95 protein-coding genes and 1 pseudogene are annotated in these 111,442 nt (G+C 48.4%); 51 read left to right on the forward strand and 45 right to left on the reverse strand.

Going from position 1 to position 111,442, the window contains the following annotated elements; genetic code table 11:
* Positions 1 to 289 precede the first annotated feature (289 nt).
* The gene (locus OEY58_12740) at positions 290 to 502 is read left to right on the forward strand and encodes a hypothetical protein (protein ID MDH5326320.1); all 213 of its coding nucleotides are present in this window, start codon (positions 290 to 292) and stop codon (positions 500 to 502) included.
* A 99-nt stretch (positions 503 to 601) separates the two neighbouring features.
* Here the strand turns inward: OEY58_12740 and OEY58_12745 are convergent, their stop codons facing one another.
* The 6 genes from OEY58_12745 to OEY58_12770 all read right to left on the reverse strand — a co-directional run bounded on the left by OEY58_12745 (position 602) and on the right by OEY58_12770 (position 10,930).
* On the reverse strand, positions 602 to 1,792 hold the full coding sequence (locus OEY58_12745) for a DUF2220 family protein (GenBank protein ID MDH5326321.1): 1,191 nt from the start codon (positions 1,790 to 1,792) through the stop codon (positions 602 to 604).
* Positions 1,789 to 5,235: an AAA family ATPase gene (locus tag OEY58_12750; protein ID MDH5326322.1), complete on the reverse strand. Its 3,447-nt coding sequence runs from the start codon at positions 5,233 to 5,235 to the stop codon at positions 1,789 to 1,791. Before OEY58_12750 ends, OEY58_12745 begins: the two co-directional genes overlap by 4 nt.
* On the reverse strand, positions 5,225 to 5,941 hold the full coding sequence (locus OEY58_12755; GenBank protein MDH5326323.1) for a DUF4194 domain-containing protein: 717 nt from the start codon (positions 5,939 to 5,941) through the stop codon (positions 5,225 to 5,227). The genes OEY58_12750 and OEY58_12755 overlap by 11 nt, the downstream gene beginning before the upstream one ends.
* On the reverse strand, positions 5,938 to 7,398 hold the full coding sequence (locus OEY58_12760; protein MDH5326324.1) for a DUF3375 domain-containing protein: 1,461 nt from the start codon (positions 7,396 to 7,398) through the stop codon (positions 5,938 to 5,940). Before OEY58_12760 ends, OEY58_12755 begins: the two co-directional genes overlap by 4 nt.
* Before the next feature lie 574 nt (positions 7,399 to 7,972).
* Positions 7,973 to 8,905 (reverse strand): hypothetical protein, encoded by a 933-nt coding sequence (locus OEY58_12765; protein MDH5326325.1) that lies wholly within the window; start codon positions 8,903 to 8,905, stop codon positions 7,973 to 7,975.
* Between the two features lie 9 nt (positions 8,906 to 8,914).
* A complete protein-coding gene (locus tag OEY58_12770) occupies positions 8,915 to 10,930 on the reverse strand; it encodes a VWA domain-containing protein (protein ID MDH5326326.1) in 2,016 nt (671 codons plus the stop codon).
* Positions 10,931 to 11,101: 171 nt separating this feature from the next.
* On the opposite strand from OEY58_12770, the gene OEY58_12775 reads away from it, so the two are divergent.
* The 9 genes from OEY58_12775 (at position 11,102) to yrfG (ending at position 21,249) form a co-directional block, all read left to right on the forward strand.
* Positions 11,102 to 12,142, forward strand: a complete 1,041-nt coding sequence (locus tag OEY58_12775; protein ID MDH5326327.1) for an AAA family ATPase — start codon at positions 11,102 to 11,104, stop codon at positions 12,140 to 12,142.
* A gap of 29 nt (positions 12,143 to 12,171) precedes the next feature.
* Positions 12,172 to 13,479: a VWA-like domain-containing protein gene (locus tag OEY58_12780; GenBank protein MDH5326328.1), complete on the forward strand. Its 1,308-nt coding sequence runs from the start codon at positions 12,172 to 12,174 to the stop codon at positions 13,477 to 13,479.
* A 31-nt stretch (positions 13,480 to 13,510) separates the two neighbouring features.
* Positions 13,511 to 14,617, forward strand: coding sequence for a sulfur reduction protein DsrS (locus OEY58_12785; GenBank protein ID MDH5326329.1), 1,107 nt, complete (start codon positions 13,511 to 13,513; stop codon positions 14,615 to 14,617).
* The gene (locus OEY58_12790) at positions 14,618 to 15,187 is read left to right on the forward strand and encodes a hypothetical protein (protein MDH5326330.1); all 570 of its coding nucleotides are present in this window, start codon (positions 14,618 to 14,620) and stop codon (positions 15,185 to 15,187) included.
* Positions 15,188 to 15,527: 340 nt separating this feature from the next.
* Complete coding sequence (locus OEY58_12795) at positions 15,528 to 18,389, forward strand: protein kinase (GenBank protein MDH5326331.1); 2,862 nt, start codon at positions 15,528 to 15,530, stop codon at positions 18,387 to 18,389.
* A 99-nt stretch (positions 18,390 to 18,488) separates the two neighbouring features.
* Complete coding sequence (locus OEY58_12800; protein MDH5326332.1) at positions 18,489 to 19,541, forward strand: alpha/beta hydrolase; 1,053 nt, start codon at positions 18,489 to 18,491, stop codon at positions 19,539 to 19,541.
* Positions 19,542 to 19,710: 169 nt separating this feature from the next.
* Positions 19,711 to 20,172, forward strand: a complete 462-nt coding sequence (locus tag OEY58_12805; protein ID MDH5326333.1) for a DMP19 family protein — start codon at positions 19,711 to 19,713, stop codon at positions 20,170 to 20,172.
* Positions 20,173 to 20,293: 121 nt separating this feature from the next.
* On the forward strand, positions 20,294 to 20,599 hold the full coding sequence (locus OEY58_12810) for an antibiotic biosynthesis monooxygenase (protein MDH5326334.1): 306 nt from the start codon (positions 20,294 to 20,296) through the stop codon (positions 20,597 to 20,599).
* The gene (gene yrfG / locus OEY58_12815) at positions 20,596 to 21,249 is read left to right on the forward strand and encodes a GMP/IMP nucleotidase (GenBank protein MDH5326335.1); all 654 of its coding nucleotides are present in this window, start codon (positions 20,596 to 20,598) and stop codon (positions 21,247 to 21,249) included. The genes OEY58_12810 and yrfG overlap by 4 nt, the downstream gene beginning before the upstream one ends.
* A 16-nt stretch (positions 21,250 to 21,265) precedes the next feature.
* Here yrfG and OEY58_12820 read toward each other — a convergent pair whose 3' ends face one another.
* Positions 21,266 to 21,709, reverse strand: a complete 444-nt coding sequence (locus tag OEY58_12820; GenBank protein ID MDH5326336.1) for a YkgJ family cysteine cluster protein — start codon at positions 21,707 to 21,709, stop codon at positions 21,266 to 21,268.
* 182 nt (positions 21,710 to 21,891) lie between these two features.
* Between OEY58_12820 and OEY58_12825 the strand changes: the two genes are divergently transcribed.
* The 3 genes from OEY58_12825 (at position 21,892) to OEY58_12835 (ending at position 24,881) form a co-directional block, all read left to right on the forward strand.
* Entirely contained in the window at positions 21,892 to 22,152 is a 261-nt protein-coding gene (locus OEY58_12825; protein MDH5326337.1) for a zinc ribbon domain-containing protein, read from the forward strand.
* A gap of 259 nt (positions 22,153 to 22,411) precedes the next feature.
* Positions 22,412 to 24,193 (forward strand): aspartate--tRNA ligase, encoded by a 1,782-nt coding sequence (gene aspS, locus OEY58_12830; protein ID MDH5326338.1) that lies wholly within the window; start codon positions 22,412 to 22,414, stop codon positions 24,191 to 24,193.
* A 22-nt stretch (positions 24,194 to 24,215) separates the two neighbouring features.
* A complete protein-coding gene (locus OEY58_12835) occupies positions 24,216 to 24,881 on the forward strand; it encodes a putative lipase (protein MDH5326339.1) in 666 nt (221 codons plus the stop codon).
* Positions 24,882 to 25,170: 289 nt separating this feature from the next.
* Here the strand turns inward: OEY58_12835 and OEY58_12840 are convergent, their stop codons facing one another.
* Together OEY58_12840 and OEY58_12845 are read right to left on the reverse strand one after the other, a co-directional pair.
* Positions 25,171 to 26,160 carry an RsmB/NOP family class I SAM-dependent RNA methyltransferase gene (locus OEY58_12840; protein ID MDH5326340.1) on the reverse strand — a complete coding sequence of 330 codons (990 nt, stop codon included), beginning with the start codon at positions 26,158 to 26,160 and terminating at the stop codon, positions 25,171 to 25,173.
* The gene (locus OEY58_12845) at positions 26,147 to 26,767 is read right to left on the reverse strand and encodes a hypothetical protein (protein ID MDH5326341.1); all 621 of its coding nucleotides are present in this window, start codon (positions 26,765 to 26,767) and stop codon (positions 26,147 to 26,149) included. Before OEY58_12845 ends, OEY58_12840 begins: the two co-directional genes overlap by 14 nt.
* A gap of 217 nt (positions 26,768 to 26,984) precedes the next feature.
* Here OEY58_12845 and OEY58_12850 point away from each other — a divergent pair, with 217 nt between their 5' ends.
* From OEY58_12850 to OEY58_12920, 15 genes are all read left to right on the forward strand, one after another.
* Complete coding sequence (locus OEY58_12850; GenBank protein ID MDH5326342.1) at positions 26,985 to 27,725, forward strand: YebC/PmpR family DNA-binding transcriptional regulator; 741 nt, start codon at positions 26,985 to 26,987, stop codon at positions 27,723 to 27,725.
* Positions 27,722 to 28,258, forward strand: coding sequence for a crossover junction endodeoxyribonuclease RuvC (ruvC, locus tag OEY58_12855; GenBank protein MDH5326343.1), 537 nt, complete (start codon positions 27,722 to 27,724; stop codon positions 28,256 to 28,258). The genes OEY58_12850 and ruvC overlap by 4 nt, the downstream gene beginning before the upstream one ends.
* On the forward strand, positions 28,255 to 28,857 hold the full coding sequence (gene ruvA, locus OEY58_12860) for a Holliday junction branch migration protein RuvA (protein MDH5326344.1): 603 nt from the start codon (positions 28,255 to 28,257) through the stop codon (positions 28,855 to 28,857). Before ruvC ends, ruvA begins: the two co-directional genes overlap by 4 nt.
* Positions 28,858 to 28,918: 61 nt before the next feature.
* Positions 28,919 to 29,977, forward strand: coding sequence for a Holliday junction branch migration DNA helicase RuvB (ruvB, locus tag OEY58_12865; protein ID MDH5326345.1), 1,059 nt, complete (start codon positions 28,919 to 28,921; stop codon positions 29,975 to 29,977).
* 18 nt (positions 29,978 to 29,995) lie between these two features.
* On the forward strand, positions 29,996 to 30,403 hold the full coding sequence (gene ybgC / locus OEY58_12870) for a tol-pal system-associated acyl-CoA thioesterase (GenBank protein MDH5326346.1): 408 nt from the start codon (positions 29,996 to 29,998) through the stop codon (positions 30,401 to 30,403).
* A complete protein-coding gene (gene tolQ, locus OEY58_12875; protein MDH5326347.1) occupies positions 30,400 to 31,074 on the forward strand; it encodes a protein TolQ in 675 nt (224 codons plus the stop codon). The genes ybgC and tolQ overlap by 4 nt, the downstream gene beginning before the upstream one ends.
* Positions 31,074 to 31,544 (forward strand): protein TolR, encoded by a 471-nt coding sequence (gene tolR, locus OEY58_12880; protein ID MDH5326348.1) that lies wholly within the window; start codon positions 31,074 to 31,076, stop codon positions 31,542 to 31,544. The genes tolQ and tolR overlap by 1 nt, the downstream gene beginning before the upstream one ends.
* A gap of 5 nt (positions 31,545 to 31,549) precedes the next feature.
* Positions 31,550 to 32,512 (forward strand): cell envelope integrity protein TolA, encoded by a 963-nt coding sequence (gene tolA, locus OEY58_12885; GenBank protein MDH5326349.1) that lies wholly within the window; start codon positions 31,550 to 31,552, stop codon positions 32,510 to 32,512.
* Entirely contained in the window at positions 32,512 to 33,807 is a 1,296-nt protein-coding gene (gene tolB / locus OEY58_12890; protein MDH5326350.1) for a Tol-Pal system beta propeller repeat protein TolB, read from the forward strand. The genes tolA and tolB overlap by 1 nt, the downstream gene beginning before the upstream one ends.
* Positions 33,808 to 33,958: 151 nt before the next feature.
* On the forward strand, positions 33,959 to 34,507 hold the full coding sequence (pal, locus tag OEY58_12895; protein MDH5326351.1) for a peptidoglycan-associated lipoprotein Pal: 549 nt from the start codon (positions 33,959 to 33,961) through the stop codon (positions 34,505 to 34,507).
* 116 nt (positions 34,508 to 34,623) lie between these two features.
* Positions 34,624 to 35,421 (forward strand): tol-pal system protein YbgF, encoded by a 798-nt coding sequence (ybgF, locus tag OEY58_12900; GenBank protein ID MDH5326352.1) that lies wholly within the window; start codon positions 34,624 to 34,626, stop codon positions 35,419 to 35,421.
* 96 nt (positions 35,422 to 35,517) lie between these two features.
* Complete coding sequence (gene queE, locus OEY58_12905; GenBank protein ID MDH5326353.1) at positions 35,518 to 36,165, forward strand: 7-carboxy-7-deazaguanine synthase QueE; 648 nt, start codon at positions 35,518 to 35,520, stop codon at positions 36,163 to 36,165.
* A complete protein-coding gene (queC, locus tag OEY58_12910) occupies positions 36,162 to 36,845 on the forward strand; it encodes a 7-cyano-7-deazaguanine synthase QueC (GenBank protein MDH5326354.1) in 684 nt (227 codons plus the stop codon). The genes queE and queC overlap by 4 nt, the downstream gene beginning before the upstream one ends.
* Complete coding sequence (locus OEY58_12915) at positions 36,842 to 37,582, forward strand: SAM-dependent chlorinase/fluorinase (GenBank protein MDH5326355.1); 741 nt, start codon at positions 36,842 to 36,844, stop codon at positions 37,580 to 37,582. The genes queC and OEY58_12915 overlap by 4 nt, the downstream gene beginning before the upstream one ends.
* Complete coding sequence (locus tag OEY58_12920) at positions 37,569 to 39,191, forward strand: fused MFS/spermidine synthase (GenBank protein ID MDH5326356.1); 1,623 nt, start codon at positions 37,569 to 37,571, stop codon at positions 39,189 to 39,191. Before OEY58_12915 ends, OEY58_12920 begins: the two co-directional genes overlap by 14 nt.
* A gap of 688 nt (positions 39,192 to 39,879) precedes the next feature.
* Here OEY58_12920 and OEY58_12925 read toward each other — a convergent pair.
* Complete coding sequence (locus OEY58_12925; protein MDH5326357.1) at positions 39,880 to 40,896, reverse strand: porin; 1,017 nt, start codon at positions 40,894 to 40,896, stop codon at positions 39,880 to 39,882.
* 432 nt (positions 40,897 to 41,328) lie between these two features.
* Between OEY58_12925 and gpmI the strand changes: the two genes are divergently transcribed.
* Positions 41,329 to 42,879, forward strand: a complete 1,551-nt coding sequence (gene gpmI, locus OEY58_12930) for a 2,3-bisphosphoglycerate-independent phosphoglycerate mutase (GenBank protein MDH5326358.1) — start codon at positions 41,329 to 41,331, stop codon at positions 42,877 to 42,879.
* 1 nt (position 42,880) lies between these two features.
* On the opposite strand, the gene OEY58_12935 is transcribed toward gpmI, so the two are convergent.
* The gene (locus tag OEY58_12935) at positions 42,881 to 43,666 is read right to left on the reverse strand and encodes a tyrosine-protein phosphatase (protein MDH5326359.1); all 786 of its coding nucleotides are present in this window, start codon (positions 43,664 to 43,666) and stop codon (positions 42,881 to 42,883) included.
* Between the two features lie 53 nt (positions 43,667 to 43,719).
* On the reverse strand, positions 43,720 to 45,084 hold the full coding sequence (locus tag OEY58_12940) for a hypothetical protein (protein MDH5326360.1): 1,365 nt from the start codon (positions 45,082 to 45,084) through the stop codon (positions 43,720 to 43,722).
* 552 nt (positions 45,085 to 45,636) lie between these two features.
* Here OEY58_12940 and OEY58_12945 point away from each other — a divergent pair.
* Positions 45,637 to 46,395, forward strand: coding sequence for a Crp/Fnr family transcriptional regulator (locus OEY58_12945; protein ID MDH5326361.1), 759 nt, complete (start codon positions 45,637 to 45,639; stop codon positions 46,393 to 46,395).
* Between the two features lie 84 nt (positions 46,396 to 46,479).
* Here the strand turns inward: OEY58_12945 and OEY58_12950 are convergent, their stop codons facing one another.
* The 8 genes from OEY58_12950 to OEY58_12985 form a co-directional block, all read right to left on the reverse strand.
* On the reverse strand, positions 46,480 to 47,622 hold the full coding sequence (locus tag OEY58_12950; GenBank protein MDH5326362.1) for a response regulator: 1,143 nt from the start codon (positions 47,620 to 47,622) through the stop codon (positions 46,480 to 46,482).
* Positions 47,623 to 47,757: 135 nt separating this feature from the next.
* The gene (locus OEY58_12955) at positions 47,758 to 50,997 is read right to left on the reverse strand and encodes a PAS domain S-box protein (protein MDH5326363.1); all 3,240 of its coding nucleotides are present in this window, start codon (positions 50,995 to 50,997) and stop codon (positions 47,758 to 47,760) included.
* A 293-nt stretch (positions 50,998 to 51,290) separates the two neighbouring features.
* Positions 51,291 to 51,668 carry a hypothetical protein gene (locus OEY58_12960; protein MDH5326364.1) on the reverse strand — a complete coding sequence of 126 codons (378 nt, stop codon included), beginning with the start codon at positions 51,666 to 51,668 and terminating at the stop codon, positions 51,291 to 51,293.
* Positions 51,669 to 51,815: 147 nt separating this feature from the next.
* Positions 51,816 to 52,880 carry a hypothetical protein gene (locus OEY58_12965; GenBank protein MDH5326365.1) on the reverse strand — a complete coding sequence of 355 codons (1,065 nt, stop codon included), beginning with the start codon at positions 52,878 to 52,880 and terminating at the stop codon, positions 51,816 to 51,818.
* A gap of 274 nt (positions 52,881 to 53,154) precedes the next feature.
* On the reverse strand, positions 53,155 to 55,056 hold the full coding sequence (locus tag OEY58_12970) for a hypothetical protein (protein ID MDH5326366.1): 1,902 nt from the start codon (positions 55,054 to 55,056) through the stop codon (positions 53,155 to 53,157).
* Between the two features lie 447 nt (positions 55,057 to 55,503).
* On the reverse strand, positions 55,504 to 55,773 hold the full coding sequence (locus OEY58_12975) for a hypothetical protein (GenBank protein ID MDH5326367.1): 270 nt from the start codon (positions 55,771 to 55,773) through the stop codon (positions 55,504 to 55,506).
* A gap of 19 nt (positions 55,774 to 55,792) precedes the next feature.
* Positions 55,793 to 56,242, reverse strand: coding sequence for a host attachment protein (locus OEY58_12980; GenBank protein MDH5326368.1), 450 nt, complete (start codon positions 56,240 to 56,242; stop codon positions 55,793 to 55,795).
* Between the two features lie 16 nt (positions 56,243 to 56,258).
* Positions 56,259 to 56,714 carry a CBS domain-containing protein gene (locus tag OEY58_12985; protein MDH5326369.1) on the reverse strand — a complete coding sequence of 152 codons (456 nt, stop codon included), beginning with the start codon at positions 56,712 to 56,714 and terminating at the stop codon, positions 56,259 to 56,261.
* Positions 56,715 to 56,873: 159 nt separating this feature from the next.
* On the opposite strand from OEY58_12985, the gene OEY58_12990 reads away from it, so the two are divergent.
* On the forward strand, positions 56,874 to 58,262 hold the full coding sequence (locus OEY58_12990) for an MBL fold metallo-hydrolase (GenBank protein MDH5326370.1): 1,389 nt from the start codon (positions 56,874 to 56,876) through the stop codon (positions 58,260 to 58,262).
* Here OEY58_12990 and OEY58_12995 read toward each other — a convergent pair.
* Complete coding sequence (locus OEY58_12995) at positions 58,259 to 59,803, reverse strand: AAA family ATPase (GenBank protein ID MDH5326371.1); 1,545 nt, start codon at positions 59,801 to 59,803, stop codon at positions 58,259 to 58,261. The genes OEY58_12990 and OEY58_12995 overlap by 4 nt on opposite strands.
* Positions 59,804 to 60,068: 265 nt before the next feature.
* Here OEY58_12995 and OEY58_13000 point away from each other — a divergent pair, with 265 nt between their 5' ends.
* The 6 genes from OEY58_13000 (at position 60,069) to OEY58_13025 (ending at position 66,536) form a co-directional block, all read left to right on the forward strand.
* Positions 60,069 to 61,046 (forward strand): hypothetical protein, encoded by a 978-nt coding sequence (locus OEY58_13000; GenBank protein ID MDH5326372.1) that lies wholly within the window; start codon positions 60,069 to 60,071, stop codon positions 61,044 to 61,046.
* Between the two features lie 276 nt (positions 61,047 to 61,322).
* Positions 61,323 to 61,682 carry a hypothetical protein gene (locus tag OEY58_13005; GenBank protein MDH5326373.1) on the forward strand — a complete coding sequence of 120 codons (360 nt, stop codon included), beginning with the start codon at positions 61,323 to 61,325 and terminating at the stop codon, positions 61,680 to 61,682.
* 247 nt (positions 61,683 to 61,929) lie between these two features.
* Positions 61,930 to 62,292 (forward strand): hypothetical protein, encoded by a 363-nt coding sequence (locus OEY58_13010; protein ID MDH5326374.1) that lies wholly within the window; start codon positions 61,930 to 61,932, stop codon positions 62,290 to 62,292.
* Between the two features lie 142 nt (positions 62,293 to 62,434).
* A complete protein-coding gene (locus OEY58_13015; GenBank protein ID MDH5326375.1) occupies positions 62,435 to 63,709 on the forward strand; it encodes an HDOD domain-containing protein in 1,275 nt (424 codons plus the stop codon).
* A gap of 34 nt (positions 63,710 to 63,743) precedes the next feature.
* Positions 63,744 to 64,805: a thioredoxin fold domain-containing protein gene (locus OEY58_13020; GenBank protein MDH5326376.1), complete on the forward strand. Its 1,062-nt coding sequence runs from the start codon at positions 63,744 to 63,746 to the stop codon at positions 64,803 to 64,805.
* A 393-nt stretch (positions 64,806 to 65,198) separates the two neighbouring features.
* A complete protein-coding gene (locus OEY58_13025; GenBank protein MDH5326377.1) occupies positions 65,199 to 66,536 on the forward strand; it encodes a hypothetical protein in 1,338 nt (445 codons plus the stop codon).
* Between the two features lie 17 nt (positions 66,537 to 66,553).
* On the opposite strand, the gene OEY58_13030 is transcribed toward OEY58_13025, so the two are convergent.
* A complete protein-coding gene (locus OEY58_13030; protein MDH5326378.1) occupies positions 66,554 to 67,498 on the reverse strand; it encodes an ankyrin repeat domain-containing protein in 945 nt (314 codons plus the stop codon).
* Positions 67,499 to 67,668: 170 nt separating this feature from the next.
* Between OEY58_13030 and OEY58_13035 the strand changes: the two genes are divergently transcribed.
* The 3 genes from OEY58_13035 to msrA all read left to right on the forward strand — a co-directional run bounded on the left by OEY58_13035 (position 67,669) and on the right by msrA (position 72,303).
* The gene (locus tag OEY58_13035; GenBank protein MDH5326379.1) at positions 67,669 to 71,025 is read left to right on the forward strand and encodes a M20/M25/M40 family metallo-hydrolase; all 3,357 of its coding nucleotides are present in this window, start codon (positions 67,669 to 67,671) and stop codon (positions 71,023 to 71,025) included.
* A gap of 70 nt (positions 71,026 to 71,095) precedes the next feature.
* Positions 71,096 to 71,659: a DUF488 domain-containing protein gene (locus OEY58_13040; protein ID MDH5326380.1), complete on the forward strand. Its 564-nt coding sequence runs from the start codon at positions 71,096 to 71,098 to the stop codon at positions 71,657 to 71,659.
* 11 nt (positions 71,660 to 71,670) lie between these two features.
* On the forward strand, positions 71,671 to 72,303 hold the full coding sequence (msrA, locus tag OEY58_13045; protein ID MDH5326381.1) for a peptide-methionine (S)-S-oxide reductase MsrA: 633 nt from the start codon (positions 71,671 to 71,673) through the stop codon (positions 72,301 to 72,303).
* Positions 72,304 to 72,365: 62 nt separating this feature from the next.
* On the opposite strand, the gene OEY58_13050 is transcribed toward msrA, so the two are convergent.
* A complete protein-coding gene (locus OEY58_13050; GenBank protein ID MDH5326382.1) occupies positions 72,366 to 73,571 on the reverse strand; it encodes a DUF1343 domain-containing protein in 1,206 nt (401 codons plus the stop codon).
* A 59-nt stretch (positions 73,572 to 73,630) separates the two neighbouring features.
* Complete coding sequence (locus OEY58_13055) at positions 73,631 to 74,161, reverse strand: DOMON-like domain-containing protein (protein MDH5326383.1); 531 nt, start codon at positions 74,159 to 74,161, stop codon at positions 73,631 to 73,633.
* A 228-nt stretch (positions 74,162 to 74,389) separates the two neighbouring features.
* Here OEY58_13055 and OEY58_13060 point away from each other — a divergent pair, with 228 nt between their 5' ends.
* Positions 74,390 to 75,310, forward strand: coding sequence for an adenylate/guanylate cyclase domain-containing protein (locus OEY58_13060; GenBank protein MDH5326384.1), 921 nt, complete (start codon positions 74,390 to 74,392; stop codon positions 75,308 to 75,310).
* 54 nt (positions 75,311 to 75,364) lie between these two features.
* Here OEY58_13060 and djlA read toward each other — a convergent pair whose 3' ends face one another.
* From djlA to OEY58_13075, 3 genes are all read right to left on the reverse strand, one after another.
* A complete protein-coding gene (gene djlA / locus OEY58_13065) occupies positions 75,365 to 76,159 on the reverse strand; it encodes a co-chaperone DjlA (protein ID MDH5326385.1) in 795 nt (264 codons plus the stop codon).
* Positions 76,160 to 76,204: 45 nt separating this feature from the next.
* Complete coding sequence (locus tag OEY58_13070) at positions 76,205 to 77,095, reverse strand: TraB/GumN family protein (protein MDH5326386.1); 891 nt, start codon at positions 77,093 to 77,095, stop codon at positions 76,205 to 76,207.
* Positions 77,096 to 77,452: 357 nt separating this feature from the next.
* Positions 77,453 to 77,617, reverse strand: a complete 165-nt coding sequence (locus OEY58_13075; protein MDH5326387.1) for a hypothetical protein — start codon at positions 77,615 to 77,617, stop codon at positions 77,453 to 77,455.
* A gap of 103 nt (positions 77,618 to 77,720) precedes the next feature.
* Here OEY58_13075 and OEY58_13080 point away from each other — a divergent pair, with 103 nt between their 5' ends.
* Positions 77,721 to 78,215 (forward strand): DUF4188 domain-containing protein, encoded by a 495-nt coding sequence (locus tag OEY58_13080; protein ID MDH5326388.1) that lies wholly within the window; start codon positions 77,721 to 77,723, stop codon positions 78,213 to 78,215.
* 34 nt (positions 78,216 to 78,249) lie between these two features.
* On the opposite strand, the gene OEY58_13085 is transcribed toward OEY58_13080, so the two are convergent.
* From OEY58_13085 to mutS, 5 genes are all read right to left on the reverse strand, one after another.
* Entirely contained in the window at positions 78,250 to 78,702 is a 453-nt protein-coding gene (locus tag OEY58_13085) for an Hsp20/alpha crystallin family protein (GenBank protein MDH5326389.1), read from the reverse strand.
* 163 nt (positions 78,703 to 78,865) lie between these two features.
* Positions 78,866 to 82,270 carry a UvrD-helicase domain-containing protein gene (locus OEY58_13090; protein ID MDH5326390.1) on the reverse strand — a complete coding sequence of 1,135 codons (3,405 nt, stop codon included), beginning with the start codon at positions 82,268 to 82,270 and terminating at the stop codon, positions 78,866 to 78,868.
* A 667-nt stretch (positions 82,271 to 82,937) separates the two neighbouring features.
* Positions 82,938 to 85,919, reverse strand: coding sequence for a PD-(D/E)XK nuclease family protein (locus tag OEY58_13095; protein MDH5326391.1), 2,982 nt, complete (start codon positions 85,917 to 85,919; stop codon positions 82,938 to 82,940).
* 23 nt (positions 85,920 to 85,942) lie between these two features.
* On the reverse strand, positions 85,943 to 86,266 hold the full coding sequence (locus OEY58_13100; GenBank protein MDH5326392.1) for a ferredoxin family protein: 324 nt from the start codon (positions 86,264 to 86,266) through the stop codon (positions 85,943 to 85,945).
* A gap of 13 nt (positions 86,267 to 86,279) precedes the next feature.
* Positions 86,280 to 88,880, reverse strand: a complete 2,601-nt coding sequence (mutS, locus tag OEY58_13105) for a DNA mismatch repair protein MutS (protein ID MDH5326393.1) — start codon at positions 88,878 to 88,880, stop codon at positions 86,280 to 86,282.
* Positions 88,881 to 89,131: 251 nt separating this feature from the next.
* Here mutS and OEY58_13110 point away from each other — a divergent pair, with 251 nt between their 5' ends.
* The gene (locus OEY58_13110) at positions 89,132 to 90,556 is read left to right on the forward strand and encodes a hypothetical protein (GenBank protein MDH5326394.1); all 1,425 of its coding nucleotides are present in this window, start codon (positions 89,132 to 89,134) and stop codon (positions 90,554 to 90,556) included.
* Between the two features lie 70 nt (positions 90,557 to 90,626).
* Here the strand turns inward: OEY58_13110 and OEY58_13115 are convergent, their stop codons facing one another.
* The 8 genes from OEY58_13115 to OEY58_13150 form a co-directional block, all read right to left on the reverse strand.
* The gene (locus tag OEY58_13115) at positions 90,627 to 91,223 is read right to left on the reverse strand and encodes a c-type cytochrome (GenBank protein MDH5326395.1); all 597 of its coding nucleotides are present in this window, start codon (positions 91,221 to 91,223) and stop codon (positions 90,627 to 90,629) included.
* Entirely contained in the window at positions 91,220 to 91,564 is a 345-nt protein-coding gene (locus OEY58_13120) for a methylamine utilization protein (GenBank protein ID MDH5326396.1), read from the reverse strand. The genes OEY58_13115 and OEY58_13120 overlap by 4 nt, the downstream gene beginning before the upstream one ends.
* Positions 91,561 to 92,613, reverse strand: coding sequence for a tryptophan tryptophylquinone biosynthesis enzyme MauG (locus OEY58_13125; GenBank protein ID MDH5326397.1), 1,053 nt, complete (start codon positions 92,611 to 92,613; stop codon positions 91,561 to 91,563). The genes OEY58_13120 and OEY58_13125 overlap by 4 nt, the downstream gene beginning before the upstream one ends.
* Positions 92,614 to 92,809: 196 nt before the next feature.
* Positions 92,810 to 93,838 (reverse strand): c-type cytochrome, encoded by a 1,029-nt coding sequence (locus tag OEY58_13130; GenBank protein ID MDH5326398.1) that lies wholly within the window; start codon positions 93,836 to 93,838, stop codon positions 92,810 to 92,812.
* A gap of 203 nt (positions 93,839 to 94,041) precedes the next feature.
* Positions 94,042 to 96,360 carry a S8 family serine peptidase gene (locus OEY58_13135; GenBank protein MDH5326399.1) on the reverse strand — a complete coding sequence of 773 codons (2,319 nt, stop codon included), beginning with the start codon at positions 96,358 to 96,360 and terminating at the stop codon, positions 94,042 to 94,044.
* A 203-nt stretch (positions 96,361 to 96,563) separates the two neighbouring features.
* Positions 96,564 to 96,977 (reverse strand): bacteriohemerythrin, encoded by a 414-nt coding sequence (locus tag OEY58_13140; protein MDH5326400.1) that lies wholly within the window; start codon positions 96,975 to 96,977, stop codon positions 96,564 to 96,566.
* Between the two features lie 188 nt (positions 96,978 to 97,165).
* Positions 97,166 to 97,579 (reverse strand): bacteriohemerythrin, encoded by a 414-nt coding sequence (locus OEY58_13145; GenBank protein ID MDH5326401.1) that lies wholly within the window; start codon positions 97,577 to 97,579, stop codon positions 97,166 to 97,168.
* Positions 97,580 to 97,757: 178 nt separating this feature from the next.
* Positions 97,758 to 98,171, reverse strand: a complete 414-nt coding sequence (locus tag OEY58_13150) for a bacteriohemerythrin (protein MDH5326402.1) — start codon at positions 98,169 to 98,171, stop codon at positions 97,758 to 97,760.
* Between the two features lie 250 nt (positions 98,172 to 98,421).
* Here OEY58_13150 and OEY58_13155 point away from each other — a divergent pair, with 250 nt between their 5' ends.
* Positions 98,422 to 99,444 (forward strand): hypothetical protein, encoded by a 1,023-nt coding sequence (locus tag OEY58_13155; GenBank protein MDH5326403.1) that lies wholly within the window; start codon positions 98,422 to 98,424, stop codon positions 99,442 to 99,444.
* Here the strand turns inward: OEY58_13155 and OEY58_13160 are convergent.
* Positions 99,438 to 99,923 (reverse strand): annotated as a pseudogene (locus OEY58_13160) (substrate-binding domain-containing protein). The gene OEY58_13155 and the pseudogene OEY58_13160 overlap by 7 nt on opposite strands.
* Before the next feature lie 23 nt (positions 99,924 to 99,946).
* Between OEY58_13160 and OEY58_13165 the strand changes: the two are divergent.
* Complete coding sequence (locus tag OEY58_13165) at positions 99,947 to 101,911, forward strand: response regulator (protein MDH5326404.1); 1,965 nt, start codon at positions 99,947 to 99,949, stop codon at positions 101,909 to 101,911.
* Between the two features lie 4 nt (positions 101,912 to 101,915).
* On the opposite strand, the gene OEY58_13170 is transcribed toward OEY58_13165, so the two are convergent.
* The gene (locus tag OEY58_13170; GenBank protein ID MDH5326405.1) at positions 101,916 to 103,625 is read right to left on the reverse strand and encodes a TRAP transporter fused permease subunit; all 1,710 of its coding nucleotides are present in this window, start codon (positions 103,623 to 103,625) and stop codon (positions 101,916 to 101,918) included.
* Between the two features lie 10 nt (positions 103,626 to 103,635).
* On the reverse strand, positions 103,636 to 104,604 hold the full coding sequence (locus OEY58_13175) for a TAXI family TRAP transporter solute-binding subunit (GenBank protein MDH5326406.1): 969 nt from the start codon (positions 104,602 to 104,604) through the stop codon (positions 103,636 to 103,638).
* Positions 104,605 to 104,809: 205 nt separating this feature from the next.
* On the opposite strand from OEY58_13175, the gene OEY58_13180 reads away from it, so the two are divergent.
* A complete protein-coding gene (locus OEY58_13180) occupies positions 104,810 to 104,974 on the forward strand; it encodes a hypothetical protein (GenBank protein ID MDH5326407.1) in 165 nt (54 codons plus the stop codon).
* A gap of 76 nt (positions 104,975 to 105,050) precedes the next feature.
* Positions 105,051 to 105,626, forward strand: a complete 576-nt coding sequence (locus OEY58_13185) for a DUF1287 domain-containing protein (protein MDH5326408.1) — start codon at positions 105,051 to 105,053, stop codon at positions 105,624 to 105,626.
* Positions 105,627 to 105,680: 54 nt separating this feature from the next.
* Here the strand turns inward: OEY58_13185 and OEY58_13190 are convergent, their stop codons facing one another.
* Positions 105,681 to 106,586, reverse strand: a complete 906-nt coding sequence (locus tag OEY58_13190) for a sulfotransferase domain-containing protein (protein ID MDH5326409.1) — start codon at positions 106,584 to 106,586, stop codon at positions 105,681 to 105,683.
* A 313-nt stretch (positions 106,587 to 106,899) separates the two neighbouring features.
* Between OEY58_13190 and OEY58_13195 the strand changes: the two genes are divergently transcribed.
* From OEY58_13195 to OEY58_13210, 4 genes are all read left to right on the forward strand, one after another.
* Positions 106,900 to 107,535 carry a protocatechuate 3,4-dioxygenase gene (locus OEY58_13195; protein MDH5326410.1) on the forward strand — a complete coding sequence of 212 codons (636 nt, stop codon included), beginning with the start codon at positions 106,900 to 106,902 and terminating at the stop codon, positions 107,533 to 107,535.
* Between the two features lie 68 nt (positions 107,536 to 107,603).
* Complete coding sequence (locus tag OEY58_13200; protein MDH5326411.1) at positions 107,604 to 107,873, forward strand: PilZ domain-containing protein; 270 nt, start codon at positions 107,604 to 107,606, stop codon at positions 107,871 to 107,873.
* A 99-nt stretch (positions 107,874 to 107,972) separates the two neighbouring features.
* Positions 107,973 to 108,860, forward strand: a complete 888-nt coding sequence (locus tag OEY58_13205; protein ID MDH5326412.1) for a dienelactone hydrolase family protein — start codon at positions 107,973 to 107,975, stop codon at positions 108,858 to 108,860.
* Positions 108,861 to 108,872: 12 nt separating this feature from the next.
* Positions 108,873 to 109,505: a DUF1287 domain-containing protein gene (locus tag OEY58_13210; GenBank protein MDH5326413.1), complete on the forward strand. Its 633-nt coding sequence runs from the start codon at positions 108,873 to 108,875 to the stop codon at positions 109,503 to 109,505.
* A 124-nt stretch (positions 109,506 to 109,629) separates the two neighbouring features.
* Here OEY58_13210 and OEY58_13215 read toward each other — a convergent pair.
* The coding region (locus tag OEY58_13215) for a multicopper oxidase domain-containing protein (GenBank protein MDH5326414.1) at positions 109,630 to 111,442 on the reverse strand (1,813 nt) is incomplete at its 5' end.

Consider the following 111,442-nt stretch of genomic DNA (forward strand, 5'->3'; position numbering starts at 1 on the left):
CTATGACTTCACCGTATGGAGGCTTGTACGGTTTTCTTGTCGTATGGGGTAAGCCCAAACTGCCTGGCGGAATACGCAAAAAAACGCTATTCCGCCCTACGGTGTTGCTGTTTCCCGGATTCAAGCTACGCTTCGGAGTAACGCAAGGGGAATTCCTGTAGGGTGGGCAAGCTTTTATTGCCCACACGGGCCATAGCTGTTCAAAGCACTTTTGCTATTCCTGCCACAACCTTTCTTGTAGCGGGTAGGGCGGAATAGTCTCTCCCGGCTCCTGCCTTTCGCGACACTTGTGCGTCCTGAATTTCGGCTTGCGTATTCCGCCAAGGAGATTTTACGCTGCCACATTAGCACTATGACTTCACCGTATGGAGGCTTGTACGGTTTTCTTGTCGTATGGGGTAAGCCCAAACTGCCTGGCGGAATACGCAAAAAAACGCTATTCCGCCCTACGGTGTTGCTGTTTCCCGGATTCAAGCTGCATCCGCGCTACGCTTCGGAGTAATATAAAGAGCAAGTTTGGTTGGTTCGTATTGATGAGTTTAGTGTTTAGTGGCCGATCTTGCGGAAATTGTCTGAATAGTCGCGGTATTGGCTAGTCAATCTATTTTTCTAACCATCGTCTGAGCTGTTCCCGAATATAGTCGGCGGATAGGCGTTCTTGTTCCAGGCGTGCATCTGGGGTATTTAGCAAGGTGTCATACAGTTCAATTTCCTCGGCGCGTAAGCGTGTGGGTAGTTTTTCACAGGGGGAGTTTTCTGTGACGGCACGGTGGCGGAATTGCCGATAGGTTTCTTTGTCCATCATAATGCTGTTCAGGTCGGGCATATGTTGGCGGGCGTCGCTGAGAATTTTAAAACCCCAGGTATCGATATCACCCCAATAAACCGTATTCTTGGATTTAAACCAGGGGGCTTGTAGCCAGCTTACGTTAGCGCCACCACCGAAGATGGCAATGGTGTCATCCAGTGGCGGCAGAGCGTAGCCCGATTGCAGGTTTTCCACAATGATGAGTTTACTTGCCGGTAAAGGGGATTGTATCAGCGTTTGCGAGGAGAGTTGCAGGATGTTGAAGCCGCCCATTTGGTTTTGCGTTTTTTGGCAGAGCGGTCGAATGCTTAGCCAGGCATTGGGTGGTTCGGAGCAATTGAGCCATGCGGATAGTCCGCCGCTTTGGCTGATGTCACCTTGTGTGTGGCAATCCATTAAGTCCGAGATCAGAGTGTAATGCTTTTCCAGAAACTTGGTGTCGACACCGACTAAGGGCAGCGCACGAAGATATCCTGCTTGACCCATACCTTGGTGCAATTGGGGTAGCAGTTGGGGGACTAATTCAATATCTCCCCTGTCCATTTTTTCCAGCGATAGTAAGTGTTGCACCAGCACCGGGTGTAACTCGTCATTAAACGCCAGGACGGGTGCCATGATTTCCTGCCAGCGATGGTTTCGTTTCACGGCTTGCGGTCCCAGGAAGCGAATCAAGGCGTCCAGGTTTTCCAGATGAAGCTTAACGGGAATGTCGTGTTGGCCCAGTTCCCGGTATTGTTTTTGCTCCCAGCTTACTTGGAGAGAAGTCGCTTGTTGCCATTGTTTGATGTAGTCGTGAAAATGACTCACCGCCTGCAGTGCTTGGGCACCGGTGGGTGCTTTTAATGAAACACTGAGCGGAAAGCCGCGTTTACCGGTGAGCCGATCGCGTAAATTACGGGGATTATCCCACTCTTTTTGGCGCAGAATGTTTCGAACGGACTCGGGTAACAAGCCCCAGTCTTTTGTGTTGTGGCCGTCGTTCACGCGGGTTCAGGACTCAGCTGATTCGGCTGGGAATTCGAATGAGAATTCTGGTGAGAGCCCAGCTCAATGCCCAAGTCAGTAGCAACAGTTGCGGTGAGTTCTGCATTGGCCTGCATCTTGTCCAGTTCTTCCCAAGTCACTTCACACAGACGGCTTTCGTGGGTTTCCACATCACGCTCTGCAATTAACAGGGAACGGGCCGATTCCCGCGCCAGGTTGAGGTTTTTATATGGGGTGATCAGATTAATGTGAATGTGCAATTCTTTGAACACCCTTAATACCCGTCGGCTTACCGCTTCTGCCGTGTTGGAGAAAGCTTCATCCAGAAACACCGTGCAGTAAACCGGTTTGTCGTGACCGTCCGGGGTTAACACATAGGCCAGACTGGCTGCCACAATGGTTCCGGCAAAGGATTCTTTTTCGCCACCGGATTTACCGCTGGATGACATTAATACATCGCGAATTTTTCCTGTTTGCGCTTCCACTTCTTCGGCGAAGAAAGTGAGTTGATAGCGCGGGTCCAGCAGTCGCAGACTTTCTTTGTTGTGTGCCGTGGTGCTATTACTGGCTTTATCCAGTAGGGTGATGACTTCCTGCAAGTGACGAAAGCGTAACTCATGGTCGTCGCTTCCCGCTTCGGACAAAACGCGTACTAACATGCGGTTGAATTCCTGCACGTGTTGAAATTGTTCCGGTTTAATGCCTAAACGTAAATGCGAACCGACGCGAAACTCGGTTCGACACAAAACCCGGTTAATGACGTCGATGCGTTCACTGATTTCCTCTTTTTCCGCGTCAATCCGCGATTTAATACCGGCCAGGGAATAGGTGGTGTGTTTATTTAAACGTTCTTTGAATTTGTCGACTAAGGCGGGCAGGCCTTCGGCTTCCAGTTTGTGCAGATGTTGCAGATACTCGTCCATACTGTCCAGGCTGCGGCCCCAGTCGGAGGCAATGGTTTGCCAGGTTTCCTTGGCATAGAAGCTGGACATGATAGCCACGGCACGGTTACCGGCGTTGCTTTTTCGTGTTTCCGCTGAGTGATTTTGCTTGCTAATACTCTCTCGGCAGTGGTTTTCAAGTTGCTGAGCCGTATCTAGCTTGTCGGGTGTAATGGTACCAATGCGCTTGGTCAGTAGCTCCCTGACCCAATCTTCCAACCCGGTTTCCGCGATGTTCCAGGTCAGTTCCAAAGCGTTTTGCGCCGTTTCGATTTCTTTTTCGTGTCCGCCAATAACTTTATTCTGGGTGACTTTTTCCACTCCAATTTCGGCCAACTTTTGCTTTGCGTCTTCCCAACGTTGTTTTGCTTGTTCCAGATCACTGCCGGAGCTTTCCAGAGCCTGTAAATCCAAGCGTTGGTTTTGCAGGATGCTTTGCCAATGAGGGGCATTGATGTCCTGCCACTGAAACTCTCCGAGTTGTTTCCAAAACTGCGCTTTTGCCACCATTTGGTCCATCGCTTTACGCCGGATTTGGGTTTGACGTGTCAGCTCCCGGATCTCAGTTTGCAGTTGTTCTGCTTCGCTGCGCAGGGTGGCCAGCCGCAGTTTGTTGGAAAAACCCAACTGCCACTGACGTTTGTCGTCTATGCGCTGTCGGTCTTTTTTCTCAAAGCGGCCTTTGTCAAAGTGAATTAAACCCTGCTCGGTCAGGGAAAACGGTGTGCGGTCCAGCGCTTCAGTGGAATCCACGCAATGTAAATCAAAACGCTGTAAGTGTTGTTTGAGCCATTCCCGGTAAGGATGTTCTCGCCATTGCAGTTTTCTTAAAAAACCGTCACTTTTAAACGTTGCCGTGCCTTTGTGGGTTTGCGTCGATGTTGTTACGGCTTGCACACGCACATGCAACCCCGTGTGGCGTTGGTTCAGCCACCGAGTGATCAGTGACAAGCGGGCTTCGGGAACCGCCATGGTGGTGCGCAAGCCTCCCAAGGCCCGTTCGATAGCGCCCTGCCAGTGGCGCTGTTCCGGGTTGACGTCCATCAGCTCGCCGAGAAATGGTACATCATCCGGGGCGAGTTGAAGTGACTGACACATTTCATCACGCAGACGTTGGTGCGCAATGTCGATATTGGAATTGGGCCGCGATGCGATAGCTTCGATTTCCTCATCCAGGTCTTTTTTGGTTTGCTGTGCCTGGGATAACCCGACAGCGGTTTGGGCAAAAGCGTCTTCCGCCGCTGTTTTTTCCTGTTCCGTCGTTTCCAAAGCCGTTTGTTGCTTGTCCAGATTGGCTTGGAAAGTGGACTCGTTGAGTGTGGGGTCCAATTCCAGGGCTCGAGTAATTTCCTGGTATTGGGATGCCTGTCGGGTTGTTGATTCCAGTTTTTCCCGAGTGCGTTCAATGTCCTTTTTCAGCTCCTCAATGCGGTTTCCGCCCAGATTCAGGTATTCTCCATGGAGACGTTCGGTACGTTCCCTTGCAGCAATTTCGCGCGCCTCGATCTGTTGTAAGCGTTGTTCCGCATCCTGAAGGGTGAGTTTAAGTTGCTGTAAACGTTCACTCCAGAGTCGATGCATTTGTTCAGCAAAATACACCGGCAAGCCTTCCAGTTCGGCGCTGAATGCGGCGATGTCTTTTTTGGCTTGTTCTAATTCCTCAGCCACATCCGGTAGGGCTGCCAATGTGTCGCGTTGGGCGCGGGCATCCAATAAACGGTTGTGAACGCCATCGAGGTCGTCAAACTCCAATACCGCCTTGCGGGCATGGTCGCGCACCAGGCTGGGTTCCAGTACCAGTTCTCGAATGAGTTTGGTCAGGTCGTCGATTTTTTTCAAACCCAGTGCACGGGATAACAGGGCAGGTGCGTTGCTGTTCTCCATGTGCAGCAATTTACGGTAGACTTCCTGATACGCAGCAAAGTTATCATCGCAGGACATGATGAGTTTGTCATCGCGCAGGAATTGTTTTAATGTGCGAGCGTTTCCTTCACCGAAAGCCTGCAGCATTTCTTCCAGTTGTAAATTTCTTTTGGCGACAACGTAGATTCGTTTCAAATCGGCCAGTGCGTTGCTGGATTGGGTCATCCAGAACAAGGCGGCGATACTGATCTGCGAACCGTCTTCGCTGCGATAAAATGCCCTGAGTCCGCTGACCGTGGCTCCGGCGCGTTTGTTTTGAGTTTGGGTTTGACTGCCATCGTGGGTACTGCCAAAGCTGCCGCGAATATATGAGATCAGGCTGCGGTCCGTACGGTCACCTTGAGCGGCGGCAATATTAAAATTCGCACCGCCTGCAGGTAAGAGCAATGCCATCAGTCCATCAATTAAAGTGGATTTACCTGCGCCGTTATCGCCCGTCACCAGAGTGCCGTGGGGATCAATGTGTGCCGTATGTAAGCCGTGGAAAGAACCCCAGTTATAAACGGACAATTCCTCCAGGCGGATTTGGCCAGCCGCAAAAAGACCGGGGAAGTCGGTTTGCTCTTGATCAAACATCATTAGCCTCACTTACTCCTGCGGTATTGTCAGCTAATTGAGTGTATTCATTAAACAGTTGTTCCAGGAATTCGGCATTGACTACATAGCGGATTACCGGAGTGATCTCAAAGCGTTCGTTATCGCCGGAGACGTATTGAATCAAGCGTTTTTCCTTCATGTTTTTTAAAGAGCTGTTTAGTTTACGTCGGTCGCTCTTGCTGCTGTTGGTTAAGGGCAGAAACGGCGTCAGTCGGGCTTCGATTCGGTCGATGTCAATAAAGATTCGTTGCTCGCCCGCCGTTTCGCGTTCCTGAAAATGCTTACGTAGCACCAGTAACAGCAAAGTGTCGTATAGTGTCAGGGTGCGGCGGGAAATGAGCGAAACGCTTTCCTCTTCATTGTCTTCGGTTTCCTGTTGTAACAGTACCGCCACTTCTGCACGCTCATCTACCAGTACCGTTAGAAACATATTATCCAAGTGGGCTTGAATGGCAGGCAGTTCCTTTTGCAAGGCTTTAAATAGTTGTTGCTTACTGCTTGCGAGAATAACGCCGTGACGCAGCAGCCCCACCAAGGCTCGGCGGGCTTCCACGGATAAGGGTTTGAAAACCGTTGTATCACCTGAGTAGGTGTCGTCGCTGCTATTTTCGGGCAAAGTCTCAACATCATGCGCCACTGCTGAGTCTGCCATTTCTGAATCTGCAATGGTTGAATCGCTGTGAATCATAATACCAATTCCTCCAACTTCTGTGGAAATTGCTGGGCGCTCATCAGGTATCCGGGAATTTTGGCAAGGATCTTTTCACCCTTACGATCTTCAATTTCCACCGTTTCTCTATTGTCCATCTCCGCGGCCCCTACCGCTTTGGCTACACGCAGGAATGCCACCAGTTCTTCCAGGCCCGAGGTGACGGGTTGTAGTTTGATAAGCCCACCTATGCTGAGGGGGCCCTGTTGTTGCAACAAACTGCGCATACGTGTTGCTACTTCAACGATTTTAACGGCATGCAGTTGTTCCAGCATGGCTTGGCTGGGAGTGCCACTGTTTTCTTTTGCTTGTACTTCGCTGGTATCCAATTGTTCATCGGGACTGCAGAGGCGCATGCTTTGGGGCGAGCGGACGCTGGTTTTACCACTGAGTAATTCCAGGGGAAGACATTGATTCAAACTAAACTCCTGGTCTTTAAAACGCACGGCAATGCGTTCCAGTTTCCCCAGTAACTGTTCCACTTTGCGGTTTTCCAAATGGGCGCCGCTCTCCACGTAGGCTCGCAGACTTTCCTCGGTTCTTCGGCGTACTTTAAAAACCCGTTCGCTTTCCCGAGTCAACTCGCGTACCAGTTGACCCAGAAAACGGTTTTCATCAGGCCGCAGATATTGAGCCGCGGCACGGCTGAGTAAGGAACGTAGTTGTTCTCTAAACTCCATATTGCGGTTCTGATCGCATAACAGTTGGAAGAAGCCTTCAAAAGCACGACCGGCATCCGAGTTGGAGAGCAGTTCTTCCTTTTCCAATAGATTTTGCAGCACTTCACCGCGGTTGCTGTCACTCTCAATCATGGAAACGCGTAAATCCTGGTCCAGTTGTCGGATTTCGTCCTCCACGCGGCGGAAATCACCGGTTAAAACGGAAGCCAATTGGTAGACTTCACGTATACGTTCCCGCTGTTCCGCATCGCTCAGTTTTTTGATAATACCCGCATTGAGGTCGTCTATTTCACGTTGTAGTTCGGCTTTGCGCGACTCCAACAGGGTTATACGTTCAGCGGAATTGGGGCTTAGTGCGGCAGCCAAATCTCGTACCGCATTCTGAACAATGCGCAAATGGGATGCGGTGGCTTTGTTGTCTCTTTTGTCCAGAGACTCGCAGAAGCGCAATGCCGTTTCGCAGGCATCGGTTTTGCTGAGGTGGTCATCCGATTCTCTCAACCAGCCTGACTGTATCCATTCACGCAGATAGGCAGCTGCGGATTTTTCGCTTTCAAACCAGTCTTCTTCCCGCCATTGGCTTAAATCCAATTCCAGCGCCGCTTTGGCACGGCTGAAAACCACATCGTTGTTTTCTTCAAATAGTTGGGAAATGAACGCCAGGATCAACGGCGCGTTATTGGCCCGCAGTAGTCGCCAGGCCGCGTTATCCTGTAAGCGGCGGCGGTAACGGGCGTATCGTTCAAGAACACTCATGGTTTGCTTATCTATAGGTCTAAATACCGTCACTATAATTGAAAACGACTACCAGGTCGAACCAGTCTAACTTATTGAAAAATTAGTATGTTATCTTAGGATGGTGGCGTATTATGACTTTCGGAAAGGCGGGGGTTGTGGTCGATGCTGGGTGCTTGATGCTTTACGTCGGCTCGGTGGAATACGCAAAAAACGCAATTCCCTGTGGTTACGGGGCAATTGGTTCCGTAAGCAAGGTAGCCCGGATACAGCTTGCGGACTCCGGGGTACCGTCGAAACCGAGTAGCCGGTGGAACATATTTTTTCACGGTGAATCTGCGAAACCGTCAATCGTCGATGGGTAAATCGCGTCGAAGACTGGCCGTATTCTTCGTTTCATAAATTTGTTAAGAAGGGTTGGTTGGACCGGGGATGGGGGCAGGGGTTTATTGTGAGTCCGGGGAATTTGGTGAGTGATTCCCGGATTTCGCAGGCTGCTACGTTTCTCCATCGTAACTCTTTGCAGGGCAATTCGTTGTGTAGACGAATGGCGTAGCGTATTACAATGTGCGAAAGGTGGGGTTGTTGTTACGGTTTATTTCTTGGATTTATCGGCAAGATTTAAATCGTCACTCAATAATTCATCCAGGCTGGGTGGTTGCTTGGCCGTCTTGGTAGGACGAAATTGGTTGAGTTCCCGTTGCAGCTCACGAATGGTTTGCATGTGTCGCTTGTTTTCGTGTTCCATGTTGGTTAATTTGCGGTTCGCTTCGACCAGTTTCTCTTTGGTTTTGGCAATGGTTAATAAGTCTACATCGGAGTCTGCGGGCAGGTCATCGCGATTGTGCAGCATGGCGTGCAAGCGATCGTTATCCTGTTCCAGCGTCTGTATACACAACAGCAATTGGTTTTGCGATCCCTGCATTTCTTGGAGCTTGCGATTCAGTTCCGCCACGGCATCGGAGTTTTCCGATTGGGATAAAGACTCTTTTAAGGAATCAATGGATTCAAACTGCCGGCTGATAATGGTGCGCAGTCGCTGAATATCGTCATTCGTTGTGTCTATGCTGACTTCAGGCACTGTACGAACGCGGTCTAATGTGGGTATATATCCACTGGATTCTTCCTCCCGAGGCGGTGTTGATTGCTCAGTTGGTGTGGGTTCTGTCACCGGATGGTGGCTTATGAATGTGGAAATTCGGTCGCAGATGTGTTGCCAATAGCTGTCGTTTGTTTGAGGTTCTTCCAACGCACTGATTTCCGACTTGAGAAACATCATACGTTTTTCCAGCAGATCGGATTGTTGTTGGGGACATTGTTGCATTTTGTCCTGAGTTTCCGATATGACTTGTTCGAGGTATTGCTTAAACTGATTTTTGTCTTCCGTGATTGACTTAATTTTGATTTTCAGTTTTTCCAATTGCAACAAAAGGTTTCTATTTCTACGTACCACCACCACGGCGAACGCGATCGCAATCAATGCTATTTCGGCAAAGGTCAATACGCTCAGTATCGCAGATTGTGTCATCGGATTTCTCTAGGCGGCTTTTTTCCGGGCCTCTGCAGGTGCATCCGTTTCACCTTTACCATGCGCGGCTTTCATCTTCTTTTTACGCATCATATAAAAAACACCGCCGCCAATGGATAGCAATGTAATATTGATGCCAAGGAAAATCAGGATTGCAGTCAATATGCTGGGGCCGTGTTCTCCTTCACCGGCATCGTGTTCATCAGATTCTGCTATGTCTTTGTTGGGTTTGTTTTTCTCCGTTTGACGATTGTCTTTTTCCGGTTTCTTACCAGGCTTTGTGTCCTTTTGACCCTGCTCATTGGTTTTGTTCTTTGCTGGAGTGTCTTTGGCGCTATCGCCGTTGCGTTGATGGTTTTGCATGGTCGTATGGCTGTCATCTTGTGTTACTTGGTTTTCCGGTTTTTTCGTTATGTCCTGAGAATCTACCGGTGGCGGTGCGCTTGACGCAGATGCGGCACCGGTGGCTGGAATAGCCGGTAATTGCACGCCGGTGTCTTGGTTTTGCGGAGTGGCCGGGGCAGGGGTAGGAACCGGTCCTGATTGTATAGATTCCACAGGTTGTTGTGGTTGCGGCGGAGCAACAGGTTCTATGGAGCTTTGGCTTGACTGGGGTGCATTCGTCGAGTGGTTCAGTGTCTTTTGGCTATCGCCACTGGACGGACTTGCCGGCTGTGCAGGGCTTTGCGATGCAGAGTCGGTTGTTTGTTCTGTCGTTTGTATGGGTTTTTCATTCTTAAGGCTGGGGTCGTAGACGCTAACCTGCGAGGTTCGTTCTCGCGAAAAGGTTTTGGCATTTGCCACTGCGTCCAACTTGTAAATTCCGGCTGAGGGCAAGGCAATATGATTGATATATACTCCGTCGGTTTGCGTTACAGCCGGGTTGGGTTCCATCTCTAACTCATGGGTGCGACCTTCGGGGGTCAGTACTTTCAGTTGTATGGATACATTATCCAAAATGTTTTTCTTAGTAATAATTTTGTCGTTGTCTTCTAACCAAGCCTTTATTAACAGTCCCTCACCAATCGCGACTGCGGATGGTTCGGCGTTTAATTGCATTTTTAGATCGGTGATCACGTAAGCCTTATTTTTACCGGTGCTGGAGCCCAGTTTCCAGGTACCGGCTTGAGGTTTTCGGATGGTAATTAAATCGAAAGTTTCTGCAACGAACCACTTAACATTTTTTGGAGGGTTCTTCGCGTTGAATCGCTTACCGTCCGGTGACGCCAAAGACAGTACGGTTTTCTCTGAGTCTTTGGATCCCACGACAGTCACTTCCGTTATGGCTTTGTCGATCGTAAAGTTTTCACCGCTGAATGGCAGCATATTGGGTTGTTTGTTTTGTTCAAAAATCACGGCATAGACATCGTGCAGTTGCTTATCATTGGCTGCAATATTAAATTTTCCGCCGGTACTTAGAGCTATTTGTTCCAAGGTGGCTTGGTCCGATTCGGGTGTAAAAGCAATGGTGTGCAATTCCACGCCTTGCTGTTTCAGCATGGGTATGATTTCTTGTTGCAATCGTTGAGTTTGCTTTGCGGATGCTTGTGCGGATCCGAGGTCCATTTTTCCGTCTGACATGAGTACAATAATTTTTTTTCGATTGGGCATGGGATTTCGATTTAGCACTCGCAGGGCGCCGTCTATGGCTCCGGATAAATTGGTATATACGCCTCGATTGGAGATTTTGTCCACAGCGGCAAACAGGGATTGGCGTTTCCTGTCCGCTTTTGGGGGCGTCAAATAGGCCACTGGATATCCTTGGTCGGAAAAACTGACCACACTGACACGATCATCTTCGCTCAGCAAAGAAATGAATAATTTGGCGGCGGATTTGCGTAACTCTCGCGGATCGGTTTTTTTCATGCTGCCAGAACTGTCCATTACCAAAACCACATCTAGAATCGGGTTTTTCTCCGCGTGAACCGGCATACAGATCAACGCCAGCAATAGCAATGACAAACCCAATGGAGTGGTGCGATTAACCCCAAAGCATTGTTGGAAAATTGCCGATAATTTATTCATTACAGAGTCCATTCACTCGAGTCCGTTATCAGATACATCATCGGCATGGCAGATCGATTATTTAGCGCCAACGGTCGCCAAATGGCCGTAAGGGTTTAGCTCTAATGAGATATACGCGTTGGTCTTTGGAAGCTTTACACTGAAGGTTTAACGAAAACATCGGGAAAGTCTATGCGTCCTGCATACTTACAGTCAGTTTTGGAACAGGAGTTTAATGCCACCGATGCCGGACACCATACCCCGGTGATGTTGTGGGGGCCTCCTGGTGTCGGCAAGTCACAAATGGTGATGCAGGTGGCTCAAAGGTTTGACGTACCGGTCATAGATATCCGTCTGTCACAAATGGAACCCAGTGATTTGCGTGGCATTCCGTTCAAAGTGGAGGACCGGGTGGAGTGGGCGGTGCCGGCCATGCTACCGGAGGTGAGCCGTCACGGCGAATCCGGATTTTTGTTTTTGGATGAAATTACCTCGGCTCCTCCCAGTGTTTCTGCAGCAGCTTATCAGCTGATCCTGGATCGGTGCCTGGGGAACTACGAAGTACCGCAAGGCTGGGTTATCATTGCCGCAGGAAATCGCCAGGGCGACCGGGGCGTGACGTATAGCATGCCGGCACCGCTGGCCAATCGGTTTTCACATTTTGAAGTGGAAACCCATTTGGATGATTGGGTGGCCTGGGCGTTTGAACATCACATTGATGAGCGCATTATTGCCTTTTTGCGTTTTCGTCCCGAGCTATTGTTTGATTTTGATCCTGCGCATAATCCCGTGGCGTTTCCTTCGCCCCGGTCCTGGGAGTTTGCGCACCGGGCTTTGCAGAAATTCTCCCGCATCCCTAATTTGTTGCTGGGCGCTTTACAGGCCTGTGTCGGCCAGGCTGCAGGCATTGAATTACACGCTTTTGTAAAAAATCTGGATCAACTGCCTGATTTGGAAGCGGTCATTCGCGGCGAAAATATTGCGGTTCCCGTCGAAATCGATTTGCAATACGCTGTGGCCACGGCTCTGGTTGGGTTGGCGATTCGATCCCGCAAACAAGACAACAAGCAAGTGGTGTGGGGTCATATTCTGGATTATGCCCGGAAGTTTCCCCAACGGGAAATGGGAGTGATGCTGGTGTCGGATATGCATCGGGCGGTGGGGCAGGAAATTTTCAGCTTGCCGCAATTTTCCCAGTGGGCGGATTCGGTGGCGGAGTTAATGGTGTACTAAGCCATACAAAAAGCCCAAACGAGAAGCCCATGAGCGATGCCATTCACACCAAACTCAGTGCCGCCCGAACCCGTTTAATCATTGATAAACCTTTTTTGGGCGCTTTGGTGTTGCGGTTGCCGTTGGAGCAGGCTGACCCTTCCTGGTGTAACACCACCGCCACGGATGCCCGCAAAATTTATTTTAATGCTCACTACATCGAACAACTGAGCCTGGAACAAACTCAATTTGTATTGGCCCACGAGGCTTTACATTGCGCGTTGAGTCACTTTGCCCGGCGCCAACATCGGGAAAAGCACCGCTGGGATGTGGCTTGTGACTATGCGGTTAACCCCTTGTTGCTGGCGGACGGTTTGACACCTCCTCCCGGTATTTTGGCGGATGACGGTTTTGCCAATATGACTGCCGAGGAAATCTACCCTTCCATTGAAGATAACTGCCACGAACAACCGCTGGATCAACATGTGTACGACGAATCCGGGCAGGGTTCGCAGCAAAACAGTGGGCACATGGCTCAAGGCAAAACGCAGGGCAAGGAGACGCCAGGATCGCAAGGCAAGGACCGAGGTAATGACGTCAACGCCAAAGAAACGCAAGCCAAAGAGCAAGGCCTCAAAGGGAATTCAAAGCAACAAAACCCGGGCTCCGGTGAGACCAACGCGAAAGCCGCTGGTGCTGCTAAACCGCGACCTTTAAATCACACCGAGCGGGAAAATCTCAAAGTGCAATGGCAACAACGCCTTGCCGGTGCAGCGCAGCAAGCCATGCAAGCGGGAAAACTGGGCGGGGCCATGGCGCGTCTGGTGGATCACCTGTTGGAGCCCCAATTACCCTGGCGTAATTTGCTGGCGCACTACGTCACCTCCGTCGCCAGGGACGATTACAGCTATTCCCGTCCCAGTACCCGGCGCGGTGATCCGGCTTTGTACCCCAGTTTGCGCAGTTCCCAAATCAATGTGTTGGTGGTTTTGGATACCAGCGGTTCTATCGGTGATGTGGAGATGCAGGAATTTTTAACCGAAGTGGATGCTATCAAAAGCCAAATTCGAGCCAGAATTACCCTGCATGCCTGCGATGCTCAGCTGGCGCCGGATGGCCCCTGGGTGTACGAACCCTGGGAACCGTTTCAATTGCCCCGGCGCTTCGAAGGCGGTGGTGGCACAGCATTCAAACCTTTGTTTCAATGGCTACAGCAGCAGGAGCAAGACCCGGACCTGGTTTTGTACTTCACCGATGCCAACGCGGAGTTTCCGCAACAAGAACCCCGCATACCGGTGTTGTGGTTGGTGAAAGGCCGGGGCAAAGTACCCTGGGGCCGACGGATTCAACTTAACTAACTGTATAAAACTGTTTAAGGATAGCTTTTAAGTGGATTTATCACCGGAAGACAATTTAAAACTGAACGTTCTGTTGAGTCAGAATTTGCAGGCCGTGCGCATTGATGATTCCAAAATGGTGGTGCACGCTTTAACCAGTAAAGGTGAAGCTCGTATCGAGCTAAACCCTACCTTGCGTGACGATCAGTATGTGCGTCAGGTGCGGGAGTTTTTTTCCACTCACGCCTTGGGTTCACCTGGCGGTTATCCGGTCTATCTGAAACGCTGGACCCGTATGGGACAGGCGCGGGAAGATAAGCTGGACAGTTTGCTCATCCTGGGTGAGCCGGAAGCGGTAGTTGCCGTGGCTCATGCGCCGGGTTTAACCGAAGAACTGGCGCGCAGAACCTGGTGGGCAATGCCCACCGCAGAGGTGGCGCGAAAGCTTCTTGCCAATGCGCAAGTGGCTCGCAGCGCCATTGGCGGCGAACTGGCCGGTTTTTTGTTGGAATACCTGCCCTTTGAGACGGAAGCGGCACACATAATCGAGTCCATTACCCGTATTTTAACCCCCGGCCTGCTGGAGCGGGAAACGATCTTGGCTTTATGGAAACGGGCCGGGCGCAAGAGCGCCTATTATGTGGGTTTCATAAATGCCATACCGGATGATTTACCGGAGCCTGGGGTTGAACGTGCTGACCACGGACAACTGTGCTCGGCTGTGCCGGAGTCCGGGCCTATGGCTCAGATGTTGCGGCATCTAAGTTCTGCGGCAGGGCAACAGTTGCTGTTGACCATAAACCAGGCAATGCACAAGGCCTCTGATCAGGATATGGTGGTGGAGTTGTTGAAATCCATAGAACGTTATTTTCTTCCTGTTCGCCCTGCTACCGAGGCTGTGGTATTTAATTGCAGTGAGCAGATTGACGTTTTCGTCACCCAACCGTCGTCAGTGCCCCAGGATCTGGCTCCGTGGGGGCAGCAGGTAGAAGCGATATTGCGTTTGGCCATGGTGAGCGAGAATTTGGCGGATCCGGTGTTCGCACAAACGGATGCAGTGGGATCGGTTATGCGTAAGAAACTCAAACCGGTATTTGATTGGCTCAGTGTGCAGATCGGTGTGTTGAGTCAAGCCGAATTCAACCACACGGTAGCTTAAATGGGGTTGCATTTCGCCAGAGTGTCCATGCTGGTTAAAGCGCAAGTACCCTTGCCGCAATTACAAAAAAGTCTTCCGGCTCCGGTGGAGCGGTTCGGGGAGCAGCTGGCGCAAAAGATCCTGGCGGAAGTTAACGCCCGGCAATTGGGTTATGTTCCGGCTCTGGATTACTTTCAACAACTTATACAACAACCGCAACATTCGCAACAACAGACTACGATTGAGCCGTTTATGTTGGCGGCGGCAGCCCAGATAGCTGAGATAACTATAGCCTATACCAAACGCGAAGTGCTCAATGTCTTGGCACCGGTATTTAGCAGTGTACACATCGAAACCATTCAAGTGACGGCCTTTACCTTGCCCCCGGTGAGACCGGGTAGTCCAGCCGCGTTGACCGATTTGGCTAAACACCTTACTCCGGATACGGCTAAATTTGAGTTGCAGCTTACGGTAATCCAAAAACAGGCTGGTGATGACGGAGTGGAACAAGGCGTCGCCCGTATTGCCCGGCGTTGGTTAAGTGACAAGTTCAGCGACTTGGAATTAACGGCAATTCGGTTGATTTCTTAGTGGGGTATATAAAAAAATGATAAAGATTTGCGCTTAAAGTAGATAATGTGAAAATTACAAGTATAAAGGTGAATGATACACTGTCAATTCATGATTAAAAGTTGATACACTATATTGGAATTCTATTAGAGCTTCATCGATTCAGATAAGCACTGGTGGACTCGCTTTAGCAGCCAAGATCAAAAAAATGCTCGGATTTAGTGTCGTGGATGGTGCTCCAATTGCCAGAGAGCAAGGCCCGTTCGTACATCGCTCTAAACCGGCAGGTTCTAGTTATGAGATTGCGCTTTGGCCTTTCTAGGCTAAGGGGTCATTATATCCTTTTGACGGAGTTATGACGGTGAGTGAAAATGGGGCTCGTGACACACTGCCACAGGGGCATGTGTTGCATTGGTACGAAATTGACAGTATTTTGGGTCGTGGTGGTTACGGCGTCACCTATCTAGCCACGGACAAAAATCTACATCGTCAGGTAGCGATTAAAGAATATTTGCCGACCGATTTTGCTTGCCGGGAAAACAATCATACGGTTCACCCCATGACGGATGGGCATCGCGAACTGTATACCTGGGGTTTGGAGCGCTTTCTCAGTGAGGCACGAACACTGGCCAGGTTTAACCATCGTGCCATCATTAAAGTATTGAGTGTATTTGAGCAAAACAATACCGCTTACATGGTGATGGAATACGAAGAAGGGGACGATCTTTCCGTCGTTTTCGACCGTGACGCAAAGTTTACTCAGGCTCAGATCCTGAACATGTTTCTGCCTATATTGGAGGGGTTATCGTTTGTACATGAGTCCGGTTTTATTCACCGCGACATTAAACCCTCAAACATTTACATTCGTAATGACGGTAGCACCGTATTGCTGGATTTTGGTTCGGCGCGACAAACCCTGGAAAGTCACACTCGAGCCTTAACCACCCTGGTTACGGCGGGTTATGCGCCTTATGAGCAGTATAACCAATCCGAAGATGAACAAGGTGCATGGACCGACATCTACGCTCTGGGCTCCACGTTGTATTATTTTCTCACCAACAATAAACCGGCAGATGCTTTGTTGCGCGGCTCCAGTTTGTTGCGGCAGGGAAAAGACATATATGAACCCGTAAGCAGAATGAACCTGGAAGGTTACAGTCCGGCGTTTTTGCGCGCCGTGGACCATGCCTTGATGTTCCATGCAGAAAAACGACCCCACACAGTGAAATATTGGGCGGATATGTTACAGGAGAAAGTGGATGTTCCTGACATTACCGACGATCTTTACAACCTTAATTACCAGCCGGATCCGGATTTGGAGTCCACTGCAGTGATGAAACCGGTAACGGCGGCGGAAATGTCAGCCGCGAACCCGAATGCACCAACGCCACAGGTAGTGACCACACCCTTGATCCCCGAAGATGAGGATGAACATACCCGGATTCATGTGCAACCCGTATCCATGGATCAGTTGGATAAGATGACCGAGGCTTTGTCACGTCCGCCGGAACCTGTTGCGGCTGTTCAAGCGCCGCTACAAGGCGTGCGCAGTACCCCGCCAAAGGCATCCGGGGTGTCGGAGTTTTTGGAAGGTTTGCTCGTAAGCATCAAGGGTCTGGCCGGACGCGTCGATAACCGGGTTGCGTTGATTGCAGCGGCCGCTGTGGGCTCTTTTGCCTTAGTCAGTTTGATTATTGTGCTGGTCACATCCGTTGATGACAGCACGGTAAGTCCCGTTGTTGAAAATAGCGAAACTAAAGTCCAGACAGCGCAATTAGCGTCGGAGCCACCAAAACAAGAAGAAGATCTGACCCAAAATCCGATATCAGCAGAAGGGTCGGTAGAAAACCCGGAAGCTGTAATCGATTCCACGGCAGAACCTGACTCGGCGCAGCGTATGCCCAAAACGGCAGAGCAGACTCTGGTCACCAGTAACGGCCACATTTTGAGTAAAGCTGACCGGGATTTGATGGTGATTAATTTATTGAAACTGGCTGCCAGCGACAAGCGCCAAAACCGCATAATTTCTCCGGAAAGCAATAATGCGTTCGAACGTTACGAACAAATACTGGAGCTGGATCCCGGCCATCCCACCGCATTACAGGAAATTGCCAATATTCGCGATATATACATTGACCGGGTGGGTACCGCCGTAGAGCAAGAACAGTGGGACGTGGCGCAAAAAGAATTTCCTATTTTGAAGCGTCTGTCGGTGGACTTGCAGACCATAGGGATAATCGAGACCAAGTTGCAGGACCATAAGGAGAAGGTTGATCGAATAGCGGAGTTTCTCGCAACCGCGGACAAAATGTTTAAACAGAAGAAACTGACTCGTCCCGCCGATTACAGTGCATTGGCATATTATGAGAAAGTTTTAATTCTTGATTCTGAAAATGCCGAGGCAAAACAAGGCATACAAAATATTATTGATTATCTGGCCGGCGTGCTGCAAAGGCAGCTGAAAGAGAGGAGAATCGATGCGGCCAGTCGTACTTATAATAGTATTGCGGAAATTGATCCGGATGCACCGGTATTGAATCAAGCCGGCAGCAGCCTTTCCAAGCTGGTAGAGAAAAACAAAAAAATCCGCAATTTATTGACGCGGGCTAAAAAGGATTTTATCCAAGGGCGAGTGATTGCACCTAAGGGAAACAATGCCCTGGCGAAGTACCGCGCTGTTTTGAGTTTGGATAAGAAAAACAAGCGGGCATTAACCGGAGTTAATACGATCTATCAATACTATCTGGTGGATATTAACAATGGTATTGATACCGGTCGTTTCGACAAAGCAGAAAAATTGATTAAGACATTGGCCGGCAGCGGTTATGATAAGAAAAAAATTGCTGCCTTGAACCAACGGCTCAATGCCGAACGCCTTGCTACGTCCAAAGAACCGGAAACCGTGAATCAACTGTTGACGGATTTGGTTCTGGATCTAAAAAACAAAAACTTGAAAGGTATTTATCAGATTAGTGTGTTGTCGGAAAAGAAAAAAAATTATCTGAAAAAAGTATTCGAAAATTACTCCGAGTATTCCGTCAAGATTAAGGAATCCAAGCATAACACCCAGCAACACAAAGCCAGTGCGACCATCCAGCTTGCCGATATCGTGGATATCTGGGGCGATCGTCTGGGGTCTAAGCAGGTTAAATTTGATGTGCAGTTAAGTCGTAACAAAGACCGGAAGTGGAAAATCTACTGGCAAAACAATCCGGCGAAATAACCAACGAAACGCCTGGCCCTTGAAACAAGTAGGCTCGTTACCCAGTCACCGGCGCAAAGTCTGCCGCCGGTCGGCGGGACAATAAGAGTAAGACCCACGATGGAAATACCTGAGTTTGAACCAAAAGCCGAAGATGAATCCGAACGCTCTATCACGCTGCTAAAGTGGTTTGCCAAGGTGGCGATGGGAGCGTTTGTGATGACCAGTGCGGTGAGCATGGGCATTTGGGGCGCTTCTTATTACTACAAACCCAAATTGACACAAGCTTTTCCAGCTCCCGGTCGCATGGTGGATGTAGGTGGCTATGAAATGCATATCCAATGTATGGGGCAGGGGGAGCCCACGGTGGTGCTGGAGGCGGATCATCACGACTTTTCAGTTCAGTGGGCAATGGTTCAGCCAGAGGTGGCCAGATATTCACGGGTATGTGTTTACGACCGTGCCGGAATGGGCTGGAGTTCCCCAAGCCCTAAACCCAGAACCAGTTCCCATATGGTGGATGAGTTGCATGCGTTACTGCAAAACGCCGGAGAGACGGCGCCGTATGTTATGGTGGGGCACTTCTTAGGTGGTTTGAATGCGCGCCTGTACGCACACCGTTTTCCCCAGGAAGTCAAAGGCATGGTATTGCTGGATGCCGCGCATGAGGACCAACATAATAATATTCCTGAATTGGAGGATGCCAGTCGTAAATCTGCGTTGTTGTTTAATGTCATGCAATGGGCGCAAAAATTGGGTGCCTTGGCGGTAACGCCGGAAGCCATTCCGGACAAGGGGTTGAACGGCGAAGCTTTGCAACGTTATCGAGCGATTTTGGCCACCAAGCACTATTTTGAGACTGCCAAAGACGAGGCAGATGCCTTGCCGGATAGTTTGAAGGAACTGCAACAGGCCCAAATGAGCGATCTGGGGCGTATGCCCTTGATTGTCGTGAGCCGAGGAATGAAAGCCGAAATGCCCGGTTTGTCTACTTCTCAGTCCGGTGAGTTTGAGTCTCGCTGGAATCAATTGCAGCAGGAGTTGGCGCAGTTGTCGACCAATTCGCGCCAAATTAGAGCGTTACGCAGCGGTCACTACATCCACCTGAGCGAACCACAGTTGGTGGTGCGCGCCGTACGCGAGGTATTGTTACAAGTGCGTAAGCAAGGGTAATGGATTAATTTTCAGCGCTTATCGTCGTCACAGCTCCCCCGTAAATTTCACTCAATTTTAGCCTTTTTGTACCGTTAATATTGGCAATGTTTTGTTTCGGAAGCCTTTGTGTAATCCGGGGAGTTATCCGATATTTGCCGAGAAGTTGAACCACAATTGAGATTACCTAATGATTTTAAATGAAATTTTATCAGAACCCGACGATGAATTACTGTTGATGAATCTGGTGGAATATCTCACTACACAATCGAATTTTGATATTCGCAAATTGCCTGAAGTGCCGCGAAACGTGGTGGCGGTGGTGACAGCCCAAGCCATTATTGACAACGGTGGATTTCGACAATTTTTCGAAAGCGAATTTGACGGTACACCGGACTACCATCTGTTTGTTGAGGCCTATGAGGCCATCGGTGCAGCCGAGTCGGCACGAGCTATTGAGCAGGCTTTGGAATTGTTTCCCGAAGGCAGGCCACCGGAAAACTGGGTTAAGAAAGAAAAATGCATTAAGGAAATATTTACCGGTAATGAGGGTGATTCCTTGGTGCAAAACATACAAGGTAAAATTCTGGGCAATGACCGCAACTATCAGCTGACGGCGCAATACGCCAGAGAGAACTTAAGCGGATTCTAAGCAAAACCCTATTGGACCAGCCTTTCGCAGTAAATGCTCCTCGCCGTTCAAGTTTTTGCTTATACTCGCCACCACTTCCATTATAATGGCCTGACGCCATAACCAACCAAAAAGGGAAACCATGTACGTCGTGACCAATCGTGTGCCGGTTGCCAAAGACTGGCAGGATCAATTTGAACAACGTTTTCTTCAACGAGCCGGACAAGTGGACAAGCAGCCTGGCTTTGTCCGCATGGAAGTACTGAAACCCGCCGATGAAGACAGTCCCTTTATGGTCATGACCCTTTGGGAGAGCGAACAGGCTTTTTTGAATTGGGTGGAAAGTGAGGATTTTAAACTGGCACATAAAAACCCCTTGCCCACCGAAGCGTATGTCGGTCAAGGTCGTATGGAGCGGCACACTGTTGTGGTGTCGGCAAGCAAATGATTCAGTGGGATAACATTAACACGGTACTGCTGGACATGGACGGTACTTTGCTGGATTTGCATTTTGACAATCATTTCTGGCAGGAACATGTTCCCTTACGTTACAGCGAGAAACACAGCATGGATGTGGACAGTGCCAAAGAGGAGATCTACCCTCGTTTTAAAGCGGCTGAAGGTACCATGGACTGGTATTGCCTGGACTACTGGTCTAAACAGTTGGATTTGAATGTGGCGCAACTCAAGTTGGAAGTGGATCATTTGATTGCCATTCACCCCCATGTGGTGGAATTTCTGGATGCAGTGAGAAACAGCGGTCGCAGTTTGATCCTGGTAACCAATGCCCATATTGACAGTTTGTCTTTAAAAATGGAAAAGACGAGTCTACAGGGACATTTCGATCAGCTGATTTGCGCTCATGATTACGGTATGCCGAAAGAAGACCCGCAATTCTGGAATGCCTTGAAACAGCAGGTGAATTACGATCCGAAAACCACTCTATTGGTGGACGATAGTTTGCCGGTGTTGAAGTCGGCTCGTCGCTACGGCATTCAGTATCTACTGGCCGTACTGCAGCCGGACTCCAAAAGTCCTGAGAAAGATGTGGAAGATTTTACTGCGATTCGCAGTTTTGCCGACATCATGCCTGCTTGAATAATGCCTGTTGGATTCAGGCAGGTTCAGGTTCTTTGTCGTAACGTTTATCCCAGGACTTAAAGCGCTTACGGCAGTAAGTTTCCAGTGCATCGTATCCATCGAAAAACAGTTCAAAGCCATCCTCGGCCGGGGCATCATACTCACAGTAGTCATTGTCATGTTCACGGCAAACAATTGGGCGAGTCAGGTATACGCCACATCCACCGTCAGACTGTAAGTGGCGACAGGGGGTATTCACCAATAAAAACCAGCCATCATCATCTTTATAGATCTGCACATTGAGATGGGCCGTTTGCCACAATAAATGATCAAAGTCGCGCATGGAGCGGGGGGTATCGATTTGCTGGGTGATGTAGTTACAGCACTTGGACTCGCTGCAAAAGCTACATTTATTTTCCGGGGTAATTTTTTCCGGTGTTATTGCAATTTTCACCGGTATGTTTTTGTTTTTAGGCATGCTGAGACCATGATTGTTGGGGACGGTGGCATTTTACCGAACTTTGGGTTGAGACGCAGTTATTTTTACCCGATTGGCGTATAATTCCGGTAACATTGAATCTGGACGGTATGTCCCCATATTGCGGAAAACGACTCGCTGTTTTGAGATTTTAGGAATTATAGGTTTTAGAGGAATAGGTAATGCCGATTTACGAATACGAATGTAGCGCCTGTGGTTCCCGCCACGAGGCTATACAGAAAATGAGTGACGATCCCTTGACTGATTGTCCCCATTGCAAACAGCCAGAGTTGAAAAAACTCATCTCCGCGGCGGGGTTTCGTCTCAAAGGTGGTGGCTGGTACGAAACAGACTTTAAGAGCGGCCAGAAGAAAAATCTGGTGCAAGGTGATAAAAAGTCCAGTTCCGGTGGTGCCACAGAAAAAAAGAGCAGCGGCAATTAGGCAATAGTATCGACAATTAACCATATTTATTATATGGTAATATGCCAGGGCTGGTGGTTCACTCAGATTTTAGAACCTTTCACAAAATTAATTTTACATTAGAGCCTTTCGAAAAGCGGAGTTTACAATTTGTTTGTGGTTCCACAACCCTGCATTTGAATGGAAAAGATTGATTTTGGGAAGTTCTAGTTGCAAGCACCGGCCGCAATCCGTACCATTTCCGCCTTTACTTTTCACTTAGATATAAAGGGTCATAACCATGCGTAGCCACTACTGTGGTCATATTAATGAGTCACACATCGATGAAGAAGTCACCTTATACGGTTGGGCACACCGACGCCGGGACCATGGTGGGGTGATATTTGTCGACTTACGCGACCGTGAAGGCATCGTCCAAGTGGTTTATGACCCGGATACCCAAGAAACCTTCACCACCGCAGAGCGGGTACGTAACGAATTTGTTTTGCGGGTTCAGGGGAAGGTAAGGGCTCGACCTGAGGGTACGGAAAATCCGGATATGCCCACGGGCAAAATCGAAATTTTGGGCAAGCAATTGGACATTGTCAGTGTGGCGGAAACACCTCCGTTTATGCTGGATATCGAAGATGATGAGGTGTCTGAGGAATTACGCCTGCGCTATCGTTATATTGATCTGCGTCGTCCCCATATGTATCAACGCATCAAAATGCGCTCTCATATCAGCCGCATTATTCGCGATTTTCTCGATCAGGAAGGTTTTTTGGATATCGAGACACCCATGCTGACCAAAGCGACTCCGGAAGGAGCAAGGGACTATCTGGTGCCCAGCCGTACCCACCGAGGTGATTTTTTTGCCCTGCCGCAGTCACCACAGCTGTTCAAACAGTTGCTCATGATGTCCGGTATGGACCGGTATTATCAAATCGTACGCTGCTTTCGTGACGAAGACCTGCGTGCCGATCGACAACCGGAATTCACCCAGTTGGATATGGAAACCTCTTTTATGGATGAAGAGGAACTCATGGGCTTGGTGGAAGATATGGTAAGGGACGTATTCTGCAAAGCCTTGGAAATACCTCTGCACAACCCATTTCCCCGTATGAGCTATGCCGAAGCCATAAGTCGTTTCGGTTCCGATAAACCGGATCTGCGCATTACTCTGGAATTGGTGGATGTGGGGGATTTGATGCAGGGTGTGGAATTCAAAGTGTTCGCCGGACCGGCACAAGATCCCAACGGCCGTGTGGCCGCCTTGCGCGTACCGGACGGGGGCAAGCTGACCCGCAAGGAAATCGACGATTACACCAAGTATGTGGGTATTTACGGTGCTAAAGGCTTGGCTTATATTAAAGTTAACGAACTGGCCAAAGGGCGCGACGGTTTACAATCGCCTATTCTTAAGTTCCTTCCGGATGAGGCCATTGAGCAAATCATGCAGCGCACGGGCGCAACCGATGGTGATTTGGTATTTTTCGGAGCCGATAAGACCAAAGTGGTGAACGAATCCCTGGGCGCACTGCGCGTTAAACTGGGGGAAGACATGGGCCTGGTGGAGCGAGGTTGGAAACCGCTGTGGGTAGTGGATTTTCCCATGTTCGAATGGGACGAAAAAGACCAACGTTGGACAGCTTTACACCACCCCTTTACTGCACCCAAAGCGGAACACCTGGAACGGTTGGAATCCGATCCCGGCGCTTGTTTGTCACGTGCCTATGATTTAGTGTTAAACGGTTCTGAAATCGGCGGTGGCTCACAACGTATTTTTAATCATGATGTTCAAGCCAAAGTATTTAAGTTATTGGGAATCAGTGATGAAGAAGCGCAGGAGAAATTCGGCTTTTTGTTAGATGCCCTCAAATACGGTTGTCCTCCCCACGGCGGTATTGCATTCGGTATGGATCGTTTGGTCATGCTCATGACGGGTGCCTCATCTATACGCGAAGTGATGGCATTTCCCAAGACTCAGACCGCCAGTTGCTTGCTCACATCGGCACCGGCACCGGTGTCAGAAAAACAATTGCGTGAGTTGAGCATTCGTCTGCGCAAGCCGGCCACAGAGTAATTTTTCCTACCGGGTGGCGGCTATGTGCGATTCAAAACCCGGCGATACAAGTAGAACCGCAAAATCCACGGTCGTGCTGGTGCACGGCTTGTGGGTTAATGGTTGGGACATGTTACTGCTGCAATGGCGCTTACATCGCGCCGGTTATATTACCCATCGATTTTCCTATCCCACGGTTCGTAAAAACCTCAGTGAAAACGCCGCCACGCTGAATCAGTTTCTCCAATCTCTCAATACAGATCCCATCCACTTGGTGGCTCACAGCCTGGGTGGTTTGGTTTTACGTCAGACTTTGCACGATTATCCGCAGCTTCCCATCGGTAGGGTGGTGACCCTGGCCTCACCGCATCGCACCAGTCTTTCCGCCTATGGGGTCAGTCGCGTGCCCTGGTTGGGTAAATTACTTCTGGGTAAAAGCATTGATCAAGGCGTGTTTGCCAAGGACGGTACTCCCTGGGGCCCTTGCCATGAATGGGGCAGCGTAGCCGGTACCCGTTCGGTGGGGCTGGGGCGCTTGTTCGCCAAATTGCCTTTACCCAATGACGGAACAGTCACCGTGGAAGAAACCCAAATGGAAGGCTTGCAGGATCATATTGTCTTGCCGGTGAATCACATGGGCATGTCGTTCAACAAGGAAGTGGCAAAGCAGGTGATGTGTTTTCTGGAAACGGGGCATTTCGAGCACTAGCGCCGGTCTGGATTGTGCGCTTCTGCGACACGCCACTGTAACAATTCGAATCCACTAAATCCATTGGGAGTGGTTTATGATCATCAACGAACATCCTTCTCCTCACGGATTATTCGCCATAACCGGAGGGTTGGATTTTGAGGGGGTGACTCAACCAGAAGGGGGTCGTGTTCCCCAACCTCGGAACGCTGTGAATACATCCCTGCAGGCTCGATGGCGGCATCCATGCGGCCAACGTCCGCTTATGGGAAACACCCATACCCCCTTTGCTCGAACGACCCACGATGTTTCACTGCTTCCTCAACAAACACAAATAAAACCCATGCATCACCCCATCCGGTAAAACCCGTACCGACTCTCGCACCTGTGGGTTAAACGACTTGCCCTGCCAAGCAGGCAAACCCGCTTGAACATTTTCAAGGGGAAACCCCTGTGGTAATTCTATGGGCTGTACGGTGACCGCGTCGCCGAACTTTTTCAAGGCGTGATGCACGATGGCTTCGTTTTCTTCGGGGGCGAAGGAGCAGGTGGAGTACAGCAGGGTGCCGCCGGGTTTGAGGCATTGGATGGCGGAGTAGATCAGGGCTTTTTGTTTGCGAGTGGCTTCTTTGATTTTTTTAATATGCCAGTGAGAAAAAGAAGCCGGGTTATGGACATTAAAACGGGATTCTGAGGAGCAGGGGGCGTCCAGCAATGCTCGATGGAACCGTTCCGGGGTTTTGCGCCAGGTTTGGGTGCCGTCTGTCAGGTAGGTTTGTATGCACTGTGCGCCCTGGTGTTGGATATTGGTTTTGAGTTTGTAATACCGGGTTTTGACTTTTTCTACGGCACCAATTCGACCTTGGTCTTTCATCAAACAAGCCATATGCAGGGTTTTACCGCCAGGTGCGGCGCACAGGTCCAGCACTTCTTCTCCCGGTTGTGGGTTTAAGATTAACGGCGCCAGCTGGCTGGATAGGCTTTGGCTGTAAATCAGGCCTTCTTGGTACAACTCGCTGCGTAATACCGCTTCCCGGAATTCAGTTGCTACCAGCAGGGCGTCTGTTTGCCAGGCCAGGGTTTGTGAGGGAACATTAGCGGCGTTTAATGCCGCCAAAACCGTGTCGCGTTGGGCTCGCAGGGTATTGATGCGCAGTTGCAGCGGGCGAGTGTAGGAGAAACTTTGCAGTATGGGTTCGAAACGATTTTCGGGAACAATATGCTGCAACCGGGCTACAAAGGCTTCCGGAAGTGGGTGCCGAGTTGCGTCGACTGACGGGATAGAGCTATTTGGCGACAAAGCGGGTCCAGCGTTTCAGGCTTTTTAAACGCTTCTTATCGGCGTGAGTTTTGGCGATGCGCTTGCCTTCGGCTACAATGGCTTGGTACATCGCTTTGAGTTTTTTGCGGCCTTTGGTGTTTAAGTCGCAACTGGTATTAGCGACCAGTTTTTGCAAATACTTCAAACGTTCTTTGCGGCTGTGGCTGCGGGTGGGTTTTTCGATCTTTCTCATGCTGAGATAAGTCTGGTTGGATTTACCGGCAGTCAATACTTGTTGTTCGAAAACGTAACCGGGTTTGTAGGCCAGTATCTCAACGGATTGGTGATCTATGTGATTCAATGTTTCCGGTTTATTCCAGGCCTTTATAGTATACATACCGGTTTTGCTGGAGAGATCCGTTTCAATGTGGTAACAGCTGTGTTGCTCATTATTAACGGCAGGGGTTTGGGACTTGTTCTGGATGCCTTTCCACAGGGCTACAACGTATGCGCCTGGAATAGGGGAATGGTTTTGGTTGATGACCGAGCCGGTCTCAGCAGACCACTGCGTTGATAGAGTTTTGCAAGCGCTTAAGGGCAGTAATGCAGCGAGCGCTATCGCCAAATGTGCGAGTGATGATCTCATTGCCTGTTAATGCTAGCGATGTTATCAAGTGATTTCAACCGTTTCTCTTTAGAATAGGGGGTTTTGCGGTAAAATTCGGCCTAAAAAATATCGATACCATCGATTTAGCCGCAACATGAAACCGTGGAGGCAAAATGCTAAACTTGGTTTCCGTAACTTTGCTCCATAACCAGTTTCCATAATTCAGTTTCCATGTTCCAGTTGCAAAGAGGTAGGCATGGCCGGACACAGTAAATGGCACAATATTCAGCATCGCAAGGGCGCCCAGGACGCCAAACGCGGCAAATTATTTACTAAACTCATACGGGAAATTACCGTTGCAGCACGTACCGGTGGTGGCGATGCGAGTTCCAATCCGCGCTTGCGTGCGGCCATTGATAAAGCTTTGTCCGCTAATATGACCCGTGATACGGTGGATCGGGCAATAAAACGCGGTTCGGGCCAATTGGACGCGGATAGTTATGAAGAAATCCTATATGAGGGTTATGGGGTCAATGGGGTGGCTGTGTTGGTGGAGTGTTTGACGGATAATCGCAACCGCACGGTGGCGGAAGTGCGCCATGCATTCAATAAATACGGCGGTAATTTAGGAACCAGCGGTTCCGTAGCTTATTTGTTCTCCAAAGTGGGTTTGTTAAGTTATGCTTGTGGTGATGAAGATGCCATCATGGAGGCCGCATTGGAAGTCGGGGCGGAAGATGTGGTGGTCAATGATGACGGTTCTATTGACGTGCTGACAAGTGCCGAGGATTTTATGGTTGTGAAAGACGCGATGGTGGCGGCAAATTGGCCTCCACAACAGGCGGATATTATCATGCAGGCGTCCATCCAAGTGGATCTGGGTTTGGAGGATGCTCAAAAATTCGTCAAAATGGTGGATTTATTGGAAGATCTGGATGATGTACAAAAAGTGCACACAAATGCGGATGTTTCAGACGCAGTCATGGCGCAATTGTGACGTCCTCTCCGGTTCGGATTTTGGGTATCGATCCCGGCTCTCGGGTCACCGGCTACGGCATTGTGGATAGTCAGAACAATCGTGTGAGTTATGTGGCCAGTGGCTGCATTCGGGTTCAGGGGGATGATTTGGCCCAGCGTTTATGCACTATTTTCCATGAGGTCCAAAATTTAGTGGTGGATTATCATCCGCACGAATTGGCAGTAGAGCGGGTGTTCATGCACCGCAACGCCGACAGTGCGTTGAAACTGGGGCAGGCCCGAGGGGCGGCTATTTGCGCTGCGGCCAGTCGCGATATCCCGGTTCTGGAATACACCGCAACCCAGATCAAGCAATCTGTGGTGGGGCGAGGCAATGCCGCGAAGCAACAAGTACAGCATATGGTGCGGGTTTTACTCAATTTATCTGCCGAGCCCCAGGCCGATGCAGCGGATGCTTTGGCTGCAGCCTTGTGCCATGCCAACACCCGCAAAACCTTGAGTCATATGGAAGGAATCGCAGGCATGAGTCGGGGGCGGTTTCGGCACTTATGATAGGTCGATTACGAGGAAAGTTGCTGGTTAAGCAGGCGCCGGACTTGATTCTGGACGTGGGCGGTGTGGGATACGAGATTTCAGCGCCCATGACGACTTTTTACCGATTGCCGGAAGTGGGAGCCGAAGTCACATTGCACACACATTTATTGGTGCGCGAAGATGCGCAGCTGTTGTACGGTTTTATTTCCGAGACTGACAAATTATTGTTTCGTACTTTGATTAAGGTATCCGGTGTGGGTGCCAAGCTTGCCTTGGCTTTGTTGTCCGGTTTGTCGGCGGAGGAGATTGCGGCGACCGTGCAACGCAATGACGTTGCCCGTCTAACCGCAGTTCCCGGTATTGGTAAGAAAACCGCAGAACGCTTGCTGATTGAGCTGCGCGACCGCCTGGACGACTGGAGTACGGTCAAGGAGTTACCGCAGTCGGGTCAGGAAGCGGCGATTTCTCCTTCACATGCCTTGAAAGATGCCATTAGTGCATTAATTGCGTTAGGATACAAACCGCCGGAGGCCAGCCGTCTGGTGAGTGGCGTGGATACCCAAGGGCAGAGTAGTGAGGACATTATTCGTTTGGCCTTAAAATCCGTGACTGTTTAAACCCTGATATTTTAAGGGTATGTCGGATAAGGATGTGTAAATCCATAATAAAGAGTGGGTTATGATAGAACCGGATCGCTTAATAAGTGCGCAATCGCTGGGCAGTGAGCAGGAAACCCAACAGGACCGAGCTATCCGGCCCAAGGTGTTGGCGGATTACATTGGCCAGCCCGCAGTGCGCGAGCAAATGTCTATTTTTATTTCCGCCGCCCGCCTGCGTCAGGAACCATTGGATCACACCCTCATATTTGGACCGCCCGGCCTGGGAAAAACCACATTGGCTCATATTGTTGCCTCGGAAATGGGGGTAAACTGTCGTCAAACTTCCGGGCCGGTGTTGGAAAAGCCAGGTGATCTGGCAGCTTTACTCACGAATTTAGAACCCAATGACGTTCTGTTTGTGGATGAAATCCACCGTCTCAGCCCCGTGGTGGAAGAAGTGTTGTATCCGGCCATGGAAGATTATCAGTTGGATATTATGATCGGCGAAGGTCCGGCTGCCCGTTCGGTAAAATTGGATTTGCCGCCTTTTACTCTGGTGGGAGCGACAACCCGAGCCGGTTTGTTGACCTCGCCGTTACGGGATCGCTTTGGTATTGTGCAAAGATTGGAGTTTTACTCCATGGAAGATCTGAGCCATATCGTGAAGCGTTCTGCCCGTATTTTACAAGTGGAAATGGATGAACGGGGAGCCCATGAGATTGCGCGTCGCTCCCGTGGCACGCCACGTATCTCCAACCGCTTGCTGCGACGCGTGCGTGATTATGCGGAAATCAAGGCCGATGGCCGTATCAGCGCTACGGTTGCCTGTGCGGCCTTGGATATGCTGGATGTGGACGGCAACGGTTTTGATATGCTGGATCGCAAACTGTTATTGGCGATCATAGAAAAGTTTCAGGGTGGTCCGGTAGGAGTGGACAATATTGCTGCGGCTATTGGGGAGGAGCGGGGCACCATTGAGGATGTGTTGGAGCCCTATTTGATCCAGCAGGGGTTTTTAATGCGCACCCCCAGGGGCCGCGTGGCTACTTTACATGCCTATGCCCATTTTGGTCTACCGGCTCCGGCGCCTATACAAACCGGTGAGAATCCCAGTACCGATGATTTGTTTGCCAACTGATTCGGGGTTTGCGGGTTTGTGAAGGAATTTATCTGGCCGGTGCGGGTCTATTATGAAGACACGGACAGTGGCGGTGTGGTTTATCATTCCAATTATTTAAAGTTCCTGGAACGGGCACGTACCGAATGGCTACGTTCTCTTGGCATAGAACAGGATCACTTGCGTGAGCAGGGTTGCTTGTTTGTAGTGCGTAAGCTAAACATTGAGTTTCTAAAAGCGGCTGGTTTTAATCAGCTGTTGGAAGTGACGGTGATATTGAAGAAGCTGGGTGGAGCAAGCCTGGCGTTTGAGCAAACTATAAGATCTGCGGATTCACAGAGTTTGATTTGTACGGCTGAAGTCAATGTTGTTTGTGTGACGGAAACAGCCGGGCAGTTTCGAGCCTGTGCCATTCCTGCAGAACTAAGCAGGGAGATGTCTGTGTGAATGCCGATTTGTCGTTAATCAGTCTGGTTACCAATGCCAGTGTTTTGGTGCAAGGTGTGATGGCTTTGTTGATGCTGGTGTCCATCATGTCCTGGACTATGATATTTCAAAAAGCCCGGGTGTTGAAAAAGGCCAGTAAGGCTGCAGATGTGTTCGAAGAGAAATTTTGGTCAGGTGGTGATTTGAATACCTTATATTCACAGGTCACATCGGGGCGTTTCCCCCAATCCGGTATGGCCAATATCTATGAAGCCGGGTTCAAAGAGTTTGCGCGATTACGCAAACAGGAATCCGCCGATCCCATGGCCGTACTGGAAGGTGCTCAACGCGCTATGCGGGTTTCATTGTCGCGGGAACTGGACAAACTGGAAACCCATTTGCCGTTTCTTGCCACCGTGGGTTCCACCAGTCCCTATGTGGGCTTGTTTGGCACCGTATGGGGCATTATGAATTCGTTCCGGGCTTTGGGTAATGTAAAGCAGGCCACTCTGGCCATGGTGGCGCCCGGTATCGCCGAGGCCTTGATTGCCACTGCCATGGGTTTGTTTGCCGCTATACCGGCGGTTGTTAGTTACAACCGTTATTCGGCGGATTTGGATCGCATCGTCGGACGTTATCAAACCTTTATGGAAGAGTTTGCCAGCATACTACAACGACAGGCCCACAAATAATGGCAGAGATCTTTGACAAAACCACCGGCCGACGCCGGCCCATGTCTGACATCAATGTGGTGCCCTATATTGATGTGATGTTGGTACTGTTGGTGATTTTTATGATCACTGCACCTTTGTTAACCACCGGGGTGCAAGTGGATTTACCCCAGGCCACAGCAGAACCGGTGGATACGGACACCAAAGAACCATTGATTGTTACCGTCAATAAAGAAGGTGATTATTATTTGAACGTTGGTGAAAATCCGGACAAACCGGTGAATCACGAAACCATGGTGACATTGGCTGCTGCGGTGTTGCAACACCAACCGGGTACGCCGGTTATGATTCGTGGCGACGGTCGTGTAGAATACTCCAAAGTTGTGGTCGCCATGACTTTATTGCAAAAGGCAGGAGCGCCCAGCGTGGGTTTGATAACAGACGCGCCAAAACAAACAAAAAAGAGAAGTAAACGACGCAAATCGAGTTAATCCCCGTGATTGGTACAATTTTCAAAAATCCTTTAGCGCTTTTTTATGCCGTTGTGGTCCATGCGGCCCTACTGGCTGTTTTAGTCGTTAGTTTTGATTGGACCGACGAAGACGATAAACCTAAGCTTAACGTGGTCGAAGCCACTGTGGTGGATGAGTCCAAAGTTCGCAAGCAAATTGAGACCCTGAAAAAGAAAGAACAGGAAAAGATTCGGGCCGAGCAGGAACGGCAACAAAAACTGGAGCAGGATGCAGCTAAAGCTAAACAGGCGCGTGAGCAGGAAGAAAAACGCTTGGCTGCCGCCAAGAAGAAACGTGAAATAGAAGCACGTGAACACGAGAAGACAAAACAACAGCGATTGGCTGAAGAAAAGCAAGAGAAAAAGCGCATTGCTGACCTAAAGCAGAAGCGCGAGGTGGAAGCCAAAAAACAGAAAGAGCTGGAGCAAAAACGCAAAGCGGAAGAGCAGCGTTTGGCCAAAGCTCAAAAGGAAAAAGAGCGGGCCGAAGCGGCTGCCAAAGCCGCCGAAGAAAAGCGTAAGCGCGAAGACATGCTGTCGCAAATGCAGGCCGAAGAAGAGGAACGCAAGAAACGCCGGATGCAGGAAGAGCAAAAAGAGCGGGAACGGCAAATGGCCCAGGAACAACAAGCATTAGATGTCGTCAAGGAACAACAGGCCATGAAAACGGTGGACAAGTATACCGCCATGATTCGCCAGAAAATCGAACAAAATTGGAGAAAACCCTCTAATGTAAGACCGGGAATGAGTAGTACCGTTTCCATACAGCTGATTCCCAGTGGCGATGTGATCAATGTACAAACGGTCGAGTCCAGCGGAGATTCACTGTTTGATCGTTCTGTCGAAACTGCGGTGCGTAAATCCGAGCCTTTTCCCTTGCCTGCGGAGCCCGGTTTATTTGAGCGGTTTCGTAAAATTAATCTCAAATTTTCTGAAGTGGAATCTTGATGAAAAAAAGACTGCGGATATGGGTGTTTTGTTTGGCGTGGTGTGCTGGAGCCGCTCAAGCTGCTCCCTTGGTGATAGAAATAACTCAGGGTATCGAAGACGCCGCACCGATTGCCGTCATTCCTTTTGCAGAAGAGGGTGGACGTGTACCACCGGAAGATATTGCCAAAATTATCCAGGATGATTTAGTGCGCACCGGTCAGTTTAAAGCCATTACGGTACCGGCGGAGTTTGGTCGTCCCAGTTCGCCTGATCAAATCCAGTACACCAACTGGCGGGTATTGGGTGTGGAAAGTCTGGTTATCGGTAAAGTTCGCTTTGTTGGCGCAAATCGCTACCGTGTCAGTTACTGGTTGATGGATGTATTTAAGGAAAAGATCATTGCCCATACCGAGGAGCAAGGTAATCAAATTAACTTGCGCAAAACTGCACATCAAATTGCCGATATTATCTATGAAAAATTAACCGGTACACCCGGCGCCTTTTCCACCCAAATTGCTTATGTGACGGCGGAAGGGGTGGGTACAGAAAGAGAACATACCTTATGGATATCGGATGCGGACGGTGCCAATCAGTGGCGGTTACTGCGTTCTACCGAACCGTTGATGTCTCCCTCCTGGTCACCAGACGGTACAAAAATTGCTTACGCTTCATTAGAGAGGGACGGTAAACAAAAAATCATCATACAGGAATGGCGTACCGGTACGCGGGAAGTGATCGATAGAGGTCGCCCCGGACTGTATGGTGCGCCTTCCTGGTCACCCAATGGAAAGAAACTGGCTTTTGTTATCGCAAACCGTGGAAACGCGGACATTTATGTCATAGACTTAAAAACTAAGAAATTACGTCGAATTACCAAACACTTGGCGATAGACACAGAGCCGGTATGGACACCGGATGGCAACACGATTGTATTTACGTCGGACCGGGGTGGTCGACCACAATTGTATAAAGTGTCATCAAATGGCAAAAATGTGAAACGGTTGACGTTTGAAGGGCAAGAAAACGCTAGAGCCAGCATGTCGCCTGATGGTAAATTATTGGCTATGGTCCATAAAACCGGCGGTCGCTATAAAATCGCCACGCTGGAGTGGAGCACTGGCCATATACAAGTATTAACCGATGGTTTTTTGGACGAATCACCCAGTTTTGCGCCCAATGGCAGCATGATTATCTATGCAACCACTGGAAGGCAGGGTGAACTCGCAACTGTGTCGACGGATGGGCGGATACGGCAACGGTTGCGTTATGTGGAAGATGTGCGGGAACCGGCTTGGTCTCCGTATGAAAAATAAGTCTGCAGCTGTAAAAAAACTGAACGCTACTACCGGTTTCACATGACGCAGGTTATGGGAAACAGTCGCTGTTCCAGTTGAAAAGTTTTTGTGTTGTAATTTTTTTAGTGGTTATTGTTAATGCAAAGTGAAAATATAAGGAGTTTGGAGAATGAAGATCTTAACCAAGATGTCTCTTGCCATCCTGCCGGTTTTATTATTGGCAGGTTGTTTCGGTTCTACCGGTGACGTAAAAGAAGCGGCGCCGCCGGAAGATACCGTAGCGGTTGAAGACCAAGCACCGGCACAGGATACTGCGCCTCCGGCTGGTGAGGAAATGGTCGCAGAGCAAGCACCCGTGGATCCCCTGGATGATCCCAACAACGTGCTGGCTACCCGAACCGTCTATTTCGATTTTGATAGCAGCACCGTACGAGATGATGCTCTGCCGGTCATTCGTGCCCATGCTGAACATTTGGTGAGCAATCCCAGTCTGATGTTCACTTTAGAAGGGCATGCGGATGAGCGTGGAACACGCGAATACAACTTGGCTCTGGGTGAGCGCCGTGCCGATTCCGTACGTCGTTTATTGCTGGCCAATGGTGTGGCCGCCAATCAGATCAATGTGATCAGTTATGGTGAAGAAAGACCCGCTAAACTGGGGCATGACGACAGCGCTTGGGATGCTAATCGACGTGCAGAACTGGTTTACCAGCGTTAAGCGATTTGCAACGGGTTAAGACTTCTTGCCGTATCCGGCGGTTCGTCGGATACGGCTGTACTTTTTATGATCGATATTACCGAGACCATGTCAACTACATATCAGGTTAAGCCGTAATGAGCACAGGGCGACATAATAAAAACAAGACTCATATTGCACCAGACGCAGCAATTAAGGGGCTAGTGGTGATCTTAATGTTGGCTATCGTTTCCAGTGTAACTGCCCGGGAGAACGTTACCCCGGAAGCCGGTATGGATACCCAGCGACGCTTGGATCTGGTAGAAAGGCGACTGCAGCCGGTCATTGAAGTCATGACCAAAGTGGATAAGCTCCAGCAGGAAATGCAAAAGCTGGTTGGGCAAATGGAAGAAATTGCCCATAAAATGGAAAGTATTAAAAAACGACAGCGAGATTTGTACGTCGACATAGACCGACGTATTGGTGAGGTTGAAAAAAAAGCCGAAGAATTGGCACAGCGTAAAGCAGAAGTACCCGCAAGCAATGCTGCCGGCAGTCCCGCTGCCGCCTCGGTTTCTGTGGCTTTGGAACAGGAAGCCTACGAAAGAGCGTTTGAACTATTGAAACAAGGCAATTATGAGTTGGCGATTGCGTCTTTTAAACTGTTTTTGGAAACTTATCCCACCGCAGAATACGCCGATAATGCCCAGTATTGGTTGGGCGAGGCTAACTATGTGCAGCGACACTATCAGGTGGCGCTGGAAGAGTTCAACAAGGTTCTGGACAATTATCCCAGAAGTAATAAACGTGCCGACGCTATGTTGAAAATGGGCTACACCTATGTGGAATTAGGAAAGAACAAGCGTGCGAAAGTGATTTTGGGCAATGTAGTTAAGCATTTCCCCGATACCACAGCGGCACGTTTGGCCGGTAAACGCTTGCAAACGCTGAACTAGTGTTTGCAAACACTGAACTAAAGTTAAAGTTTCAGTAGGGTCCCGTCAAACTGTGGACTGACTGAGCCGCTTTGATTCAAGCGGTACGCATTCAAAATGACCAAAACCAGCCTACGCATTTCTGAAATCTTTTACTCCTTACAGGGTGAGGGATTAAGTACCGGTGTCCCCACGGTTTTTGTACGCCTAACCGGATGTCCTTTACGCTGCCAGTATTGCGATACCAGCTATGCGTTCCAGGGTGGACAAAGCCTGTCTGTGGAACAGGTATTGGCCCGGATCGGACCCTATCATTGTCAAACCGTGTGTGTCACCGGTGGTGAACCCCTGGCCCAAAAAAACTGCTTGGTGTTGTTACGCGATTTATGTGATAACGGTTATGCGGTTTCCCTGGAAACCAGTGGCGCCATGGATCTGGCGGGCGTGGATTCCCGCGTGGTAAAAGTGATGGATCTAAAAACACCCGCATCCGGTGAAGCGGAGCGCAATCGCTGGGAAAATTTACAACAACTGAGCCGGGACGATCAAATTAAACTGGTGATTTGCGATCGTGGTGACTATGACTGGGCCGTGCAGATATTACAGCAACACCAACTACAACAAAAATGTACAGTGCTGTTTTCACCGGCCTATGGTCAGCAAGATCCTGCCCAATTAGCACAGTGGATACTGGATGATGCCCTGCCGGTTCGATTTCAATTACAGTTGCACAAGAGTTTATGGGGAGAAGCCCAAGGGCGATGAATGAAAAACCGCACACCAATGCCATCGTTTTAGTCTCCGGCGGTTTGGATTCGGCTACGGCGCTGGCCATGGCCAAGAGCGAAGGTTATACATGTTATGCGCTCAGCTTTGATTATGGCCAGCGCCACCGCTGCGAACTGGAGGCTGCCAAGCGCGTGACCACACAGCAGGGGGTGGTACTACATCGGGTATTTTCATTGGAGTTAGGTGCTATGGGCGGTTCGGCACTGACGGACACATCCCTGGACGTACCTACAGTGGCTTCCAGCGACATTCCCATTACTTATGTTCCTGCCCGCAATACGGTGTTTTTATCCATCGCCTTGGCTTGGGCCGAAGTGCTACCGGCGCAACATATTTTTATCGGTGTTAATGCGGTGGACTATTCCGGCTATCCCGATTGTCGTCCGGAATTCATTGCTTCCTTTGAACAGACGGCGAATCTGGGCACCAAAAAAGGAGTGCAGGGTGAACCGTTTAAGATTCATACACCTTTGATCTCTTTGACTAAGGCACAGATTATTACCAAGGGAATCGCCTTAGGACTAGATTATTCTTTAACCACATCCTGTTATAATCCTGATGCTCAGGGTCGTGCCTGCGGTAAGTGTGATTCCTGTCGTATTCGCAAAGACGGGTTTGCGGCGGCAGCGGTAGACGATCCCACGGTTTATCAATGATTGTGCTGTTTACCGATTTCGGAGTGTCCGGTCCGTATATGGGGCAAATGAAAGCGGTGTTGTTACAACAGGCACCCACCGTACCCATCGTCGATTTGTTTGCGGATGCTCCGGCTTTTGATCCGCGCTGTTCTGCCTATTTATTGGCGGCCTATGTGGAGGAATTCCCTGTAGGTACGGTGTTTCTGTGCGTGGTGGATCCCGGTGTCGGCAGTGCGCGTCATCCCATGATGGCCAATATTGACGGTCGCTGGTTTGTAGGACCGGATAACGGCTTGTTCCAAGTGGTGGCGCAACGGGCCAAACAAGCAGCGTCGATGCGTTTATGGCATATTCTTTGGCGTCCGCAACAGCTCTCCAACTCTTTTCACGGTCGGGATTTATTTGCTCCGGTGGCCGCACAATTGGCGGCAAATATGTTACCTTCGGCACAGGAACTGGCACCCACGGATTGGATTGATTCCAGTTGGACGCCGGAATTGCCGCGAATTATATACATAGACCATTACGGTAACGCCATGGCGGGGGTTCGGGCAGATTCCGTGTCTGCCGATACCACAGTCCATATGGGCGCGCAGCAATTACAAAGAGCGAGCACTTTTGCCGATGTGCCGACGGGTACGGGGTTTTGGTATAAAAACGCCAATGGGTTATTGGAAATTTCCATCAACCAAGGCAGTGCCGCACAGGAGTATAACTTAGCCATTGGGGACGAGGTGAGTTTTGGACAACCATGAAGTCATGCCGGGGGCGGCAGTAACCGAGTCAGTATCAACAGCGACTATCAATAAGCCTTTTGCCATTTTTTTGGGAATTACCTGTGTGCTCTGCGGGGCACTGATTATGGTGGTGGAAGTGTTGGGCTCACGCGTGATTGGTCCGTTTTTCGGCGTGAGTTTATTTGTCTGGACTTCTTTAATAACCGTGACCTTGCTGGCATTGGCCATAGGCTATGCCGTGGGCGGTTATTTTTCCGATCGCTATTTCTCACCCAAATACTTGTATGCGGTCATATTGATCGCCAGTGTGTTCGTGTTGTGGGTTCCCCTGGTAAAAGGGGTGGTACTAAAAGCTTGCCTGCCTTTGGGTTTGCGTTGGGGTGCCTTTGCCAGCACATTGATCTTATTCGGGCCTTCTTTATTTTTGTTGGGTTGTGTCTCGCCGTATTTGGCTAAAATCGCCACGCGACAAATGCAAAATTTAGGGACGACAGTGGGCGGCTTATATGCCTTATCCACGATTGGCAGTACCGCGGGCACCGTACTGACCGGTTTTGTGTTAATCGCCTATTTAGGTGTCAGTAATATTTTTACCTTGGTGGGTGTCTTACTCATTGTGTTGTCGGTGAGTTATTTCGTTTTGTTTGAAAAGCGCTACTGGACTGTGGTGTTTTTATTAATGCCATTAATCAATCTCACTGGAGCGGAGCCAAAGGAAAAAACACTGGCTGACGGCACCAAGGTGAGTACGGTTTTTCATGCCGAGACCTACTACGGTGAAATCAAAGTGTTGGATTATAGCTATGAACCGCATCATATCCGTGAATTGCTGATTGACGGCATGATTCAAGGAGGGATGGATATGAATAACCATCTCTCCATCTTTGACTACTCTTATTATCTGCAGTACCTCACGTATATGAATAACCCCAAGGCCGGCAGTTGTTTGGTATTCGGTGTGGGTATGGGAGCCATCGTCAATTGGTACAATCAGCAGGGTATAAACTGCGATATTGTGGATATCGATCCGGAAGTCATCAAAGTGGCGCAACAGTATTTTGGATTGCAAACCCAAGGTGAGGTTGCCGCAGACGATGCCCGCTATTTTTTGGAAAAAAACCAAAAACAATACGATATTGTGGTTTTGGATGTGTTCACCGGGGATATAACCCCGTCCCATTTGTTGAGCCTGGAAGCCTTGCAACAAGTTAAGCGCGGCCTGGCGTCGGATGGGGTCTTAGGTGTCAATATTATTGGTAGTCTGAAGCAACAAAATTATATGACCGCTTCAGTGATACATACCTTGAAGCAGGTGTTCCGGCAAGTGGAGTTGTATCCCGCCTTTGATGTGCAATCCGGCGACGGTGTTGGCAACTTGATTCTATTGGCTTATGAGGGAGAGCCACGTACCTTGACTCAACCCCGTGCGGACCAAATTCAAATCCATCCACGCATCAGTGCACGCATACGTCACAATCTCGGTAAGCGTTATGATTTTCCGGCTGGGACACGTGCGATGGTCATCAGTGACGAATACAATCCCATCGACTTCTATGACAGTTGGTTGCGGGAGTTAAATCGCAGCCGCGTGATCCGAGTGACGGATTGGGATGTGTTGTTGGGGTGAGAATTGATATTTTTTCGTATCAACAAAAAACAAATCCAAGCGACGATTTCTTGATGTTCTGTAACTTGTAGGGCGGAATAGTTTACGTATTCCGCCGAGCAGTCTCAAATCACAGTTTTGTAGATACAAGGGTGGGCAAGCCTTTTTTGCCCACGCGGACGAAAGGTGATGATACAGTAACACTTTGTGCTAATCGCCATTTATGGAATGCCGCTTAACTCTGCTTGGTGGAATACGCAAAAAAAGCTATTCCACCCTACCCAATCCGGAGGTTGTGGTATTGAAACTAGCGGAGTTGTGGTAACGGGTGTTGGTGTTGCATCAATGAATACAAACCGCTGGGATCGTTGTCGTTAGTTTTGTAGGGTGCACGCCTTTTTGTGCCCACGCGGGCGAAAGGTGATGATACAGTAACACTTTGTGCTAATCGCCACTTTTGGAATGCCGCTTAACTCTGCTTGGTGGAATACGCAAAAAACGCTATTCCACCCTACCCAATCCGGGTGCTGTGGAGTTGAAAGTTGAAGCTGGCAAGTTGTGGTAACTGGTGTTGGTGTCGAATCAACTGCCAACGCAGGGAATATCGGGAATATTTCCAAGTTTTTCAACGAAGCAAATCAGAGGTTCCTTAGATACAAAAAGAAACGGGGCCCGCAGGCCCCGTCTTGTTGCTTCGAACAAACAGTATTTAGAACGAGTGAACGATACCGAATGACAGGGCACTGGAATCGTCACCAGCCGTGGGCGGAACTGCGCTGTCGCCATGACCGCCGCCGGAGGCGCTGTAAGCCACGTTGGCATCATTGCTGGTGCTGGCATAAGCTGCATACACAGTGGTCATTTTGCTGAGTTTGTGGTCAAAGCCCAAAGCAATCATTGTGGCGTTGCTGTCGACTGCGTCAGTATCCAATGTGTAAAATTGGGCTTTGAACGCGTTTTTGCCCATTTTGAATGCTCCGCCTACACCTAGAGTGGTAGAGTCATTGCCGGCTGTACCGCCCATGTCGGTCAAGGTTTGATACAGGGCGTTAATTTTGAAGGCATCCATTTTGTAACTACCGGCGATTCGGGTGCCGCTTTCAGAATCTGCACCACCACCTAGGCCTGCATCATGGGTTTCAATGGCTACGCCGGCGGTAATCGGACCGTTGCTGTAAACACCGCTGATACTGGTTGCACCACCGTCAGTCACTCCGTCTTCCTGGCCTAAGGCAACGGACAGAGTAAAGCCACTGAAGTTGGGTGACATATACACGAGTGCGTCGTCCAAACGAGGATCAAATCCAACGTTAGAGCTTCCGTCGCCGCTGATCAGGTTACGGGAATCACCAACCTGGTCACCGAACAGATCCGCTTTACGACCCAGAGATTTAAAAGGAGAATCGTGCTGACCGAGGAGAACTTTACCGAAATTACCGCCGATACCGACGAAAGTGTTACGACCGGCAATAGTACCGCCACCGGCATCTGCAGTCACTGAGCTTTCAATCTGCCACATAAGTTTCAGACCCTCACCCAGATCTTCGTCACCTTTTAGACCCAAACGGCTGGAGTTGCTGGAAACGAACATGAAAGAATCGGTGCCGTTATCCAGGCTATCCAGGGATAAGTGCGCTTTTCCGTAAATAGTGACTTCAGCTTGGGAGATTGATGCGCCACACGCCAGGGCGGAACCAACCAAAATGGTTAATAGCTTTTTGTTCATTTAAAACTCTCCTTATTATGGCTTTTGAAAGCCTCTGGCGAGTGAGCGCCAAGGGCATAGAATGTTGTCCTTGAGTTATGTTTAAGCACCAGGCTAACACATAAAACACTTGCTCAAAACACAACCTGACTGCAGGATACATAATTAAAATCAGTGAAATCCAGCGTATCCTACTGCTTGTTTTTAGTAGCGTCAAATTAAAATTTTGTGACAGCGGAAAACTGGAGTATGAACAAATATTGTCCTAGACTTAGAGGTTCCAGAGCAAAAAAAAACAGTACGAATTTGGTTGCTTTGATGATGCGTATTGTCACATGGGAATCTCCATATTTTCACTAAAACAGCCTATAGTTTGTTAAGAACCTTTCGCTTAATAAATCGTGTGTGTTGAATCTTTTGTTTAATTGTTTGCTAAAAGGAGTCCGCTGATTTATGGCTGACAACGGTTTGGCGCCTCGGCGTCCTGTAGTACTGCTGATCTTGGATGGATTTGGTGTTAATCCTTCGCGTCTCAACAATGCAGTGGCTGAAGCAAAAACCCCCAAGCTCGATAGCTATTTTTCCCGATATCCTGTGACTTTGTTGCAAGCCTCCGGTCCGGCTGTGGGGCTGCCTGACGGCCAAATGGGAAATTCCGAGGTGGGGCATTTGACCATTGGTTGTGGCGATATAATTCGTCAGGATCTGGTGGCTATTGATGATGCTATCAATGATGGTTCGTTTTATGAAAACCCGGTGTTGTGCCAGGCTGTGGATAAAGTATGCACAAGTGGAGGTGTGGTACATTTGTTGGGGTTGGTCTCCAACGGTGGTGTGCACAGCCATACCAAACACTTGCTGGCCCTGATTGATTTATGTCGCCGTCACGGTGGTAAACCCGTATTGCATATGATTACTGATGGACGCGATACCGGTCCTACAATGGCATTGAAGTTTCTGGCGGAAGTGGAACCTGCGTTACAGGCGGCTGGTGGATTTATCGCCACTGTGTCCGGGCGATATTTCACCATGGACAGAGATAACCGTTGGGAGCGCATTGAACTGGCCTGGAAAGCCATAGCCAAAGCGCAGGGGGATCGTTTAGACAGTGCACAACAGGTGATTGAAACCGCCTACGAACACGGTGAAACCGATGAATTTATTTCGCCGGTGGTGCTGCCGGGAGCTGCTCCGATTACCGATAAAGATAGCGTCATATTTTTTAATTTTCGCAAAGATCGAGCGCGACAAATGACCGCTGCCTTGTATAAACCGGATTTTGATAACTTCGATCGTGGCGATTATGAGCCCGTGGAAGTAGTGTGTATGACCCAATACGATGAATGGTATCGTTTACCCCATGCGTTTCAACAGGACCGTCCCAGAACTACCTTGGCCGAGGTGGTCAGTCGAGCCGGTTTAGCTCAGTTTCATTGTGCCGAAACAGAGAAATATGCCCATGTCACTTATTTTCTTAACGGTCGTCATGGCGATCCTTATACAGGCGAGGTGCGTACAATTATCCCGTCACCGCAAATTGCCACATATGATTTGGAACCACAAATGAGTGCGGCGCAAGTGGCCGATGCAGTTATTGATGCGATTTATGCGGGAAATTATTCTTTTATTGCGGTTAATTTCGCCAACGGCGATATGGTGGGACACACGGGTGTACGCGATGCCATTATCAGTGCCGTGGAAACTTTGGATCGGGAAGTGGGGCGGGTATTACAAGTTGCAGAGCAACGAGGTTATTCGGTCGTGTTGACGGCAGACCATGGCAATTGCGAAGAGATGGTGGATTTTCATACCGGTTCGCCACAAACGCAGCATACGGTATTTCCTGTCCCGTGCATGGTCATGGATGAAGTGCATTGGAGTTTGTCTATTGGTGCCGGCTTAAGCAGTGTGGCGCCAACGGTGCTGCATTTGATGGGGTTGAGCAAACCGGATGGGATGAGTGGGCGATCCTTGTTGATCAAACCTTTGAATAACTTGCCGTAGATTATTCACACAGCAAAGTTTGCAGCATGTGCCTTTGTGTATTGTCCATGCCCAAATGGGTCAAGTAGTTTGAGGTAGAACCGTGCAGCGAATTTATGGTGTCCAGGGCCTCCTGAAGGAACATAGCGTGGGTTTCCAGTAGGGGCCAAATTTTGTGCGTTTGCAGCCGAAACAGTGACATGAGTTTCAGTTTGAAACGCAGAGTTTTGATGTAGGAGCGCATGGTTTCCTGCGACAAGAGATAGTCAGAATATACGGTAGCAGCGGGCACACCCAGCGCCAGATGAATCAGGGCCACCAAAATTCCAGTGCGGTCCTTGCCGCCGGTACAGTGTATCAATACAGGATAGTTATCCTCTTGCAGTAGTATACTGAACAATTTGCGAATTTCATCATCGCAGTCTGTAACATAACGACGATATTCCTGTTTGAAGAAATCTTCAAAGTCGAATTGATTTAATTTTCCAGAGAGCAAATCCCGGTAAAGTTGGTCGTGATCCAGGGCAGGATTGTGCATGGCCAGGTTTATCACCGGCGGTGCTGGAGGAGGCAGTCGACTGGGCGAGTGGGCAATTTCCTGTGGGTTGCGTAAATCGAGAATCAAACGCAAGCCCAGTTGATCCACCAGGTTGATATCAGCGCGTTTGAGTTTGGCCAAATGTGCCGAGCGGTAAATCATACCGGGGCGAAACGTCTTTTTGTTTTGCGTTGAATAACCGCCGATATCACGAAAGTTTACGGTTCCGCGCAGGGGGATGTGGCGTTGGAATACGTGCCGTTGAATCATGGCTTGTCCTTATTAAAACCGTTAGGCTCGAACGTGATGTGTATATTATAGAATTACCCTGACACTTTTTTCATTTGTTTGATCTGCGCATGAAACTTACCGTTCCAAGGCAGGGTGTAGCTGTCCCAAACGTCGGCTTTGTCGTGTTGCTCTTTCATTTGCGCCATGGTGAGCACTTTACCGTTACTGCGCAGATTAATTAATCCGTAGTGTGTGGAACCGTTGTTCTCCGCTCGCGCTAATTCCGTGGAAAACATAAGCGGGTGGTTGCCGCGGCAGTGTTTACCGATGGCGCCCATGGCGTCAGCCATAGGGTGGTCGAAGGATTTATTGTCGCCCGAAGAGATTACGTTGGCCATGGGGCGAACCCGCTTTAGAAAATCCACCAAATAGTCCGAAGAACCGTGATGGCAGGCTTTGGCGACGTCAACCCGAAACGGGTTGGCGTCGCCATAGTGTTGCAGCAAGTGCCACTGTGCCGGTATGTTTAAATCACCGCCCAATAGAAAACTGTGTTTGCCATAGCTGAACTTTAAAACCAGGGAATGACCGTTGATGGTATGTGATTCACTCATTTCGGCTGTGTCGAGGCCAAAGTCTTCGGCGTTAGGAAAGCCCATATACTCCGGTTTTTCGTCGGCCGGACTTAACGGTATCGGGCCGAGAACATCAACTCGTAACCCCTGAGACGGGTCTTGCCCGTAACCGGGTAGGGTTTTGTGGTGGACATTGAGGCATTTGGCTCCTTTGAGTCGTCCCTGTTGCTTGGCATCCAATGCGGCTTGCCAAAAGTTCCCAAAAGAGCTCATTAAATTACCGCTTTGCACCAGTTTTTTAACATCACTAAGAGTGTCATAGGTCTCGGTGAGGACGGTTCGGGTGCGTCCGTTGATTTGTCGCTGTTGCGTGGAGCCAATTTTGGTATTACGATTATTGTCGGTGTTTTTGTAGCGGATAATGCCGTTATGATAGATGTGACCGATGTGAAAATGTTTATCCTTCAACACCGGTGTGAGTCCGTTGAAGTGATCCCAGTCGGGATGGCTCATCACCATCGCTTGAATATTGATAGATCCGTGTTCCTGAATGAGCCGTTTGTAGCGGTGTTTCATAAAATGGTGGTATTTATCTGAAGGACCGCCATCCAGGAGGATAATCCCTAGAGGGGATTCAATGATTGCTCCGTCGCCTTGTCCCACATCCAAAAAGAATATTTTGAAAACCGACGTAGAACGAACATGTTTTTTGTTAACCCATCCGGATTGCCCACGTCCGCGGGCATCCACGTGATAGGCCTTGTCTGTTTCGGCGAGCACGTCCAGGCGTGTGCCCAGTAAAACGTGGTTAACCGCTTTGCGCAGTTTTGCGTCGCTGTACAGTCGGGTTTCCGGTTCGTTACCATAAACGATTTGTGCCATTGTCTGAATTCCCTATGCAATGTTTTAAGGCCATCTCGGGTACCTCTGATAAAAATTTCTGTTTTCATAAACACCGATTACCGGGTCAATCAGAGCTTCCCTAAATCTTGTGACAAAGTTTGGTTGTTGCAGTTCGCAAACCGGGCAGGTTAAATCACACTTTTCGATAAAAACACGTCCAATGCTCCAAGGTATTGGACGTTAAGAACTAAGTCGGGGGTTAGGGGAGTTGTGTGCCGGGCAGAAGCGAAATTCTTTTTCTCTGGTTTGTAGCCACACAGCGACGGGTTAGATACTGTACAAACGTCGAGTGCTCTTTGTGTGTTTATATTCAGTCCAGCTTATTTGCATTTGCGCACGTAAAGGGTATAGTTTGCCGTAGCGATTTTTCAGTCAGTCAATTTTTCTGCACATATAGCAACGCCTTGAATAATAATAATACAGAGTAAGGGGCGGAGTCAGCCGGAAGACAGCCGCAATGGAGTACTGCTGATGTTGATGACATCGGCAGGGGAAGAAGTATTCTATTGACCCAAGGGGGGAGTACTGTACATGGATAAGCCGTTATTCGGTTTTGGTGTTGAGGGGGGCGTCAAACTATTTACACCATCGTTTTCCAAAGATTTTTTTTCCAGCATCGGCAATAAGGGAAGTTCGGATTTACTTGCTATCGGAGTTAAGCGTTTATTTCGTAAAGACGAAATGATTTTCCACGTGGGTTCCAGCAGTGACGATGTCTATATTTTGCTAAATGGCAGGGTCAAAGTCTTTGAATTGTCCCAGGAAGGTAAAGAAGTTATTTTATGGTTTTGTTTTCCTGGGGAATTATTCGGATTATCCGAAGTCATGCGACGGGATCACCGTTTGGTAAATGCGCTGGCCTGTTGTCCGGTAGAAGTTTTGGCTATAAAACAAGCAGATTTTGAACAGTACTTGTACGCAAATCCCGCCAGCGCCATGCAAGTGATTGAGTTGTTGAGTAGTCGATTGCGTGAATTGGGTGATGTGTTGTTGCACTTGGCTTCGGATGATGTTACCTCTCGAGTTGTCAAATTGATCGCACGTTTGGCCAATCGCTACGGTACGTGTAACAGTAAAGGTATCCGTTTGGATATTCCACTAACACATCAGGAAATGGCTGATATGATTGGGGCCAGTCGCCAAACCGTGACTACGGTTCTGGGAGCATTAAAAAAACAGGGTTTATTGCGCACAGAGCAGCGCACCATTTACATTGAAAATTTACAATGGATAGAATCCTTTGCTAATAAAGAAACCGGTAGAAAACTCAGTCAACAGCAATCGGCTTGAGAGGACGGAGTGATTATCAACGGTTATCGGGCCGGGGGAGTTGCTGCTTATTGACATGGGCCGCGAATCAGTGGTGTCTGCCGGCTATTTCAGTTTATGTTTAATTTGTTCCATTTCGGCATCAAGCTGCCAACCCAGTTCCCGGTTACACAGTTCAACTAAGGGGACAATACGGTTGGCAATGGCCGGTAGATGATTGGCTAAGGCTTTTGTATTACCTTCTGCCAGGAGTTTCAGTGCTGAGTCGATACTCACACGAATGGTTTGTACTGATGCGGTTGCAGGTCCTGCGTCATCACCACTACCGATAATACGATTCCCACCCGCGCTTTGTGCGGTTTTTAATCTTTGCCGCGCAGTACTTAAGAAGGCTTCTGCATTTTGAGGGTGCTGTTCCTCCATTCCGGCAGCGCCAACCGAAACAGTGATGCTAATATGGTTATTACTGTTGAGGAAGTTTTGCGATTGCAACATATGCTGTATGCGCCCCGCCAGTTTTCCAACGGCATTAACTCCCAAAGAGGGGGTAAGAATTGCAAAGGTACCTGTTTCAATACGAGCGATGGCGTCTTCCTGGCGTAACATAGGTTTGATAGCTTCAGCAACAGCGATTTGAATCTTGTCTACTTTGGTTTCACCGTGCTCTGATAACAGTTGTTCCCACTTATCGATACCTATCACCAACAACGACAAGGGTTGGGCATGGCGCGTAGCGAAAGCCATACCGCGAGATACTTGTTCCAGTAAATACTTGGTGTTACCGGTTTTTGTCAGCGGATCCAGAGTGGTGTGGGCTTCCAGATCCCTGCTGCTTCGGGTATGAGTTTCCAGTTTGATGTAAGAACGGGTTCGTGCCACTAATTGGACATTATCAAACGGCTTGGTGATAAAATCAGAGGCGCCCAGGGACAGGGCTTTTTCCCGTACTCCGGTTTCTGCTTTTTCGGCACCGGTAATCATTAAAACGGGGATATCTCGAATTCGGTCCTGTTCTTGAGATCGAATCCTCTGAATCAGTTCATAGCCATCCAAACGTGGCATGCCTGCATCGGTAATTACCACTTGAATGGAGTCATTGGCATTAAGAAGTTCCCAACCCTCTTCGCCATCTACCGCTTCGATAATTTCAAACTCATTGCGCAATGCTCGATTGAGGCTGACCCGTACCAGCTTGGAATCGTCAATGATCAGTACTGTAGGTTTTGTATTTTCATGGGCTTGGGTCATATCACCGGATCCGTTTGAATTTTCGGTATTGTTTACCTATCGGTCAATGTTAAAAAAAGTTGAACGAATACCCGGATGGAAGGGGTAATCTTATATAAAACAATAGGATAGGATGGATTTAGTGTTAAATTGGGTTCAGCCGGTGTTGCTTTGGATTTGGGGTTTGACGGCGGATTCAATCTGATGCCAAAACTCTTTTATCCTGAAAGGTTTGGTCAGATAGGCAGCGGCACCGGTGGCCAACATGGAGTCAATTTGAGTCTGAGTGGCGTCGGCGCTGACGACAATGACCGGAATATGCTTGGAACGAGGGTCGGATTTCAACCGGCTCAACACCTGGTTTCCGGAAATGTCCGGTAAATGGGCGTCCAGTAGGATTAGGTCCGGAGTTTGTGTTACGGCCAATTCCACCCCTTGCTCACCTTTCATGGCGGAGATGAGTTGAATGCTTTTTTCATAGTTCAAGGCGGCTTTTATCAATTTTAGATTGACTACATTGTCTTCGATGCAAAGTATTGTTTTCCCTTTAATGTGCTCCAAATGGATGTCATTTTCAGTTTCGGGATGTGCAAGGTTCGCCGGTTTCTTAATTGCCGGAAATTCCAACCAAAAAGTGCTGCCCACACCCACTTCACTGTCCAGACCCAATCGACCCCCCATGGCCATAACTAACACCCTGCTTAAGGCCAGGCCAATCCCTGTTCCTTCCACATCGGTTCTGTCGGCGTTAAGGCGTTCAAAGGGTTCGAATACGCGCTGTAGATCTTCCTGATCAATTCCTGGGCCGCTATCCTCAATGGAAATCCTTACAATATTTTCCTTTTGAGTTGTGCATGTTATTCGGATATGTCCACCCGGATAGTTGTATTTTACCGAGTTGGACAGCAGGTTTAGAAGAACTTGTTTTATACGTTTTTCATCAGCGTATACGTGAGCATCACATGTCTCAGCCGGCCTTATCAAACGAATTCGCTTTTCCTCAGAAAGAGGCTGTATCAAACTTAGCAGTTCCTCCAATACATCGCGAATCGGTAAGGCTTGCAGGGAAAACTGCTGTTTACCGGACTCTATGCGAGCAATGTCCAGGATTTCGTTGATCATTTGGGTTAAATGATGGCCCGCTTTTACGATTTGTGCAGCGCAATCCCGGTTTTCTTCATCCAGGTTGCTTTCCTGAATCAACTGTCCAAATCCCACAATGGCGTTCAACGGTGTGCGCAATTCATGACTCATGGAGGTTAAAAAGACCGATTTGGCGTGATTGGCTTTTTCAGCTTCCTTCTTGGCCTGTAGCAGTGCTTGTTCGTGCTGCTTGTATTCGGTGGTGTCTCGTAAGGTACCCACGAAACCTTTCTCATTAGCGAAATTCATAGGGGCGACTTTTAGCTCTAAGGGAAACAGTGATCCGTCCTTGCGGCAACCTTGCAGATCGCGGGCCTGATTGATAATTCGAGGTGCGTGTAACTGAGATTTTAGAGTATAACGTTCGTGGGTATCGCGTTCGTGTTCCGGCAGCAGGATCGAGATATTTTTTCCAATTATTTCGTTGGCTTGATACCCAAAGATTCGTTCAGCGGCCGGATTAAACGTTCTAATCATACCTTTGGTATCAATGGTGATTATGGCGTCAGCTGCAGTTTGAAGTATAGCCCGTTGCAGGGATTCGCTTTCCTTCAAGGCATCGTCTGCGTGTTTATCTTCCGATATATCCCGGTGGGTGCCGATGACACGTATTGGATTGTTGTTAGTATCCCGCTCTACCACTTGGCCGCGAGCCAGTATCCATTTGTAACTCCCGTCTTTGCAAAGCATACGGTGTTCATTGCTGAAAAATGGAGTTTTGCCATAGAGGGTTTGGTATAAATCGGCTTGACACCGTTCACGGTCCTCCGGGTGTATGCGCTGATCCCATTCGTCAAACGAGCCGGTGATTTCGGTCTCATTGTATCCCAAATTGGCTTTCCATTGGGTAGAGTAAAACATCTCTTTGGTGCTGATGTTCCAGTCCCATACCCCTTCACGCGAACCTTCCAAGGCATATAGCCAGCGTTTTTCACTTATGTCCAATTCTTCACTGCGTTTTTCTACGGTAAGTTCCAATTGTTCCTTAATTTGTGTTAAGTCATGAAAACTATGGGCCAGACTGTTTGCGGATTGGGTCAATATATTGCCAAGACTACGGTACTCATGAATCAGACTTTTGGGAAACTCGGGCCGTTTCCCCTGTGCAATTTTATTGGGTAAGTCTTTACTGGCGGATTCAAGAATACTTAAATTAAGGGTCAACCAATGGCTCAATAGGCGGGATACTACAATTCCACCGGATAGCAGTAGTAACAGAAAGATAAATGCCTGAGCCTGATTCTGCTCCATTTTATGGACCAAAGATTCGGTCGCACTTTCCATCAGAAGGTGGGAGACGCCAGGTACTCCACTAATAGAGTCTTGAACGACATAACGGCCTTTTCTCCAGCGCTTCATGGTGGGCATATCTTCGCTTGGTAACCATATAGACAAACTGGTTTTAATGGTTTGTATCTGGCCTTTGTCAGATAAGCTCGTTATTTTACCGCGGGAATATAAAATTTGTCCATCCGTTCCGATCAAGGCTATGCCGGAGTTTGGAGTCACCGGGTCTTTGGACAGTTTTTCCTGTATTTGCTCGCTACTAATATTTTCCCATTGACTGTGTTTACGACGAGTAAGTTGCACGGAGTCCAGCAAACGTTCATGTAAATAGGATTCCTCGGCAAGACGCTGACGATAGTTTTCGTTCACAATGGGAACACCTCCGGAAACAAGGATTGCGGTCAACAAAACGTGAAACAGCAATTTTTCCAGATGTGGTGCCGGTAATTGGATGCGGTCGGAACTTTGTGCAAACAATTGTAGAAACAGAAGCAGTAAGCCTGCCAGCAGGGCATTGAAAGTGCCGTTTAAGGGTTGCTTCAATGCAATGAGCACAACCGATTTCCATTCCAAGCCAATGATGCTGGAATAAAATATTATGACCAGCGGAACTCCCAACAGCAACCAAAAACTTAGGTCGAGTAATACCAGGTTTTGACTTTTGCTGTGTTTATACAGAGTACCGACGACTAAGGCTTCCAGCGAAAATATGATCAAAGCATAGGGGTGGCCCCATAAAACCAAGGTATATAGTCCGCCCACAACGGCGACAAATAATGCGGGTATCGTACCTAACAGTGTTATCGCCAACATTACGGCCACGGAGCCAAATATTAAATCTACGCCAAAAAACAGCGGTAAACTTAACACGTTCCCCGTGAGAGCCAAAATGGCTAAAAAGAAACCGGTGATCAGCTTTTGCTGGAGTGAATGATCATCCGGTGCTATGGATATTTCCTTACTCAATTCCGTGATTCCAACGTGATACCAATGAGTTTTACAATTTTCTCACAATCAATTACGTACATTTAACATTCCGTGCAAAAAGCAGGGAAAGCTTTTTTCGGCATATGCAGGACTCTGAGCCTATGAAAAAAGTTAATGAACCCCACTGTGGTATCGGTAGGTAGGAGTGAAATCTTGAACTAACAATGAACGAAACTGCATGATGGACCGATGGCAGAAACTGCCGTTCACGGAGAGGAATATCTGAAAAATTCCGGCTGCGTTTTATCTCTCAAGGAGTCATCAGAGTGTCCTTAAGTAGTGGTCCCCGTGAGAAACGATAAAATATTTTTTTGCCGGATAATCCATACTGGGTGATCCTTTTTTTCGCATGTGGCTTTGATCATGCGTGAAACGCCAAAGGTGAGTTCGTTGGGGGCGTAGGAGATTGCGCCAATACATCCGGCACGTTGTAGTTTCATCCATTGTGTTGAAAGTAATACACAGTCGCTATAGGATAAGTCCAATGCGTCAATTTGGGACATGTCCAGTATCTCGATCCATCCGCGTTTTAAAGTATTTAAAGCGCTGACGGCGTTGATGTGCTCTCCCAGATTTCGTTCATTAATGCGGCCTTTAAGTCTGGAATAAACGCAATTTATATCTTTGTTGTATTGATAATGAATAGTCATAGTTGCACCTGCGGGTATGTGTTTGGGGCACGGACAACTGCTAACTTCAAAGACACTTATACGCCGGTTTCGTGTTTCTGTACAGGTATTGTCAGCCGGCTAAAAGTGATTTCCTTCCCAGTGTACGATCAGGCATGGAGGGAAAGGTTAAACAATAATAACAAACCACTGAATGGAAAAAGACTCTGTGCGACGATTTTCCCATTCCATGGATTCCAGTTCCAATCGCAATGTATAACTGGAACCCAAATCCATATTCAATCCTACAATACCTCGGGTTACAGCTTCCATACCCAACACGTCAAAGTAGGTGCTGCCGGCTGGAAAATCCAGGGATTCATAGCGAAGAATGCCGGAGAGTGTGTCGGATATGTAAAATCCGGCTTGGGCGAAGTAAGCTTTCGCTTTGTAAGGTTGTGGGTTAGGGGGGAAGATGGAACTGATATTGGGATTATCTTCGATAGTGAGCTGGTAATATTCGGTCAGAAAATTAAAATATTTGGAATTGAAGCCCAGATCCACACATAAGATTTCCTGTTCAAACAGCGTTTCACCGTGTGGCAGCATGGTGGTAGCGGAGTCTTTTCCCAATTCAATTACAGCGTTTTTCATTGCACTCAGACCAAATTGAAACGCACTCACCGTGGGGTTTAAACGCAGTTGCAACAAACCGGTTTGAGCACTATTTAATTCGGAACTGTTGATCACCTCAAGGCTGCCGAATTGTGTCGGTGACACGTCATTGGTATTGATACCGTTACTATTGGCTACGACAAGCTTGCTTTGAAGATAAGATCCCGAGTGGTCAAATTGTGCACCCACCATATGTAAGGGTAGTATGCCTTGGTTGTTTTCGAATTTTAAAAATATCGGGCGGGTGATGCTGTTTTGTAACAATGAACCGTGATGATAGTTATTGTTCCAGCTTCCTAAAGGGGTGTGGGAACGACCGCCGCTGAGGGTCAAGGTTTTTGAAAACGTTTTGTTAATAGTCAGCCGTTCTATTTCAACGCTAAACCCCTGATGATAGTCTTTTGCTTCAAATACCAGTTCTGTAACGGCGGCACTGCTGTCACTGATTTCATGGTTGCTAAGCAGATCCAACTGCCCGAGATTGAACGATTGACTTTTTTCGTCCTGATGTTGTTGGTATTGAAAAGTCGTTTCCGCAAATAAACTGAAGTCGACTGCGTTGACACATAGAGGGAACATGCTCAGTGTTGCGGTGAGCCAACTCGCACAGCGTGTCTGCGATATACCCGTTAGACGCGATGTCCCCCGGCCCCCAAACCTGCAATCCATTAAATCATGCCCTTTGTTGTTGTAGCGTTATTGTCTTTGTGGCGATCATCACAAGGCCTTGAGCCTTGAATAACGCTCCATAATTAACGGCTTTTGTGTGTTGATGCAACGATCCGGTTTTGAAATGTTTTTTCTACAAGGTCATTTCCGTTTATTGCGCTATATTATTTTCTATTGCGCCGATTTAGCAAATACGACAACCTCCCAGGCGGTTTTTCGCCTTACTGTGGCCTTGCCTGGCAGCCATTCGATACCACTTGACCGCTTTGGTATTGCTCATGGATACACCTTCTCCCCTGCGGTACAAGTTGCCGAGGTTGTATTGTGCTTCGGAATTACCCTGCTCTGCGGCTTTTTTATACCATTTGGCGGCCATAGGCAAATTTTTCTCCACCTCCAGGCCATTTAGAAAAATTTCCCCCAATGACAGCTGGGCCATCATATGTTCATCTTCGGCTGCCAGTTGTAACCAGTGTAAGGCTTTTTCAATACTTTTTTCAGTACCGTCACCTTTGGAGTATTTTATACCAAGCACATATTGAGATTCCGTATCGCCTTCACTGGCGTTTTGAATCAGGGTATAGACAGGCGATTTTTTTAAAGTATTGACATCCCGCTTAATCAGACGCTTTTCTTCCTTTTTCAGCATGGTCTGTAACGCATTATCCGCTTTGGTCAAACCGGCATCTGCGGCTTTTGCCAACCACATTTTCGCAGCTTGTTTATCTGCCTCTACACCACTACCACTATTATACAGTTGGCCTAATTGAAATTGTGCTTCGGTATGGTCTTGTTCTGCTGCTTTGTGTAGCCATTGTGCGGCCGCCGACGGGTCTTTGGCGACACCATCGCCGTTAACATACATCATGCCCAGAGTGAATTGGGCTTCGGGTTTGGCCAGCGGCCCCCCGGCAAAAGTGTTGGCGTCAGCGATCAGTTGTTTTCGCAATAAGGTTTCCAGATCTTTACGTGCTTGTGCTACGCCCCAACTGGAAGCCAGACGCAGCCACTTAATGGCCTCGCTGTCACTTTGGGCGACACCGGTGCCGTCTCTGTAGAGTAGGCCCAGCTTATATTGTGCGCCGGCGTGGTTTTGTTCCGCTGCTTTGCGAAACCATTGTACCGAGTTAAGCGGGTTTTTGCTGCCATGCTCACCACTGAGATAACTCATACCGCTGGCGTATTGGGCATCTACATCACCGGATTTGGCTTTTTCCAGTAGGGTGGCGAGTAGGGCATTTGTTGGAGCACTGTCCGTTTTAACATCTTGTTTACCATTTGGGTTCTTTGGGTTTGTTTGGGTTTTCGTCGGTTCAGCCTTAGCCTGGGTTTTTTGACTGGCAGCTTGTGTCACCGGTTGTTGTTTCGTGGCTTGTTGCTTTGCGTTTTCGCGTTTGTCGTTATGTGCGGGTGTGCTGTTTTGCGCAACCAGCTTACGTTGCTTGGCTGCTGTTTTTTTTAAGTATTTTTGTGCCGGAGAATCACCGGATTCTGCGGCGGCGAGTAGCCACTTTTTTCCCATGTCCGGGTTGGCTGGAACATGGCTTCCTTCATAGTATATGACTCCCAGCTTGTAGGCTGCTTGCGCGAAACGTTCTTTTGCTGCTTGTTTGTACAGTTCGAGAGCTCTTTCTATATTCTGGCGACCGAATTTTTTCTCAAACAACATGTTCGCCAATTCATACTTGGCCGCGATGTGGCGCCGATCAACGGCTTTGCTCAGGAAGTCAAATGCGGCAGGGTAATTGTGGGGTATTCCTTCGCCATGGAGATTCATTTTCCCCAGATAATATATGGCGTCAACATTGTTTTGTGCGGCAGCTTTTTCAAACCACTTGATGGCCTCATCGTAGTTTTGTTCTACTTTGGTTCCCAGATAATATTTTTTTCCCAGCAAGTACTGTGCTTTTGCATCGTTGAATTCGGTTGCCAGACGCAGCATCATGTAGTCCATCGATACCTGAGCCTGAATCGTCGGCTGATATCCCAAGCCGGATAAAAACAATACACATCCTGACAATAACTTCGCAGCGTTGGTTAACTTCGTGACTTTGGTTACGACATAAGATGAGTGGTTTGTCAGCATTTCCATGCTCCTGTATTTGTAGACAAGAACCCGATTCAGTACTACACAGGATACGGGATTCCCTGGCGTTGCTGCCGTGGGGAAGGTGCGCTGGTTTTGCTATAGCGTGGAAAAAACATTTATATTATCCAATGCTGTTCCGCTCGATTGCCGGTACCTCAACGGTACACTTTTTATCCGCTGACGAGGATTTGCCAAGGTTTAGACTTTTCAAGTCCAGTGGCTGCGGTCAGTAGACTACTTAAGTGTGCCGATTGGAACGAGTGGATCGCTCCAGCATTGCGGAAAACCGCTAATATTTCTGAAAACTATCGATATGCGCCCTTCCATACCGGTTTTGTCTAATAGTTACATAATTCGCTGTTGCTGTATCTAAGTATACGCCGAGTTATAGTGTAGGAAATACCCTACATTGAGCCGAGTGAAACGGAGGGCGAGCGCGGATTGCTAAAGAATGGAATCTTCATCTTCTCCACTGCTGCGATGTTCCAATGAATGGTATTTCGCGATGGATCGTACCAAGTGGGTATGTTCTGTGGCAGATTGGCCGGAGTGTAAATACAGTTCCGCATTGTGCAGAACCTGTTCCAGGTGTTTTAAACGATAATTTAGATTTAAAAGGGATTTTGCCATAAAGTGGGGATCCTCTCCATGTTCGCGCATTTTCGCGGCTTGCGTCAGTGCTGTTTCTAACTCTTTTTTAGTCGGTGTCCCCATGTAATCCTCCTGAAATTGTCTAAGCGATTATTCTTGGTATGGGTTTGGGAATATGGTCGCGGATTTTGTCGGCGTTAAACTGCACCAGATTTTTATTACTGTCATGCACTATTAATCGATTGGTGGATTCAGTCAGGTGCTCGCGTAGCAGCCCGAGAAAAGTGGGGGCGGCGAACAATATCAGTTGTTCGTAATCGCCGGTGAGTCGGTGCGAATCCAACAATTCCGCCAGTTGGCGTGCAAATCGCTCTGCTTCTTGTTTGCCGGCGTAATGCTCTGAGATATCGTTTCTGCCGTGACCGTGGCTATCATAACTTCGCCCGGTGCGGTCAGCCAGGATTTCGGCATCGTGCTTGCGTGCTTCCGGGTTGTCAAATGTGAGAATTTCCACTAATGGTCCATTGATCTTTTCCATGTTAAAGATTCGAGACCGACTGCTTTCAGCAACAACGACCCATGTTTTATTCATGAATTGACTCCGTCGATTAGGGAACTGTGCGATTAATCACTTCCTGACTTTGTTCTACACGTACCAGGGACACCAGCTGTTGCAATTCCTCGGTCAGGATTTCCAGGCAATCGTCCGCGGTTAAGATACCTACCAGAACATTTTCATCATTGACTACCGGAATTCGTCTTATGCCACGGTTGCGCATTCGCCGTAGTGTTTCCCATAGTCCGTCCACTTCACGTGCTACAATGAGATTACGACTGATAAGATCGGATACCGTGATTTGTTCGGGGGAGACGTGTCTGGCGACCACTTCAATGACGATGTCCCGATCAGTGACGATACCGATAGGGATGTTGATACCGCCCTTGGATTCCACAACAACGATACTGCCTACATGGTGTTGGCGCATAAGTTCGGCGCATTCATTAACGGTGGAATTGGGGCCGGTGACCACCACGGCTCGGTTACAGTAATCGCCTATGCTCATGTGCAGTTTCCGTGAAGCTTTATATCCAATTGTATTTATTGATAAAAACCATTTGTATGACGTATGTCAAAAAAACGTGTTTTACTGTTCCGAAACCGGAGTAGCTATCCTTTTTTAAAGTATAGTTGTTAATAAATGCAATTTTAAATAGGACCGATTTTGGAAATCACTTTTTACGGAGCTGCCGGTGAGGTGACCGGATCATGCCATTTGTTGCAAGTGGGGCAACGTCGTGTGTTACTGGATTGTGGTTTGATTCAGGGGGCTCCGGTGCAGGAGGCACGAAATCGACATGCATTTCCATTTAAGCCCGGTAGTATTGATGCAGTAATACTCAGTCATGCACATATCGACCATTCCGGTCGTATTCCTTTATTGGTCAAAGCGGGATTTACCGGACCGATTTATACCCAAACGGCGTGCCGGGATTTGTGCCGCATCATGTTAAAAGACGCGGGGTTTATCAACGAGAAAAACGCCGAATGGGAAAACCGCAAACGTCAACGTAAGGGTTTAGAGCCGATTGACCCTCTATTTACGGTTAAGGACACGCAGAGTGCTCTGCGCCGGTTTGTAAATGTGGAATATGAACAGCGGATTACCGTGGTACCCGGACTGGAATTACGTTTATTGGATGCCGGGCATATTTTAGGATCTTCTATTGTTGAACTGGTGTTCCGGGACAATGGTGGCACAAAAACGCTGGTTTATAGCGGAGATTTGGGAAAATCCCAAGCTCCTATATTACGTGACCCTGCGGTTTTGGAGCATGCCGATATGGTCGTGATGGAAAGTACTTATGGTGATCGTTTACACAAGTCCGCTCAGGAAACCATTGATGAGTTGAGCCGTGTCATTGAGGCGGCCTCGAGCAATAGTGGCGGCAATATCCTTATCCCTTCTTTTGCGGTGGGGCGCAGCCAGGAATTGTTGTATTTATTCGGCAAATATTACAAGCAATGGGGTCTGAATAATTGGCAGGTGTTTCTCGACAGTCCAATGGCGATAGAGGCCACTGAAGTTTATTTCAAGCACAAAGGTTTATACGATCACGAAGCCAGGGATTTGTGGCGCAGCGGTGGCAGCCAGTTGTTTCCCAATCTGTGTTATTGCCGTACGGCAGGACAATCCATGAAACTGAACTTGTTTCACAGCGGTGCTATTATTATTGCGGGTAGTGGGATGTGTAATGGTGGACGCATTCGCCATCATTTGAAGCACAATATTTGGCGTAAGGACTGCCACATTGTTTTTGTTGGGTTTCAAGCTCAAGGTACACCCGGTCGCGCTATTGTGGACGGTGCTCGGTACATTCGACTGTGGGGTGAAACCATTAGGGTGCGAGCTAAGATTCATACCATTGGTGGATTTTCCGCTCATGCAGACCGCGATGGTTTGATGCAATGGTACGGTCATTTTAATACCCGACCACCCTTGGTATTGGTGCATGGGGAGGATATGGCTATGTCCACTTTACAAAAAGAGATAGAAACCCGTTACGGCAGGCGTCCTCACTGTGCTGAATATGGAGAAACTTTGAAAATTTAAAAAGAGTGCCTCATGGTTTGACTCAGTTGTTTCGCGTCTGTGACAAGCGTATTTACGGAAGCGGCTTTTTCTGTGTCGTCCAAAGGTTCTTGCCACTGGAGTTGTTGTTGCAATACTGCCGGCGTTGCTTCGGAAGCATCTTGACCGTGGGCCAGGCGTTCCATAATGCGTTGGTTTAATAACGATGTTGGAGTAGGAAAGTCCAAAATGAGGAATGGCACCTCCAATTTTGCCGCCAGTTGTCGAAATTCGAATCGCTCCTTCCATTTTAAAAACGCCGCGTCCACTATTACCGGCCAGCCTGCCTTTAGCAGGGTGTCACTTAGCTCCAACAAAACCCGGTAGGTTTTTTGCGTCATTGTCGCTGAATATATTCCCCGGTTGCCGTCTGATCCGCTACTTTGCAAGGCGTCCAATCCTGCCAGACGTTTGCGTTCAATATCCGAACGGATTCGTAGTGCTTGCAGTAGAGGAACCAATGATTCGCTGTAGGTGGTTTTGCCGCTGCCGGACAATCCGTGGCAGATGATTAATGCAGGTCGAGTTTTTTGGTAAAACTGTTGAGCCAGCTCGATATAGTGGTGAGCTTGTTGCTCAGCTTGGGTTTTAACGTCGGGCGACTCTGTTTGCCGGGCTCGAATAGCGGCGACTTTGGCTCGGACCATGGCTCGATAGACCAGATAAAATCGCAGCAGGGGCACACCTTGATAATCGCCACTGAATTCAAGGTAGGCATTGAGTAATAACATAGCCAAATCGGCTCGCTCCCGGTCGTACAAATCCATGACGGTGAAGGCCAGCTCACTCATAACATCAATCCAGCGTAAATTGTCGTTAAACTCGATGCAGTCGAAAATAAGCAAGGCGTCGTCGTGCATGGCGATATTGCGAAGGTGTAGATCCCCATGGCATTCCCGTACGAATCCTTGGGTTTTTCTTTTATTTAACAATGGTTTGAGATTATTGATTTCCGCTTGAGTGCGGCGTTGCAATGTGGTGAGTCGGGTGGTGTCGGTTTGACTTTGCGACAGCTGGGCCAGTTGTTGAAAATTCTCCAGCATTGGTTCGACTACGGCTTCAAGATTTCCCCAGGGCGAGGCGGTTGGGGCGACAGCAGCGTGTTGATGAAACTGTGCCAGGCGCTTAGCCAGTGAAAAGATGTGCCGGGGTTTTAATTGCGCCGCAGCCAACAGTTCGTCAAATTGATCCTGCTGGGCAAATTGACGCATTTTCACTGCATATTCCACCACCGCACCATGCCCCTTGATGCGTACAACTCCATTTACAGTTTCTGTAATAGGTTCGACACTCAAATAGAGGGGTTGTGCCAAACGCCGGTTCAGTCGCAACTCTTCTTCGCAGCAATGATGCCGTTTTTCCAGAGTGGAATAGTCCAGAAAGCCCAGATTGAGAGGCTTTTTGATTTTGTATGCGAATTGACCGGTTAAAACCACCCAAGAAACGTGGGTTTCCACCAATTTTAAGGTGGACACAGGATGCGGATAACAATCGGGATTCAGTAATCGGGTCGCAATATTCATGAACTCTAACCACTCAAAGGGGTATATATACCCCAATTATAGTTGGCCCTCTTATCGAAACCTGCTTTATTGTCAGGAGAAAATATTTTAAGCTCTTGTCATGGATGGCATAATGGTACGAAGGCCACGGCCGGGATAGGCTAAAACAATTGGGCCAATGGATTTTGCCATAGACATGCAGGTCTGATTTTACGATTTCTTGGGTTAATTCAACTGCGGACTTGGTGCCGTTACTGATGAAGACCACAGTCCGGGGGAGTGATGGATGAAAGTAGTGAATATAAATAAAGGGTGTAAACCGATCAAGCGACTGATTTTGCTGGTCGTATTGGGTAGTGTGTTGGGTAGTTTGGGTGCCTGTGGTTCGGATGGGGGTTCCAAGCCGGACACCAAGGTAGATGCCGGGGCGCCGGCGAGCGAACCCATGAGTAAAGCGATGGAGGCCTTGGACAGTATTAGTGAATCTTTGGCTGAGGATAGCGCGGCGGTTGAGTCCAAAGCGGAAGCCGCAGCACCCATGGTCGAAGCCGCGCCTGCTGAGACTGAATCCACAGCAGCGGTTGAAGAAACGGCGGCGGAGGATTTAAGCAAAATTCCCCCGGTTGTTGAACCGTTGAAAATGGTGGCGGAGTGTAAATCCGAGCCCTATGTTAAGCTGGAGGAGCAGGCCAGGGAAAGTATTAAACTCGGTTGGCAGGCCACCCAAGACGAAAAATTCGGCGTAGGATTTCGCAATGCCAAGGAATACAAAAAGTGGGGCAAAACCCATAATGACCTGTTTAAGACAGTTGCCGGTGCTTGTGACGAGTTGAGCGCATGTAGTAAAAAGTACGGTAAAAATAGTAAAAAGAAGTGTGCGACAAAAGCCAGACGATTTAGCGCCTGGCAAACTGCCGCAAAAGGGTTTGTGGACAAGTTGAACTCGGTTAAGGTTACGCAGCCGCCGGTGTTGTGCTCTATGAATCCGTCCAGCGCTGATCCCAGCGAGTGTTATTCCTTGTTGGCCGATCGTATCAGCGAGTCCTGTGTTAGCGGCGAATGCTTGGAAGTCAGCACCTGTTTTCAAGGTTTGGGGTTCCTGGATGATGCTATTAATCAAGCGGAAAGTGCCTGTAAATTTGTGCATACAAAACTGGATCAATGTCGCGGTTATGTGGAAGCGACCGGCAGGCGCCAGAACGAGTTTGATCAATGTGCCAAAATGTACCAAAGTTTGACCGTGGAGATTATCCCGGTTTTATAGCTGCTGAACGTTTTCTCGTTGTTCAGAAAGGGTGCGGCGTTTGCACCCTTTTTTGATTCCAAATTTCCGCTTGCGCGTTCTTTCCTGAACTTTCATTGCGTACATTGACATCGGACCGATTGGGTTCCACACTTTGTTGAGGAATGCAACTACTTCGGTCAGGTTATGTTAACTGAGAGACCCTCTCGACAGAGGAAATTCAGCTGTTTCTCCGTCAGGCGAATGATTGCTGTTAGCGCAATGGTGAATGCGTTTGTGCTCGGATTGGGGTCGAGCATGGCACTCAGTGTTTCGCCAATGGCATGGGCTGCTTACCAGGAGTTCTCTCCCGCAGAAATCCAGTTACCTCTGGATATGATTGTAGAAGGTTCTACAGACTCAAACCCGGACAAGCCTTCTCAAATTCAGCATCCCGGTCGTTTATTGTATGAAAATCATTGTCGTGTTTGCCATGACAGCGTGGTTCACATACGCAGTAAACGCAAGGCGGCGTCTTTGCCGGAAGTACGCCAGTGGGTGGGGCGGTGGGTCAAATATCTCAAGTTGGATTGGGATGAACACCAGCGTGAACAGGTGGTTCACTACCTCAATTTGCAATTCTATCATTTTCCTTTTCAGTCTCCCTCCAAAAAGTGAACACTTTTTTGTTATGTTCTAAAACAAGATTAAATTTTTCCTTTTTATAATAAATTTCAACAAAGACTCTTTTTAAAAAAAATCCTTCTATAGTTGTTAGAAACGCATAGCAAAACCTGATTTGGCATCCGGTGAAAATTTGGCAGTGTTGTCATGGTGCTTGGTTGACTATTTGACGTTATGGGTTTTAGACAAAAGAAAACTTCAGAGAAAGAAGATACATTCATATTTGGGGAGGAATGATTGAATGAAAGATAAATTAATAGATGCGCTGAATTATCCACGTGACTACGTGAAATCCGGTATGAACTTGCGACATTGTGACCATGGCGGTCATTACAATAAAGATGATAAAGACTGTGCTATGTGTGACACCGTGGAAGAATGCCTGTGGTTAAGCCGTAATGATGACTGTATCTCCATAGAACAAAAACCGGAGCATATTTTGTTAAAGTCTCTGATGTTTCCCTTGGACTATATTGATCTGCATCTGGCCAGGGCGGGACACAATGTGGGGCTGTGCAGTTGCGAAGCCTGCGCATGGCTGCGAAACACTGAGGAATTGGTCAATGAATATCAGCGTCGCACGCATTCCGTTTCCCGCTTTTAGCTGATAGCCAATTGACTGTAACTAACTGAAAACCTGAGTGATTAGGTTTCTGTTCTGTTTTCCCGGTCTCAAGCTTTTTGGCAAAATGCCGTTGTAAGACATAACAAGCTTTACAACAAGTGTATTCAGGGAAACAGGTTTTATGCTGGAAGCGGCAGACGATTCCGGGTTGGTCACTGAGGATATTTTAAAATCGTTCTATCCTCTTGCTGCGCTATACCCGGATGAGTTGTCTTTACTAGCGGAAACGACCCCAAAAGTGTGTGCACGCAAAGGACGCACGCTGGTGGAGTGGGGGGAGTCGGATCAGCAGGCTTTTTACTTGCTTAAGGGTAAATTCCTGCTTATTCCGGAAGACGGGCACAGCTATATCATTGAAGCGGGAACCGACAAGGCGCGGCACCCCATTTCTCATTTAGATCCCCACAAATATACTATTAAATGTTTGACTTATGTGGAGTTTTTCCGTGTTGCCAACCATGTGATCGATAATCTCATAAGTACCGGCTGTTCCGGCGAACAAGTGGAAAACATGGATTTCAGTGACTCGGCACTGAATAGTCGTGTGTTCAGGGACATTTATGCTGATATTCAAACCGGAAATTTGCATATTCCGACCCTGCCAAAAATTGCCATGGAAATTCAAAGGGCCATCCGTGACGATGTGAGCTTGGGTAATCTGGAGCTAATGCTACAAGCCGATGCCGCATTGGCCGCTGTATTGCTGCGTACGGCAAACAGCCCTCTGTATCGCGTCGGTCAACCGGTATTAACCTTGGAGCAGGCCATATTACGGTTAGGGTTGAATATGGTTCGAAATCTTGTTTTGCACCATTGTTTGCTAAATGTCTACAAAAGCCAGGTACCACACATCCATCAACTGATGAAGTATGCTTGGACACATAGCGCGGAAGTTGCTGCTTTGTCCTATGTGGTTGCTTTAGAAACCGGTCGCTTTAACCCGGAACAAGCACTGTTAATGGGATTGATGCATGATATTGGTATGGTTCCTATACTGATGTACGCGGAAAACTATCCTGAGCTGGTTCAATTTCCGGAACAGGTTGAAGAGCTTGTACAGACACTTCACGGTGATGTCGGCGCAGCCGTGTTATCAAAATGGGATTTTCCCGACGAATTTATCACAGTTGCCAGGGAGGCCGATGATTGGTTACGTGACCCCGGGCCGCAAGCGGACTATTGCGATGTGGTTCTGGTTGCCCAACTACACGCGTTTATTGGGCAGAAAAAAGAAAAAGTAAAAGCCTTGGTCGGTGGGGATCTGGTATCATTAAATCAGGTACCGGCATTTAACAAACTTGGTCTGACTGAGTATAGTCCTGAGCATGGTATCACTATCCTGGCCAATGCCAATCACCGCTTGGCCCCGGTGAAGCAATTATTGGGTATACAATAAGGAATTTTAAGGCAAACGAGACCCGTTTCAAGCCATGCCGTACACACGCATTCTGTTAGTATTACTGACCATTTCCGTCATTTTGCCCGTTTCGGCGCAAGAAAGTGTTGACTCAGCCTCCAAGTTCATTGAATTCGATGATACCCCCCTGATAGAAGATATTGTACTGCCCGACTGGTTTAAGTTGAGTTTCCTGGAGCTGGATGCCGATATTGAAGATCTCGTACAAGGGAAAAAACAAGGGTTGATACTGTATTTTGGCCAAAAAGATTGCCCCTACTGCAAAACCCACTTAGAGAAAAATTGGCGCGACAGGGGTATTGTATCTTATACACGGGAACACTTTGATGTGGTTGCCATTGATGTTTTGGGACAGCGCGCGGTGGTGGATGTCAAAGGCCGCAGACACGCCTCCGAAAAAGCGTTTGCCAATTCACTGAAAACCCAGTTTACTCCCACATTGTTGTTTTATGATGGGACGGGAAAAGAAGTTTTGCGTCTATCCGGTTATTACCCGCCTTATCAGTTCAGGGCGGCATTGGAATACGTGGCAGACAGGCATTATAGGCGCGAAACGCTGAGAGACTATTTGAAACGCGCTGAAGGTGTGGCCGGATTTGATGAAAGCGAGCTAAACACGCACCCCAGTTTCAGCAGTCCGCCCTACGCATTGCAACGCAATCGCTTTAATGCCTCGCAACCCTTAATTGTGTTTTTTGAACAGGCTAGTTGTCATGCTTGTGATGTTTTACACAGTGGTCCCCTTGCGGATCCGGGCATACGTAAACAACTGCAGGGATTTGAAGTGGTGCAATTAGATATGGATGCTGAAACAGCGGTTGTGACGCCAGAGGGTACGCGCAGCACTGCCAGGGCTTGGGCTCGGGACTTAGGGTTATATTATGCGCCTACACTGGTCTTTTATAATGAATCCGGTAGCGAGATTATGCGTGTGGATTCTGTTATACGATTTTATCGTCTCAAGAACCTGCTGACCTACGTCTCAAGTCGGGCTTATGAAACCGAGCCCAGTTTTCAGGTTTGGAGACAAAAAACCCGCAGTCGCAAGTCCAGGTTGGAATCCGGCAGGCCTTGACGTTTGTCGATGACTTAAGGGTTCATTAGCCTGTTTGAGTGCCGCAGTCGCGATTTATCTGAGATGTGTCTAAAATTGAAGGGTAGCTCCGCATTTTACTTAAGTAGTGGAAAAGTTCCTAAGATCCCGACCCTCTGATCTGGGCAAATATTAATCAACCGTGTATTGGGAGTTTCCGAGCAGCAGTAAGAGGTCAATGGCTTTTTGGGGTTTTGCTGTCGTTAAGTACTTACGTGTTGTCGGTGACCGGGTTGTCACGCTGTTTGCATTCCCTATCTTAAGAATAGTAAAATCCTTTAACGGGGCGACAAGCAAACCGTATGCAGTACCGGCCTATACATCAGTCGGTTTCATAGCTTCGCTGCATAGGTTTTTTCAAAAGTACTTGCAGATATGAGACTACTACCTTCCTGGTTACAAATTACTCCTTTTCGAGTACAGAACCATTTTTCGGTGAGCCGAGGTATCTCTCAGGCGAAACTCAGTAATACGTTGGCTTATAGAATGTTGCAATTAAAGCGGTTCGTTGAGAATAATCTATTACAGCTTTTGGTGCTGGGAGCTGTGATAGTTGGATTGATGACCATTAGTTATTTGGCATCAGAAGAGGAAATGATCGGCACCGATGCAATTGAACAAGCCGGTCGTCTATCAGAACAAGAAGCGGTTTACCTGGATGAAATCAAAGCGGAAAGCAGTCGTGTTATCGAAGCCGGCAGTCAATTTGATAGTGGCGCTATAAAGGACTTAGTTCGAAAAATAGAAAATGTCTCTCCGGGTAAATTGGGAGTGGAACATACGGCTTTGCAGTTAATCCAGGATGATAATTGGAGCAATGATCTGATTATTTCGCTGGCTCATGGATGGATTACACTTAGTAAGTCACAACAGTTTATTCACAAGCAAACCATATGGTTTCAATTGTTGGAAAATTCCCTGACACAAAAATTGTTAGAGGAAGAGACTGCTTCCCCCAGCGAATCTCAGGAAGAGCATCGAGAGTTGTTGAAGTCATTGGCATTGCATCTGGCCATCGACCTGGAGGCTGCTGCCAATGCGTATGCGCAGAAAAAGGGCGCTGTAAATAGTAATGAGACTTCTCATTTACAGCGTGTATCCACAACGAAAACCGAGGAACCGGCCACCCCGCGTCCCACCCAAACGTCTGCATCAGGCGAAACAGTGAAACAGTCCGCTCAACCGCAATTAGCACGTTTTGATGAAGAGGGGTTTATAGATTTAAGTTCGGTGGAGGAGTCAGAGGTGAAGCCATCGGTTTTAAACCGAATAGTCAGAACCAAACCGGTGACGGTAACCGAAGTGGAAAATATCATCGACACGGAAGCTCTGCGCAAACAACAAAATCAGTTAACGAATACGGAAGCCCGAAAAATCACCAAGCAATTTGTGGATTATTATCAGGCCGGTGATATTGATAAGTTTGTTTCGCTTTTTTCGGACAATATATTAAGCAACGACGTTAATAGCATTGCCGCTTTGAGAAAGGAATACACTGCACTGTTCAAAGGTACCAAAACCCGAAAAATGATTGTGCATAATGTTAAGTGGACTTTCCAGGACAACAAAGCTGAGGGCAGGGGGAGTATGGTGGTGAATGTTCGTAGCGGCGATGCGGCGAAACCCAATATTTTTCAAGGAAAAATACACCTCATTTTGGAAAAAAACCAAGAGCGTGTGACTATCACCCGCTTATTTCATGAAGTGAAATAGCCAGGCTTTTTGCCTGACTATCTGGCTCCGCGCAACACATTGGCCACTCGGGTATTGTTGTGTCGCAGTGCCAGTTCCAGTGGCGTTAATTGATTTCTTCCTGCTCGAATTTTTGGATCGGCTCCTTTTTGCAACAAGAATCTGGCCATATCTGAATTGCCTCTTTGAGCCACCAAATGCAGCAAAGTGAAGTTATCCATTTCATGATGACCGTTGATATTGACACCGCTGAGTAACAGTTGATCCGCCAATTCATATTGTTGATTGAATATCGCGTAGTTGAAGCACTTTAGATACAATAAACCGGTTTTAACACGAGACAGACGGTTGCCGCGAATAGACGTTAACTCGCGGAACTTATCCAAATTTCCCAGCCCGGCAGCCAATTCCGGAGCATCGACATGTGCGCCTTTTTCCACCAATAGACGGGCACTGGCCGTATTTCCATAATGCAAAGCCACACTTAATGGAGAACCTGCATAGACTGACATTGAACTTTCCAGGGATGCGACACCCAGGTAGGGGACGGTAGATTTATCTGTCGCACCTTTTGCGTGGATGTCCGCACCGTGGGCTAACAGGGTCTTGATCAATTCCAGATCATTGCTCTGTGCAGCCAGATGTAAGGGAGTAGGACCACTTTGGTAATTCAGGCGGGCGTCCACCGGACTGCCCATATTGATGAGAGTCTCTGCGACCATGGTGCGGTTGCGAATATGTGCCGGTGGTTTGGCCAGGATATGCAATAGGGAGTGCCCGTCTACGTCACGGGCATTAATTAAATAGGGGTGTTGTTTTAGTACTTGTTGTACTTTCCCGGCGTCACCGTTGAGTACTGCCGCAGTGGCACGGGAGAAATCGTTTCCTTTGGATTTTCGTGCCGGGAGTTGGCAGGCAGTTAATGCCAGGAGTATAAACATAATGAGTAGTGTTTTCGTCCATGGCAGGGTTTTGGTAACCATGCACAAACAATGGTTGTGAGAGCATGAAGTCGATTGGTGCGTTGCAATACTGAGAATCATACCGGTACGTTTCGTTGAAAATGGTTTTGTGTGAGATTATTAAATTTTGGCTTAGGTTTCAATTTTCCTGCTATCATTAGCGCTGTTATGGGCGTTTTTCAAGGACTGGAATGAAACTTCATCAATTGATTGTGGGGTTGCTTTTGTCAGGGGCAACTTTATGGTGCCTGGCCGATGTAGTGCATCATGAGATGAACATAACACTACAGCCGCAACAATCGCGCATAGAAGTGGAGGATGTTCTAACTTTACCCGGCGCTGCCGGCATGCTTAAGGTTTTGGAATTTGAATTGCACAGTGACCTTGCGCTTCAAGCCCACCCCCAAATCAGCAGGGTTGAAACGGGAATAGCGGGATCCATACCGGATGGCGAAGTCCCGCGAACACGCTATGCCATCAGCATGCGGTCCGGTGTGAATAAGATCAAGCTGAAATATTCCGGGATTATCCAACACGAATTGCATGCTGCCAAAGAATCGGATCGAAGCTTTTCCCAAACAGCAGGTCTTATTGACGAGCGAGGTGTTTTTTTAGCCGCATCAACGCTATGGTATCCCCAGATCGCTGGGCATTTAATGAGTTTTGAAATGCGGGTCAATTTGCCGCAAGGCTGGACCAGTGTCACCCAAGGCGAACGAGAGGGTGCTGCCACAGCTCAGACCACCTGGGTTGAAAAAAATCCACAGGATGAAATCTATTTACTGGGCGGGAAATACACCTACTACGAACAGGCGGCGGGAAGGGTGCAAGCCCAGGTATATTTGCAAAAACCTGACGCTTCCCTGGCACAAAAGTATCTGGATGTTACCGGTCAATACATCAGGATGTATGAAACGTTATTGGGTGACTATCCATATGGCAAATTTGCGTTGGTGGAAAATTTCTGGGGTTCGGGTTATGGCATGCCATCATTTACCCTGTTGGGCGGTCAAGTGATTCGCTTGCCGTTTATTCTGCACTCTTCTTATCCTCACGAAATACTTCACAATTGGTGGGGTAATGGTGTGTATGTTGACTATTCCAGTGGCAACTGGGCCGAGGGGCTCACCGCGTATTTGGCGGATCATCTGATCAATGAGCAGCGAGGTAAAGGTCGCAGCTACCGCCGTGATACTCTGCAAAAGTACGCGGATTTTGTCGTGGAGGGGCGTGATTTCCCTTTGACGGAATTTGTTTCGCGCCACAATGCATCTTCATCCGCTATTGGATATGGCAAAACCATGATGTTTTTTCATATGCTCAGAATGCAACTGGGAGATGAAAAGTTTACCGCTGCACTGCAATCATTTTATCGGCAGTTTCGCTTCAAGCGGGCCTCTTTCGGAGATTTGGAAAACGTGTTTTCCAAATCCTCGGGGCAAGCCTTGCAAGACGTGTTTCAGCAATGGACCACACGCAGTGGTGCACCTGAGCTCAAATTGGGAAAAACCCGGGTACGCAAAGACGCCGACGGGTATAAGACGACCGTCACCATACAACAGTTGCAAAAACAAGCGGCGTATCGATTGCAGCTGCCGGTTGTTTTGTACGGTAAGGATAAAAATGCGGTTTTACGTAAAGTTTTCTCTATTGATGCAAAGCAACAGTCAATATCGGTATATTCTTCCTTTGAACCATTGCGCTTAAGCATAGACCCGGATTTTGATGTGTTTCGGCGTGTGCATAAAGCGGAAATACCCGCGGCTTTATCACAAGGATATGGCGCTGCGGATGTATTGCTTGTACTGCCTTCGAGGGCGTCAAAGTCTTTGCTGGCAGCTTATGAAAAACTGGCACGCAAATGGAGCGAGGATCAGGAAGGACGCTGGAAGGTGAAATTGGATTCGCAACTAAAACGACTGCCAAGCAAAGGCGCCGTGTGGCTCCTGGGATGGAATAACCGTTTTAACTCTACCATATTCAAAGCATTAAACTCACAAGGCGTGCATTTTGACAAAAAGGGTAAAACTTCATCGGTAAGGTTGAATAACACCCGGTATCAGTCGACACGGCACTCGTTGGTGTTGTCGACAAAACTCTCGGAAGATCAACCCATCTTGTGGTTAGGCGCTTCCAGCCCGGAGGCGTTACCCGGTTTGACACGCAAGCTGCCCCATTACAGTAAATACAGTTACCTTGCTTTCGAAGGTGAAGAACCTGAGAATGTACTAAAAGGCCAATGGCCGGTGCTCAACAGCCCCATGACAGCCGGTATGAAACAACATAGCCGGGTTCCGCAATACAATCAGGCCCCACGCCAAGCATTGGCGCAATTACCCGGGGCATTTTCTTCCGTGTCCATGGTGAAAACCATTACTGCCCTGGCCGGCGAAGCGATGGCGGGGCGTGAGTTGGGCAGCGCGGAGTTAGATCAAGCCGCAGATTTTATCGCGCAACAATTTCAAAATGCCGGGTTACAAGCCGGTGGTGATAAAGGCAGCTATTTTCAGGATTGGGTTGAAGACGTGGGGGTTCCCAAGGGGCGTTTACGCTTGCGTAATGTCATTGGCATATTGCCGGGGAAGAATCCGGCAATGAAGCAGCAAACAGTGGTGTTGGGGGCGCATTACGATCATTTGGGTAAGGGTTGGCCGGATGTTCACCAAGGGGATGAAGGAAAGATTCATTATGGGGCGGATGATAACGCCAGCGGTATTGCCGTCATGCTCGAAGTGTTAAATAAAGCCAAAACGTGGCAACCGGAACGCGCCATTGTGTTTGTGGCTTTTAGTGGTGAAGAAGCCGGCAGACGTGGCTCGTTGCGTTATGTGAATACCCGCAGCGCTTTCCCGCCGGAACAGATCTTCGCCATGCTGAATCTGGATACGGTGGGACGGCTCGGTAGTCAGGCCCTGACAGTATTTGGGACCGGTTCGGCCAAAGAATGGAAAACGATGTTTCGCTTTGTGGGCATGGCCACCGGTGTCAATATACGTCCGGTCGCTGATGATTTCGGTTCCAGCGATCAAAAGAGCTTTCTGGATAAGGGTATTCCTGCAGTACAGTTTTTTGGCAGTGTTCACGAAGATTTTCATCGCCCCGGAGACCGGGTGGATAAGATCGATACTGCCGGTTTGGTTAAAGTGGCTGCTGTCGTCAAAGAAACGATGGAGTATTTGGCGCATCGTCTCGATCCTTTGACGGTGACCTTGGTCTCAGGCAAGGGACAACAACCACACGGGCCACAAGCTGCCGGCAAACAAGGGCAGGGAAAACCGGCAGGTCGTAAAGTCAGTTTAGGAACCATTCCCGATTTCAGTTATGCAGGGGTTGGGGTGAAAATAAGCGGTGTCAATTCCGGTTCGCCGGCGCAAAGTGCAGGCTTAAGCGGCGGCGATGTCATTGTCAAAATAAACGCTGCCGTTGTCAAAAATTTGCGGGATTTTGCTGCTGTGCTACGCCAAGCAAAAGTGGGTGATCGACTCCGTATTCAATGGCTGCGTAACGGTAAAGAGCAACAGGGCGAAGCGGTATTGGTTGCGCGCTAGCAGGATTGCAGCGACCCGGAGTGTAAACAAGCGGCTAGTGGCTAGGGGTCATTGACGCTATACTGAGATTATGAACCTGTATTCCAATGTAACTGTATATACGGTGGGCCACAGTAATTTGTCTACGGAGGATCTACTGTATTTATTGCAGAGTTTTTCCATAGACGTGGTGGTGGACATACGTGCTTATCCTCAGTCCAAGCGCTTTCCACATTTTAATGGGGACGTGTTGCGACACCGTATTGAAGCAAACGGTTTGGTGTATCATTGGGCCGGACGTCAGTTGGGCGGGATGCGCAAACCTACACCCGGATATCACTCGCCTCATATTGCGTTACAAAGCGAGTTCTTTCGCGCGTTCGCCGACTATATGGAAACTGCAGCGTTTCAAAAAGCGGTACAGCAATTGTGCTCTATGGCCGCAGCATCTAAGGTGAGTCTGTTGTGCGCGGAGCGACTGGCACACGATTGCCATCGTTCTTTGATCTCTGATTACTTGTTATTACAGGGGGCGAAGGTTTTGCACATTAGTGCGGCAAATACCTGTTATGAGCATCAGCTCAGTGAATACGCTAGACGCGAATCACAGCAATTGATTTATGATCGAGCTGTCAGCGGTCAGTTAGACTTTTGAGAGGTCGTATCATGTATAAAGATAATATTAGAATGCCGACACAAACCGAAGCGCTGCCCGGTCGTGACGAAGCCATGGTGGTGTGTGAAACTCATCATGTTAATGGTAACCGCATTGTGGCTCCCTTTCCTGAGGGCACAAAACCGGCTTTGTTCGGCATGGGCTGTTTTTGGGGAGCCGAAAAAAAATTTTGGGAGTTGGACGGGGTATATTCCACCGCGGTTGGATATTGTGGCGGGTATACGCGCAATCCCAATTACGAGGAAGTCTGTTCCGGGTTGACCGGCCACAATGAGGTTGTTCAAGTGATTTACGATCCGGAGAAAGTGTCTTACGCCAGACTTTTGAAGGTGTTTTGGGAGTCACACAATCCTACCCAAGGGATGCGTCAAGGTAATGATTACGGTACCCAATACCGTTCAGGGATTTACACCTATGACGAGAATCAACTTATGGATGCCATTAATTCCAGTCGTGCCTATCAAGAGCTGTTAAGTGAAGAGGGCTATGATGAGATTACGACGGAAATTAATCAGGCCACTCGGTTTTACTATGCGGAAGATTACCATCAACAATATTTGTCTAAGAATCCTCAGGGTTATTGCGGTCTTGGTGGTGTGGGTGTTGAGCTGGTGTCTATTTAGTAATCATATTTATTCCAACAGCATGTCTATGCGCCGTTGAATGCCCGGCTTGAATGAGCGTTCTATGGATACAGTAATAGATCCGCAATACTGTCTTTCCATTGTGCTTCGTCAAAGCGTAAACGTTTGTCCATGTCCTCAGCGTCGGCTTGGGTGTCTTCGATCCACTCACGAACGAAACTGCCGCCGTTGATGACGTCGAAAGGCAGGCGCTCATGTTCGTATTCATACGCGTGGCGGCTCCACAGGTCATAGTCAGGATACAACGCTTTTATGGCCTGTAGGAACACCAGAGTCAGGCGAAACGGGAAAAATTGCTGATGCTGATATCCGTGATAATCCGTGTGTACTTGGAATCCCTGGCAGAGTGTTCCTTTGTGTTTGTGGAAGGTGGGTTCAAAATAGCAGGGACGAATTTTCACCCCTTGCAGCCATTGAGGTGCCCTTTGTTGCATCTCCGTTAACACCGCCAAAATGTCGATATCCGGTGCGCCCATTATTTCCAAAGGAACGGTGGTACCGCGACCCTCGGAAAGAGTTGTTCCTTCGATTAATACCGAGCCGGCGTAAAAGCGCGCCATATTCAATGATGAGGCGTTTGGGCTGGGGTTTACCCAACACAGTTCTCCGCTGGGCCAGCCGTATCCCGGTGCCAGTGTGGGATCGTAATCTTGCATGCTGATGATATGTAAATCCACATTGAGCCGATGATGTTTCACAAACCAGCGGGCCATTTCTCCCATGGTCAGTCCATGGCGCATGATGACTTGGCCTGCGCCTACAAATGACTCCCAGCCTTCCAATAATAGGGAGCCTTCAACTGGACGCCCGGCCGGATTGGGGCGGTCCAGTACCCACAAGGACTTGCCATGTTCCTGACAGGCTTCCAGCATATACAGCAAGGTGGTGATATACGTGTAAATACGGCATCCCAGGTCCTGAATGTCAAACAGCACCACATCACAGCTGTCCATCATGGCTGCGGTAGGACGCCGGACCTCACCGTAGAGGCTGAACACAGGGATACGATGGATGGGGTCTTGGTAGTCCGGCGATTCGATCATATTGTCCTGTTTATCCCCACGCATTCCGTGCTGCGGGCCAAATGCGGCACACAGTTGGAGGGTATTAATGCCACACAAGGCATCCAGGCTATGTTGTAAGGATTGAGTTACCGATGCGGGATGGGCGGCTAAAGCGAGGCGCTTACCCGACAGTTGCGATTGCAGTTGTTTGTCCTGCAGGAGACGATCGATTCCTAATTGCATGGGGCTAGTATAGTCCAATCGGAGAATGCAGTGTAAGTCTTTGAGAAAATTTCCATTTTCTAAAGCATCAGGATAAAGCTATCGCGCTGATGAAAATCCGGTCTGTCTTGGGTATGTTTGAGTGCGTAGTAAAACAACTGCCCTTGTCGGTCTTCCATGACGGCACTCAGTCCCAGGCGCAACTGTGTGTTCGCAAGCGCCGGTGGTAATGTCATTCTAACCCGGAGTAGTTTTTCCCGTTCTCTGAACTCCAGTTGAGGGGCTTGCAGGTTCGCCACCGCTTGGGGTCGGCGGTAGTCACTAAAGAAATATACATCCCACACACCGGCAGGGGAAAAATTATATTCCCAGTAGGCGGTATTTTCAGCGTCGGCGAGAAAACATTCCAAGCAGGTATGTTGCCACAGGTTGTTACCGCGACCAAAGGGGGCTGCCTTAGGCCATAAAATGGCGGATGTATCACCCAGGATGCGATAGTTGAGCGACAATATTCCCTGCTTTTGTCGCGCCTGTGCAACAATACGAAAGGGTAGATCCGGGTGGGTATCGTAGGGTAGCAACTCATATTGGATCGAATCTAAATCTTTCATATTTCTCGCTGTTTTCAAATTGATGGGAAACGCTAAAACTATTGAATCCAATTGGAGTTGAGCTAGCAAAAAAGGGTAGAATAAAATAAAGCGGAAGAGGGGGAATTGTCTTCTTTTTTGCAATAATATTATTTATGAGCCAATAATAAAAATTTATGATGTATTTTTCTAGTGCGGACGGTTGATTATCCATTAGCTAAAGCGTTTCAAGATGTATAGGTATTTCGGATGAGTATGCAATTTCAACGCACTGCGGATCTCACTGTCATGTTTGCGGATGTGGCAGGGAGTGTGGGTCTATACACCTCGTATGGTGATATAAGAGCCCACCGCATTGTTACTGACTGCTTGCAAACAATGTCTAGTCTCATTTCCAAAAATCACGGGCGCGTCGTGGAGACCATTGGAGATGAGGTTATGTCCGTGTTTCCCAATCCGGATACAGCCATGAACGCAGCGTGTTCTATTCAGGATGCAGTTCAAATCGACAGTGAATTGGGATTTCCGTTAGGAGTACGTATCGGTTTTCATCAAGGGCCCACAGTAGTGGATAATGGCCATCCGTTTGGCGATACAGTGAACGTGGCAGCACGAATGGTTGCCATTGCCAAAGCCGGTCAAATTCTCATTTCGCAACAAACCTTTTTACGTTTATCCCGGGAAAATCGTGCCAGAACCCGGCATTTCAATCGCATACTGCTAAAAGGAAAAATCAGTCCAACGGATATTCATGAGGTAGTGTGGGATGATATGGACAGCACCAAAAGTTATGTCAAACGCCACAGCCACAGCTTTAATCGTCAGCAAGTGGCCGGGGTGCGCATTACTTATGGGGCCAAGACGCTGGATGTCAGTGAGTTTCAACCGGAAATTTCTCTGGGGCGTTCCGAGCATTGCGAAATTGTGGTGGAATCCGAGCTGGCTTCACGGCTGCATTCTTCCTTGCAGTACCAGCAGGGCAGGGTAGTGCTGACCGATAAGAGTACAAACGGTACATTTGTACGTACTCAAAATGGTAAACGACAAAATGATTCTTTGTCTTTGCATTTGCATCATGAGGATTGGCTCATGCAAAGCAAGGGGGTTATTAGTTTGGGTGAACCCATTACCGCTGATAATGAACGGCTGATATTTTTTGAGTGTTTTTAAGACCTAACTTACCTGACGCTCCAAATCCATCTGTAAGCTACATTGAGACGGCACTTACATCCCTCGCGACTCCTTCACGGTCTCATAGGCTTTCTTAATTTCCTGAGTTTTTTCCGTTGCCAGCTTCATCATTTCCTCGGGTAAACCCTTGGCCACCAGTTTGTCCGGGTGGTGCTGGTTCATAAGGCGACGGTAGGCTTTTTTAACCTCGTCATTGTCAGCGGATTTGGTCACTCCCAAAACAGCATAAGCGTCGTTGAGTGTGGTTTTCGCACTGGGCCGGCTGGTTGCCCGGTAGTCGTAGGAAAAATGCTGTTGCGCTTGAACCATTTTGATGAGTTGTTCCATCACCATGCCAGGAAAGCCCAACTGGGCACCGATATGTTTGAGGGTATCTTTTTCTTGCGGGTGTATCACATCGTCGGCCAGTACGGTGGCGATGAGAATTTCCAAAAACATTTGCATCAAATTGCGACGCTGGTGACACTCTCGTTTAAATTGTACCAGGATGGCATCTACGTCAAAATCTGATGACTTGCCTTGCTGGAATAAACGAATAGCGATATTCCTTTGCTCCGTATCCAGTTGCATCTGGTCCATGACCTGGCGCGCCAATTGAATCTCACTCTCGGACACCCGACCGTCGGCTTTGGCCAAGTAACCCATGACAGAAAATGTGGCGGTAAAGAATACAGTTTGAACCCGTTCGGTGTCTTCCGGTTCGTCCAGTTCGAGTCGATTCAGGCCCTTGTCCAGTTGATGGCCTAACGCAGCACCTAAAGCGGCGCCAATAGGTCCACCCGCCATAAAACCAAATGCACCACCTACAATTTTTCCCCACCAGCTCATGAAAATCCTAACCTGTAATCAGCAGATGTCTCTGCACACCGCATTTTATTGTTGTTGAACCGAGTAACCCTTTTTCTGAAGCAGGGCTACTATACCATCCTTTCCGACCAGGTGTCCCGCTCCAACTACGACGAAGTAGGTGTTGGAGCGTTGCAGAAAGGTTTCTATTTTCTGCGCCATTTTTTTGTTACGTTGAGTGAACATCAGATCCTGAATCTGTGCCAATTGCGGGTATTCTTTTTCGGGTTGTTCTACGAGCATGGCAGCCAGCGTCTTAGCATCGCCATTTTGCCAGGCGGAAACGATTTGTTTGATTTGTGAATCCATTTGCGCAAATTGTATGAGAGTATACTTAAGAAATGCCTCCTGGTTCGGCAGGTTAAAAAAAAGCTCCAGTTGTTCCTGGGACGACTCCAACTCGACAATACTCATCTCCGGATATTTTTCCGCGCGACGAATAAAGTGCAAATCCAGTCCGTACTCCGGTAGAAAGCCCATGCTGACCATTTTCATGATACTCAAAGTCATGGCCAGAAAACCGGGGCGGGTGTTAAGAAACCCTTCCGGAGGCAGCCCTTGCTTGCGCACAAACGTATCCAATAGCGAGAGGGTTTCTTGATCGACATGCTTTTGCAACGAATCTCCCGGCGGATAGATTCCCTTGGCGAGAATGGTTTGCTGCATTTCGATTTCACTAATATTGTTGATGTTCACTTCAACCGCCAAAATCGATGCGTTTTTGAAGGCTTTTTCCACCTCCGGTCTTAGCGGATAGAATTCGGGTTTGGCAAAGTGAATGGAGCCGAATAAGTACACCACGGATTTTTCCGATTGTACTTTCCACAAAAAGGATCGCGCCTCCACATTTTGGGAGGTAAAAACGGCAAGGCTGGAGTGCAGTAACAAAAGAGTTACGAAAACAAATCGGAATTTCATATTTGTCCTGTTGAGCATCGGTTTCAGTGGGATTTTAACCAAAATGTAAATAGATTGCCCGGTTTGTTTGTGCCAAAACGCACAAAAATCAGGTTCGTTCGGATTTAAATGAGTCTTGTCGGTGTAATCGGGTAAACCCGGCGCAATCGCTTAGGCAAAAAGTCGACACTTTTAGGGAATTGTTTTCCGGTGGAAATTTAGCAGTATGGTATCGAAAAATGTATTGTGTAGCGGATTGGAGCTGAGTCTGTTGTTATTACGTTTATCGGGTGGGTAAAACAAGCCCACCCGAGGGTTGATGTTTCGGTGATTTGATGTTTTGGTGTAAAGTTGTTCGGCTTGCTTAAGCGTTGATTGTTACATTCCGCCCATACCGCCGCCCATACCGCCACCCATACCGCCCATGCCACCACCGCCCATACCGCCGCCCATTCCGCCCATGGCTATTCCTCCACATTGAGTTGGTTGATACTGCAGGTTACACTTGCAAACTGGTTTTTCGCAAAGTAATAAAAGCTCCATTTAATTATTGGTCGGTAATGCATGCGAATCAAGTAAATTAACGAAATATATAAGTTTACTGTATTACTTTACTATTATTTGCAGCTATATAAGAGTGATTTCTGTGTCAATCAAAAAATACAATGACGACGCGATTAATAAACAACGTATGGTTCCGGATATAGCGCCAGGTTTTGTTGTTTTTATATTTGGAATTCGCATTAATAAAATCTGGATGCTGCATAAATGGATTCCTGTCGTCCGTTCCTTTAAGCGAATGCTCAGTGAGTTGCAAGAGCATCCGGAATGGGGCTTGTTACATTTTGATTATTGGTCAGGAAATCCAAGAGTCAGTGTTCAATATTGGCGCTCTTATGATGATTTGCTGGGGTATGCGCGAGACAAAGGCGCACGTCACTTTCCGGCTTGGTTTAATTTCAACAATGAAATCAGCGGCAGTGGTGCGGTTGGCTTGTGGCATGAGACCTTTGTGGTGCAAGAGGGAAGCTTTGAAGCGGTTTATAAAAATGTGCCAGCCTTGGGAATGGGAAAGGCGGGTGGTTTGAAACTGCGGGATGGTCCGAAAATCTCATTGCGAAGCGGGAAAACGGAGCTGTGAGGTGTTAAACCACACAGCTCCAATTCATTGTAATTCAATTAATGGTGATTTCTGTTTTTTTGGCTTTTTTAACTTCCAGTTTGGGTAAAGTCAATTCCAGTACTCCGTCTTTAAAGTTGGCTTTGACTTTGTCCTTGTCGATGGCTTCGCCTAAGCGCATGCTGCGGCTGAATTTGCCGTAGTGACGCTCATGTCGTAAAACCACTTCACCCTCTTTTTCTTCGATTTCACCTTTCGTTTCTGCGCTGATGGTGAGCATATCGTCCTGCAGATTGACGTGAATGTCTTCCTTCATAACGCCGGGAAGATCAGCCTTAATGAGATATTCTTTATCCCGTTCCTTGACATCAATGGCAGGGCAGTGTTTGAGTCCATCACCAAAGGTTTGTTGCATGGGGCGGAAGAAACCTTCAAACAGGTTTTCAAAGGGCTCGTCAAACCAGCCCCAGCTGAGTCCTTTACTCGGAGATTTTCGAAGTTCTTTCATGATACACCTCCTTCGATTTCTTCAATTTAAATTCCCCCTAAACAATATATACACCATGTATTGCTTCGGGGCCTTGATGCAGCTCATGTTCTTATAAAATTACATGGGGATTAGAGAAAGTTTTTCAAGGGTTGGATCGGGGGGCGAGCGTTGGCCTGCGGGTTTAAGCGTACTCGCATAAAGTAACACTATGGGTGAATAGAAGAAAGCTTCTTACTGACAGCTCGGGGCGACTTTGTTGTATACCCTGATGGTACAGTTCCAATTGTTCCGCGTAGTGCCGCTGTAACAATTGTAGATCCTTGGGGTGGGTCACCGGGTGGCTTTTGTAATCAATAATCAGCGCTTCCTGGCTGCGAAAGATGACTCGGTCGATGATGCCGAACACCGTGCCATTTGCGCTTTCATAGGCGATATTCATTTCATTGTGGGCGTGGTCATACTGCGTCGGGTCGAAAATCCAACGTGTCTCTTTATGGGTGAACACAGCATTGGCTTCAGTATACCAAGCGTCCAGCGGCTGCTCTTCGTCCAGTATGTATTCATTATTGATTATGTTGAGGATTTCACCTCGAGTCCGGTTTTCGCATAGTAATTGTAAAATACGATGAATAATACGCCCGCGAATGAGTTGGTCCGCTTCGCCTGCAACTTGTAGATTGTCGTAGCGTAAAACGTCTCCTTGGCGGTCAACAAGCAAACCTTTATCACTGGGGGCAATTTCTTTTGTGACCGTGTTTGTGCCCAGTATGGCTGCAATATTTTGCAGTGCCGCATCCAGCTCTACTAATGGAACACGTTGCGGCTCCTCGTAGTTGATCGTGCCCATAACGCCACTTTGGATTTGTGTATAAGGCTGTTGCCGGTTGTGCAATTGCAGTTGCTTGTCGATGATGCCATACCAGCCGGAGTTTTCAGGTTTCTCACAACTACCGCTGATAAACAACCATTGGCGGGCTCGGGTCAGGGCAACATACAGGAGGTTAGCCTCTTCGCGTTGCTGCGCGAGTGTTTCCGTGTTTATGATGTCGCCGGTCAGTTCATCCAGATGGTCTTTCTTTGGAGTTAACATAAAACGTGCAGGTTTTTCCGCCTGTGCGGGCCATTTCACCAAGGCTTGGTAGGCGTTGGCTCTTTGGCCGCTGTCGGCTGCGTCCGCTAAAAATACCACCGGGGCCTCCATGCCTTTGGATGCGTGAATGGTCATAATGCGAACTTTGGACTCTCCCTGGGTTACGTTACCTTCGTCCGGCCCATCTTGTTCCGAAGCTTGCAGCATCTGTACATTGGCAAGAAAACGGCTGATGCTGGGGTAGCGTCCGGAGTCTGTTTCCAACGCCAATTCGATAAATCGGGTGAGATTGGCTCCGGCACTTTGTTTCATGTGGGCCGGGTATGCGGCTTGATAGCGGTTGAGTAAATTGGCTTCGGTGTAAATGCGGTCCAATAAATCGTGTACCGGTACGGTACCGGTTGCGTCTATCCATTGCTTCAAGAGTTTCCATGCATGGGATAGATTCAGGTTGATTGAGGTGGCAGAGGATTCAACCCGTTGTTGCAAGCGCGCCAACCAATTGCCTTTTCCGCTGTTGGCCAGTGTCATAAGGTCTTGTTCACTGCAACTGAATATGGGGCTGCGTAATACCGTGGCCAGAGACAGGTTGTTGTAAGGTGCGGTCAGGAACTGTAGCAAGGCAATAAGGTCACGTATTTCCAGGCTTTCCAGTAGAGTACCCCGTTGTGCGCTGTGATAAGGAATTCCGGCCTCGCGTAAAGCTTGCTCATAAGCGTGGCTATGGCTGCGCTTGCGTAACAAAATCATAATATCCTGGTACTGCATGGTGCGGCTATTTCCTCCCACGTCAACGGGAGTTTGCTCCTGTACCAGTTTTTGGATGATATTCGCTATTTCGCAACCTTCACGGTAATGGCGGGTGTCTTCAAATTCCGTTCGTGGTTGGAGCAGGGGGTTGCGTAGACCTGCGGGTGTCGTTTCCTCTGTCACTTCTTTGAGTAACAAGGGTAACAGTTCCACATGACCCCAAAGGTTTTCGTGCACGGTGTGATGTTCTTGAAAGTCGTAAATCTTTTCATGTAAGTCGCCGTCTGTAAAAACATAATTAACACATTGCATAATAGCCGGTGCGGAACGCCGCGATGTTGCCAGGGTTTGTGACTGTCCGCCCAGTCGTTGCTCGATCCAATCTTGGGCGGTATCGAACAGTTCAGGAGCGGCACGACGAAAACGATAGATGGATTGTTTTTTATCCCCCACAAGAAATACGCTGCGGCCGTTGTGTTCCTTAGAGGCTAACTCTTCCAGTAATGGCGCAATTAAGTGCCACTGAGTGGGATTGGTATCCTGGAACTCGTCGATAAGTAGATGATTGATACGTTGGTCCAGTTTGTATTGGATCCAGTGGGCATTGTCGGAATGGTTGAGTAAGCAATAGGTTTTCCATTCCAGGTCGGTAAAGTCCAATAAGCGTCGCTCGGCTTTTAGATTTTGAAACTCCCGGAGCAAGTCACTGCCGACGTTATACCAAGCGCAACTGGCATGGTGGAGTTTCAGACGCTTGATCCTGTCATTGCAATACACCAGCTTGGTCGAAACCTTATAGTGTATTTCCAAAAAACGGTCGGCGCCTGCGTGGCCCATTTTCTTTGTCATCACATTGGAAGGTTTGCGTGAACGTACCTCTCCTTGGCGTGTTAAAAAGACGTCAGCAACACCGGGGTAGGCTTTCCCCGGGTTACCGTCCGCGATAAAACCTTGGGCCATTTCCAACAGTCGTGCGTTTTTTTGGTTTGATGTGGTGGGGTGCAATGCTAATAACCGTTTGAAATCTTCAACCCAGTCCAGGGTTTCTGTATCAAAAAATGCTTCAATTGGATTGGTGTTCGGATCAATTTTAAGAGTCTGTTGTAGTTTTTCCTGAGCGTAAGCCACACTGTCGTGCTGTTCCCGGGTATAGGCCCACCAATCACTGCGATGCTCCAGAAAACTGTAGAGGGCGGTTTTGGTATTTCCGAGACTGCCGCAATGAGTAAACAAATGCTCCAGGTCCCGGGCGATACTCGACTCCGGTTGTCGGGTCAATCGTTGCTGCAGGAGATCCCAGGCTGTAGCCATAAGTTCAGAAGTGGATTCCAGTAATTCGAAGCCGGGTGGGACATCCGCTTCCAAGGGGAAACGCTGCAGAATTTCCTGGCAGAAGGCATGGAAGGTTGTGGTACGAATGTTTTGTGGTGATTGTAATAGGTCTTCATATAACCAGCGTGCTTTGTTCAAGGTTAAGGGATCTGTGGCTGCCTGAATTTGTTGCAGGTATTGCAGCAGTTCCGTCTCCGAGCATGCAGCCAGTTGGAATAAGCGATCTGAGAGCCGGGTTTGCATTTCAGCGGCGGCTTTGCGGGTAAAAGTGATGGCCAGTATGGCATCCGGTGCGCTGTCCTCCAGCAACAGGCGGATAATGCGCGAGACCAGCATCCACGTTTTACCCGTACCCGCAGATGCACTAACGCTGGCGCTGATGTGAGGTGAAATAGGGCTGGAACTGTGGCTCATAGGGGCTTACTTTACCGTTTCTGCGGCTGGGATTCACGTGCAATGCGAAAACTGGAATAAATCCAATCGTTTGATTCTGTTATGAAGGATTTTTTGTTTGTAGGAATTATCGTATATCTGTGTCAGGCAAGACAGGAAAAACCCCCTTCTTCGTCTTATATCTGTTTTAGATTAGAGTGTTAACTAATTGATAGTAAAACCAATATAGTAATTAGATTGAGTCAAGCCGCGATTATTTTGTGGTCTATTTCAGGCTTGTGAATTTTATTCATTTTGGTATCTTTTCGCTCAGACCTTTCAGCGTTGATTAGCACGGAGGGCCTCAAGGAAGAGAGGAGGGAGTGATGATCATAGGATGTGATTCGGACAACGGAAGTTCGGAATGGAGGTAGAAATAGGCGGTTTCTTCGGGAGCCGCCTTCTACCACAAAAATGATCATTCTTTAATTAAGCCAGGGTTTTACACCGGGTCTTCAAGTTTTACTTCTCGATTGTGATCAATAGATAGTTTGTTTTCCGTTTTTACCGCTTTTCCCCACTTACCACCTGAGACATCAGGTTTCCCCCGTGATGCAGTAGGTTTTGTAGGTGGGGAGGTAATTCTTTTACGACGGGTTTTGTGTCGACTACGCAAGAGAAGGGTGCGCAAGGCCATGTTTCCGTAATCTTACTCGTCCAGCCAACTCTGTTTGCGACACAGGCCTTCCATAGCGCAGTACCGGCAGGTTTTGCTGTCGCCCCAGGCCGGTAAGGGGGTGCCATTGTGCATGGCCTGAATGATATCCTGGAGGCGATCGCTTACCAGGGAGGTGAGTTGTGACAATTCCTCACCGCCCAATTCGCTACTGCTGATTTTATTGGCGTCAAAGGATAAGTATTGAACTTTAGCCACCGCCTGATCGGTGGTTAAGCTTTGGCCCAGCAATGCGTAAAAGGGCAATTGGATTCTTTCACCGGAGAGAATCTCCGCTTGTTTGGGGGCTTTACCACTTTTGTAGTCGATAATGTTCATGCCTTCCTTGCCGGTATCGATTCGGTCCAGGCGGCCATGGGTTTCAAACAATGGGTTTTCCTGTCGGGTAACCGCCTGCTCCACTTGGTACACTTGCCAATCCATTTGATGTTCGATTTGCCATTCAATATATTGATCAATCATGGCCTGCCATTGTTTCAACCAACTTCGATGCACGAAATTTTCTTCAATGTCTTGGGCGAATACCTGTAGAGAAATTTGCTGAAGTAACTCTGTGGCAGCTTCCCGGTTTGCATGGGTAATACCTTGGCTAAACGGTCCTGGTAAGCCTGTGATGCCGCCATGGAAAGCCTGCAGGCATTTGTGCACACGTTCACCGTAGTCGGATTTTTGCAACATGTCCCGTATGGATTCGGGTGGGCTCAGTTTCAGGCAGCGAGCGGCGAAAAACTGGTAGGGACAGTTCATCAGCTCTTGATAAGCCCCGGCACTGATCTTTTTGGGTATGAGGCCGGGGTCTACCGGGCTGCGAGCTGGTCCTTGAGCTTGGGGTAATGGTAATGTGGAATCATGAATTTGGTGTCGGTTCTGTGCCACAACGGTTTCCAGGTATGGGTCTGTCGGAACCTGGCCATAGCTTAAGCGATGAAACGCTTCCAGTGCTTCTACCCAGGGTGAGCCTATAATCTCCTCATCGTTTTCGTGGCTGCGTTTACTGATCAGTATGGAAGGTTTATTGTCGGCGCAACGGCTGACGCTGTGCAATAAACGATAGAACCAGTGAAACTGGGTGTGATTCAGTTCCTGCGTACTATTCAATCCCAAGCCGGCTCGCACGGATTGGTTGAAAAAAGGTGACGTGGGGGGGTTGCCCGGTAGGAACTCTTTTTCCGCAGAGGCTATGATCAGGGCATCAAAGCGGCGCAAATCACTTTGCGCCAGACTCATGAGGTGGACCGGCCCGGTGGAACCGGGCGGCAGAAAATACGCCCGTTCCAGCAATTGCCCCAGCCAGGCGCGAAATTCCACCCAGTTCATGGTGAGGTTGCTGTGAGTGGCTGCGGCGGCGGCGGGTTGCAGGGTTTCCAGAATTTTTCTGCCGGCGTCGTCGCGGCTCAAGCCTTGTTTTACCCCCAATCGGTCCAGACTGGTCATGAGTGCCTGGATTAATTGCTTAGGGCTATGAGACTGCTGCTGGAGTTGCTGCAAGGGTTCTGCAGCGTGCTCAATTTTCTTAAGTAAGGGTTCTATGTTTGCATAGTATGCCGCCAATTCCGGATTGAGGCGGTTCATGCGATAGCGGCTATGGTTGACGTAGCGCTCTATGTTATTGCTGATGTTTTCTTCGAACACAATGTTTTTTTCAAAGCGATACACCGTGTGTAAAAACTCATCCGTATCGACTTCAGGCTTAACGAAAGGCGATTTGAGGAAGTCCAACAGGGGTTGATAGTGGAAGTCTGTTTCTATACATTGCAGCCAGCGTTCAACGACGGTTGCCGCGCTGGTGGTAGAGAGTATCCAGCCGGCGGCGTCGTTTAAGTGGATATCGGCCCGTTCCAGCAGGGCACGCACTCGCCGGGCCAGACGCCGGTTTTCGGTGACGATACCTATGCGTTGTTTGCCTTGAAGTAGCCAACGGCGAACTTGAAATTCTACCGCTTGGGCCTCTTGTTCCGAGGAGGCGGCCTTGTAAACCCGTAAAACAGGCTCCAGCGGGCTTTGTGGCTGCTGTTGTGTGAACTGTTGAGCGCGCTGCTGCAGGGGGATATTGTCATGGCGGTATACCCGCTGCAATAAGCGTTCATATTGACCTTGCTGTTTAGATTTTGCAGGTAACATTGGAATTTGCAGCTTACTGTGTAGAGGGATAATGTGGGCGTTCAGGGGACTTCGCCCCGTCGACTTTGCCGCGTCGGCTTGAATGCCATAGTACAGCTTGCCCTTGATCATAAGGCTGTTTATCCATTGCGATTCGGCCAAGGACAAGCGGGTTTGGCCCAAGAGGTAAAGTTGTTGCCGGTCCGAGCGATGGCACAACTGATCCAGGCGTCGTTTCAATTTCATCACATAGGCATTGACCGGGTCGGTTAAACCCACCGCCTGCAATTGTTGTTGCATGGCATACCACAGTGTGTGCACCAGGCGGGCTTCCTGATTCAGGGGCAGGGAATTGCCGGAGACACCATAGGCAGACTCCAGCTCTATTTGAAAGTTCTTTAGTTGTGCGGGAATGGGTACCAGGCTGTGACTGAAATCATCAAACAACTCCAGTAAGTTTTGCGCCAAGGCCCAGGGACTGCCGTGGCCATATAGATCAGGGTGTTGTTTTAAGGCCTGCACCAACATGAGTTCCCGGCTTTGCAAGGGTGCAATATGTACATCGCTGAGTTCTTGTTGAGAGACCCATTGATCCAGAGTGTTGATTTGTAGTCCCAGCAGAGCGTTGCATTGAGGTTTAGACGCTTGCAACAGATAGTAACGGAAGGTCGCTGCCGCTTGGGGGTTGGACAGTAATACCACCACATGGCTCAAGTCCGGTAATTCACTGCGATGCAGCCGGATAATTTTTTGCGCCAGATACTTTAAGGCGTTGGTTTCGTAGGGGATGAGTTCCAGCTCATTTTTAAACGGGGGTGGCGTTCTTTCCTGCGTAGGAAATAGTTCCGACTGCACTTCATCCGGCACCATGGTTTGTGTCAGCGTTCCAACAATTTCAATTTATCCGGCTTTCCGTCCCATTCCTTGGCGTCATCCGGGGCGTCCTTTTTCTCTGTGATCACCGGCCACTGAGCCGCCAGCTCGGCATTGAGAGCGACAAAATGCTTTTGCTCCTCTGGCACATCGTCTTCGTCAAAAATAGCCTCGGCGGGGCACTCCGGTTCACATAAAGAACAATCGATACATTCTTCAGGGTCTATTACCAGAAAATTGGGTCCTTCGTGAAAACAATCCACCGGGCAGACCTCCACACAATCGGTGTATTTACACTTGATACAATTTTCTACTACGACAAAAGTCATGGGTGTTCTCCAATTATTTACTTAATTCTTTCAAGCGGTATAGAAGCTCCAGCGCTTGGCGTGGGGTCAGTTCGTCCACGTCCGCGGCTCGTAATTGTTCCAGTGCCGGGTGGTGTTCGTCGGCAAACAGGGATATTTGGCCCTGGTTGCGCTGGGTGGTGTTGAGCGGTAACTGGGGTTCCATACGTTGGGCCGCGCTGCTGTTTTCCAACTGTACCAGTTTATTTTTGGCCAGACTGATGACCTGTGTCGGTACTCCGGCCAGTGCGGCCACTTGCAATCCGTAACTTTGATTTGCCGGCCCTTCTTTTACGCTGTGCATGAACACAATGCCTTTATCGTGTTCCACCGCATCCAGATGCACATTGGCTACTGCCGGCAGGTTTTCCGGCAACACGGTGAGTTCGAAGTAGTGGGTGGCAAATAATGTAAAAGCTCGGATTCGTTCGGCCAGTTGTTCGGCGCAGGCCCAGGCCAGCGATAATCCGTCAAAAGTACTGGTGCCACGGCCCACTTCATCCATCAGCACCAAACTGTTTGCGGTGGCATTGTGGAGAATGTTGGCGGTTTCCGTCATTTCCACCATAAAAGTGGAGCGGCCGCCGGCGAGGTCATCCGCCGCGCCGATCCGGGTGAAAATTCGGTCGATGGGACCAATGACCGCCTCAGCGGCAGGCACAAAACTGCCCATATAAGCCATGAGTACAATTAAAGCGGTTTGACGCATGTAGGTGGATTTGCCGCCCATATTGGGTCCGGTAATAATCAGCATACGGCGGGAATCGTCGAACAGGACATCATTGGGGATAAAGGGTTGGTCCAGTACCTGTTCTACCACCGGGTGTCGACTTTCCCGTAGCTTAAGACCCGCGTGTTGCACCAATTGGGGTTGAACCAGGTTCAAGGTGTCGGCACGTTCGGCCAGAGTGTTTAAGACATCGGTTTGCGCCAGGGCGTCTGCGCATTGCTGTAAGCGGGCCAGATACGGAGTGACTTGATCAAATAATTCTTCATAGAGGGCTTTTTCACGAGCCAGGGCTCTTTCTGATGCGCTCAGAGCCTTGTCTTCAAAGCGTTTCAACTCCGGTGTGATGTAACGTTCGGCACTTTTGAGCGTTTGCCGACGGGTATAGTCTTCGGGAATTTTGTCGGAGTGAATTCGACTGATTTCAATATAGTAACCGTGGACTCGGTTATAGCTCACCTTCAGAGTGCTGATACCGGTACGGTTTTTTTCCCGTTCTTCCAGGTCCAACAAATATTGACCGGCGTTTTCTTTTAATGAACGCAGTTCATCCAACTCGGAATCGTAACCCGGAGCAATGACGCCGCCCTCACGTATGGTCATCGGGGGGGCGTCAATGATAGCTTGTAATAGCAGGCGTTGCAGCTCGGGAAAATCACCCAGTTGAGTATGCAGCGATTCCAGTAAGGGAGAACTGGTTGCCGATAATATTTGCATCAGTTCCCGGCGTAGGGCCGGCAGCCGTTCCAGGGTATCGCGGAGTGCGGCAAAATCTCGGGGTCGCGCACTTCGTATGGCCATGCGCGAGAGGATTCGTTCCAGGTCCCCCATGCCTTGTAACAACGGTTGTACCGATTCGAAACGTCGATTCATTACCAGAGTTTCTATGCATTGATGCCGTTGCTGTATTAACTGTTGCTGCGTGAGGGGGCGTTTGATCCAACGTCGCAGGCAACGACTCCCCATGGCGGTGCTGCTGTTGTCCAAGACCGCTGCCAGGGTGTTGTCGCGACCACCAGACAAATTGGTTTCCAATTCGAGATTCCTGCGGCTGGCCGCATCGATAATGATACTGTCCTCGCGGCGCTCCTGTTTCATAGTGCGTATATGGGGTAAGGCCGAGCGCTGCGTGTCTTTCACATACTGCATCAGACATCCGGCGGCACATATGGCCAAGGGAGCGTCATCACAACCGAAGCCTTGTAAATCTCGGGTACCAAAGTGGGTGCACAAAAGACGTTGGGTACTGTCCAGTTCAAACAGCCAAGGGCCCTGACGACGGATTCCTTTGCGTTGCAATAGGGTAGCGGGTAAGCAGGTTTGATCGCTGACCAGTAATTCGGCTGCTTGTAAACGCTCCAGTTCACTGTTGAGTCCTTCCAGGCTGGAGCATTGCATAAGCGTAAAACGGCCGCTGCTCACATCCAGTGCGGCGATGCCGAAGCGCTTGTCCTGATCAAAGACACATACTATGAGGTTATCGCTGCGTTCTTCCAGCAAGGTTTCATCGGTGATAGTACCGGGAGTAACGATGCGGACCACTTGACGTTCGACCGGGCCTTTGGACGTTGCGGGATCACCGATTTGTTCGCAAATAGCCACCGATTCGCCCAGTTTGACCAGTTTGGCTAAATAAGTGTCCGCGGCGTGGAATGGCACACCGGCCATAGGGATAGGCTGGCCGTTGGATTTGCCGCGAGTGGTAAGAGTAATGTCGATAAGTTGGGAAACTTTGCGGGCATCATCGAAAAAAAGCTCATAAAAATCGCCCATTCGGTAAAATAGGAGCGTATGGGGATGGTCCGCCTTGATGCGTAAATATTGCTGCATCATGGGGGTATGTTGTGTCGGATTCAGTGTCTCAGTCATTCGCGGAAGTGTAACGAATTTATCCAAGGGACTCTACTCTCATACGCTCCACTTCTGTTTCTCCGCATCTGTCCATCCTGCGCCGCGATTTACCCGGGCCAATGTAAGCATGTCCAAAGCGGCGGTCAGACCAGGACGTCGGATCAAGTTATCCAAGCAAGACGTACTAACCGGGGAAATCCAAGTGGGAAAATAACGTTTTAACCGCTACTATGTATCACAGTCAATGGAGTTAAAATGGAGTTAAGACTGTGTCTAAGAAAAGGATCATCTCAGGATGGAGTTTTGCATTGGGGTTGTTTGAAGGGTTGTTTGAAGGGCTGTTTGAAGGGTTGTTCGGGAGGGTTTTTGGAGGGCTGTTTTGGTATTTGTTTTGGACAGTAACGGGAGTTGCTGTACTTTCTTCCTGCGGAGTTGTCGGCGTTAATAACCCAGTAAACGAAGCTTTGGTGAATAAACGCTATGCCACGCAATCCGTGGAACAGGTGATGCAAAACCTGACTGTACGGATGAGCAAAGCCAAGGGTGAACGCTTGGAGTTATATTCGCCGGGTTTATATACCCAGTCCAATGAAGCGTTTTCCCAAGCGCAATCGTCTTTTTTAAGTCGTGCACCGGCGGCACAAGTCTACCGCCAGGCTTATGTCACGGAAACTCTACTGGATGACGCCTTCAAAGTAAAAAAAATGGCCAGCGGTAATATGCGTGATGTGTTTGATGCAGTCAATGAACTGGAAGCCAAAAATATTACGGCCACTTATATGGCTCAGTATAATACAGTGATGTCCAAGGTCGCTTCTTTGGTGACTATTTTGGAGGAGCGGGTTCAGTCAGGCGGCGCTGTGGACTTACACCTGATGCATCGTTTTGATATGGATCGCAAAGATTTGATGCATTATATCCAAGGATTGAAAATTCAGCTGGTTCGTTTTAATCAATTGGAACAAACCATGGCCATATTGGACGGTTTTGCAGACGAAGCCCGCCAATACGCACCTAAGACATTTGCAAAAGTGGAAAAAGCGCGGCAGCGAGCTGATGAGATCATTGTTCGTCACGTGGATGACGCGGCGACCGTCAGGCAAGCGAGTCGTGAGTTTTTGTTTCATGTAAAGCATGCTTTGCACATTACCAACAGCGTGATGCAGCTGAGTAAGCTATCCGGAGATAAATTGGAAGACTATGTGCTGGATCTGGAGCATAAGTTAATCCCAGTGAGTAATGCCTTGGAACTGGGCGATTTGCGCGATAAAAACTTTTTTGAACAAACCGTTAAGATAGCGCAGGCCGCCAGTCACCTCATGCACAAAAAAACCAAACTGGAACAGGCGCAAGCCGATTCGAAGTCTGACACGGAACCCAAAGCACAGGCAGAAAATTCAGCCGAGGACCACGATACGCCAACCGGTGCAAGCACAGAGTTAAAGGCCGGGGGCAAGACGGAAAAGGCAAAAGTGGCCATCAGTCAGGGCTTGGATTCCTTACCGTTAAGCCAAGCGCAGTCGAATCACGAAATCAAACGATTAAACCAAAAGATAAGCAATCTGCAGTTCGAGATCAGCGGATTGAAACGCGGTGAACGACCCTTGCGGGATAAAATCTGGTTGCTGGAACAGCGGATTAGCGAGTTGGGGCAGGAAAATCAACGTCTCACTAAACGGTTGAGTCAACGCTAACGAATTTAATACAAATGATCCGGTGCGCGGAGGCCGGGCACCGGATCTTTTTTGACTGTTCTTTCGCTCTCTATAGCAGTGTTTTAAGAAATTTTATGACATCGGCAATTTCCTGGTCCGACAACATTTTTTCCCAGGACGGCATTATATTGGAACGACCCATTGCTTCACCGCCCATGCGAATAATCATTTCCTTGTACGTATCATTTTTATCGCTCACGCTAAGATTCGCCGGGCGTGGGGTATAAAACTTGGCGGCAGGACCGTCGCCGCGCCCTTTGGTACCGTGGCATTGGACACAGTGAGTTTTAAACACCGATTCACCACGTTTTTCCGGCGAACCCAGAACATTAATGTAGGCAATCACATCCTGGATTTCTTTTCGAGTCAGCACATCTTTCCACGGCGGCATTTTGCCTTGGCCTTTGCTGATAATACGCAAGTACTGGCCATTGTCATTGAAATGCCGCGGGTTGCTGGTTTTCATGCCCACGCGACCGTCTTTACCGTGACAGGATTCGCAATGCTGCTTATACACATTACCGCCATTGACAATGGGTTTGGTCAGGGCCTTTTCAACATCGTGACGGTTTTCGTCCGCGCTTACGCCACCATGCCATACCAATACCAGGGTGGCTAGGGTTAGAGTAATGAGTTTTTGGTTCATTCGACCGTGACCTCCAGAAACATTTGCGGATGAATAGCGCATTCAATCTCTGCCGTGCCCACCTTATTGAAAACAACAGTTTTTGCCTGGCCTTTAGGGTAAGACCCCAGGTCAAACTTTTTCAAAGGCGATAAAGAAAAAACATTGTGGGCAAAGGGATCGGCATTTTCAAAACGCAATACAACACCGGTTTTGACCACCAGACTGCTGACCTGACTGCCGTCTTGCACGAAAGAACGGTCTTTTTGCAGTATGGTGATTTCTCCCTTCGCTTTTGCCACGGCACTGCCGACACTGAAAAGACACACCACAATAACGCCGATTAACAGAGGGTATTTCATGATGACTCCTTTCCGGAAATAAGTTGGGTAGGCAGTTCTGGTACGGCAACAAACTCGGAATCTCCGACCAAGCTTTTGAGAAATTCCAGCAATTCTTGTTTCTCGATTTTGCTTAAATTCAAAGGTTCAATGTTTGGAGACAAATTGCTTTTAATATCGCCGCCGCGGTCATAATGATCGATGACTTCTTCCAGCGTGGCGTAGATGCCGTTATGCATATAAGGTGCGGTTTTGGTGATATCTCTTAAAGTGGGCGTTTTAAAAGCCCCTTTGGAAATTTCCACCGGGCGGATGCTGAAACGGCCTTGATCATCGCCGCTGTTTTTCAGGCCTATATTGTGAAAACCGTTGTCGGCAAAATTGTGACCCATATGACATTTATTGCAATTGGCTTTACCGTTAAACAATTTAAAACCGTTTTTAGCCGCGATGCTGATAGCGCCTTCTTTGCCTTTTATCCATTCATCAAACGGTGAGTTGGAGGCAACGATGGTGCGTTGGAAATTGGCCAAAGCTTTGGCTATAGTGTCTTTGCTGATACCTTCACCCGGATAGGCCGCTTCAAACATTTTTACGTAGTCGGCAAGGCTGCTCAGTTCCTTGACCAGTTCATCCACGTTCTGATTCATTTCTTCCGGCGCTTCAATGGGGCCGAGTGCTTGTTTTTCCAAGCTGCGAAAACGGCCGTCCCACATGTGTAGTTTGTTATAGGCTACATTGGTAATGGTGGGGGTGGCTCGTTCCAGTAATTGCTGGTTATTGCCAATGGCGGTGGGTAAGCCGTCCGACCATCCCATGGCCGGATTGTGGCAGGTGGCGCAGCTGATCCAATTGGAGCCTGACAAGCGGGGATCGAAAAACAGCGTTTTTCCCAGTTGCACGCGTTGCGGTGTGGTTTGGTTTTTGGCCGGAATTTCAAGAGTGGGTTGCGCATACTGTTTTTGCAACTCGCTGAGCATTTGTTCTGAGAACACGGTGTAACCGCCGTATCCTGCTGCGGCAAGTCCCACAACCGAACCCAGAATTAAAGTGAGCTTTATGGGTTTCATAATTGTATTCCATTCATGTCGTGAATAAAGATTTCTACGCGAACAAGACTTTTGTAGGTGCTATAAATATCGACCAAGTGGCTGGAAAATTTAGAAAAAGTTTACATTTGGGTGTAAATTTTATTCAGATCGTGATTTTTGCCCGCGCAAAAAAATGCCGCCATGCGGCGGCATATATGACGGAATTTGTCTGTTTCTAAAACTCTGATTGTGCTGAGTAGTGGTTGGGCAGATATGGCAGTTGTACCTGCATGGATTCTCCGCTCAATGTTTTTAGAAACGCTACCAGGTCGGCTTTTTCTTTGTCACTTAAGTTCAAAGGTTCGATGTTGGGTGATAAATTGCCTTTGGCATCGCCACCACGATCATAGTGATCAACCACTTCTTCCAGAGTATTGTAAATGCCATTGTGCATATAGGGTGCGGTTTTGGCGATATCTCTCAAGGTAGGAGTCTTAAAGGCACCCATGGAGATCTTGACGGGTCTTACGCCAAAGCGGCCTTCGTCCTGGTTGCTTTTCAGGCCGATGTTATGAAAGCCGTCGTCCACAAAATTAAAACCCATATGGCATTTGGCGCAATTGGCTTTACCGGTAAATAAGGCAAACCCACTTTTTGCTTCCTGACTGATAGCATCTTCGTCACCCACTACCCAACGGTCAAACGGTGCTTTGGTAGCAACGATGGTGCGTTGAAAACTGGACAGTGCTTTGGCGATGGTGTTTTTAGTGATGCCTTGTCCCGGGTATGCCTCAAAAAACAGTTGCTCGTATGCTTTAATCGCTTTGAGTTCAGTTACCAGTTCGTCCAGGTTCTGGTTCATTTCGTCCGGCGACTCTATCGGTCCCAGAGCCTGCTGTTCCAGGGTGCGGAAGCGACCATCCCACATTTGCATACGGTTGTAGGCCACATTCACCAAGGTGGGGGTGGCTCGTGCCAATTCCTTTTGTTTGTTACCGCGGGCTTTGGGCAGGCCGTCGGACCAGCCTAAAGCGGGGTTGTGGCAAGTGGCGCAGCTGATCCAGTTGGAGCCGGACAGGCGGGGATCAAAAAACAGCATTTTGCCGAGATTGATGCGCTCCGCGTTTAATTTATTGTCAACCGGGACTTTAAGGTCAGGACGTAGAAATTTTTCTTTCGTGTCCATTTCCGCTGCGGGTTGTGCCATGGTTGCAACGAACCCCACAATAACCAGGCCAGGGAGTAAGAATTTAGACATATTCATTTCAATACCTTCTATCCGTCGGGGACTTTCTCTTTACATCGTCATAGTTAAGGATATGTTAAGGAAAATTTCACACTTTATTGGATGAAAGGTCGAAAACACTTCATAAACGTTACTATACAAAACTTGAGAAATACTCAACGATGCAAGATATCCCTACGGGAAATACCATTATCAGCTAAAAACCATGAAATCTGTGTGAATTAATCGCGTAGGCGACGACCGTTTTGATCGCTTATTCGCAACTCATACTTATCTTTAAATCCGTGCAGCATATAGCCGGTAACGAATATGCTCCAGTCGCCTTCCATGGGATTGTCGATGCTGAGCCGTTCCGGTGCATCCAAAGTAGCCGCATCAAAATAGGCTTCGCCCAGGGGATTTATTACAATTAAATCAATATCATGGGGTGGATATTGGCCCCAATCACCTTCCCAGGATAACTCGAAATTCAATTGCCGCACATCTCCATCGTCGATTTCCAATTCAAAAACATCCACTTCGTCGTCACGCAGCCGCCCTGTTTTAAACGGTGTACTCAGTCGACGCTGTTGTGACGTCACCGTAAGCGTAGCGGAAACTTCACCGGCATTGGTCCAGTCCCCAAGTACAGCCAGACGCATCAGACCGGTTTGGGGTTGGGTGATGGTAAATTGCGCGTCTTCCTGAAATAATTCATCCAGTTTTAAATTGTTTGTCGTCACCGGGCCGTCGGCGACATTGATCCAGAGGCTGTCGCCAAAGTAGAGGTTTTGTTGTTCCTTCGGTAGTGCCATGGATACGTTGGAAAAATCAAGTTGTACCGATTCGGTGCCTAAATCGGTTTGCACCAATATATGCCGGGCCTGGCCCGGTTGTAACCGAACCTGGGTTTGGAAAGGTTCAGATGTGTCAATGATTGTTATTCCCAAATGGCGGATATTGCTTTTGACTTGTGTAGGTTCTTCCTCGTTGATATCGGGAAGAGCAGGGATGCGTGCCTCTAACCCTTGGGACATGAGCTGCAACGCGGTTGCCAGGTCAAGAAAGCCGGCCCCTTGGTCCAGAACCGTATCGCTTAGAATGGTGGGGTTAGCGCCTTGAATCAGGGCTTCGCGGATTTGTGCCGCTGTGCTGTTGGGAAAAGCCTGACGCAGTAACGCCACGGCGCCGGCGACGGTGGGAGCGGAAAATGAAGTTCCGGAAATAAGCATGATGCCACCGTCAGCGGGTTGTACGAACGATGCGTAACCGTTGGCCATTACGTCAATTCCAAGGCGACCATCGGCCGTGGGGCCACGGGAGCTGAAAAATGCCGTTTGAATGTGATTGCTGGGGCGATAGATGTTGCCCTCACCGGGGCCTAGTATCACATCTCGCAGAATGCGTTCATGTTGCGGGGTGCTGGCTGCCCCCACAGATATATTGGCTACACCGGTCGCAGGGCTGCCCACAGTTAAAGCGGCGAAGCCGTCGTTCCCGGCTGAGGTGACGACATTGATACCTTCCTTTAGCATTTCTCTAGCCAGCAGTTCTTCTATTTCGTGACCTGCAACCATGCCCATACCGCCCAAACTCAGGTTTACCACTTGAATATTCAAGGAATCATAAACATAAGGGTTGTCCTCACTGCCGTCGCCGGATATGGGGTCCGATGGCAGTCCTGCGTTGTAGTTCCTTTTTAACGTTAAGGCACGATCCATGGCGGCTAACACAACAGAGCTGGGCGTGCCGTCACCATTAGCAGGAAACACTTTCATGGCATACAAGCCTGCGTCCGGCGCTGAGCCCACCATGGGAACCATGGAGCTGGTGTCGTCCACGGGAATCACGCTGTCCGGTGCATGGGTACTTATCGCCTGCAGGAATTCGCTGCTGTTGTCAAAAACCACACCCACATGCGCTGCAATCATGCTACCTACCGCAGTGCCGTGAAAATCATTATGGGTACTGGTGGCACTGGGTTCATCCGGCAGGTCTACAAAATTTTCGCCGCCGATAACGCTGCCGGCCAAAGCCGGTACCACTTCCACATTGTTGGCGGTACCGGAATCGATGACCGCAACAATAACACCGGTACCTGTGATGCCTTGATCGTGGAGCTGTGTTGCACCTGTCAAAATATTATTGAAACTGTAGTTGTTGGGTTGCGCCGACTTTGTATTGATGTTTCGGTACGATGGCGCCACATTGGATACAATTCTTTGGTTTTTTTCCGGGATCGGGCGACGCAGTGTTTCGTCCTTACGCACGGTGGCAACGCCTGCGCTACGGGCGAGACGGTCTGCGTATTTGGCAGGAAGGGAAATAGCCAAAGCATTGAAACTGTTATACCGTTGATCCACATTCCCATTCAGTTGCAATACCTGATTGGCAACGGGATCACAACTGCCTTGACACATAACAATCAGTTGATCGTTGTGTTTGAGTTCAACAGAGCGACCACTGTCTTTTGAACAACTGTTCAGTACGACACCGGTCAGTATGGTTAAGAAGATAATACGAAGCGTTGCAGCATTGCTGCGCCCGGCATGCCTTTCCATAGATTGCCCCCGATTGTTATTTGCTAACAGGATGACTGGTAGCGAGTTGTTCTGTCAGGTGCAATAATGCTTATAGCTATAGTGGGCTGTCAATGTTTAGGAAGGAATATTTAAAATGGCCGGTCGAATAATAGACGGGTTTAATCCAACGTAAAGAAGCAAGTCTGACGCCAGGTCAGACTTGCTCTGCAATTTGGTCAGTCTTAACCGACTTTTTTGTTCATGCGTTCTGTGTAGTTGCCGTATTGGGTATCCACAATTTTGATATGGCGGATTAACCATCCTTTCAAATCCATGAAGAACGTATCCGGCAGGGAGCCGGTGCCGGAAAGCTTGCGCTGGCTGTTTCGGATTTCATTAAGAAAATCCTCATGCGCTTGTTTATGCTCATCAAACAGGGGATAACCGATTTTTTTCAAATATTCTTCTTCATCGCCAAAGTGCTTGAGTGTGTAATCGTACATGGCATCAAACGCACGGCCCACCGTAGTGGCATTGCTGTTTTTACTTACTTCGTCATGCAGGGCATTAATGTAATTAATCCAGATTTTATGCTCATTGTTCATATCGCCGACTTTAACATCCAGCGACTGATCCCACTCCACAAACTTGCTCATAGACTTGTCCTCTTCAGGGTTTAGTTCACACAATTAACAATATCGGCGTGAGGTGTTAAATATTTAGTAACATTCCGCCTAAAGCCCTTGCTTGGAGCAGTGTTAATATTGAATGAAAACTAAGCTTATTGAAGAGGAGCCATTGCACAATTGCGGCGGGGTGACTTTGCAGGTCCCCCGCCGACGAATCAACCGGCTTTTTTATTCATGCGCTCGGTGTAGTTTCCGTATTGGGTATCCACGATTTTAATATGCCGTACCAGCCAGCCTTTCAGGTCGGCAAAGAAGTTTCTCTCCAACTCACCTTTGCTACTGAGAGCACGTTGACTACTGCGGATTTCCGCCAAGAAATCCTCATGCGCTTGTTTGTGCTCGTCAAAAAGCGGGTATCCGATTTTTTGTAAAAACTCTTCTTCATCACCGAAGTGTTTTACGGTGTAATCCAGCATGGCGTCGAAGGCTCGCATCACAACCGAGCTACTGGACTTTTTGGCGGCTTCATCATGCAGCGCGTTGATATAGTTGATCCAGATTTTGTGTTCGTTGTTCATATCGCCGACTTTTACGTCCAACGATTGATCCCATTCTACAAATTTGCTCATAGACTTGTCCTCAGGTTTAGTTCACACAGTTAACAATGTCGGACTGAAATGTTAAAACTTTAGTAAATTACTAAGGTATTTTGCGGGATTTAAAGCGGAGGAAGGGCATTCTAAACGAATAACCACATAAAGCGATGAAATTTCACCACTTTATATGGTTATTGAAATGGACGGGCTATCAGCCGGCTTTTCTTTCCATACGCTCAGTGAAGTTACCGTATTGGGTATCCACGATTTTGATATGACGTACCAACCAGCCTTTCAGGTCAGCAAAGAAGTGTTTTTCCAGCTCACCTTTGCTGCTCAAATTGCGTTGACTGGAGCGGATTTCGGACAGAAAGTCTTCATGAGCTTTTTTGTGCTCGTCAAACAGAGGATAACCGATTTTTTTCAAATACTCTTCTTCATCGCCGAAGTGCTTCAGAGTGTAATCCACCATATTGTCAAATGCACGCATGACGGCGTTGCTGTTGGATTTATTGGCTACCTCTTCGTGCAGTGTATTGATATAGTTGATCCAGATTTTGTGTTCATTGTTCATATCGCCGACTTTTACGTCCAACGATTGATCCCATTCTACGAATTTGGCCATTCCGTTTCCTCCTAGAGAGAGTTGTTTGTGATTCACACTCTGTTAACGGGAATTACCGCAGCACATTGATATTCGCATTGTAAAAAGTGTATGAATTTCGATGTGATGAATATGTGACTGGTTTGTGAAATAAACTCGGTAGGGGCGACGTTATACAAAGGACGTCTGTGGTATACGCAGACTTGGCCTAAATTGTGTACGGTTACACAATGCCTAAACCAATGCCTAAACGCTAGACAAATGTAGGTTTATGACAACATCACCTATAACGTTCAAACCCATTTCCACCGACGATGAAGAACGGGCGGTGTCCGATTTTTTTAAGATAGTTAAAAGCTTGTGTGACAATGCGGCTTCTTTTCTGTATCAGAAAGGATTCGTGTCGGGTGAAGAATCTCATCGTCAATTGAAGCAAATGGCGCGGGATAAGGAAGTGGCCCATTCGGTCATCAAGTGTTTGGTTCGCCCCCAGGAATCTTGGAAGCAGAGCATGGATTATGAAGCTCTGCTGGCTATGCTCCTGATTCAATGGTGTAAAGAAGCCAACAAACTGGTTACTGAGCTGTATAATGCCAAAAGCAAACAGACGGGGATGACCGCATTAGTACTGCTGTTAGGCTATCAGCTTGGACTGGTAGATCGGGCCACTGCCCGGCTTAATCTGGCCAGTATCAATGACAGTGTGTATTGGGGGGTTGAACCCCTGTTGTCACTGCTGGAACAACACCCGGATGTTGACGTAAAGTCGCCTGAGCCGGTTCCGGCCAGTAAAAGCGTAGCCGCATCACAACCGGTGTCGAAGTCCATAGAAAATTCAAGACCCGAAGCGGTTACTGAACTGTCAAAACCCATTTCGCAACCGCCAGAGCCAGACCCAAAGTCAGAGCCAATACCGGCACCCAAGCCGGTACCAGATCTCAAGCCGGTACCAGATCTCAAGCAAGAAATCAGGACCGAAGCCAAAGAAATTACGCAAGCTGCTCCTATACCCTTGGAGCGCAAAGCGGATGGACCGGTCAAAGCCGCATTGAGACTCATTGTGTCGCATATTTCCGATTTCACATTTGATGCGGTCTTAGAGGCATTACAGAATGAGTCTTTACTGGATACGCTGGCTACAGCCGGATTACCGGTTTTTATTGTTATGGTAGACCACAAAAAACGTAAGGTGGTGTATTCCAAAAAACGTAAAGGGGGGGAGGAAAGCGTCTCGTTCTTAAATCTGCGCAAGATTTTGTCTGAATTGGAATGTGAGTTGACCGACTCTCAATAAACCGGTTCAATTTGTTCTGCGTTTTCCCGTGTTACCAGTTGCGAATCCACTTTAATATATCGAGGTACCGATTTGCCATTAAGTATATCCATGGCAACTTTAACACCCGCTTTCCCGCAAGTAGGATAGGTAAAACTGGCCAGCTGTTCACCGTTTAGGATGGCGGTTCGTGTTTCCGGAAGGTAGTCGATTCCTACCGTGGGAATGTCAGCAGGGTTAATCCCCGCCCGCTTAAGAACGACTCTGGTTCCGGCCGCCATGGCATCATTTTGCGCATAGATGGCATCGAATGTTTGCCCTTTTTGCAATAACTCTTGAAGTACATGAATGGCTTCCACCCGCGAGTAATTGGCCACTTTGGTGGTCACTCGAATATTTTTATGATTTTGAATCGCGAATTTAAATCCATTGGTGCGGTTAATGGCCGTGGTAGTACTGGGTATGCCCTGCAGCATTAAAATATGGCCCCTACCTTTGAGGTGACTGACTAAATCGGGTTTCTATGTTGCTGGCCGATGGCCGTACAGTTAATCCAGGTGAGGTTGTTTTTTCGCGCAAGGATTTGGCCACGACCATGTTGAAATACGGTTCCGTAAATCGTTCCCAATTACTGCAAATCCAAGAACATTTCGCACAAGTCTATTCCTGGGAGATCGGCGGTGAGGTCCATTATTTGTATGTGAGCCTGCCAATGAAGGATTTGATTCATGTGCAAAATCAAACGCTGGTTTCTCTGGTGTTAATATTTTTTCTCACAGCCGTCATAGCCATTGCTTTTGGAGTTTTTTGGATAAATACGTTGATCACCAAGCCGTTAAGGCATTTGGCGCGACAAGCTTCCATAAACTCCAAAAAAGCCTATCCTCGTTTTGACGTCGCATCCGGCGATGATGATATCAGCGTTTTGGGTAATGTTTTGAACCATATGGTTAATACCATTCAAGCCCGTTCTGAGGAATTGGAACAAACGACACGGCAACTTAAAAATGCTCAAGCACTGGCGAAAATCGGCAATTGGCAGCTGGATCATAAAACCAATGAGATGCAATGGTCTGAGGAGATCTATCACATCCTGGAATTGGAACGGTCTATCACTAAACCGGATGCAATACTAGTGCAGCAAAGAATTCATCCGGACGATGTGGAAATGGTGAACTCGGCGTTTAATCGTTCTATGCAAACCAAGTTGCCCTTTGATGTGACTCACCGAATCGTGTTGGGAGACAATACCAAGTATGTGCGTGTTTATACGGAGACACGTTTTAATACCAAAGACGAACCTGCTATCACGTTGGGAACTATGCAGGATGTCAGCGAACAGATGCTCAAGGATCAGCAGTTACGCCATAATCAAAAGTTGGATTCTTTGGGTCAACTCACCGGCGGTATAGCACACGATTTTAATAATATGTTGGGCGTTATTCTGGGTTATTCAGAACTTTTACAGCAGCAGCTAAGCGGTAACGAAAAATGGGTAAACAATGTGGGACAAATTTACCAAGCGGCGGATCGGGCGCGGAAACTCACTGCGAAACTACTGGCTTTTTCCAGAGATCATGCGACTACCGCCGGTAGAGCGCTCATAAACGATATTCTTAGCGAGCAGAAGCACATGCTGGAAAAAACCTTAACGGTTCGTATTCAGTTGGAACTGCAGTTAGGAACCGGATTATGGCCGGTATGGTTGGATAAGGACGAATTGGAAGACGCCGTTGTCAATATGAGTATCAATGCCATGCATGCTATGGCAGACGGTGGACATTTAACTATCTCAACCGGAAATACACATTTGGCGCGGGAAACTGCTATGTCTTTGGGAATTGAGCCTGGCGACTATGTTTTGCTGGAATTAAAAGATAATGGTGTTGGAATGGATCAAACAACCTTGCAAAGAATTTTCGAACCGTTTTTTTCTACCAAAGAGGAAAGTGGTACGGGCTTGGGAATGAGCCAGGTTTACGGATTTGTGAAACGGTCCAACGGTGCAATAAAGGTGAATTCTATTCGACATCATGGAACGCATATCGAAATCTATTTTCCCCGCTATCAGCGCATGGACGAAGGGGAGGTTGTCGATGCTGCAACGACAACGAGTGAAGATCTTAGTGGTGAGGGTACCATATTGGTGGTCGATGACGAACCCTCGCTGGTATACCTGGAAGAGGTGATATTGAGTACCAATGGGTATCGGGTGCTCACAGCGCAGGGCGGATTACAGGCCTTGGATATTTTGGCAAGGGAACATGTGGATTTGATGCTTAGTGATGTGTTGATGCCTGAGATGGATGGATATTATTTGGCTAAGGTGGTGCGGGAAAAATATCCGGAAGTGAAAATTCAGATGATCAGCGGTTACACCGGAAAATTGAGTGATAATTCGGCTGATCGAGAGCTGCACCAACAACGATTACAAAAACCGGTGAACTCGGACATATTACTGCGTCGGGTAAAACATTTATTGCATTGATTTCCTAGTCGGTACCACGTTTTAGCCATATACCACTGAGCAACCATGAATAGGCATAAGTTCCTACGGCTATCAGAACCATGGAAATGGCAATGTCACTTGCAGAACCATTCAGGCTGAATCCGGGGACATAGCCAAAAAGAAACGGTGCCAGATAGAGAAATTTGGCAAATTTAAATGCGGAAAATGCGGTTTTCCACATATTGGCTTTGGCGATAGTGGCTCCGGCATAGGCGGCAATACAAACCGGGGGGGTGATATTGGAATCCTGTGACAACCAATACACAATCATATGTGCGGCAATTTCATTGACGCCTAAATGGGTAAGCGCGGGAACGGCCACTACAGCGGTGATCAGGTAAGCCGCAGTAACGGGTACGCCCATACCCAATATTAGCGACGCTAAAGCGATTAAAACAATAGTCAGGAACAGACGACCATCAGCCAGTTCGATGACGATATCGGCAAAAGTCAGTACTAAACCGCTGTAGGTTAATACACCGATTATAATGCCGATTACGCCCACCGTTGCACCAATTTTGAGGCTGCTTTGAGCTCCGGCTCTGGAGGCTTCAACAAATTCACGCAGACCGATTCTGTTTTCCTTACGGAACCAGCTTACCGCAATACATGCGATCAGTCCCAGGACTGCCGAATACCCCGGAGAAAATCCGGATAGCATGAAAATAGTAATTACAATAAGTGGCAGGGTGTAATACCATTGTTTCTTAAAAATATCCACAGCGCGCACATCGGTTTTTTCTCCGACGATATTGTGCTTTTTGGCCTCGAAATGCACCATGATATAAACGCTGAAGAAATACATCAATGCCGGAAACAAAGCGATGATCATGATTTCTGAGTAGGGCATTCCGGTTAATTCGGCCATAATAAATCCGCCGGCTCCCATAATGGGTGGCATGAACATACCGCCAATGGATGCCGCCGGCTCAATGGCTCCTGCAATATGAGGTCTAAATCCTGCTTTTTTCATCATGGGGATAGTGAATGCGCCAGTGGATACCGTATTCGCAATGGCACTGCCGGAGATGGAACCAAACAAACCGCTGGCGATGACCGACACTTTGGCCGGACCGCCGATTTTATGGCCTACTGCGGCTAATGGGAAATCGATAAAAAACCGTTGCGCACCACTTTTTTCCAGGAATGCGCCGAATATGACGAACAGTAAAATGTAGGTCGCCAAAACATTCGCCATAATGCCAAACACACCGTCACTTTTAAAAAAGATGGAAGTGCATAATTCCGGGAAAGTGTCTCCGGCGTGGGAGATAATTTCCGGTGCATATTCGCCATACACACCATACAACAACATAATGGCACCCAGCACGACAAAAACCGTACCCACGACCCGTCGAGCCAATTCCACACCCAACAGAACGCCGATTATGGCCATTGCTGTGTCCAGGGAGGTTTCCGCACCGGCACGATAGTTGATCGCTTCAAAATTGATGATCCAGTAGCCTATACTGGCGACTGAAAGCAAAATAAGCCCATAATCCAAAAATCGTAACCAAAGGTTTTGGGAGCGGTAGATGAGAAATGCCAGAACATAGGTTACCAGTACATAGATGCCGCGGTGATACTGAGTCGCTGCGGGTTCTATGATTGCTGCATAGGAATAAAACAGCACCAAACTGATCGAGCAAGCGTCGAAGACGCGTTGCTCGAATTTGTGGAGTCGGTCATACATGATGACGACGTTATTTCAATATACCTTTTTCTTTCCAGAATTTGATGGCGCCGGGATGCATGGGAGTGACGATGCCGTTGATACCGGAAGCTACGCTCATTTCCTTGAAGGTTTTCTTCTGGCTCACCATGTGTTTCAGGCCGGCTTCTGAATAGACAATACTCAGAAGGTCATACACCAGTTGATCCGGAACTTTTGCATTGGCCACCCACAAGGCAGAGTCCTGGAAGGAGGGTGTTTCCGAACGGACCCCTTTGTATGTATTGGCCGGAACACTGAGTTTGGAGAAATAGGGGTAAGATTTGTAAAAGCCGCTTTGCTCCGCATCCCGCCCTAAATCGACCAGGGCGATATCATTGGTTTGTGCCGCCATGATCACGGCGCCACTGGGAAAGCCGGTAAACAACCAGAATGCATCCAATTGTTTGTTACCAAAGGCATTGGCGGCGTCGTTATATCCCATGGCGTTGCGTTCGATTTTATCCCATATGCCCATGTGTGAGAAAAACAGTTCGCAGTTGGCAAAGGCTCCGGATCCTGCATTGCCCACACCGACTTTTTTCCCCACCAAATCCTTGGTGCTTTTGATTCCGCTGTCGGCACGTACAATCAGCTGTGCCGGGGCCCCGTACAGGTACGAGACTGCCAAGACCTTTTCGTACTTTTTCTTATCGTTTTTTAGGTCGCCGTTCCGGCCCAAATACACATGCCCGGAATACACTACGCCAAAATGGGCTTTGCCTTTATTAAGTTTTCTGAGGTTCTCCACTGATCCTGCGGACGATTGTGCTTTGATGGTGTATTGCTTGAGTTTTTTAACCGGCTCATACACCTGAATTGCATTGGCTACCACCTGAAAGGTTCCACCGGCCGGGCCTCCGCTAAAGACGATTCGCTTGGCAGCCCATGCGGGGGTGAGTGCTGTTGTGAGTATTGACGCAAAACCGACGACTGCCACAATCTTTCGTTTAATTAACATTACCGGCCTCCATTGTGTTTATTTTCACTACCAGCCCAGTACAGAAATAATGCGAAATCTGTCACATACAATCAATTATAGTACTGTTTATTATAGTACATCCGTCGTTTGGGTTGCCGTATGGTTAAAAAGTGACACGAAGGAGAGCGGTGGCTATACTCAATCCATCGTTGCAGAATAGCTCAGCAAGGTTGGAGGATTTGAGATGAGTATCATGACGGCATTCGCATTGGCCAGCGTGGTGACTTGGGTGGTGGGCAGTGCCGCCAACGATGTGTTTTCAACCGGTATTACCACCTTCATTTGTTTTGTGGTTTTTTTTGCAGTATTTTTTTATACCGACCGGTTTTTGCGAGATCTGAGAGGCTAAGAAGGGTTTTGGTTTGTTGTTTGTAATTAGAGTTTGTTTGCAGTCTCTTGTTATTATCTTATTCATGGTTTTGCTTGTGCCAGGACCGTCTGTGGTCCAGGCAGAAAAATCCTCTTTTGTTTCGGCATTTATCTCCGCCGCCAAACAACGTACGCAACATTCGGTGCGTTACGATGGCAGTTACCGGGCTATCGCTTATCCCAATGGTGATGTGCCGGCCCACATCGGTGTCTGTACCGATGTGGTGATACGCAGTTACCGCCAATTGGGAATTGATTTACAAAAACTGGTGCATGAGGACATGCAAGCCCATTTCAAAGCCTACCCCTCCCGCCGTATTTGGGGGTTGCGTAAACCCGATCGTAACATTGACCATCGACGTGTACCTAACCTGCAGACGTTCTTCAAGCGTTACGGTAAAACGTTACCGGTAACACCGGAGGGAAAGGACTACAAGCCGGGTGATCTGGTCACTTGGATGTTGCCCCGCAACCTGCCTCATATTGGTATTGTTGTTGATCAATATTCCGCTGATGGCAAACGTCCCTTGATTGTACACAATATCGGTGCCGGACCGAAAATGGATGATATGTTGTTCGACTATAAAATAACCGGTCACTATCGTTTTACCGGCGGGTATGTTGCACAGTAGATATAGAGTTAGGAGCAATAAAACCCGCCGGTTCGTCTTTCAGGATGAAGCAAATCAAATCCCGCTTTGGCGGGCCCGTAACTGGATGTCGTGAGACAGGTCCAGCTGAGATAAAGGTGGTGGTAATCCGAGAAAGGAAATGCATTCTGCCGGCAGGTATTCGTAAGCCTTATTCAAAATGCGTTGTTCCTGTTCCGTGGTCAGGACCTGTCGTGAGGTGCCTACTTCACCCTGTCGAATTAAACCGCCCGGCTTAAACAGAGGTTTGTCCCCGTTTTGACGGCTGAATTTAATGCTGTTTTGTTTCATCCACTCAAAAGAGCACAGTTGTAATATTCGTTCCCGTTTGTCCCCATCCAAGGTCCAACCGAGATAGGCCAAAATACTATCAATCGCCTTGTTTAAGTCCCGCTTCAGGTCCTCATAACGCAGCCATAATAGACGCGGATGAGCACGATAGGGCCACCAACTACGCACATTGTGGTACCAAACGGGATAGCGAAACCAATAGGCCAGGAACTGCTCCATGCTGTGGGGAGGAATAATGTCGTATTGATTTCTGGCCTCGTCGGTCAGATCTCTACTGTGGTGGTAGAAACTGACACAGCAATCCCGGGGATCACGGGAAGTTAGGATGCACTTTACCTGACCAAAACCCGGAGTTTGTTCGTAGTTGCAATGTGTTTTGAACAATCTGGGATTTTCCATAGCTTCATATTCTTCCAGGGTCTGTTGCCAGGATTTATTTGGGTCGGGCAGTTCCAACCAGGGGACCACATCACCGATGGCGTGAAAATTTTCATCACCGCCGGTTTTCAGTTGATGCAGAATTTGTTGTAACCACGTGGTGCCTGTTTTGGGAGCGGTGGTAATCAAGACATCGGTGCTTCGCGGTTGAAAATTGGCGAGTAGTCTGGGGTCATGCATGGGACTGAGGCTGCCCCATTTCGGATCCAACATAAATGCCTCTTTAATTCTTTAATATTTTAACAAATGCAGCTGAGTAGAGAATCATACTGCGTTGTTCATGTTATGGGAAGGGTATATTTGCCGGGAGTCCAGGTCACGCAGAGAAAGTCTATATAACGTGCTGTATTATATGGCATAATTAATGGGTGTCGGATCCGCTGTGTTAGAGGATGTTGTGTTAGGACGTTGTGTTAGGACGTTGTGTTAGGACAATGTTTGCATACTGAGCAATTCAGGGGGACGGTGGACGTCTGCAGTGGCGCGCTCTACAATAACGCAATGTTGAGAAAGCAGGTCGGTCTTTATGAGAAAAACGTCTTTTGAACAGCGGCGACGCCAATTATTGGGGTTGATTGGAGCAATACCCTTGGGTGTTAGCGCACGGCCCGGTTTGATGACACCGGCTCAAACCGAAGGGCCATTTTATCCCGTACAGGAACAGCGGGATAAAGACCTGGATTTAACTCAAATCCGTGGAAGCAAACGCAAGGCCCAAGGTCGGGTTATCCAAATACAAGGTGCGGTGTTATCGTCTCAAGGTGCGGTTCTACAGGATGCTGTAGTGGAAATTTGGCAGGCCAATACCTGGGGACGTTACCATCATCCCCGTGATCCCAATGTGCGCGCACGTTTGGATCCTCACTTTCAGGGATGGGGAGAGGTGCTAACCGGGCCTAAGGGCGAGTTCCGTTTTAAAACAATCTATCCGGGAATTTACCCGGCCGGACCCGGTTGGTTGCGCCCGCCACACATTCATTTTAAGGTGAGAAAAAGCGGCTTTGCGAACTTAACCACACAAATGTACTTCCCGGCCGAAAAACTTAACCGCTCCGATTTTATTCTACAAAATATTGCTAAAGATCAACAGCATATGTTGATTGCCAAAGCAGGGGAGGATGCCGATACTTTTTTGTTTTCCATCATACTGGCCTCAAGCTAAGCGCAGACCAGAAGGAAGAATAAACAAAATACTACTAAGCTTAGGTAAAATCTAAGTTGAGGGATTCAATGAAAGAAAATCGGATGCATGCCCGAACGCCGTGTAAGGCCAAAGTCAAACTGGTACATTCCCTGGGCCAATATATGGTCACTCTACGGGATATGTCCGCCGGTGGGGTATTTTTGGAGACGGAGGAGTTGCACCTGTTTAAAGTGGGTGATGTTGTGGTGCTGCAAATACAAGGGATGATGGTAGAAGGTCCCGAGATTGAAGCTGAGGTGGTGCGTATGGAAGCGACTGGTCTGGGATTGAAGTTTCTCGAAAGTGATGCAGGCTGAACCTAACCTTGGTTATGACGGATTTCTTAACGGTGCAATTTTATTGCAGATTTTTCCCCGGTGTACGAAAAGAAATAAAAAATCAATCAGGAGATTATCATGAGGTTGGCTTTAGTTACAGCCCTGTTGCTGTTTAGTTCTTTGGCGCAAGCCATTCATCAAGGCTGGGTAACAGTTGAATACCCGCAGGATAAAGCTGATGAGAAGAAACTGTGGTGGGATGAAGCTTGGTGGGATCAGGGAAAACTGAGTAAGCCCGATAACTACGAAGTGGTGCAAACGGAAGTCACAATTAAGTCCGGTGACGTGGAAGTCAACGCGTTAGTGTTCCGGCCTAAAGCTAAAGGTAAATTCCCAGCTGTGCTGTTTCAGCATGGCCGTCGAGGCATTGACGATTTAACCAAATTACATCCTTTACGCCTGGCGGCAAGGGGATTTGTAGTATTGGCGCCGGATGTGTTCAGTGCTCGATTTATTGAAAAATATCCTATTGAACATGACTATGAAATCGAAAATGATTCAGCCGCCGCAATCGATTATTTGCTTAGTCGTAAAGATATCTCTACAAAAAAAATATGTACTGTGTCTCATACCCGAGGAGGGTATATAACTTTGAAAGCCTTAGTGACAAAAGGCAAACAGAGTCAGGTGGCTTGTTATGTTGCATATTATCCTCATTGGCAGGACCCTAATGCGGCGGAACCTATGCAAGTGTATCGTTATGCTCCTGAAGTTGATAAACTGGAAATCCCTGTGATGGTCTATTTTGGCGAGCACGATCAGTACCAGCGTCAGCGTCCCATTATGATGGGGATAGAGTCCTTGCGAGAGAAAGGGCGCGATGCGCACTTGATCATCTATCCAGGCGTTGGTCGAGGATTTGATTTTCGTCCGCCAACGGTTCGAACTTTCGCGGATGATTTGGCGGCAAAAGATGCGATGCAGCGAACGGCTGATTTCATAAAAAAGCACTTAAAGGTGAAATAGACAAACAACAGGATGAGCAAATTAAGAGTTATCAGAATAATAAAAAAACTTTCCGTACTGTTGGTCATTGTTCTTCCATTAGTTTGGTATAGTGTCAGCTACAAAGGCCCCAAACGTTTTACAAACGGCGGCACGGAATTACCGCCGTTATCACAGGTGGTTGCGCACGCTCGTTCATTGACGGGTACCTTGTATGATCCATTCATGGGGCAGCATGACAACATCGGTGGACGTTTAGGTTTTATCGTGTGCAGTGATGTGCCCAATATCGCTTACGGGTTGGCCGGATTGTCATTGGAGGTTTTGTTGCGCCGGGATTTTACAGTACACACCGCCCATTACGATTCCGGTGGAGGCAATAAGCCCGGCAACCCCTATTTTCATCGTCGTGCTCGCAACCTGTATGCTTATTTTAAGGCGAATCAACGACTCTACAAAGACAAACCCAGGGTAGGCGATTTGGCGTTTTATAAAAAAGCCGAGGATAAAATCATCACCCATGTAGTATTGGTGTCCGAGGTTAAGGGCAATCGATTTAAAGTAATGGAATCGGCACCAAAAACGCTGGTGGCTTCAGAAAACGACAGCGCATCCCCTATCCAACGCGGTTGGGTGTTTATGGGGTTTGGGCGTATGTATCCGTAACATACCCATCTCATCAAACGACAATCGTGCCGCTTGCGGTATTTGTGGGATGACACGATTTCTTATATGCCCCTAGTGGGACTGAACGATTTGCATTCCTTACGGTACTTCTTCATTGCCCGACTTATTGCACTTCAAATACCCCCATCATCCCGGCGTCTTCGTGTTCCAGAATATGGCAATGGTACATATATTTGCCGCGGTTAACCACAGGATCAAAGCGGCCGATGATGCGTACCGTTTCATTAGCTTGTACCAGTACGGTGTCTTTCCAGCCCAGATCAATACCTGAGGCGGGTACGAGGTTGCGGTCCAGAACCTGCCATTGAATGGCGTGAGCGTGAAATGGATGGGCCATCATGGAGCTGTTGGTAATAGACCAAACTTCAGTAGCCCCGTTTGCCACAAGCTCGTCAACGCGATTGATATCAAATACTTTGTTGTTAATGAGGAACTGCATGCTCATCATCGTCATGTTGATCGTCATTTCGAAGCTTCGCGATGCCGTGGCGTCGGCCAAAGTCAGCCGTTGCCGGATTTCAGCGTTATTCGGTAATTGGGTGTATAACACCACCGGATCAGAGCTGGTTGTATTTATTTTATAACGCATAATGTCAAATGCGGTTCCGTTGGGCAGGGAGCCTCCCATCATACCGGCTGCGGGAAAAGAGCGGCTGCGTAAAACGACATCATCGCCGGGTTGGAGGGAACGAAAATCGACCACAATTTCTGCCCGTTCACCGGCGCTTAACATGACATGATTGGTGTCTACCGGGGTGGCCAGCAATCCGCCATCAGTGGCAATGACTTTAAAAAAGGCATTATTCGATAGTGCGACATCATAGGTTCTTGCATTGGAGCCATTAAAAATTCGAAATCGATATTGGCGGGTGCTTACATTCAGAGTAGGAAATTCCACGCCATTGACGAGAATGCGATTTCCCAACATACCTAATACTTGTCCCATCATCCCAGCCTGGTAGACCAAGGGACGGTTACCGGTACCGTCATCCGGTCCAAAGCTGCGGTCTTGAAGGATAAAGGCGATATCTTCGTCGCCTGATGGAATGGCCCCGGTGGCTTCGAGGTTGTCACTGATGTCATCAGTAACAATCAGCGCTCCCGCTAAACCTTTGTATACCTGGGTGGCAGTGGACTCATGTACATGGGGATGAAACCACAAAGGGGCAGCGGGCTGAACCAATGTGTAGTTATAGTTGCGCGAGGCTCTGGCGTTGATGGGCATATCCGGACCGCCATCCTGGGCCGCCGGGATTTTAAAACCGTGCCAATGAACAGTGGTGGCTTCATTGAGGTTATTGCGCACATTGAATGTCAAACTGGTACCGCGTCTGGCTTTTATGACCGGGGGCAGATGCAGGTTGTTATAGCGCATCATACTGGTAGTCCAAGTCGCCGTAGGCGTCATTACGGAAACATTCACATTGTCATCAACACTTAAACTGTAACGAGCAGTTGTATTATTGGGATTGCCGTCTTCGTCGTGCATTAAGGGTAAATACTGAAATCCAGGGTTTACTCTTACATTGATTATGGCGGGCGATGGGTCGGTGTTGCCTTGGTTATCGGATACGGATAACCGTACGCTAAAGGTACCGGGGGTATTGTAACGTACGGAAATGGGGCCACTGCCGCCGGCTGTTGTAGGCTGGGTTCCGTCCAGTGTCCAGGTAAAGTTAATCGGATCGCCTTCCGGATCTATAGCGGAACCGGAATAGACAACACGCGTACCAGTGACAATGTCCAGGTCGCCAAGGGTGCCGGGGGAGCCACTTCCATCATCATGACTGATGCTGCCATTGGGTGCTTGATTGACGCCGGGTGATCCAACACTGACAGTGACACTTGCCGGTGTGGGGTCGGTATTGCCCGCGCTATCCCATACACTCAGGGAAATCGTGAAGTTGCCTGTGCTG

The sequence above is a fragment of the Gammaproteobacteria bacterium genome (genome assembly GCA_029882975.1).
Taxonomy (GTDB): domain Bacteria; phylum Pseudomonadota; class Gammaproteobacteria; order SZUA-152; family SZUA-152; genus JAJDNG01.

What these genes read in the sequence shown, in the direction of transcription:
- tolB (MDH5326350.1), top strand. Translation starts at nt 32,512, where the DNA reads ATGAAAAAAAGACTGCGGATATGGGTGTTTTGTTTGGCGTGGTGTGCT.
- yrfG (MDH5326335.1), top strand. Translation starts at nt 20,596, where the DNA reads ATGATTCAGTGGGATAACATTAACACGGTACTGCTGGACATGGACGGT.
- OEY58_12940 (MDH5326360.1), bottom strand. Translation starts at nt 45,084, where the DNA reads ATGGCACAAATCGTTTATGGTAACGAACCGGAAACCCGACTGTACAGC.
- OEY58_13085 (MDH5326389.1), bottom strand. Translation starts at nt 78,702, where the DNA reads ATGAAAGAACTTCGAAAATCTCCGAGTAAAGGACTCAGCTGGGGCTGG.
- OEY58_12825 (MDH5326337.1), top strand. Translation starts at nt 21,892, where the DNA reads ATGCCGATTTACGAATACGAATGTAGCGCCTGTGGTTCCCGCCACGAG.
- OEY58_13135 (MDH5326399.1), bottom strand. Translation starts at nt 96,360, where the DNA reads ATGGAAAGGCATGCCGGGCGCAGCAATGCTGCAACGCTTCGTATTATC.
- OEY58_12790 (MDH5326330.1), top strand. Translation starts at nt 14,618, where the DNA reads ATGGGGTTGCATTTCGCCAGAGTGTCCATGCTGGTTAAAGCGCAAGTA.
- OEY58_13175 (MDH5326406.1), bottom strand. Translation starts at nt 104,604, where the DNA reads ATGTTAATTAAACGAAAGATTGTGGCAGTCGTCGGTTTTGCGTCAATA.
- OEY58_12925 (MDH5326357.1), bottom strand. Translation starts at nt 40,896, where the DNA reads ATGAACAAAAAGCTATTAACCATTTTGGTTGGTTCCGCCCTGGCGTGT.
- OEY58_12820 (MDH5326336.1), bottom strand. Translation starts at nt 21,709, where the DNA reads ATGCCTAAAAACAAAAACATACCGGTGAAAATTGCAATAACACCGGAA.
- OEY58_12945 (MDH5326361.1), top strand. Translation starts at nt 45,637, where the DNA reads ATGGATAAGCCGTTATTCGGTTTTGGTGTTGAGGGGGGCGTCAAACTA.
- OEY58_13035 (MDH5326379.1), top strand. Translation starts at nt 67,669, where the DNA reads ATGAAACTTCATCAATTGATTGTGGGGTTGCTTTTGTCAGGGGCAACT.
- OEY58_13165 (MDH5326404.1), top strand. Translation starts at nt 99,947, where the DNA reads ATGTTGCTGGCCGATGGCCGTACAGTTAATCCAGGTGAGGTTGTTTTT.
- OEY58_13180 (MDH5326407.1), top strand. Translation starts at nt 104,810, where the DNA reads ATGAGTATCATGACGGCATTCGCATTGGCCAGCGTGGTGACTTGGGTG.
- OEY58_13075 (MDH5326387.1), bottom strand. Translation starts at nt 77,617, where the DNA reads ATGGAGCTTTTATTACTTTGCGAAAAACCAGTTTGCAAGTGTAACCTG.
- OEY58_12950 (MDH5326362.1), bottom strand. Translation starts at nt 47,622, where the DNA reads ATGACCCAAGCCCATGAAAATACAAAACCTACAGTACTGATCATTGAC.
- OEY58_13115 (MDH5326395.1), bottom strand. Translation starts at nt 91,223, where the DNA reads ATGAACCAAAAACTCATTACTCTAACCCTAGCCACCCTGGTATTGGTA.
- queE (MDH5326353.1), top strand. Translation starts at nt 35,518, where the DNA reads ATGACCAAAACCAGCCTACGCATTTCTGAAATCTTTTACTCCTTACAG.
- OEY58_13205 (MDH5326412.1), top strand. Translation starts at nt 107,973, where the DNA reads ATGAGGTTGGCTTTAGTTACAGCCCTGTTGCTGTTTAGTTCTTTGGCG.
- OEY58_13155 (MDH5326403.1), top strand. Translation starts at nt 98,422, where the DNA reads ATGACAACATCACCTATAACGTTCAAACCCATTTCCACCGACGATGAA.
- OEY58_12770 (MDH5326326.1), bottom strand. Translation starts at nt 10,930, where the DNA reads ATGAATAAATTATCGGCAATTTTCCAACAATGCTTTGGGGTTAATCGC.
- OEY58_12965 (MDH5326365.1), bottom strand. Translation starts at nt 52,880, where the DNA reads ATGTTCCCTCTATGTGTCAACGCAGTCGACTTCAGTTTATTTGCGGAA.
- pal (MDH5326351.1), top strand. Translation starts at nt 33,959, where the DNA reads ATGAAGATCTTAACCAAGATGTCTCTTGCCATCCTGCCGGTTTTATTA.
- OEY58_12970 (MDH5326366.1), bottom strand. Translation starts at nt 55,056, where the DNA reads ATGCTGACAAACCACTCATCTTATGTCGTAACCAAAGTCACGAAGTTA.
- OEY58_13050 (MDH5326382.1), bottom strand. Translation starts at nt 73,571, where the DNA reads ATGCAATTAGGAATCGATCGTCTCCTGCAGGACAAACAACTGCAATCG.
- ruvB (MDH5326345.1), top strand. Translation starts at nt 28,919, where the DNA reads ATGATAGAACCGGATCGCTTAATAAGTGCGCAATCGCTGGGCAGTGAG.
- OEY58_12935 (MDH5326359.1), bottom strand. Translation starts at nt 43,666, where the DNA reads ATGATTCAACGGCACGTATTCCAACGCCACATCCCCCTGCGCGGAACC.
- OEY58_12845 (MDH5326341.1), bottom strand. Translation starts at nt 26,767, where the DNA reads ATGAGATCATCACTCGCACATTTGGCGATAGCGCTCGCTGCATTACTG.
- mutS (MDH5326393.1), bottom strand. Translation starts at nt 88,880, where the DNA reads ATGACTGAGACACTGAATCCGACACAACATACCCCCATGATGCAGCAA.
- OEY58_13120 (MDH5326396.1), bottom strand. Translation starts at nt 91,564, where the DNA reads ATGAAATACCCTCTGTTAATCGGCGTTATTGTGGTGTGTCTTTTCAGT.
- OEY58_13010 (MDH5326374.1), top strand. Translation starts at nt 61,930, where the DNA reads ATGAAAGATAAATTAATAGATGCGCTGAATTATCCACGTGACTACGTG.
- OEY58_13005 (MDH5326373.1), top strand. Translation starts at nt 61,323, where the DNA reads ATGGCACTCAGTGTTTCGCCAATGGCATGGGCTGCTTACCAGGAGTTC.
- OEY58_13170 (MDH5326405.1), bottom strand. Translation starts at nt 103,625, where the DNA reads ATGTATGACCGACTCCACAAATTCGAGCAACGCGTCTTCGACGCTTGC.
- OEY58_12975 (MDH5326367.1), bottom strand. Translation starts at nt 55,773, where the DNA reads ATGGGGACACCGACTAAAAAAGAGTTAGAAACAGCACTGACGCAAGCC.
- OEY58_12980 (MDH5326368.1), bottom strand. Translation starts at nt 56,242, where the DNA reads ATGAATAAAACATGGGTCGTTGTTGCTGAAAGCAGTCGGTCTCGAATC.
- OEY58_12850 (MDH5326342.1), top strand. Translation starts at nt 26,985, where the DNA reads ATGGCCGGACACAGTAAATGGCACAATATTCAGCATCGCAAGGGCGCC.
- msrA (MDH5326381.1), top strand. Translation starts at nt 71,671, where the DNA reads ATGTATAAAGATAATATTAGAATGCCGACACAAACCGAAGCGCTGCCC.
- OEY58_12915 (MDH5326355.1), top strand. Translation starts at nt 36,842, where the DNA reads ATGATTGTGCTGTTTACCGATTTCGGAGTGTCCGGTCCGTATATGGGG.
- OEY58_12775 (MDH5326327.1), top strand. Translation starts at nt 11,102, where the DNA reads ATGCGTCCTGCATACTTACAGTCAGTTTTGGAACAGGAGTTTAATGCC.
- djlA (MDH5326385.1), bottom strand. Translation starts at nt 76,159, where the DNA reads ATGAGCTGGTGGGGAAAAATTGTAGGTGGTGCATTTGGTTTTATGGCG.
- OEY58_12960 (MDH5326364.1), bottom strand. Translation starts at nt 51,668, where the DNA reads ATGACTATTCATTATCAATACAACAAAGATATAAATTGCGTTTATTCC.
- OEY58_13090 (MDH5326390.1), bottom strand. Translation starts at nt 82,270, where the DNA reads ATGAGCCACAGTTCCAGCCCTATTTCACCTCACATCAGCGCCAGCGTT.
- OEY58_13150 (MDH5326402.1), bottom strand. Translation starts at nt 98,171, where the DNA reads ATGGCCAAATTCGTAGAATGGGATCAATCGTTGGACGTAAAAGTCGGC.
- OEY58_12750 (MDH5326322.1), bottom strand. Translation starts at nt 5,235, where the DNA reads ATGATGTTTGATCAAGAGCAAACCGACTTCCCCGGTCTTTTTGCGGCT.
- OEY58_13125 (MDH5326397.1), bottom strand. Translation starts at nt 92,613, where the DNA reads ATGAAACCCATAAAGCTCACTTTAATTCTGGGTTCGGTTGTGGGACTT.
- OEY58_13210 (MDH5326413.1), top strand. Translation starts at nt 108,873, where the DNA reads ATGAGCAAATTAAGAGTTATCAGAATAATAAAAAAACTTTCCGTACTG.
- OEY58_13145 (MDH5326401.1), bottom strand. Translation starts at nt 97,579, where the DNA reads ATGAGCAAATTTGTAGAATGGGATCAATCGTTGGACGTAAAAGTCGGC.
- OEY58_12760 (MDH5326324.1), bottom strand. Translation starts at nt 7,398, where the DNA reads ATGAGTGTTCTTGAACGATACGCCCGTTACCGCCGCCGCTTACAGGAT.
- OEY58_12835 (MDH5326339.1), top strand. Translation starts at nt 24,216, where the DNA reads ATGTGCGATTCAAAACCCGGCGATACAAGTAGAACCGCAAAATCCACG.
- tolR (MDH5326348.1), top strand. Translation starts at nt 31,074, where the DNA reads ATGGCAGAGATCTTTGACAAAACCACCGGCCGACGCCGGCCCATGTCT.
- OEY58_13100 (MDH5326392.1), bottom strand. Translation starts at nt 86,266, where the DNA reads ATGACTTTTGTCGTAGTAGAAAATTGTATCAAGTGTAAATACACCGAT.
- OEY58_12995 (MDH5326371.1), bottom strand. Translation starts at nt 59,803, where the DNA reads ATGAATATTGCGACCCGATTACTGAATCCCGATTGTTATCCGCATCCT.
- OEY58_13020 (MDH5326376.1), top strand. Translation starts at nt 63,744, where the DNA reads ATGCCGTACACACGCATTCTGTTAGTATTACTGACCATTTCCGTCATT.
- aspS (MDH5326338.1), top strand. Translation starts at nt 22,412, where the DNA reads ATGCGTAGCCACTACTGTGGTCATATTAATGAGTCACACATCGATGAA.
- OEY58_12810 (MDH5326334.1), top strand. Translation starts at nt 20,294, where the DNA reads ATGTACGTCGTGACCAATCGTGTGCCGGTTGCCAAAGACTGGCAGGAT.
- OEY58_13040 (MDH5326380.1), top strand. Translation starts at nt 71,096, where the DNA reads ATGAACCTGTATTCCAATGTAACTGTATATACGGTGGGCCACAGTAAT.
- OEY58_13200 (MDH5326411.1), top strand. Translation starts at nt 107,604, where the DNA reads ATGAAAGAAAATCGGATGCATGCCCGAACGCCGTGTAAGGCCAAAGTC.
- OEY58_13195 (MDH5326410.1), top strand. Translation starts at nt 106,900, where the DNA reads ATGAGAAAAACGTCTTTTGAACAGCGGCGACGCCAATTATTGGGGTTG.
- OEY58_13060 (MDH5326384.1), top strand. Translation starts at nt 74,390, where the DNA reads ATGAGTATGCAATTTCAACGCACTGCGGATCTCACTGTCATGTTTGCG.
- OEY58_13130 (MDH5326398.1), bottom strand. Translation starts at nt 93,838, where the DNA reads ATGAATATGTCTAAATTCTTACTCCCTGGCCTGGTTATTGTGGGGTTC.
- OEY58_13140 (MDH5326400.1), bottom strand. Translation starts at nt 96,977, where the DNA reads ATGAGCAAGTTTGTGGAGTGGGATCAGTCGCTGGATGTTAAAGTCGGC.
- OEY58_13190 (MDH5326409.1), bottom strand. Translation starts at nt 106,586, where the DNA reads ATGTTGGATCCGAAATGGGGCAGCCTCAGTCCCATGCATGACCCCAGA.
- OEY58_13015 (MDH5326375.1), top strand. Translation starts at nt 62,435, where the DNA reads ATGCTGGAAGCGGCAGACGATTCCGGGTTGGTCACTGAGGATATTTTA.
- ybgF (MDH5326352.1), top strand. Translation starts at nt 34,624, where the DNA reads ATGAGCACAGGGCGACATAATAAAAACAAGACTCATATTGCACCAGAC.
- OEY58_13000 (MDH5326372.1), top strand. Translation starts at nt 60,069, where the DNA reads ATGAAAGTAGTGAATATAAATAAAGGGTGTAAACCGATCAAGCGACTG.
- OEY58_12805 (MDH5326333.1), top strand. Translation starts at nt 19,711, where the DNA reads ATGATTTTAAATGAAATTTTATCAGAACCCGACGATGAATTACTGTTG.
- OEY58_12755 (MDH5326323.1), bottom strand. Translation starts at nt 5,941, where the DNA reads ATGATTCACAGCGATTCAACCATTGCAGATTCAGAAATGGCAGACTCA.
- OEY58_13025 (MDH5326377.1), top strand. Translation starts at nt 65,199, where the DNA reads ATGAGACTACTACCTTCCTGGTTACAAATTACTCCTTTTCGAGTACAG.
- OEY58_13070 (MDH5326386.1), bottom strand. Translation starts at nt 77,095, where the DNA reads ATGAAATTCCGATTTGTTTTCGTAACTCTTTTGTTACTGCACTCCAGC.
- OEY58_13030 (MDH5326378.1), bottom strand. Translation starts at nt 67,498, where the DNA reads ATGGTTACCAAAACCCTGCCATGGACGAAAACACTACTCATTATGTTT.
- OEY58_12765 (MDH5326325.1), bottom strand. Translation starts at nt 8,905, where the DNA reads ATGACACAATCTGCGATACTGAGCGTATTGACCTTTGCCGAAATAGCA.
- gpmI (MDH5326358.1), top strand. Translation starts at nt 41,329, where the DNA reads ATGGCTGACAACGGTTTGGCGCCTCGGCGTCCTGTAGTACTGCTGATC.
- OEY58_12985 (MDH5326369.1), bottom strand. Translation starts at nt 56,714, where the DNA reads ATGAGCATAGGCGATTACTGTAACCGAGCCGTGGTGGTCACCGGCCCC.
- OEY58_12800 (MDH5326332.1), top strand. Translation starts at nt 18,489, where the DNA reads ATGGAAATACCTGAGTTTGAACCAAAAGCCGAAGATGAATCCGAACGC.
- queC (MDH5326354.1), top strand. Translation starts at nt 36,162, where the DNA reads ATGAATGAAAAACCGCACACCAATGCCATCGTTTTAGTCTCCGGCGGT.
- OEY58_12780 (MDH5326328.1), top strand. Translation starts at nt 12,172, where the DNA reads ATGAGCGATGCCATTCACACCAAACTCAGTGCCGCCCGAACCCGTTTA.
- OEY58_13055 (MDH5326383.1), bottom strand. Translation starts at nt 74,161, where the DNA reads ATGAAAGATTTAGATTCGATCCAATATGAGTTGCTACCCTACGATACC.
- ruvA (MDH5326344.1), top strand. Translation starts at nt 28,255, where the DNA reads ATGATAGGTCGATTACGAGGAAAGTTGCTGGTTAAGCAGGCGCCGGAC.